The following is a 115,343-nucleotide window of genomic DNA, read 5'->3' as shown; positions in this document are numbered from 1 at the left end:
TGGAAGGCCGTCAAATGGGCATGTTATTAGGCCCGAAAAAGAAAAAGTAATTTTTCTTGATAAAAAAGCACCGCAATAAGCGGTGCTTTTTTTTGCAATTTTTTTAAATGCAGTCGCGTGCATCATTAAATATCATGTTAAATTTACTTGAATATTAAACTATTTTTATAGGGGCACATGCGAATGTCTACAATAAATGGTACACATGAATTATCTGAAATAAATCAAAAAGTGGTACAGGATGGAGAGGTTCTGCCGCAAGTCAGATTAAAAGATGGTAGTCAGGTTCAAACAGGGACTGTGGCAACCATGTTGCATAACATTAGTTTATATAATGCGGGTGCGCGTGGTGAGGTCGAGCAGGAATTAGTACTAGCTATTCCAACTTTAGTTAAAGTTGGATTGTTTGACTTATTTACAGTGGAAGAATGGATTAATGGTGAAAATGCAGGACGACGATTTTTAGGTGAAAAAGCCAAAGCATACTTGGCAAGCCAGTAATTTTCCTTTCACCAGCCCATTGAAAAGGTATATTTTATTGTTTTGTTTCGTATTGGAATAATACGAAGCGCTGATTAAATATGCTATAACGCGATAAACAGTCATGATAATGATGAATAGGATAATATAAATGATTGACTTATATTATTGGGGTACACCCAATGGGCATAAAATAACAATTGCTTTAGAAGAAATGGGACTTGCATATCAAATTTTCCCTATCAATATTTTAGAGAATGATCAGTTTCAGCCTGACTTTTTAAGAATCTCTCCGAATAATAAAATTCCTGCGATTGTTGATCAGAATGGACCACGTGGCGAATCGATTTCTGTATTTGAGTCTGGTGCAATTTTGCAATATCTAGGTCGTAAGACTGGATTATTCTACCCAAGTGATGAGCAAGAACGTGTCGAAGTTGAGCAATGGCTGATGTGGCAAATGGGTGGATTCGGGCCAATGCTTGGTCAGAATCATCATTTTAATAAGTTTGCTGCTGAACGTATTCCCTATGCGATTGATCGTTATGTCAATGAAACCAAACGTCTCTATGGGGTGTTGAATAAACAGCTGATTGGACAGAAATTTGTTGCGGGAGAATATTCAATTGCGGATATGGCGATTTTACCTTGGGCATTACGCTATGAGTGGCAAGGTATTCAACTCGAAGATTATCCTTATGTGAAAGATTATATTGAGCGTTTAACCGCTCGTCCCGCGATCCAAAAAGCCTTGTCGATTCAAGTTTAATGCCTGTTATTCAAGTTTCTATCAATAGGTATTGGAGGCACTGGATGATTGCAATGGGATTGCTCTTCATCACAGCAATCCTTTGCGCTCAGCTGCAAAAGCTATATTCAGAGGCTCATTTAGCGATCTTGGTTTTTGCTTTGATTGGTGTTTTAGGGCTTTTATTTTCTACGTTATTTGTTTGGCTACAGGTGGAAACTAGAAACTCATATGGTAGCACTTGGCTTTTCGTGGGCTTTTTAAGCCTGTCGTTATTGTTCAGCACTTATCTTTATCATACGGTATCCATTGACTGGGCGGCAGTTTCAGATGGGGATACTCAACTCACCTTGTACCAAGAAATTGTAACCTCAGATCTCACCTTCTGGATGGCTTTTATTTCCCCATTTCTTTTCTCAATCCTTACTTATGTTTTTCGATCTAAGACAGCTCGGATGAAGAATTAGACATTTCAAAAAGAATGTTCTAATCAGGGTGTGAATGACTCTTTTATAGTTGTGTAATTTTTAAACTAAAATTGGCTTGATCATTATAGGATAGTTTAATCATAAAAAAGTATAGTCAGTCATGAAGCAAATAATTTCAACACGTTATTTAAATAAGCTTGGTTTTGAAGGGGACTTCACACCGACGCAGGATAATCTAAAGACATTATTAAGCTTGCATGTGCAGCACATTCCTTTTGGTAATATTGCTTCTTTTTTAGGAGAAGAAGTTTCATTAGAACCTGATCGACTTGTTCAGAAGTTATTAATTGAAAATCGGGAAGGGTATTGTTTAGAGCATAGTTCTTTAACCAAAATCGCGTTAACTGAATTGGGATATGAAGCCTATAACGTATTAGGTCGAGTTTATTATCAAGGTATCCCAACAACTGTACCAGTCCGGACGCACTTGGTAACACTGGTTCGACTTGATCAACAATTATTTTTATATGATCCAGGGTTTGGTGGCATGACACCGACAACAATTCTATCTTTAGATCGCATCGGAGAAGCACAGTCAACGCCATTAGAGCCTTTCAGATTCGTTGATATTGCAGTGTGTGGAATCGATACTTCACTGCTGACGGATATGAAATATATGTTGCAAGTTTTTCTGCATGTTGAATGGGTCAATGTATATGCCATTAATCCTGAGCAAAAGATTGCCCCAGCCGATGCTGAGATTGCGAATTGGTATATATCAACATCCCCAGAATCCATGTTTACACAGCATTTGATGTTGTTCACTGCCAATTCGGATGCCAGAATGACGTTAAAGGATCGTGTATTAAGAATACATGCTAAACAGAAGTCAGATAAAAAAATTCTATCCACTCTTAATGATTTTGAGGAAACAATAAAAACTGTTTTTCAGATTGAGATGAATCAGGAGAAACTTCAACAGGTGTGGGATAAACTCGCTTTGATTGAATAGTTTAAGATGATATTGTCTGGGCATTGTTTTGATCTTTGTTTGAGTGCTTCTACACACTGATGTCCTATTTTTTATTATTTCTCTCTGCTTTTGGAGCAGCAACGTTACTCCCGTTGCAGTCAGAAGCTGTCTTAATGACGCTGTTGATACAAGGTCTTTCAAATCCCTTTTATTTACTTCTCGTGGCAACCATTGGTAATGTGCTTGGTTCATGTGTGAATTGGTGGTTGGGGTTAAAAATAGAACATTTTAAGGATAAAAAATGGTTTCCAGTTTCTCAACCTCGTTTAGAACAAGCCCAGCAGATTTATCATAAATATGGTTTTTATTCATTACTTTTAAGTTGGGTGCCTGTGATTGGTGATCCCATCACTTTGATTGCAGGCATAATGAAAGAAAGGTTTGGACGGTTTTTATTGATTGTGACGATTGCCAAAGGCGGGCGTTATCTATTTATGTATGCGCTATATATCGGGTTGTTTAGCTGAATTTCTCAGTCCCTAAGGTTATTGAGTGGAATTTTGATGACTTTATCAAATCTGTAAATGCTCTCGAATGTTCAGCTTTGAACCCATAATTTTTGCTTTAGTTTTAAGCAAAAATACTATATGATACTGCCTCCCTTACCTGCAGGTCGTTTTTGCAATGGTGCAAACGTTCCGAACAGGTGTTCAAAAGAGGTTGTTATGCCTAAGATGAAAACTCGCCGTGGTGCAGCTAAACGCTTTAAAGCGACTGCTAACGGTATTAAGCGTAAACAAGCGTTCAAACGCCACATTTTGACCAAAAAATCTGCTAAGCGTATTCGTCAATTGCGCGGCTGTGTAATGGTTCACGTAAGTGACGTTGCTTCAGTTCGTCGTATGTGCCCATACATCTAAGGAGATTATAAATGGCTCGTGTAAAACGTGGTGTAGTGGCGCATCGTCGTCACAAGAAAATTCTTGCTCGCGCTAAAGGTTACTATGGTGCTCGTTCACGCGTTTATCGCGTAGCGTTCCAAGCAGTAATCAAAGCTGGTCAATATGCTTACCGTGACCGTCGTCAGAAGAAACGTCAATTCCGTGCTTTATGGATTGCGCGTATCAATGCTGGTGCTCGTCTTAACGGTTTGTCTTATAGCCGCATGATTGATGGCTTGAAAAAAGCTCAAGTAATCATCGACCGTCGTGTATTAGCTGACATCGCTATGCATGATGCAGTTGCATTTGCTGCTTTAGCTGAAAAAGCTAAAGGTGCATTAGCTGCATAAGCTTAGAGATTCAAAAAAGACCGCTTTTTAGCGGTCTTTTTTATTTCCTTCCTATAATTATTAGTACCGACAAAATTGTGGTAATAAGCAATAAAAACTTGGCAATCTCATATCTCTGAATCAATAAAAATAAACCATATAATATAATTAAGAGTATGGCTAAGACGATGAGTGGTGTGGTTAGTGTCCGCCAACCAGAAATGGTTTCAGATTCTGGTGAAGTGGTATTTTCGATAACTAATGATGGATTAAAACGTGCGTAGACAATATCACTTTAGACAAGTTGGCGAGGATACACATATTTGGGATGTACATCAGCTCGTTGAGCTGACAAAAACGTGTATTGCCAAGAAAGTTCAACTGGTTGATATTCAGGAACTCAACGAAGCCTATTGGTTTCCAGATCAGTATCCGACGACACAGCAAATCATTGAGCATTTTCAATTAGTTCAGGATGCAGATCTCAGTTATCCGATTATCTTGTGTGCTGAGGGGCGAGTCATGGATGGGATGCATCGTGTTGCTAAAGCAAGCTTACTTAAGCAAACTGAGATTCTAGCGGTACGATTTGAGCAAACCCCTGAGCCAGACTTCATCAATATTGACGAAGATGAGCTGGATTACACTGAATATTAAAGCCCAAAATAATAAGCCAAAATACAAATTACAACGGTGATCAGCACCAGTTTAATGACGCTGGAGTGATTGGTCTTGTGTAGATTTCCTGATGCGGTTGGGACATCCATAGTCCGATCATAAGGTTCCATCGGCATGTCAAAATCAATATTTTTATAATGATTGGCAATCTTGCTGATGAGTCTACCAAATACATCGTCGGTTTTTTTAACAAAATTGCGTAAATTAATTTGTTCCTCTGGACTCAGAATTTCACCTTGGGTTGTATAAGGGTGATTGCAGCGCGAATGTAAGAAGTCAATCAAAGCAGACATGCGGTGTAATAAATGGTGTGCGGCATCTGCTTGATGGGTTGTGGGAATAATAGCTAAGACCATTTTATCTAAATGGCTCTGTTCAAGCTCATATCCATAAAAAGGTAGGTCGACTTGTTCTGGGTCTAAGAAATCTTCAGCGCATTGATGATTAAAAATTTCACTTTCAATATACTTTTCTATTTCGTGCCAATCATTGACTTTTAAGTCTAATGTCACTTTTTTAGTTAGTTTCTCATTGAGTGGATAACGCCAAAAGATCTCTTGTCGGAGTTTAACTTGCTGCGCAGAAGGGGCGATAAAGGGATGATCATGAGTGTACCATTCGGCAAGTTCGTGACCGCAAATCCATGCCGTTTTATTTTTGCCTTGATGACTGACAATAAAGTGAGCGTAGGGAAGTAATTCAACGTTTGGATTGGGGTTACTTTCTTCATCGAGAATGGTTGAATTATGTAGGCTTAGTTTATCCACCCCTTGTTGTTTTAATGCCTCTAACCAAACTTGAAAATGTTGTGCCAAAAGCTGTTGATATGCTAAATCACGAAAAACCAAATGATGTTGAGCAAAGTTAGGATGGTTAACCCAATCATTCATATTTAAGTCTTGCTGTAAAAACTCATTGCCATAGGTGACAAGCGTCAATTGTGCTTTCCAGATTTGATCGAGCGCCATTGTTTTTACTCTTGGTTTTTTAGCGGTATTGACGATTTTATCAAATTGTTGCGGTATATGTTTTTTCAATCGGCTTAATCTTCAAAAAACAGATAAAAAGCTGATAAACTATAGCGTTTTATTATATTTCTATAATTTGTTGCTTTGAGAGTTACTATGTCACTGGAAGCCCTGACCACTGAAGCGCTTGCTGCCATTGCAGCGGCTCAAGACCTTGCTGTACTCGATCAAGTACGAGTCCAATTTACAGGGAAGAAAAGCCAGCTTGCAGAACAGTCGAAAGCACTTGGAAAAATGGACCCTGAAGCGCGAAAAGTACAAGGTGCTGCGATCCATGCTGTTCGTGAAGCAATCAATGCTGCTTTGACTGAGCGCCAACAGACCTTACAACAAGCTGAACTTGCAAAAAAATTAGCAAGTGAAACGATTGATATTACTTTACCCGGTCGCGGTCAACGCATGGGGAGTATCCATCCTGTCACTCAAGTTCAAGAGCGTATTTGCCAATTCTTTACCAAAGCGGGTTTCCAAGTCGCACATGGTCCTGAGGTTGAAGACGATTATCATAACTTTGAAGCCCTAAATATTCCGGGACACCATCCAGCACGTGCGATGCACGATACTTTCTATTTTGATGCGACTCATCTACTTCGTACCCATACATCGGGTGTGCAAATCCGTACCATGGAAACAAATCAGCCGCCTATTCGTATTGTGTGTCCGGGTCGTGTTTATCGTTGTGACTCCGACCAGACGCATTCTCCGATGTTCCATCAGATCGAAGGCTTGTATGTCGCGGAAAATACCAGCTTTGCTGAATTAAAAGGTTTATTAATTAACCTGCTGAATGAATTCTTTGAAAAAGACTTAAAAGTACGTTTCCGTCCCTCTTATTTTCCATTCACAGAGCCGAGTGCAGAAGTGGATATCATGGACGAGCGTGGTCGCTGGTTAGAAGTTTTAGGTTGTGGCATGGTACATCCAAATGTACTGCGTGCTGCAGGTATTGATCCTGATAAATACAAAGGCTTTGCTTTTGGTTTAGGGGTAGAGCGTTTTGCAATGTTGCGTTATGGCATCAATGATTTGCGTATGTTCTACCAAAACGACGTGCGTTTCTTACGCCAATTCGCCTAATAGTATTTCAGGATTAACAAAGGTTTATACAAATGAAAATTAGTGAAAATTGGCTGCGCACGTGGGTGAACCCTTCAATTGATAGCGAAGCACTGTCTGATCAACTCACCATGCTTGGTTTGGAGGTCGATGAGTTGGCGCCTGTAGCCAAACCATTTACTGGGGTTGTTGTGGGTGAGGTCGTTACGGTTGAGCAACATCCAGATGCGGATCGCTTACGTGTTACCACAGTAAATATTGGTTCAGATGAGTCATTACAGATCGTTTGCGGTGCGCCAAATGTTTGCGTAGGAATGAAAGCACCTGTAGCAACCATTGGTGCTGTGTTGCCTGGCGATTTTAAAATTAAAAAAGGCAAGCTACGTGGTGTGGAATCACAAGGTATGCTTTGCGGTGCTTCCGAAATTGATTTAGAAGATAAAATTGATGGTTTATTGGCATTACCAGCTGATGCACCTGTCGGGATGAATATCCGTGACTATCTCAAACTCGATGACAATGTAATCGATATTAGCATCACACCAAACCGCGGCGACTGTTTTAGTATCCGTGGTATTGCGCGTGAAATCGCCGTGATTAATCAATTCAAAGTTAATGAACCTACAATTCAAGCCATTGCAGCAAGCATTTTAGATGAAAAATCAGTATCGATTAGCACTGATGGTACACCACGCTATTTGGGTCGTATCATCAAAAATGTAAATGTAAAAGCAGCAACGCCTGGGTGGATGGAACAAGCGCTTACGCGTTCTGGTCTTCGCAGCCATAGTATTTTGGTCGATATCACCAACTATGTCTTACTTGAGTTGGGTCAACCGATGCATGCCTTTGACTTGGCGAAGATTGATGGTTCGATTCAGGTACGCCAAGCTCAGCCAAAAGAACAACTGACCTTGCTTAATGATCAACAAGTTGAACTGCAAGATGACATGATGGTGATTGCTGATGATCAAAAAGTATTGGCGATTGCTGGCATCATGGGTGGTTTAGATTCGTCGGTTACGGATGATACGCAAGATATCTTCCTTGAAAGTGCGTTCTTTGCACCTTTAGCGATTGCTGGCCGTGCACGTCGTTTTGGTTTGCATACCGATTCATCACAGCGCTATGAACGTGGTGTTGACTTTGAGTTGCCAATGATCGCAATGCATCGTGCTTCTGAGTTGATTCAGGCCTTTGCTGGTGGTGAATTTGGTCCAATTACAGTTGCTGAACAAGCTGAATTATTACCAAAACGCGAAACAATTCAGTTAAAACAAAGTCAAGTTGATCAATTGTTAGGATATCAAGTTGCAGGTGATTTTATTGCGGATGCTTTGAGTCGCCTTGGTTGTACTGTTGAGACCTTAGCTGAAGACCAGTGGTCTGTGACTCCGCCTTCGCATCGTTATGATATGGTGATTTATCAAGACCTGATTGAAGAGGTTGCCCGTATTCATGGTTATGACAATATTCAAATCAGTTTGCCGCAAATTGATGTGAAGTTGAAAAAGTACCAAGATGGTTTTGATATTGCACAACTACGTCAAAGTGTTGCAACTTTGGGTTATCAGGAAGCGATTAGCTTTAGTTTTGCTGATGCGAAATTGGAAAAACAACTCAATCCAAATGTACAACCGCTCATGCTTGCGAATCCAATTTCAAGTGATTTGGCGGCAATGCGTAGCACACTGTTATCTAGTTTGATTCCTTGTGTGCAATATAACTTGAATCGTCAACAACATCGTGTTCGTTTCTTTGAGTTGGGTTTGCGTTTTGACTATCAAAATGCGCAAAATATTCATGACCTTAAGCAGATTCCAACATTGGCGTTGATTGCAGTAGGCTCACAGGTACCTGAATCTTGGCATGCTAAGCCGACTGCAATGGATTTCTTTGATTTTAAAGGTGAAATTGAAGAAATTTTGGCGGCTGGACGTGTTAAGGTTGAGTTTGTTCGCACCGAGCGAGCGTGGTTGCATCCAGGGCAGTCTGCTGAAGTTCTGGTCGATGGGCAGTCAATCGGTTATTTAGGGCGTTTACATCCATCTTTGGAAAATGATTTGGATTTGGGTACGACTTGGGTTGCTGAGCTCGATCAGCAAGCAGTTTTGCAATCTTATGTATCTAATTTTACAGAATTATCACGTTTTCCATCAGTTAGACGTGATATTGCGCTTTTAATCTCTGATAAGATTGTGGTGAAAGATATTCAGCGCATGATTGAACAGACTGGGGGAGAGTTACTTGACTCTACATGGTTGTTCGATGTGTATACGGGGCAAGGAGTCGAACAAGGCAAGCGTTCTTTAGCTTTCGCATTGTTATGGCAGCACCCAACTCGTACGCTTGAAGATGCTGAAATCAAATCTGGTATGGATAACATTATTCAAGTGTTGGAAAACACTTATCAAGCGACATTGAGGGCCTCATGACAGCATTAACAAAAGCAGATATGGCGGACCATTTAAGTGAACTCACGAGCTTAAATCGCCGTGAAGCAAAACAAATGGTCGAATTGTTTTTTGACGAAATTAGCCAAGCATTGATTGCGGGCGAACAAGTCAAACTCTCTGGGTTCGGGAATTTCGAGTTACGTGATAAGCGTGAGCGCCCTGGCCGTAATCCAAAGACGGGTGAAGAAATTCCGATTTCTGCTCGTCGAGTTGTGACCTTTAGAGCGGGTCAGAAATTTAGACAACGTGTTGGAAATGAGCAGATCGATTGATCTGCTTTTTTAAGTCTGAAACAATTTTAACTGACTTAAATAGATCTTCAGGCATAAAAAAAGAGAACCTTTGGGTTCTCTTTTTTTTAATCTAAAGCTAGATTATTGAGCAGCAACTTCAGATGCAGCAACTTCAACTTCAGATGCAGCAGCAGCAACTTCAGATGCAGCAGCAGCAACTTCTTCAGAAGCTTCAACAGTCGCTTCAGAAGCAGCAGCTACAGCTTCAGAAGCAGCAGCAGTTGCGTCAGTAGCAGCAGCGTCTTCTTTCTTAGAGCAACCAACAAAAGCTAAAGTAGTTGCAACAGCAGCAATAACAGCGAATTTTTTGAATAACATGGCATCACTCTCATAAAATTGTGAGATTAAAAAAAACCTGAGTTAGTCTGTTTGTGCTTTTATTATTCCTAAATATTTTAGGAAACAACGCAGGGAGCAGCCTAACTAGTCAGATGCTATCCTATCAAAGCAAATCATGAATTACTACTATCCTGTCTGGCAAAACGACAAAAATAGACAAAAAACGGTCATTTTTTGATAGGAAATAACTATGGAAGATTGTTTCTGAATCGGTATTCTAGAGAAAAATAGCAAAGCTTTTATATATATAAATATATAAATCAGACAGATAGTGATTTGCTATCAAGGAATAATCTAATTGTAACTGTTGTGTAAGCATGTCAACCAAATCACAACAGCCACCATAAGGGTGGCTGTTGTGATCATTGGATGATCGACCTAGTTTGCGGCTTTACGCTTCATTTGGTCAAAGAAATCATCATTGGTCTTGGTTTCTTTCATGCGATCAAGTAAGAACTCCATCGCTGCAAGTTCGTCCATTGGGTGAAGTAGTTTACGTAAAATCCAAACTTTACGAAGGTTATCCTCTCCCATTAAGCGTTCTTCACGGCGCGTGCCAGACTTCTTAATGTTCATGGCAGGGAAGACACGTTTTTCCGCGATACGACGATCGAGCGTAATCTCTTGGTTACCTGTACCTTTAAACTCTTCATAGATGACATCATCCATTTTACTGCCTGTTTCGATCAATGCAGTCGAGATAATGGTCAGTGAACCACCCTCTTCGATATTACGTGCAGCACCAAAGAAGCGTTTTGGGCGTTCGAGCGCATGCGCATCCAAACCACCTGTAAGTACTTTGCCTGATGATGGAACAACCGTGTTATAGGCGCGGGCTAAACGAGTAATAGAGTCAAGCAGAATCACAACATCCTTTTTATGCTCGACTAGACGTTTCGCTTTCTCAATGACCATCTCCGCAACTTGGACATGTCGAGCAGGGGCTTCATCAAAAGTTGATGCCACGACTTCGCCACGAACTGTACGTTCCATCTCGGTCACTTCTTCTGGACGTTCATCAATGAGTAAAACGATCAAGAAGACTTCTGGGTTGTTACGAACGATGGATTGAGCAATGTTTTGTAAAAGCATTGTTTTACCCGCTTTTGGCGGTGCAACAATAATTGAACGCTGACCTTTACCAATCGGTGCCACAAGGTCGACAACACGAGAGGTTAGATCCTCTGTTGTGCCATTACCAAGCTCCATCACCATTTGTTCGGTTGGGAACAATGGAGTTAAGTTTTCAAATAAAATCTTGTTACGTGAGTTTTCTGGTGTGTCATAGTTAATTTGATTCACTTTTAATAAAGCAAAATAACGTTCACCTTCTTTTGGTGGGCGAATCGTACCTGTAATGGTATCACCCGTACGTAAATTAAAACGGCGAATTTGTGATGGGCTGACATAAATGTCATCTGGTCCAGCTAAATATGAACCAGCAGCGGAGCGTAAAAAACCAAAGCCATCAGAAAGGATTTCTAAAACGCCATCACCAAAGATTTCTTCGCCATTCATTGCATGGCGTTTTAAAATGGCAAAAATAATATCTTGTTTACGGTTACGTGCCATGCCTTCAAGGCCCATAAACTCCGCAATTTTAATGAGTTCGCCAATGGGTTTTTTCTTGAGTTCAGTTAAGTTCATAAGTGGTCAGACAGAATGGAATAAGTGGAGGATTGTGTTGGGAAAGAAAAAATCGACCGCATATATACTGATGTAATTGTATTAAACAATTACGATCCAGTAGTCTGGTTCATTGTTTCAGAGAGAAATGTGAAAACAATTGTTATTGCCGAGCGGCGATCTTATGTTTTGTATCGTGTAAGAAGCGCGATGAAGTAGATTCCATTCAAAGCTTCTTGATCGAGAAATATAGACGAAATCAACTGCTTTGTCAATTTTTACGGAGGAATACGCTAATCAATGAATAGCGTATTTCCGCAGATTGACAGTTATACAACTTAATTAGATGTTTTGGTCAATAAATGCTGCAAGTTTAGAACGGGGTGCTGCACCGACTTGTTGATCAACAACTTCACCATTTTTAAACATCAATAATGCTGGAATGTTACGGATGTTGTATTTTACTGCTGTTTCTTCGCATGCAGTAACGTCAACTTTAACGATTTTAACTTTTCCTGCATATTCGTTTGACAAGTCTTCGAGGACTGGTGCAATGGCTTTACAAGGCGCACACCAGCCAGCCCAGAAATCAACAAGTACGGGAGTTTCAGCATCTAATACATCTGCTTGGAAGTTTTCATCAGTTGTATTAACAATAGTCGCAGACATGGGGTTGCTCCAAATTTAAGAAATAAAGTATCAATTCAGTATCAGAAAGAATATTACATTGCTACTTTATTCAATGTAAGGGTTTGTTCTGATTATTCAAGTTAGAAAGTGAAAAGTCTAATGGTTGCTCACGATGCTGTTCATCGACTTAAACAATCATTTATAAGCTATAAGCGAAAATACACGCGTTTTATTGTTTAAAATGACTTTAAAATTGTAAGCATGTGAATTACTCTAATGCGTGAATTGAGCATGGGTTTATACGAATAATGTCTGATTTTCTGATTGATGAAGAATTACTTGCTGCAATAGATATGGGGTCGAACAGTTTCCATCTTGCAATTGCTCGTGTTGATCACGGTGAAGTGAAAAAAGTTGCTTCAATGTCAGAAAAAGTACAATTAGCTGCTGGGCTAGATGAAAATAAAAATTTAACAGAAGCTGCTCAACAACGTGGTTTAGCTTGTTTAGCGCGTTTTGTTGGGCGTTTGAGCTCGGTGCAGCCAAATCGCCTGAGAATCGTTGCGACCAATGCATTAAGACAAGCCAAGAATGGTCACGAGTTTATCCAAAAAGCCGCTGAAATTTTGCCTAAACCTATTGAAATTATTGCAGGTCGTGAAGAAGCGCGCCTCATTTATCTCGGTGTTTCGCATACCATGGCCAATGGCGGACGTCGTTTAGTTGTTGATATTGGCGGTGGTTCAACAGAATTTATTATTGGTGAAGAGTTCGAGCCTATTTATACCGAGTCTTTGCAGATGGGCTGTGTGGCATATAGTAAGGCTTTTTTTGCTGAAGGTGAGATTTCAACCAAGGCCTTTGATAAGGCTGTTGTTGCTGCACGTAAAGAAATGTCAGGTATTGCCAATACCTATAAAATGGAAGGCTGGGATACCGTGGTGGGTTCGAGCGGAACCATTAAAGCCTGTCGTCAAATTTTAGTGAATCTTGGCTTGAGTGACGAACAGGAAAACCTGACTCGTGATGGTCTATATAAGCTCAAAGATCGTTTGTTGAAATTTAAGCATACTTCAGAAATTGATTTCGAAGGCTTACGTGAAGATCGTCGAGCAGTTTTGCCAGCTGGACTTGCGATTTTGTATGCGATTTTTGATGTATTAAACATTGATAAGCTTGCTTATTCGGATGGTGCATTACGTGAAGGTGTAATGTACGACTTGTTGGGTCGATTCAAACATGAAGATATTCGCGATCGCAGTGTTCAAGCATTGATGGGTCGTTACAATGCCGATCCAAAACAGGCAGAGCGTGTGGTCAATACCGCCCAGCACTTGTTTAATGGTGTAGCTGACGCACTAGATTTAACTACTGAAGACAGTGACTTACTGCGTCGTGCGGCTTATTTACATGAAATTGGATTGGCCATTAGTCATGGTGGTTATCACCGTCATGGTGCCTATTTATTACAACATTCAGATATTCCTGGTTTTTCACAAATTGATCAAAATCATCTTTCGCATCTGATTTCTCATCATCGTCGTAAGTTACGTGCAGATGCTAAAAACGATGTATTAAAAGTTGGTGGTCATCATTTAGTTTATCTTTGCATGATTCTTCGTCTTGCAGTTTTACTAAATCATAGTCGTAGTGATCAGATGCTTCCTGCCATTGAACTCAGTGTGGTAAATGATCAACAATGGCAACTGAGTGTTTCTGGCGATGCGAAGCAATGGCCTTTACTGGTTGCAGATTTGCATGATGAGCAAGTGCAATTTAAGCATTGGAATATTGGTTTGCATATCGTGTCAGATAAATTTGTTGATTAACCTAGGAGCTGTTGATCTTTCAGCTTGAAACGCAATGTGCGTATAACTTATAGAAAGTGTCAACAGACCTTGCATCCTTGTTAGGGATTATTTACGACTTATGAAAAATAAAGCGACTCAGTCCAAGGCTTGGACTACGGTTCAAATTGCACGTCATCCTGAACGTCCGCAATTCCTCGATTACGTGAGTGAAATTTTCACTGAATTTGATGCACTTCACGGCGATCGTTTATATGGTGATGACGGTGCGATGATTGGTGGTTTAGCACGTTTTGATGGACAGCCTGTGATGGTGGTGGGTCAACATCGTGGACGTGGTACCCGTGAGAAACTGCAACATAACTTCGGGATGTGTAACCCCGAAGGTTATCGAAAGTCTCAACGTTTACTTGATATGGCTGAACGTTTCAATTTACCTGTTTTTACTTTTGTCGATACCATGGGTGCTTATCCCGGTGTAGGTGCTGAAGAACGTGGTCAGGCAGAAGCAATTGCAACGAGTTTGGCACAACTTTCGAGTTTGAAAGTACCTGTGATCGCAACCGTACTTGGTGAAGGTGGTTCAGGTGGTGCTTTGGGTATTGGTGTGGCTGATCGTGTTATCATGCTTTCACACAGTATTTACTCGGTGATTTCACCTGAAGGCTGTGCTTCTATTTTATGGAAAACAGCAGATAAAGCAGCGCAAGCGAGTGAAGCACTTGCATTGACTGCGGATAAGTTAAAAGCGATTGGTATTGTTGAATATGTCGTGGATGAAGGCGAGGGTGCACATTTGCAACCTGAAAAAGTCATGCATGACCTAAAAGATGTGTTAAAACAAGCCTTGGAAGAATTGCAACCGATGGATGCACAAGCACGATGCGAAGCACGTTATCAACGTTTAATGAAGTTTGGCAGCAGCAATTTAGGCATCGCGTCTTAGCGCAAGCACAGCATTTTTCAGAGCAAACTCAATTCTTAATTGGATGTAGCTGCGGCATGGATTCCATGCTGTTGCTGTCTCTAATGTCTGAACTTTTTCCCGATAAAATTCGTGCCATTTATGTTGATCATCAATTACAACAGCCTAGTGTGCTATGGGGGGAGTTGGTGCAACAACAGGCAAAGATACTTAATATTCCCTGTATCATTCAGAAAGTACAAGTTGAAACCGGCAATTTAGAACAACAAGCTCGCCAAGCCCGTTATCAAGCCTATCGACAACATTTACAAGCCAATGAAATTTTAGTTTTAGCGCATCATCAACAAGATCAAGCCGAGACGGTTTTGTTGCGTTTATTCTCAGGTGCAGGTGTCAATGGGTTGGCGGCGATGCAACAAATCGACGTACGTAAAGAGCTGACCATTTGGCGGCCATTTTTAGATCTGAGTCGAGCACAGATTGAACAATGGTCACAACACATCGGTCTTGAGTATGTGACCGATCCAAGCAATCACGATATTCATTATGATCGGGCATGGTGTCGAGAGGTGCTGTGGGATGTGTTGCAACATCGCTTTCCAAAAATGCAGGCGGCGGTCGCACGTAGTAGCTATTTAATGCAGGATGCGGCTGAGATTTTAGATGAAGTGCTGCAAAATGATTGGCAGCAATGCGCAACATTTGATGAACTCAATTTAACTAAACTCAAAGAATTATCTCATGCACGTCAGCGTCAATTGCTCTCCTCATGGATGAAAGGCAATGCACAATACCGACCAAGTTACGACATGGTTCAGCGTTTACAACAAGAAGTGATTGCAGCCAAACCAGATGCGCAAGCGACCTTACATGTGCATCCGTATTATTATGTGCGTTATCAAAAAACGTTGTACCGTTTAAGCCATGACATCCTATATGCAGAAAAATTATCGACACTTGCTGATGTTATTTCACAGCGCTATTTGTTAGGACAGCATATTCAGGTGGCAGCAGGGCAGTTTAAAATTGAATCTCAAAGTCTAGGTCTTTCTCCTCAACTATTCGATAGAGAGTTGCAGTTGTTGAAACGACAAGGTGGTGAAAAAATCCATCTCTATGGGCGAGTTGGGCATTGGCCACTCAAAAAAGCCATTCAAGATGCGCAGATTTTGCCTTGGTTACGTCATACAATTCAAATATTAGTCGTGGATAATGTTATGCTTGGGGTTTTTAGCCCAAAAGGTTTTTGGTTGGCGCAATCTGAGTATCTGGTGCAGGGCGGTTGGCAACCAAGTTTAATTTCTGACTGTATTTTTCATCAGTCTTTATTACATGACGAGTAGGACATGGCGACATCATTGAATCAAAATATCTGTTTTATTGGCGGCGGTAATATGGCGCAAGCCTTGATCGGTGGGTTACTTTCTCGTGGCTTACCAACCACACGCATTACAGTGTCTGACCCAGTAGAGCAGATTCGTCAAATATTAGAAGAAAAAGAGATTCAAACCACGACAGATAATGTTGCAGCGATCAAAGATGCTGATGTTGTTGTATTGGCGGTAAAACCACAGGTCTTAGCAACGGTTTTACAACCATTAAAAGGGTTGTTGTCAGATAAACTCGTGATTTCAATTATTGCGGGCGCTGAGATTCAAACCCTTTCAGATTTAATCGGCGGTAGCGAACGTATTGTACGTGTGATGCCGAATACGCCTGCATTGGTTCAAACGGGCGCACATGGTATTTATGCACCTGCGGCTGTAGGTACTAAAGATCGTGAATTAACCAGTCAAATTTTAGCGGCGACTGGTTTAACCATTTGGGTTGATAATGAAGCGCAAATTGATGCGGTAACTGCGGTATCTGGTTCAGGCCCTGCCTACTTTTTCTATTTAATGGAAAGTATGATTCGCGCGGGTAAAAACTTGGGCTTAGATGAAAAAGTTGCTACTGCATTAACCTTGCAGACTGCGCTGGGCGCGGCGCAAATGGCGATTACCAGTTCAAATTCTCCAGCAGAATTACGTAAAAATGTGACTTCACCAAATGGCACAACTCAAGCAGCCTTAGAGGTGTTTGATCGTGCACAGATTTCACAAAATATTCAAGCAGCGCTTGCAGCAGCTCAGAAACGCAGCCAAGAGCTTGCGCAAGAGTTGAGTGACAAGACTAAATCAGTTTAAGTAGGATAAGACAATTATGGGTGCAAGTTCTGCGCTAATTTTTGGTGTTTTGATCAATGTTGCAATTTTATTGATCTTTTTCCGTTTTTTAATGCAATTGGCGGCAGTCACTCCCTACAATCCCGTGGTGCTTTCAACAACGAAAGCGACCAAGATTGTAGATGTTTTCAGCCGTATTTTCCCAACGGTGAGCAAAGGACGGGTTAATTTAGCCGCATTGGTTCTGGTTATTTTGCTTTACTTCCTGAAAATGTGGGGAGAAAAGCATTTAGCTGGCGTTGGTACGGGGAGCACCTTATATTTTATTGTTTCTACAGTAAAAGAAATGCTATTGTCTTTGGTGACGCTCCTTAAATATATGATTTTTGCTTTTATTATTTGTAGCTGGATCATGATGCTTTCGCAATTCCGATCGCCTTATATGGAGGTGATTCAGGAATTGGTCGAGCCGATTTTGGCACCTTTCCGTAAAGTGATGCCAAGTATGGGGATGATTGATTTATCACCGATTCTTGCATTTTTAGTGTTATTTGTGGCTGAAACAATGCTTAGAGCAATTGTCTAGCTTTGATTAAAAAAAAAGAGATGCTTAGCATCTCTTTTTTTTTTTTTGCTCAGAATCAGGGTTAGTGTGCAGCGTCCCAATTCAGCCCTTGTCCAACTTCAACCACAAATGGAACTGAGATTTTCAAGACGGATTGCATCACTTCAGCGATTTGCTTGGAAAGTTCATCTGCAATTGCTGCGTCCGCTTCAAAGACCAGTTCATCGTGTACTTGTAACAAGAGTTTAGCTTGTTCTTTTGGTAACATTTGATCCACGGCAATCATCGCTAACTTGATGATATCAGCCGCACTGCCTTGCAGTGGCGCATTAATCGCAGCTCGTTCAGCGGCTTGCTTGATCATTTTATTGCTTGCCAAAATATCAGGTGTATAGAGGCGACGACCTAAAATTGTTTCAACAAAACCTTGTTCACGTGCGATCTGACGCGTGCGCTCCATATAATCCAAAACACCTGGATAACGTTGGAAATAACGTGCGATATAGCTACGTGACTCTTCTCGAGTAAAGCCCAATTGACGGGTTAAGCCGAATTCTGACATGCCATAAAGCAGACCGAAGTTGACGGCTTTGGCTTGGCGGCGTTGGTCATTGGTGACATCTTCAATCGCAATGCCCAATACTTCTGACGCCGTACGACGGTGTACATCTTGCCCTTGTTGGAATGCATGGATCAAAGCATCGTCTTGAGAAAAATGCGCCATCAAACGCAGTTCAATTTGTGAATAATCGGCTGCCAATAGCACGCGACCTTCAGGTGCTATAAAGGCTTTACGGATTTGTCGTCCAATTGGGGTACGAATAGGAATGTTTTGTAGGTTTGGGTCTGTCGAAGATAGGCGACCTGTGGTGGTCAAGGCTTGGTGATAACTGGTGTGAACACGATGTGTTGTATTATGAGATTGCTCAATCAGACGGTCAGTATAGGTATTTCTCAGTTTTGCCAAGCCGCGGTGTTCTAAAATGACTTCGGCGAGTGGATGTTCAATTTTTTCTAAGATACTTTCACTGGTACTGAACTGTCCCGTAGCCGTTTTTTTACCGCCTTTAATCCCCAGCTTTTCAAATAAGACTTCACCCACTTGTTTTGGTGAAGAAACATTAAAAGCTTCACCTGCCAGTTCAGTGGCCTGATTTTCTAGTGTTTGTATGGTCTTTGAAAATTCAACACTGAGCTGATCAAGGAACTGATGATCGAGCTTGATGCCATCTTCTTCCATGGCAGTCAACACACGCGCAACTGGCATTTCGATATTGTGCAGAATATTCACAAGTTCTGGGGAGCTTTTTAATTTTCCTGATAAAACTTCATACAGTCGATAAGTGACATGCGCATCTTCGGCTGCATAATGTGCTGCAACTTCGAGTTCAATTTGATTAAAGGTTTTCTGTTTGGCACCTTTACCTGCAATTTGCTCAAAGGTGGTGGTCAAATGGCTCAGATAAAGTCGTGCGACATCATCCATACCATGACGTGTCGCTGCTGCATTCAACACATAAGATGCCAGCATGGTATCGAAGTACCAGCCTCGAATGGTAATGCCATGATTGGCAAAAATATGGGCATCATATTTTAGATGATGACCAATTTTCTTGACCTGCTCATTTTCAAGAATTGGTTTGATTTGAGCTAAAATTTGGTCACGATTCAGTTGTTCGGGTGCGCCTTCGTAATCATGCGCCACAGGCACATAGAATGCATCATTGGCATCAAATGCGATCGAGAAACCAACCAGTTCTGCAATACGATAATCTAAATTCGTGGTTTCTGTATCAATGGCAAAATGATCTGCTTGTTGCATTCGTTGTAACAATGCATCCCAGTCTTGTTGTGTGAGAACCGTATGATAAGTGGCTGTTCCGAGCTGATCATCTTGACTTGAAAGTGTGGCGTGATCTTCGGTCACAATCGTTTCAGCTTTTTGCTCTGCTTTCACAATTTTTTGTGAGGTTTGCTGATAAGCCGAGGTGTTTGGATTATTCGGGTGGTCTAAGGATTGTAATTGATTACGAAATTCGAGTTCTGTATAGAGATCACGTAGCTGATCAATATTTGGATTGCTGAGTTTAAGCTCATGCCAATCTAGATTTAGCTCAAGATCACAGACGATACTTGCCAATTGGTGATCAATTTTGATGTTGTCTAAACTGTCTTTGATATTTTGACTGATTTTGCCTTTTAGCTGATCGACATTGGCAATAATATTATTTAGTGAGCCGTATTCATTGAGGAGCTTAGCTGCAGTTTTTGCGCCAATACCTGGAACCCCCATAATGCCATCTGATGCATCGCCCATGAGGGTGAGATAATCAATAATTTGATGCGGGTGAACGCCAAATTTTTCAAAAACTCCCGCTTCATCAAGCACACGTTCTTTGAAACTATCTTCGAGTTTGACATGTTCATTGACCAGTTGGGCCATGTCTTTGTCACCCGTTGAAATCAGAACATGATGACCTTCACTCAGTGCTTGCTTGGTTAAAGTTCCAATAATATCATCGGCTTCAGCGCCTGCGAGATAATATAAAGGGATCCCTTGTGCCTTAATTAATGCATGTAAATAGGGAATCTGTTGAGACAATTCTTCGGGCATACTTGGACGATCACCCTTATAAATAGGCGAAAGAGCATGGCGAAAAGTAGGTTCAGGCGTATCAAAAATCACCGCCATATGCGTCGGTTGTGTACGACGCATCAATTTTTGAATTGCTGAAATTGCACCACGTATTGCATTGGTATGTAAGCCAGTAGACGTCGTTAACGGGGGTAACGCGTGATAAGCACGAAATAAAAAATAAGACCCGTCAACCAAGACAAAAGGTGGCATTTCGCAAATCCTAATTATAAGTTAGCAGGTATTTTACGTGAAAAAGTGTTGTCTGTCCTTGTCGCCGTGTTGTGCAATGACGAGTTACGTCGCTTTAAAAAATTGCAGTATTTTGTATGCAAAAATAGCTGCTTATCTAGTGATCAAGTAAGATAGCCTCAATGAAGCTGTTTTATTGATATAAGTCTATGTATAAAAAAGACAAACAGGGAATTGTCATTGTTTTAATTGCTTTGACTGTGTTGCTGGCTTGCGCCATTGCATTTAAATGGCAGGGAACCATTGTTGCTGCCACCGTGGGACTAACCGTTGTTATTGTGCACATCCTTTCTGAAATTCATCAACGCTTATGTCAGTTGGAACAAGCCTGTTCTGGTTTTTCGGATCAATCCGCTGGAATTGGGATACAGCGGGTACTGATTTATAGCGCCGCATTGGTTGCGTTATTTGCCTATGCCAACACGTGGATGTGGCTCGCAGGCGGTGCATTATTGGTACTGATGTTGTGTTTGATTCAAACCATCAGTGCATTTCAAACCAGATTGCTACATTTAGAACAGTCTTCAATTGCTGCACAGAAAATTGAATCCACACATTTTTCTCAAGATATAGAACCATCACAGTCTTCGACGACAACCACTACTTTACCAGTGTCTGAGTCACAACATCCTGCTTGGATGCAAGCCAATACTGGATCAAGTCAACAACCCAATACTCAAAACCCTTTCCCTATAAGCTCTCCGTCTGAATCTAAAGATGCAGCATGGTGGCAGCCTACATTTGATTGGATGATCCATGGCAATCCAATTTTGCGTGTTGCGGTAGCGATCTTAATGGTTGGCGTGGTACTGCTGTTACGGTTTGCCAGTGAACATTGGCAGTTAAGCCTCGGTGTAAAACTCGGCTTTATCGCCTGTGCAGGTGGGATTACAACAATTGTAGGTTATTTACTACAAAAGAAAAATCAGCTATTTGCAGTGGCTTTACAAGGTTTAGGTTTAGCGATTGTCTTTTTAACACTTATTTTCTCGCATCATTTTGCAGTGATTGCTAGTTTGACCACTGCCAGTATCCTTTTTGTGATTTTATTATTGGCAACCGTCTATCTTAGCCTCAAACAACAAGCCCTATATTTGGCCATCCTTGCGTTGACTATGGCCTATCTTGCGCCATTACTTATTCCGCAAAATCATCCTGATGTCATCTTTTTATTTGCTTATTATTTTCTGATTAATTTGGCTGTTGCCGCCGTTAACTTTATTCAACCTTGGAAGATCCTGCACCAAATTGCGTTTTTTGCCACCATGTTTATTGGTGGAGCGGTCATTGCTATTTATGCAGAACATCAGCAATACACAACCCTTGATTTTATCCTTTGGTTGCATATTGCCTTATTTATTTGGCTGAGTATTCGTTATAGCCAATTGATGTTACGTGCGCAAAACCTGCAACAAGAAACAGCGCCTAAAGCACAGCGTTTACAGCCGATTTTGGATGTTGGGCTGATTTTTAGTGTGCCTGTGCTTGGCTTTTCTTTACATGCTTATTTGATGCATAACTCAACTTCAGCATTGACTTGGGGTGCAGTGGCATTGGCGGTTGTTTATATCGTTTTAAATATCTGGATTAAACGTCAGCATCCCCAATTATCGATCTTAGCAAAAAGCTTTTTTATCCTTGCAGTGGTTTTTGTTGCGTTGATTTTCCCGCTTGCTAAAGGTGCACATTGGACCTCAACAGGTTGGGTGATTCAAGGAACAGCATTGATTGTTTGGGGAGTGACTGAACGTTATCGTTTGAGTCGTTATATTGGGGTAGCATTGGTTCTATTCAGTTCAATTGCACTGATGTTCCAAGTTTGGTCCAATGACCATTTCCCAGTCCTCAGTACTGTCATTTATGCCTTAGCTCAATTTATCTCGGCATTTTATTTATTACATTATCAACAAGTCGAAAAGTATTTTAGTTCACGCATGTTGAGTGGGATTTTTATCGCATTAGGCATGTACGCGGGTTCGATCGCTGCTGTTGAGTTGATGCAGTGGCAGCAACATAGACTCAGTCCTTATTTAGCAGTTGCTGTGGTTTTACTGGCGATATTTAGCGTTGCAGTTTATTTGAAATCAAAATTGCAATGGCAGCATCTACAGCTCACCTTGTTGGGCGGACTATTATTTTTACTTTATAGCGCAAGTTTGGCTGAAAATGTCTATTGGTTAGGGCATTGGTCAAGTTATTTAAGTCAAGTGAGCTTTTTGATTGCTTCAATTGGTTTAACCGTGTTGCTTGTGGTGTTAAAGTCTTTAGCATCCAAAACTTATCTGCTGGTGTGGTCAACTTTGCTTTGGCTGAGCTTGGCGAGTATTGGCTTGGCTATTTTCCCGAGCATGCCAGTGATTGCTTTAGCACTTATTCCAGCGATCTATAGTATTTGGTTGTTTGCATCGAAGCAGACCCAATTGCTGCATCAGCTCCCTGTCTGGAGTTTAACCTTATTTTGGTTGCTACTGGTCAGTCTAGATCCTTATTCTGCTGAGCAATATTATAGTGTGCCGCTGTTAAATTTGACTGACATTCTGTCTTTGTTGATGTTCATTGGCATGATTTGGATCATTTATCATCACGATTTCAGTGCTGAAAGATCGATTGAATGGGGCTTTAAAGTTACAACCATTTTAATTGGTTTATTGGTCTTGAGTAGTGTGGTGGTTCGTGCCATGCATCATTATTTAGATACGCCATTATGGGGTGGTGCAATTTGGAAAAATGGTGATGTGCAACTGAGCTTGACCTTATTGTGGATGATTTTAGCTTTTGTGCTCATGACGTTTTCTAGTCGTCGTCATATTCGTCAAATTTGGTTTGTCGGTGCTGCGTTGTTAGGTATCGTGGTGGCTAAATTATTATTACTTGACCTATCGCAAAGTGGCACATTGACCCGTGTGATTTCATTTATTGGGTCTGGTGCAATCATGTTGGTGATAGCATATCTTGCACCTTTGCCACCTGCGATTGACGAGCCTGAGAAACAGCGCTGATTATTTCTCTTTCTGTTCTTTTTTGAGCTCTTTTTGGTGTGTATATTGATCGATTTCATCATTTTCCAATGATGCAGGTCGATCAATTAAACCCATTTTGGGTACTGGAATTTCAATTTCATTTTCTAAGAAACCATTACGAACACGTTCCTGCATTTCATCACGAACTTGAATATAGTTTTCTTGACGACACCATACCGCAAATAAAATTTCGATTGAGGATTCTTTAAAAGCAGTCACTGTGACGGCTGGTTTAGGGTCATCCATCACGAGCGGATATTTTGATGCGACATCTAATAACACCTGTCTGACTTTAATAATATCTTCGTGAAAGTTAATCGCCAGTGTAATGGGAATACGCCGTATTGGATATTTAGATAAATTCATGACCGGTGCACGAATCAATTGCTCGTTTGGCAAGCGAATATACACATTATCTAGTGTCAGAAGCTTGACCGAAAGTAGGTCAATCGAAATGACTTCACCTTCAATGGTATGTCCTCGAATCAATGTGATTTGAATAGTATCACCGACTTCAAAAGAACCTTCACCGATCAGAAACAAACCACTAATTAAATTGGATGCAGAGGTTTGTGAGGCGAAACCCAGTGCGACGGTGAGAATACCTGCCGCGCCTAAAAAAACGCTGAGTTTAAATCCTGCTTCTCTTAGACTGGTCATAATGAACAGTAAGAAAATGAAATAGAAAATCCCTCTGCGCCACAAAAGGCGTTGATGTGCATTGAGTCGGTTGCCAATGGTTCGGATAAAGGTATTGGATAATAATCTTGCAATGATAAAACCAATAAAACACAAAATAATCGCGACTACAATTTCACTGAGTCGCGCAAAATTAATATTGGTAAATATGCTGGTGAGGTTGCTTGCAACATCTTTTGGAATATTGGAATCTGGCATAGCAACCTCTTAAAAAAACGAGTCAAACATATTCAAAAAAGTACTATTGGGTGAGCGTGGAGGGTGAATATAGGTCACTTCTCCTGCTTGATTTGGCGTTCTATTCTCGATGCGAATTCGTGCTTGTTCAGCACCATCATAATAAACCTTGATCTTGGAGGTCCATAGTCGCCCAGTGCCTTCGCTATAAAATAGAGGGAGGGCAGGCACGGGGACATTCATACGGTCAAAACGGAGTTGATGTGGGCTGTTGTTTTGAAATTCGATGGGCGTGACTGCGCGAAAAGCACGCGGTGTTAAAAGGTTTAAATCCGTGCGACCATCAACCGAAGTGGCGTAGCAAATTTCTCCATGTTGAGGATTTTTCCCGAACCATGTGTCTTTGGGTTGAATCACAGGAATGTCAAACAAAGGCTCTACCAATCCATCAGCCAAACCAGCAATCCACAGAGGGGTACTGATATAAAGTGTTCCCCGTTGACCAGCTGGGATATAAATAGGATCTACGGGTTTAATGACCACTGAACGATCGGCTAGACGTGGCATCAAATGAAACGTCTCATTGGTTTTATGAAGCATGTAGCGTTCAATTTTTGCAGGTTGTGGCATTGCAAATTCAGTATCCGTTAGAATTCGCCACTGTTGTTCATAATCGTTCTGATAGTGCGGACGATGGTATTCCAATCGCCACTCTTTAATTCCGCGTGTGAGACGGAAGAGTAATGAACCGAATTGCCAAGCTTTGGCTTGTTGAATTTCAAATTTTTGTTCGCCCCACCACTTCAAAGATTCTGAATGAGGCGTTTCATATAGATTATTTTGAGACAAGATGCAAAATTCCTTTGTGAGGATGCTAAAGAGACTTCACGCTGTAACCAGCTTAGAGTACACTCAATGCTTTCTTTTATCATTATTTGTGTGATGCAAATACTTAAACAAATACAAATTCCATATAGTTTTGCCAAACGGCATGGCGTTTTGTTCCGTTATGAAGGCGATCAAGTTTTTATTGTGCGACGCAAGGAAACGGCGCGTATTGCTTTGCAGGAAGCACGTCGAATTTTGGGGAAGTCAGCTCATGATCAACTTTGTACCGAGCAAGAGTTTCATGCTTTACTCAGTTCAAGCTATGCAGGAGATACAGGCGAGTCGCAACAAGTTGCCGCGGGTTTAGAAGATCACCCCGATCTGTTGAGCTTGGCGGATCAAGTTCCTGAAGCGGAAGATTTGATGGATCAGGAAGATGATGCGCCTATTGTGCGTCTCATTAATGCCTTGCTGTCAGAGGCAATTCGTGTCAGTGCATCTGATATCCATATTGAAGCCTTTGAGAAAAAACTTTCGGTACGCCTGCGTGTTGATGGTCAACTGCGTGAAATCGTACAGCCGCGTCGTGAGTTAGCGCCGTTGTTGGTTTCACGTATCAAAGTCATGGCTAAACTTGATATTGCAGAAAAGCGAATTCCGCAAGATGGTCGTATTTCCTTGCGCTTAGCTGGACGCGAAGTTGATGTGCGTGTATCGACATTGCCATCATCACATGGTGAACGCGTGGTGATGCGTTTACTGGATAAGCAAGCTGGGCGTTTAAATATGACCCATTTAGGCTTGATGCAAGGTGATTACGCACGTTTAACTCAATTGGTACATCGTCCACATGGCATTATCCTTGTGACTGGACCAACGGGTTCGGGTAAAACCACCACACTGTATGCGGCACTCTCTGATCTGAATGACCACACGCGTAATATTTTGACTGCGGAAGATCCGATTGAATATCAACTCGAAGGGATTGGTCAAACACAGGTCAATACCAAAGTTGATATGACCTTTGCTCGCGCGCTTAAAGCGATGTTGCGTCAAGATCCTGATGTGGTCATGGTCGGAGAGATCCGAGATCTTGAAACGGCTGAAATTGCGGTTCAAGCGTCATTGACAGGTCATTTGGTTTTATCAACGCTACACACCAATACTGCAATTGGTGCAGTCACGCGTTTAAAAGACATGGGGATTGAGCCTTTCTTACTTGCAAGCTCTCTGATTGGCGTGATTGCGCAACGTTTGGTTCGTACTTTGTGTCCACATTGTGTGACATGGCGTAGAGCGGATGATTTCGAACAACAACTTTTCAAACACCTCGATGTCAATCATCAAATGGAGTTACCAGAGCCGCAGGGTTGTGAGCATTGTTCACACGTAGGGTTTAGTGGGCGAACGGCCATTTATGAAATTGTACCTGTTGATGAATCGATGCGCCGCCTGATTCATGGTAATGCTGCTGAATATGAGTTAGAAACCTATGTTCGTAAACAATCGGGCTCAATTCGTGATGATGGTTTAAGAAAGGTCTTAGCTGGCAAAACCACTTTAGAAGAAGTATTGCGCGTCACCAATGAAGCTGCCGAAGGATAAGCAATCAGCGGTACGAAAAAAAACAGCATGGTGAATCCATGCTGTTTTTTTATCAGTGAGAGTATTATTCAGCAGTTACGATATTAAAATTCACATCAATATTATTACGTGTTGCATTCGAGTATGGGCAGACGATGTGAGCAGCATCAACCAGTTGCTGTGCCTCTGCTTCCTCCATTCCTATGAGATAGACATTTAAAGTCACTTCAATACCAAATCCATTTGGAATAGGGCCGATCCCAACTTCACCTTCAACATAAGCATCTTTACTTATGTTGAACTTATCGCGATTCGCAACAAACTTCATTGCCCCTAAGAAGCATGCAGAATAACCTGCGGCAAAAAGTTGCTCTGGATTGGTGACAGCACCACCAGCACCGCCCATTTCTTTTGGCACACCTAATTGAACATCTAAAACACCATCAGAAGACGTTGCACGGCCATCACGACCACCTGTTGCTTTCGCTTTTGCGCTGTAAACCACTTTTTCTAAAGACATGATTATTATTCCCGAATATTATTGAATAGCATTAGATCGTACGCTATATGAATGAAAAAACAAGTAAGTAAAGGTTGTTCAATTTTGAATATTAAGTGCTTATTGTTATAGGATTTGTTTACCAAAGCTCTGCAATTTTTTTCATTAATCTTGCTCTATAACGAGCGGTGGGGTTACTTATATTTTTCTGAGCTTCTTGCTCATAATGCTGCTGCCATGCTTTGATCATTTCCAAGGTTGTCCCTTTTTGTTTAATGATCACCACATCTTCAGGCTGAATATAGTCTAAGCGTTGTCTCGCACCTTCCGCCCCTGTGCCCCAGCCAATGATCCATTGACCAAAAGTATTGAGAGACAAGTTTTGTGGTGTGGATAAATTATTTTGCGTATTGGTTGATACATCAGGAATATCTTCTACTGATGTCGCATGGAGTGGTGTCGTTGCCCCTAGAAAAAACAATATGCTAATAAATCTAAACATGAACAAAAGCTTAATAAGAATGAATTGACAATATTATTTCACTCATCGAATAAAGTCATTTTGCTTTGTTCGACAGAGTTCAATAATTTGTATTAAATCATGATTTAAGTTGGCTGACATGAATAAAAATGATCAGCACAGTCAGCTCATGCCAAAAATATAAAGGTTTAATTGAAGTTTAGATATTTAAAGTAGGAAATATATTTCTAATAATGGATGAGTTGGCGATGTTGCATCAACGGCATTGCAAGACGTACCGCTTCTTGTTCTGCGAGATCAAAAGTTGAGCTGATTAAAGCGTGACCTTCTGTATTGAGCATTTGCACCAGTTGACCACGACTATCGGTGATACCCGCATGCCCCCAAGTTTGACGCTGCTGACCATGCCAACCTTGTTGTGCTGCACCCAAAACATAACATTGACTATCCATCGCACGCGCTTGCAACAATAACTGCCAATGTAATTGACCTGTGGTGTAAGTAAATGCAGCGGGAGCAGTTAAAATATTTGCACCTTGCTGACGTAAAGTTAAGGCAAGCTCAGGGAAGCGTAAGTCATAACACACCATTAAGCCAATATTGCCAAATGGTGTTTTTGCCACAACAGCTTGATTGCCCGGCTCAAAGAATTCTGATTCTTGATAACCACCAACGCGATCTCCAACCTGAACATCAAATAAATGAATTTTGTCGTAGCGCGCTTCTGTGCCTTCAGGGCTAATACATAGACTTACAGTCCGAACGCGACCGTCGGGAACGATTGAACCATCGGGGCGAAAAGGGCAAGGGAGTGTGCCAGCAACGATCCAAATTTGATAGTGGTGAGCGAGTTGCTCTAAACGTTTTTGAATGCTTTCAAATTGAGCTGCAGTTTCACGTTGTTTACCTGCAGCAAAACAGACAAAGTTTTCAGGAAAGACAATCAGTTTTGCGGCTTGTGCCTTACTTTGTTGGATCAATGATTCAATGACAAGGAAGTTAGCCTCAATGTCATCTTGGGAGTTCATTTGTACAACGGAAAGTAAGGTCATAAGCCAGTCACGATACAGAATTTAGTGATCAAACATTTTGTTTTTGTACATCGATACTTAAGCAATCTTGTTCTTTTTGCAATTGTTTAACCAGAGGCTCAAACATATTCTGGTTGTTTTCATTCAAACGCATGAGTGTTTTATGCGCGTCAAGCACGGTGTTAAGCATAGCACTATGCGTGATATGTTCTTCAGTAAGCTCTAGCGTGCATACATTAGGATCACCACAATAATCCAAAATTACAAACACTTGTGCTAGCCCCATGCTGTTGGCTAAGGTTGTAATATCGGCATTGGTTGAAAGCATTACGGCTTGTATGTGGTGCGCTTGCTTAAGTTTTAAGCCTAGTTTTGCCAGTATTCCTAAGACGGTACTGTCAATAAAAGTGGCTTGGGTAAGATCAACAATTGCACCAACAACGTTCTGTTGTTGTTCAATTCGGTTGAGGAGTTTGTCTAGACTTATACAAGAGTGAGCACGCACTTCGCCAATAAGCTTGAAAATATGCGTTCCGTTCAAACTTGCATATTCAACATGACCTGTTGACATATAAATGCCATTTTCAGAGAAAGGATATAAAATTATCCCATAGTGATATTCCAGACACAAGGGCTTGGATACTGTGAACTGGTTAAGATATTGATTTTATGATTAATTCATTCGGCATAAACTTAGAATGGCAATGTCATCGGCGACATGTTCTGGGGCGCGGAAGGAGTTATTCTGTAGATGTTCGACCAATTGATTAAACTGATCATTCAATCCACCATCGAAAGGCTCAAGCGCGCCATCAGAACATAAAATGAACCGTGCTTGGCGATTGAGTATACAGTGATGTTCTTCAACTTCCAGTTCTTCTGTGAGCCCTAAGGGAAAACTACTGGTCGATAGAATTTGTGGTGGTTGGTTTGGTTCGAAAATAATAGGAGGAGGATAGTGTCCTGCGCTCGACCAGCGAACCTCGTTTGTTACTAGATTTAGAATCCCTGCTACCATGGTAATGTGCTTTTCTATATTTTCTTGCATCAACATGGCATTGAGTTTCTGAATCAGTTGACTTGGCGTTTTTGATCGACCATGAAAAGCCGCCATCCATGACGTCAATAAACTACTGGTGACACCATGCCCTGAAACATCAGCCAGATAAAATAAGACCTCTTCATCATTTAATCGCCAGTAATCGTACCAATCCCCAGATAAATAGGCAGATGGTTGGAAAAAAGATTCGAATTGATAGTTTGGTAATTGAATTGGATTTGGTAAAAGACGCTGCTGTAACTCTGCCGCAGAGGGGAGATCGCGGCTGTCTTGATTTCGCTTGTATTGCGCATCAATTTTAAATAAAGCATGTATTGGATTCTTGGGGAGGTTATCCCACATCCAACCTGCTAATGCACCCATTTCCCACGCTTGAGCGAGTGCAGCACCTTCATGTTCAAATGCAAGCACAATGGTTGGAAGTTTCCATTGATATTTTAGGAAGTCTTGTACATCAGCAATCGCAATAATTGTTTGATCATACAAATCCAAATCATTCACTTGAATGATTTGGAGGGTCGGTAACTCAGTTAAAGCTTGATCTAAGTAAGGTATGGAGCGTGTGGGTTGAATGAAATACATTGATGTATTGCCAATCCTTTGTATGATCACTTTTTAATTCATCATAGATGAAAGATAACTTAAAACCTAGTGTTGCTAGCGTTTAAATTCACTAGCGACACATAAGTTTGTAAGACATTATTTTAATTTAACTATTCTTCATCTGAAAATGATTCATCATTATCATCTGCATCGTTGATAAAGGAAATGTCATTTGCATCACCACGTTTCTCTGCAATTTGGAAAGCCTTACGTTGCAAATAAAAGTCACGAATCATCGAATATTTATCACCTTTCAAGCTTTCTTCAATATCGAGAAGCTGTGAACGGGCATCTACAGCTTGCAATACATTGCTTGACCAATAAATACCATCTTGATCGTCAAGTAAATATTTCTGTGGACGACCAAAACTATCTGCGGCTAAGCCAAAACCATCTCGAAACGTACTTGGGCCAAAAAATGGCAACATGACATAAGGGCCAGAAGGAACGCCGTAATAGCCTAAAGTCACACCGAAGTTTTCTTCTTCTGTTGATAACCCTAAACGACGAGCAGGGTCAGCAAAACCTAAGGTTGTGAGTGTATTCACAGTAAAACGACCTAAGGTTTTTGCTGCGCGGCTAGGTCGGCCTTGAATCACTTGATTCACAGCATTCCACGGTTCGCCCAGATTTTTACGGAACTGACGATAAGGGCTACGAACCTCTACAGGAACTTTAGCAACATACTGTATTGCTACCGGTTTCAATAGATTGCGGTCTAATGCATCGTTAAAAAGGAAAATCTGACGGTTTAATGGTTGTAATGGATCTTTCACTTCGTCTGGCTGAGCAGCATTTGCATTGACTTTTAAATCATTTTTAGTGAGATGTTTTAAATCTTTTATTGCTTGTATTGTTGATGTCTTATGTTCATTTGAGATTACAGTTGGATTGCTATCAGTTGCTGCTTCATTAAGCGTCTCTTGAGCAAATACGGATGAGCATGCTCCAGCAGTTAACAACCCAAGCAAGATAAAATTGGAGTAATGCATATTAATCCTTAATCGCGGTCTGAGCGAAATACGGTCATAAAAATGATTGTACTATTTAGCACAAAACATATTAAGCAGAATACAGTTAAAGTACTCATCTATTATTAAAGCAAATTCACTGACAAAATATAAGAAGAAATGTGAAATTGATCTAAAAATACCCACTTAAATAAATAAATTAAAAAAAGGGGTTGTGTGGAGTTAGAAATGCTGTAGAATGCACATCCATCGGCGGTGATGCAGATAAAAACTTGTTGAGAAACAAGGATTTGGATTGAAAGGTTTGAATCTTGTGTTTGAGAATAAGTTTTAAAAATATCTAAATTGCCTGTTGACTTTTAAGAGATTGAGAGTAATATAGCCGACCTAGCTTGATGGTGACGAATCATCGAGAAGATCATTAAGAATTGAAGAAGAACAACTTGTGTGGATTTTTACTGGTTAATCGATCGAAATTATTTTCATTGATTAGATGGTAGAAATTACTCGAAGTTTATTTGAGAAATATTTGTCAGAAAATTGATGAGCCAAGATTGGTGCCCTTTAAAGGTACTACTGATTTTAAACTGAAGAGTTTGATCATGGCTCAGATTGAACGCTGGCGGCAGGCTTAACACATGCAAGTCGAGCGGGGTGATGTAGCTTGCTACATTACCTAGCGGCGGACGGGTGAGTAATGCTTAGGAATCTGCCTATTAGTGGGGGACAACATTCCGAAAGGGATGCTAATACCGCATACGTCCTACGGGAGAAAGCAGGGGACCTTCGGGCCTTGCGCTAATAGATGAGCCTAAGTCGGATTAGCTAGTTGGTGGGGTAAAGGCCTACCAAGGCGACGATCTGTAGCGGGTCTGAGAGGATGATCCGCCACACTGGGACTGAGACACGGCCCAGACTCCTACGGGAGGCAGCAGTGGGGAATATTGGACAATGGGGGGAACCCTGATCCAGCCATGCCGCGTGTGTGAAGAAGGCCTTATGGTTGTAAAGCACTTTAAGCGAGGAGGAGGCTACCTAGATTAATACTCTAGGATAGTGGACGTTACTCGCAGAATAAGCACCGGCTAACTCTGTGCCAGCAGCCGCGGTAATACAGAGGGTGCGAGCGTTAATCGGATTTACTGGGCGTAAAGCGTGCGTAGGTGGCTAATTAAGTCAAATGTGAAATCCCCGAGCTTAACTTGGGAATTGCATTCGATACTGGTTAGCTAGAGTATGGGAGAGGATGGTAGAATTCCAGGTGTAGCGGTGAAATGCGTAGAGATCTGGAGGAATACCGATGGCGAAGGCAGCCATCTGGCCTAATACTGACACTGAGGTACGAAAGCATGGGGAGCAAACAGGATTAGATACCCTGGTAGTCCATGCCGTAAACGATGTCTACTAGCCGTTGGGGTCTTTGAGACTTTAGTGGCGCAGCTAACGCGATAAGTAGACCGCCTGGGGAGTACGGTCGCAAGACTAAAACTCAAATGAATTGACGGGGGCCCGCACAAGCGGTGGAGCATGTGGTTTAATTCGATGCAACGCGAAGAACCTTACCTGGCCTTGACATAGTAGAAACTTTCCAGAGATGGATTGGTGCCTTCGGGAATCTACATACAGGTGCTGCATGGCTGTCGTCAGCTCGTGTCGTGAGATGTTGGGTTAAGTCCCGCAACGAGCGCAACCCTTTTCCTTATTTGCCAGCGGGTAATGCCGGGAACTTTAAGGATACTGCCAGTGACAAACTGGAGGAAGGCGGGGACGACGTCAAGTCATCATGGCCCTTACGGCCAGGGCTACACACGTGCTACAATGGTCGGTACAAAGGGTTGCTACCTAGCGATAGGATGCTAATCTCAAAAAGCCGATCGTAGTCCGGATTGGAGTCTGCAACTCGACTCCATGAAGTCGGAATCGCTAGTAATCGCGGATCAGAATGCCGCGGTGAATACGTTCCCGGGCCTTGTACACACCGCCCGTCACACCATGGGAGTTTGTTGCACCAGAAGTAGCTAGCCTAACTGCAAAGAGGGCGGTTACCACGGTGTGGCCGATGACTGGGGTGAAGTCGTAACAAGGTAGCCGTAGGGGAACCTGCGGCTGGATCACCTCCTTAACGAAAGATTGATGGCCGGTAAGAATCCACAACAAGTTGTTCTTCTTGAAGATATATCTGAGGGTCTGTAGCTCAGTTGGTTAGAGCACACGCTTGATAAGCGTGGGGTCACAAGTTCAAGTCTTGTCAGACCCACCAAATCTGATCGCTAAAGCTGAAAGATTTAAGGATATAGAATTCACAATGATAAGCTGGGGACTTAGCTTAGTTGGTAGAGCGCCTGCTTTGCACGCAGGAGGTCAGGAGTTCGACTCTCCTAGTCTCCACCACGTACTTTACGGAGTACGGGCTAAAGATTACAGAATTTAGTGAATAAGAAGATCGAATGATCTTGGTTTATTAAGTTCTGTGATTTATCACAGTTTAATGTAGCTGACGAGGTTACATTAATTCATTAACAGATTAGTAGAATTGAGTCTGAAATAAATTGTTCAAAACTCGATTAATATGATTTTAACGGTAATACGAAAGTGTTGCAGTTAGATGAAAGATTAATGCGAGAACTAGCGATTAACTGAATCAAGCGTTTTGGTATATGAATTAGATTGAAGCTGTACGGTGCTTAAGTGCACAGTGCGTCAAACTGAAATGTTGAAGTTACTACTTGTAGGTAACGTCGACTGTTTGGGGTTGTATAGTCAAGTAATTAAGTGCATGTGGTGGATGCCTTGGCAGTCAGAGGCGATGAAAGACGTAATAGCCTGCGATAAGCTCCGGGGAGGCGGCAAATATCCTTTGATCCGGAGATTTCTGAATGGGGGAACCCACTTACCACAAGGTAGGTATTGCATACTGAATACATAGGTATGCAAGGCGAACGAGGGGAAGTGAAACATCTCAGTACCCTTAGGAAAAGAAATCAATTGAGATTCCCTTAGTAGCGGCGAGCGAACGGGGATCAGCCCATTAAGTTGTATGTGTTCTAGTGGAACGCTCTGGGAAGTGCGAACGTAGAGGGTGATATTCCCGTACACGAAAGGGCACATACAATGATGACGAGTAGGGCGAGGCACGTGAAACCTTGTCTGAATATGGGGGGACCATCCTCCAAGGCTAAATACTCCTGACTGACCGATAGTGAACCAGTACCGTGAGGGAAAGGCGAAAAGAACCCCTGTGAGGGGAGTGAAATAGATCCTGAAACCGCATGCATACAAGCAGTGGGAGCCAACTTGTTTGGTGACTGCGTACCTTTTGTATAATGGGTCAGCGACTTACATTCAGTAGCAAGGTTAACCGAATAGGGGAGCCGTAGAGAAATCGAGTCTTAATAGGGCGTTTAGTTGCTGGGTGTAGACCCGAAACCAGGCGATCTATCCATGAGCAGGTTGAAGGTTGGGTAACACTAACTGGAGGACCGAACCCACTGTCGTTGAAAAGCCAGGGGATGACTTGTGGATAGGGGTGAAAGGCTAATCAAGCCTGGTGATAGCTGGTTCTCCCCGAAAGCTATTTAGGTAGCGCCTCGGACGAATACCATTGGGGGTAGAGCACTGTTTCGGCTAGGGGGTCATCCCGACTTACCAAACCGATGCAAACTCCGAATACCAATGAGTACTATCCGGGAGACAGACTGCGGGTGCTAACGTCCGTAGTCAAGAGGAAAACAATCCAGACCGCCAGCTAAGGCCCCAAAATCATAGTTAAGTGGGAAACGATGTGGGAAGGCATAGACAGCTAGGAGGTTGGCTTAGAAGCAGCCACCCTTTAAAGAAAGCGTAATAGCTCACTAGTCGAGTCGGCCTGCGCGGAAGATGTAACGGGGCTAAAACTATGTGCCGAAGCTGCGGATGTAACTTTTAAGTTACGTGGTAGGGGAGCGTTCTGTAAGCCGATGAAGGTGTATTGAGAAGTATGCTGGAGGTATCAGAAGTGCGAATGCTGACGTGAGTAACGACAAAACGGGTGAAAAACCCGTTCGCTGAAAGACCAAGGGTTCCAGTCCAACGTTAATCGGGGCTGGGTGAGTCGACCCCTAAGGCGAGGCCGAGAGGCGTAGTCGATGGGAAATTGGTTAATATTCCAATACTTCTGTGTAATGCGATGAGAGGACGGAGAAGGTTAAGTCAGCCTGGCGTTGGTTGTCCAGGTGGAAGACAGTAGGCATGCATCTTAGGCAAATCCGGGGTGCTCTATGCTGAGAGTCGATAGCAAGCTGTACTTGTACAGTGAAGTGGCTGATACCATGCTTCCAGGAAAAGTCTCTAAGCTTCAGTTACACAGGAATCGTACCCTAAACCGACACAGGTGGTCAGGTCGAGTAGACCAAAGCGCTTGAGAGAACTCTGCTGAAGGAACTAGGCAAAATGGTACCGTAACTTCGGGAGAAGGTACGCTGCTGACGGTGATGATCCTTGCGGTCTGAGCTATTGGCAGCCACAGAAACCAGGCCGCTGCAACTGTTTATTAAAAACATAGCACTCTGCAAACACGAAAGTGGACGTATAGGGTGTGATGCCTGCCCGGTGCTGGAAGGTTAATTGATGGGGTTAGCGTAAGCGAAGCTCTTGATCGAAGCCCCAGTAAACGGCGGCCGTAACTATAACGGTCCTAAGGTAGCGAAATTCCTTGTCGGGTAAGTTCCGACCTGCACGAATGGCATAATGATGGCGGCGCTGTCTCCAGCAGAGGCTCAGTGAAATCGAATTCGCCGTGAAGATGCGGTGTACCCGCGGCTAGACGGAAAGACCCCGTGAACCTTTACTGCAGCTTGACATTGAACTTTGACCTTACTTGTGTAGGATAGGTGGGAGGCTTTGAAGTTAGAACGCTAGTTCTAATGGAGCCATCCTTGAAATACCACCCTGGTAATGTTGAGGTTCTAACTCTGCCCCGTAATCCGGGGCGAGGACCATGTCTGGTGGGTAGTTTGACTGGGGCGGTCTCCTCCTAAAGAGTAACGGAGGAGTACGAAGGTGCGCTCAGCGTGGTCGGAAATCACGCGTAGAGTATAAAGGCAAAAGCGCGCTTAACTGCGAGACCCACAAGTCGAGCAGGTACGAAAGTAGGTCTTAGTGATCCGGTGGTTCTGTATGGAAGGGCCATCGCTCAACGGATAAAAGGTACTCTGGGGATAACAGGCTGATACCGCCCAAGAGTTCATATCGACGGCGGTGTTTGGCACCTCGATGTCGGCTCATCTCATCCTGGGGCTGAAGCAGGTCCCAAGGGTATGGCTGTTCGCCATTTAAAGAGGTACGCGAGCTGGGTTTAGAACGTCGTGAGACAGTTCGGTCCCTATCTACCGTGGGCGCTGGAAATTTGAGAGGATCTGCTCCTAGTACGAGAGGACCAGAGTGGACGAACCTCTGGTGTACCGGTTGTCACGCCAGTGGCATCGCCGGGTAGCTATGTTCGGAAGGGATAACCGCTGAAAGCATCTAAGCGGGAAGCCTACCTCAAGATAAGATTTCCCTAGGACTTTATGTCCTCTAAAGAGCCGTTCGAGACTAGGACGTTGATAGGTTGGATGTGGAAGTACGGTGACGTATGAAGCTGACCAATACTAATTGCTCGTGAGGCTTGACTATACAACACCCAAGCAGTTGTATATAAAGCATCAATTCGATTCAAATCCAAACAGTCAGTGTAAATTAAACTGATTGAACTTGATTTAGTTGAAAAACTAGTTACAATTCAGACCCAATGAAGCTAATCCGTTAATAACTCTTTGGTTCGTAAGTAAGGCACACACTGTGAAATTTAACTCACAACGTGATTAAGACCCCAAAGCACCACAACAGTTTGCTGGCGACAATAGCAAGAGTGAACCACCTGATCCCTTCCCGAACTCAGAAGTGAAACCTCTTCGCGCTGATGGTAGTGTGGCACTTGCCATGTGAGAGTAAGTCATCGCCAGCTTTTAAATCTAAAACCTCCCAACTTATGTTGGGAGGTTTTTTATTGGGTATAGAAAAAGAGCGTTAAATGATTGTAGTATATTTAGTCGATATAAAATAAATAGTGTTTAAAGAGATAGTATTGTTTATAAATTAAGTGATCAGTTAGGTCATATTGATAATTCTTAGTATATTTATTGAAAAGCTGTTTTATTGTATAAGTTCAAAGGGGTATTTCATGAAAATCATAGTTTCTTTATTAATTTTTATTTCCTTGAATTGTTATGCAACGGATTTTATTGATGAAAAATTGGTTTTAGATTTATTGGAAAAAGAAAAGAGATTTGTTCAAAATAAAGATATAGAGGGATTTATATCTTTAATATCAGAGGATTTTTCAGGTTTTAGGAAAGATGGAGCTCCACTTACTAAAGATGGTTTTAGGCAGGGGGTATTTGTAAGTTTTCTTAATGCTTCAAAAATTCTTCATAACTCAAAGGTTGAGTCTCTTTCTATATCTGAAAACAAGCAGTCAGCAGAAGTTATTTTAGAAAATGAGACAAAATTTCTTATAGAGAGAGGAGATTATAAAACTGTGATATCCAATAAGAGTACAACTAGATCTAAGTTGGTATTAGATAAAGGTATATTAAAATATAAAAATAATAGTTATATAAAATAATTGATTCTTATTGAAAGTAGGGTGTCAACAACTAAGCTGTAGTTGCTAAAAAATATGAGTTTTACGTCTCCTACTTTTCTTAATAGACGATATGCCTATAATGATTGAGAATCATTCTAAATCTAAAAAGGAAATAACATGTCGACTGATAAACAATTTTTAGCCTTGGTATTTATATTTATTCAAATAACTCAGAAGGGGTAAGCAACACATCCTTAGTTTGTATCAATCGTTATTTTTGACTCATGAAGTAAAAAGAATTTAATTTTCCTTATATGCGCAAACATTTCTTTATGTTATAAATAATTTTATAGGCATGTTTTTTGCTTGATTTTTGAAGGAAGATTTTATGAGATTATCTGTTGGGTTGAAAGTTACGAATAGTCTATCGCTAACTCCTCAATTGCAGCAGGCAATTCGGCTCTTACAGCTTTCAAGTTTAGAGTTGGAGCAAGAAGTACAAATACAATTAGATAGTAACCCGTTACTGGAAAAAATTGAAGAGATTGGCACAACAGAAAGCTTATCTACATTAGAGCCAGCGGAAAATGCGGATTTAACAACAGAACTTAATGCTGATCATCTACCAAATGATTTACCCGTTGATACAGAATGGGATGATATTTACACCCATCAGTCTACAGCTTTAGGATCACCTGAGTATGAAGAACGAGAAGATAATCGACAGGTTCAACATAATCTAAAAGAACATATTTTAGAACAAGTTAATTTATTACATTTTTCTAATATAGATAAGTTGATTGCATATTGTTTAGTTGATTCTTTAGATGATAAAGGATTCCTAGATGCTGATTTAGATGAAATTCTGTTTGCCGTAACGCGCATATTGCAAGAAATGGATAGTGAGGAAGAGGTTGAATTAGATGAAATCGTTGTTGTTCTAAAACATATTCAACATTTAGATCCAGTTGGTGTCGGTTCGCGAAACCTTGCAGAATGTCTTATGATTCAACTCGAAAGTTTGAACGAAAAATCTCCTTATGTGGCTGAAGCAAAGAAGCTTCTGAAGAGTTATGAGCTGCTCATTGCAAATGATTTAAATAAGCTGTTAAAACAAACGGGCCTATCTAAAGAGCAGTTAAAAAGTGCAGTTGATTTATTAAAAACTTTGAAGCCTTATCCAGGTTTAGAGTTCAATCAGCAAGAATCTGAATATCAAGTTCCAGATGTCGTTGTTGCTAAAAAAGATCTACATTGGCAGGTGCAACTTAATCCTGATGTCATTCCAAAATTGAGAATCAACTCCTTTTATTCCAGCATGATTCGTCGTGCTGATCAAAGTGATGACAATGTTTATCTACGCAATCAGATGTTGGAGGCTAAAAATTTCATTAAAAGTGTTGATGAGCGTCATAAAACACTATTAAAAGTCGCGACGTGCATTGTTGAGCATCAAAGAGCATTTTTAGAGTTGGGACCTGAGGCGATGAAGCCTTTGGTGTTGCGTGATGTAGCTGAAGAAGTTGAACTACATGAATCGACAGTGTCTCGCGTGACAACCAATAAATATATGCTGACGCCACGTGGGCTTTTTGAATTGAAATATTTCTTTTCAAGTCATGTCGGAACAACGGCAGGTGGGGAGGCTTCTTCCACAGCGATTCGAGCCATGATTAGAAAATTAGTTTCGAATGAAAATCCACGTAAACCTTTGTCGGATAATATAATTGCTGAGATGTTAAAGGTAGAAGGAATTGAGGTCGCTCGACGGACCGTCGCAAAATATCGTGAATCGTTACATATTCCATCATCTTCTGAAAGAAAAGTCTTGATCTGAATTTCAAGGTGTGACTATTCTAGGCATTCATTATGACCAAATAATGAATTTTTTAATAATCACTAGAGGACTCGCTAAGATGATTTAATGAGTGTTGAACCACATTATATGCATTAGATTGCTTGGGCGATGTTTTCGTATCCTAAGAAAAGGTGAGGGATAGAATTATGCAAATAACGATTCGTGGACACCATTTAACCATTACACCTGCAATTGAAGAGAATATTAAAGAAAAGTTTAGTCAAATGACCAAGCATCTAGATCAGGTAAATAGTATGCAGATCAAATTGGCTAAAGATCATCAAGTTGATAAACGTTCACATAAAGGGAGTGCAAACCATATTGCAGAAGCAATTATACGTCTGCCGGGGATTGAATTGTTTGCACAAGCGACAGCCGATGATATGTATACTTCGATAAAAAAACTAACAGAAAAATTAAAGCGACAGCTTGCAAAACATAGAAAAATACAATGTTCGTATCAACATGAACTTGCAATTTTGACTTAATTTTTAAGTTGAGTGAAAGAGGCTTTTTATAGAGCCTCTTTTTTTAGTGATAAAAAAAGAAAACGCTTACTGAATTATATGAAAAAGTTATAGTAAAATAGCGCGTTTTACACCAATGGTTGTATAAGAGGTCTTGGCAATGAATAGTGAGCAGCTCACGCAAATTTTAAAAGAAGCTTTTCCTGAAGCAGAAGTAGCAGTGAGCGGACAGGCTGGCAAGTTTGACCTTCGTATTGTTGATGACCAGTTTGAAGGTAAACGTACCGTCACTCGCCAACAGGCTGTTTATGCACCCCTGAATTCTTATATTGCGAGTGGTGCAGTTCACGCTGTTACGATTCGCGCAATGACAAAAGACGAATGGCGTAAAGCAAGCCTTTTCGGAGCATAAATATTAATGGATAAATTTTTAATTACGGGCGGTGTTAAGCTCGAGGGCGAAGTGCGCATTTCTGGTGCTAAAAATGCAGCTTTGCCTTTACTTGCAGCAATGATCCTTGCTGACTCTCCGATTACGCTAACCAATGTACCTAATCTAAAAGATGTGAATACATTGGTTGAGCTGATAGCTGGTTTGGGCATTACCATGCGTTATGAGGGTGAAACGGTTTGTGCTGATGCTTCGACATTAGATAACCAATTTGCACCTTATGAACTTGTAAAAACGATGCGCGCCTCTATTTTGGTGCTTGGTCCATTATTGGCGCGTTATGGCAATGCTAAGGTTTCGTTGCCTGGTGGCTGTGCGATTGGTTCACGTCCAGTTGATCAGCATTTAAAAGCATTAGAAGCTTTGGGTGCGCAAATTGAAGTTGAAAATGGTTATGTCCATGCATCAGTTGATGGCCGCTTAAAAGGTGGTGAAGTTGTTTTTGATATGGTCACCGTTGGCGGTACAGAAAACATCTTAATGGCTGCGGCATTGGCTGATGGTGTAACCACGATTCGTAATGCTGCTCGTGAACCAGAAATTACTGATCTTGCGCAAATGCTGATTAAAATGGGCGCTAAGATTGAAGGTTTAGACACGGATACGTTGGTTGTAACTGGTGTAGAAAGTCTACATGGTTGTGAATACGCTGTGGTTGCTGACCGTATTGAAACAGGTTCATATTTAGCTGCTGCTGCGATTACGGGTGGTCGAGTTAAAACCACACATACTGACCCTTTATTGTTAGAAGCGGTATTGGAGAAGTTTGAAGAAATGGGTGCAGAAGTCACTTGTGGTGATGACTGGATTGAGTTGGATATGCAGGGTAAACGTCCTAAAGCTGTGAGTTTTAGAACACTACCGCATCCAGATTTCCCTACAGATATGCAAGCACAATTGATGGCGGTGAATGCAATCGGTCGTGGTTTTGCAACGATTTCTGAAACAATTTTTGAAAATCGTTTTATGCATGTACCTGAACTGTCTCGTATGGGTGCAAACATTCAAGTCGAAGGGCATGACGCGGTTGTAACTGGAGTAGAGACACTTCAAGCTGCACCTGTGATGGCGACTGATTTGCGTGCTTCATTTTCCCTAGTCCTTGCAGCTTTGGTTGCAGAGGGTGAGACACTGATTGATCGTATTTATCATATTGATCGTGGTTATGAACATATCGAAGAAAAATTGCAAAGTTTAGGGGCTCAGATTAAGCGAGTAAAAGGATGAATGACGTAAGAAACGATGATCCAAATTTTGATGTAATGGACAATTTTGATCATGGTTTAACTTTGGCACTCAGTAAAGGTCGTATTTTAAAAGAGACTTTACCTTTACTTGAAAATGCAGGCATTAATTTACTGGAAGATCCAGAAAAGTCGCGTAAGTTGATTTTTCCAACCACGCATAAAAAAGTACGTATTCTTATTTTACGTGCTTCGGATGTGCCGACTTATGTTGAAAATGGTGCAGCAGATTTTGGTGTGGCGGGTAAAGATGTATTGATGGAGCATGGCGCACAACATGTGTACGAATTGCTTGATCTAAAAATTGCCAATTGTAAGTTAATGACTGCGGGTAAAGTGGGAATGCAACGTCCAAAAGGGCGTTTAAAAATCGCAACCAAATACGTCAACTTAACTCGTCAATATTATGCAAGTTTAGGTGAGCAAGTGGATGTGATTAAGCTCTACGGTTCAATGGAACTTGCACCGCTCGTTGGATTGGGTGATTACATTGTCGATGTGGTCGATACAGGGAATACCTTACGTGCCAATGGTTTAGAGCCATTAGAGGAGATTTGTAAGGTTTCTTCGCGTTTAATCGTTAATAAAGCAAGTTTCAAACGCAAACAAGCTTTATTAAACCCAATCCTGACTCAACTTGAGCAGGCGATTAAAGAACGTTCGAAATAAAAGCGCCTATTCTGTACAAAGGTCAACTTAGGTTGGCCTTTTATTTTTTAGTTTGTCGGGATTTCGCATGACATAGATATTTTGAATCTGCTGGTTGCAATCAAATGCAAATGTCATCGCGATCACACAATTATGTTGTTGATCATATAACTTAAAGCCAATATTGCCATTGAGATGGCATATTTCCCAAAAAAGCTCATTCCAAGCCTGAAAGAGCAAGCGCTCAAAAAGCGTAATACACTGGGCTGATCGATGAGTGGTTGAGGAATAGCTGAAACCTTACCGCCACCATCAGCAGCAAGCTGAATATCTTCACTCAGAAGCTTTTTAAGTTGATCAAGATTATGCGAGTGAATGGCATCTCTAAAGGCATTTAGTAAAGTCATCTGATGTGAAGTTGGTAATGTCGAAAGTACCTTTGGTTGTTCTGAAATTCGCTTTCTTCCACGTACGACTAATTGCCGGCAATAACTGTGCTGCTCTTGAAGAATTTCAGAAACCTCTTGGTAATCAAGATTAAAGATATCATGCAGTAAGTAAGCAGCTCGTTCTTTGGGGGATAGTTTTTCAAGAACTAAAAGAAATGCAGTAGATAGGGTGTAATCAGATTCAATCGATATCTGTTCCGTATGTTGATACGGTTCGGGTAACCATGTACCCACATATTCAGTCCGTGACTTGTGGTGAGAACGAAGCAAGTCAATACAATGACGAGTACATACCGAAGTAAGCCAAGCTTGGGGATTGAGGATTTCCTCTTTAGGCTGCATTTGCCATTTTAGAAAAATATCCTGTAATACATCATCTGCGTCATGTGTTGAACCTAAGAGACGATAAGCTAGGCCGAACAAGAATGCTCGGCTTGCTTGAAATAGATCTAAATCGTGTGTCGTTAGATTTTGTTGATTTTGCATCATCTTTAATGTTGTGAAATGCCGATACGATTCCATAAATTAATCATGCCAATCAATAAAGTTAAAGCAGAAATTTGCTGTTCGTTAAAATATTCTAATAGGTTAGAACGCAGCGGTGCATAATCTGTTTGAGGGTGTAGTGTCGTTAATGCTTCTACCCAAGCAAAAGCGACTCTTTCTTGGTCACTATAGTCAGCACAATGACGCCATACAATGAGGCGGTCTAAACGTGATTGGGTCTCACTATCTGCTAACGCTTCGGCAATATGCATTTTGACGCAATAAGCACATCCATTGATTTGTGAAGCTCTTAATAGAACTAAATGATAAAGAGAGCGCGGGATCAAGTCTAAGTCATCAAGATTTTGGTGCACTTGATGGAGGTGCTGCACTGCATCTGGTAAATGTTTTTGCGGATGAATATTTCTGTTAGCCATTTTAAAACTCCTGATATGAACAAATAGGGTTCTTAGATTGACGAATCAGCATTTAAGTTTGTGACAAGGAGTTAAAAATAATTTTTAAGAGATTGTTTTTATTTTAAAAATATTTCTAATTAATTAGTGGTTTTTAGATGAGTAATGCTATTGGATTGCTCATTGATGTACTGATTTTCCCTCAATATTTTTTTAGGCTGATATTGCATCCACAAATAGAGTGAAAAAGAGTAAACTTAGCGCTCTCTTATTCGCCTTGTGGGTAAATTGATGCGACGTTTATCGACTCAGGATCAAAATTTCAAACAGACATTTGCTGAGCTATTAGCATTTGAAACTGTCAATGATCCTCAATTAATACAAACTGTAGATCAAATTATTGCTGATGTTCGTCAGCATGGTGATGATCATGTGCTGAAATTAACGCAACAGTTTGATCGACATCCCGCGCATCAATTCTCTGATTTAGAACTCACTCAAGCACAACTTAAAACTGCATTTGAGGGATTAACGGTTGAAATTCGTGATGCATTAGAACTTGCTGCAAAGCGTATTCGTGCTTTCCATCAAGCTCAAAAGCAAGAAGGGTGGACTTATATTGATGAGCTGGGAAATACTTTAGGTCAAAAAGTCACACCACTGGACCGGGTTGGTATTTATGTACCGGGTGGTTTAGCTTCTTACCCATCTTCTGTATTGATGAACGCACTTCCTGCCCATGTTGCAGGTGTTCCTGAAATCATTATGGTTGTTCCAGCACCCAATGGTGAGTTGAATCCATTGGTATTGGCAGCCGCACATTTGGCTGGGGTGAGTCGAGTATTTACAATTGGTGGTGCACAAGCTGTCGCCGCTTTGGCTTATGGCACACAAACTGTTCCAGCAGTAGATAAAATTACTGGTCCAGGAAATCGTTTTGTTGCAGCGGCAAAAAGAGCCGTATTTGGTCAAGTCGGTATTGATATGATCGCAGGGCCTTCAGAAATTTTGGTTTATGCCGAAGGCGAAAATAATGCGGATTGGCTTGCGATGGATGTGTTGTCACAAGCGGAACATGATACGGTTGCCCAAGCTATTTTTATCACACCTGATGAAGCACTTTTAAATGCTGTTGATGCAGCCATTGAAAAGCATTTAAGTGAATTACCAAAAGCCGAAATTGCTAGAACTTCGATTCAAAATCGTGGTGCTTTGGTTCTCGTTAAAGATCGTGCAGAAGCTATCGAATTGATTAATCAAGTTGCACCTGAGCATTTAGAGCTTTGTTTAGATGATGCTGAACAGATGAGCCAAGAGATTCGTCATGCTGGTGCAATCTTTATGGGGCGTTATACGCCTGAAGCGATTGGTGATTATTGTGCAGGTCCAAACCATGTCTTGCCAACATCGGGTACAGCGCGCTTCTCGTCTCCACTTGGCGTCTATGATTTCCAAAAGCGTTCTAGCCTAATCATGTGCTCGCAGGAAGGTGTTAAACCTTTGGCGAAAACTGCGGATGTGCTTGCGGTACAGGAAAATCTAGATGCTCATGCTCGTTCAGCACGTTACCGTTATCAATAAATCTAATTTAAAACTTCTCCCTAAGCCTCTCCTTATAGGAGAGGGAATAGCCACCTGCAGACTTAATATTTTGGTGGAATAAGTTTGAATATTCCTCTTCAAGAGCTTAGGTGAGGGTTAAAAGAGAAAATAAAATGTCGAATATCACAACAGAACAAATGCGCTTTTGGAGTCCTGAAGTTCGTGAATTGGAACCGTATATTCCGGGTGAGCAACCCAAAATTCAGAACTTATTAAAGCTCAATACCAATGAAAATCCATATCCGCCATCACCGAGAGTTGAGGCGGCGGTCCAAGCTGTTTTGGTAAATCAAGCCGATGCATTGCGCCTATATCCTGACCCTGATGCAACAGCCTTGAAGCAAGCGATTGCCAAACAGCAAAATGTTGAGATTGCACAAGTCTTTGTGGGAAATGGTTCAGATGAAGTTTTAGCACATATTTTTAAAGCATTTTTTATTCAGAAACAAGCTGTGCTTTATCCAGATATAACTTATAGTTTTTATCCTGTTTATAGTCAGTTCTTTGGCATTCACACCCAGCAAATTCCATTGAATGAAAATTTTGAAATAGATGTTGCAGATTATAAGCAAGCGAATGGTGGGGTGATTATTACCAATCCAAATGCACCAACCAGTATTGCTTTGGGTCTGGATCAAATCGAACAGGTTTTACAAGCAAATCCTAATCGAGTGGTTGTGATCGATGAGGCTTATGTCGACTTTGGTGCTGAAACTGCTGTTCAATTGGTTGATAAATATGAAAACTTAGTGGTCTGCCAAACAACCTCAAAATCACGTTCATTGGCGGGTTTACGTGTCGGGTTTGCCATTGCACAAAGTCATTTGATTGCTGCACTTGAAGCAGTAAAAAATAGCTTTAATTCTTATCCGATGGATCGTTTTGCCATTGCAGCCGCTGTTGCTTCCTTTGAGGATCAGGCTTACTTTGAGGCGCAATGTAAAAAAGTCATAGACAGTCGTGAAAAGTTGATCAGCGAGTTAAAGGCTTTAGGTTTTCAAGTATTGCCATCAAAAGCCAATTTCATTTTTGCCACGCATCCAAAACATGATGCGGCTCAATTGATGCAACAACTACGTGATCATGGGATTTTGATCCGTTATTTCAATAAACCTAGGATTAACCAATTCTTGCGTATCACGATTGGTACAGATGAACAAAATAAGCGTTTAGTGGATACGCTAAAAACGCATATTTTATAAATCTATTTTTGATTTAGAGATCTGTTTTCTGCCATGTGTTGAGTAAATTGAGCATGGCAGAAATTTTATCAAAACATTCTTGATATTCAGCTTCAGCATCAGAAGCGATGGTGATACCACCGCCTGCCCACATGGATAATTCGGTTTGATATTTTTGAATACTGCGAATCAAAATATTCCATCGACCCGTCCCATCAAAATTAAAATATCCTAAACTTCCGCAATAAGCACCACGCGGCGCACCTTCTAGTTCCTCAATAATTTGCATGGCACGAATTTTAGGTGCCCCTGTAATTGAACCACCAGGTAGGGCAGACAATAACATTTGCATAGGATTGATTTCTTCTTTCAAGGTCGCGGTAATTTCACTGACCATGTGATGCACTTGATTGAAACTTTCGATTTCAAATAGTTTGGTGGTTGTGACCGAACCTGTCTCAGCGTAAACACTTAAATCATTTCGTAATAAATCAACGATCATGACATTCTCAGCTTGGTCTTTTTCCGAGCGACTGAGTTTTTCTTTAGATCGCTGATCCTGTTGAGGGTCATTAAAACGTGGCATGGTTCCTTTGATGGGGCGGGTTTTTATTTTTCGATTATTTTGGAATTCAATAAATAACTCAGGAGAACAACTGAGTAATTCAAAATCATTAATTTTTAGATAGCCTGCATAAGGTGCGTGTGTGAGCTGCCATAATGCTTGTGCAGAATTTAATAATGAACCTTGAGCAGTCGCTTTGAACTCTTGGGTGAGATTAATTTGATAACAATCTCCTGCTTTAATATATTCCTGAACGTGTTGGAATGCATTTAAGTATTGTTGTTTTGACCAGCGAGGGTGGGATGCTTCAAGTAAAGTAAGTGCGGACAGGTTCTTGGATGTTGGTTGAGCTATGAGATCAGATATAAATGCATAAATAGCCTGAGCATTTTCTTCACGGCTATGAAAATACCAAGCATTGTCCTGAAATCTCAAAAAAGTTGAGTATTGACCTAAGAAAAAACTGGGTTGAGGGTGGCTGGAAATATTGACATGCTGATTGGCACTGTAGTCATAGCTGAAAAAACCAATATATCCACCATCAAATACAACATTTTGCTGAGCGCTTGGAGTGGTTTGATCAAAGTTTGAGAACTCGGTAACGGTTGTTGCTTTTGGGTGTAATTGATATTGATTGAATGTAGTTTGATGAAACTGTTGAAGTATGGACTGTTGAAATACTAGAAACTTTTTAGGTAAAAAAGCAATGACAGGGAAATTTTGGTCATGCAAATAGACCAAACCCGTCAAATCATAAAGTTGGGAGAGGAGGTCAAATGCAGATGTAGGTTCTGTATTAAGCTTTTGTTTAAAATAAGACATAAAATGAAAATATATTCATCTACATTTGGAAAAGAGGATTGTACTACAATCAAAAAAAGCACGTGATATTTTATATTGATTTAGAATAAAAAATAGACAGGTATTTTAATTGTATGATCAAAAAAGCTTGGGAAATTGAGGTTAGTGTTATTGATACAGAGAGAGGAAAGAAAAATTTTGCTTACATTTTATGGTTACTTTATTGAAAGTAGACAAAGGGTCTTGTTTTTGACCATTAGGATCAAAATTCGAGTGATTGATTTTTATAAATAACTATATTTTTTAAATGTTTATTTATCTTTGTTTGTTCTGGGGCTGAACGCCTTGAGGCGCGCCGTTTATCGGGTTGTTACTAAAAAACATTTAACAGTAGTTGAACATAAAATAACAAACGAGTAATTTAGTAGTTGCTAAGCGAACTACTCAAGGATTGGAAGTTCAGGTTGTCATTTAATAAAAAACAACAGTGGACAGTTTAGAGTGGCTTTGTTGCACAAAGATTTGAAATGCAAAGCGCCCCTAATTGAGCCAAATTTAAGGCGTAACTTGGGTAAGTGGTCGACCTAATTCCGTAAATCTGTTAAGGACTGCCACACGTGCATGGATCTCATTGACTTGGCTATCAAAACTCCTTGCACTGAGTTTATCTCCTAATAATTTGATGCAATGCATCTTAGTTTCAACCAAACTTCGCCGATGATAGCCTGACCATTTTTTCCATAGTGTCCTGCCTAAACGTTTAATTGTTCGAAGTAATTCATTTCGCTCTAGCGAGCTACTCTTTGTATCTTTCCATGGTTTCGCATTTTTTCTAGGTGGAATCACCGCATGCGCTTGCCGATCTGCAATGACCTGACGGCATTGCTTGGTGTCATAAGCTCCATCGGTATAAACAGAGTTAATCTGCTCATCTTGTGGAATCTGATTAAGTAAATCACCAAGCACCTGTGAATCACTGACATTATTGGTTGTAAGCTGAACTGCTCGTATTTGTAGGGTTTTAGCATCTATACCAATATGAAGTTTACGCCATTGGCGACGATATTCAGGTCCATGTTTCTTGCGTTTCCATTCGCCCTCACCTAGAAACTTCATGCCTGTAGAGTCCATGAGTAGATGCAGCCCATCGCTACTTTTTTGGTAGCTGATTACAATATCAATATGCTTTTGTCTTCTACAAAGCGTGGTGTAATCTGGAGCTATCCAATTTAATCCGCAAAGTTTAATCAGACTTTGCACAAAGCCAGTGACCATACGTAAAGACAGACGGAATAAGGATTTAATCATTAAGCAGCATTGGATGGCTGCGTCGGAGTAGGTTTGATTTCGCCCTTGTTTACCGATGGACGGAGCATACCATTGCGTAGCAGGATCAAACCAAATGGCAATATTTCCGCGACTCATGAGTGCTCGGTTATATGCGGGCCAATTGGTTGTGCGGTAGATTTTGTGTGCAGGCTTCTTCATTTGAAAATTATATCGCTGAAAAACCCTTTACAGATAGGTTTGTGCAACAAAGCCTCAAATCAGTATGCATTTTATCAGGCTGCATATGTTGGATTGTACGATCGACTTGATAAGGATAAAGACAAATATGTTGCACCTACAGCAGAGGAACGTGAATTGGCGAAACGTTGGACTGGTGTAGTCAGCATAAAAATCGCAGATCAAAACATACCTGCATGTAAAGCCATTAAAACCAAGTCTTAGACTTTAGTGATCTAAAAGACCGCGATTAGCGGTCTTTTTTTTATTTTAACCGGTATGGTCTAAGCGTGTGCCTAATGTTTCTAAATGAGGTGGAAAGACACCGCTTTTACGGTCAGCAAAATAGTGCCTTAATGTTTGTTCCACACTAGGAAAAGCAAGTTCGTTCCAAGGGATCTCATGTTCTTCAAACAATCGGCATTCTAAACTTTCTTCACCTGCACCAAACACACCTTGTTGTAATATCGCTTTAAATAGCACATAGATTTGACCAATACGTGGGATATTGTAGGTGCAGTAGAGTTGTTCAATTTCAACTTCTGCTTCAGCTTCTTCACGGGTTTCTCTCGCTGCGCCTTGCTCGATGGTCTCGAATAATTCCATATAGCCTGCGGGTAATGTCCATAGCCCGTAGCGTGGTTCAATTGCACGACGACAAAGTAAAACCTTATTTTCCCAAATGGCCAATGCACCACAAATCACTTTAGGATTTTCATAGTGAATGTGACCGCAATGGGTACAAACAAGTCGTGATTTATGATCACCTACTGGAATTTTTTGTTCGGTTTGATGCCCACACGCAACGCAAAAGCTCATAATTATCATCAGCGATAGAGATAGCTCAGCATAACTGAATTTTTATGACTGCGCATCAACTCTATATTTGCTGTTCAAATTTCAGCTATGATGCATAATAAAGAAAATGCGAAAAAGAGATGAGTCATATGGAAGAACCATCGTTAATACAACTTTTACAACAACGGTTGCGTTTTTCCAAACGAATCCAACAGGCGGATGCGGCTGTTTTAATTGCGATTACGCAAGAGGCTCAACCTAAAGTGTTGCTGACGCGCCGTTCGATCCATTTATCCCAACATGCGGGTGAGGTTTCATTTCCGGGTGGGAAACGTGATCCGAGTGATACCAGTAATATTGTGGTTGCTTTACGTGAGGCCCAAGAAGAAACTGCATTAAATCCATTTGATGTGAAGCTGATAGGTGATTTGCCGATCCAACGTGCGCGTAGTGGTCTGTTGGTTAAGCCAATTGTGGGATTGATTCCTGCGCAAGTTGATTTAATTGCACAGCCTTCTGAAATTGATCGGATTTTTTTTGCTGAGCTTCAAGCGCTGATCGATGCCCCACCTTTGCCGTATGAAGTTCGTTTAGCGCGTCAGTCATTATATTTTCCAAGTATGCAGGTTGAGAGTGAGGTGGTTTGGGGCTTAACAGCGAGAATGTTGGTTTCTTTGTTCCAATATGGTTTAGGGCATAAAAAAAACTGGCCTTTTCTAGTCAATCCACCTAATTTTGGTCTGTCTAAGTTTTAATTTTTTAAAGAAGTATTTTCTCATGATGTATACGTATCAAGGATTGAGTCCGAAAGCATTGCATGAACCTTGGGATGGCTGGGTTGCACCAACCGCGACGGTTATTGGTCAAGTGGAGTTTGGTCGCCAAGTGAGTATCTGGTTTGGTGCTGTAGTCCGCGCAGATAATTGTGTTATTCGTATTGGTAATTTTTCCAATATTCAGGAAAATGCTGTGGTACATACCGATGCTGGGATTGAACTCAATATTGGTGAATATGTCACTGTGGGTCATAAAGCCATGTTACATGGTTGTAGCATTGGTGATAATTCCTTGATTGGGATGAATGCTGTGATTCTGAATCGGGCGGTGATTGGTAAAAATTGTATTATTGGCGCAAATGCCTTGATCCCTGAGGGTAAAGTGATTCCTGATAATTCTGTGGTGATGGGTTCACCTGGCAAAGTGGTAAAGATGATTGATGAGCAGGATGTTGAGCGCTTGCGTTGGAGTGCTTTGCATTATGCGGAACACTATAAGCATTTTTTAGCATTAGAAGAGTTTCATTTTTAGGCGTGTTTTAATCCAAAGTAAAATGTGCCAAACAGAAGTTTGGCTTTTTTGTATCAAAATAGAGAACAACTCGAATATCAGAATGGAGTGGGGTATGATATCGCTCGTTTTTCATCATACTTCGCCTAAGGTTTTTGCATGAAGTTGCTTGCATTGGAAACTGCCAATGAGCAGTGTTCCGTATCATTAATTGATGCGACTCAAGAGCTCTATTTTCAATTAGATGGGCGTGCAAAAGCACAAACACAAACGATTTTACCTTTAATTGAACAAGCTTTATTACAAACACAAAATCAACTTAAAGATTTGACTGCAATTGCCTTTAGTCGGGGACCGGGTTCATTTAGTGGTGTACGGATTAATGCTGCGGTTGCGCAAGCATTGGCTTGGTCACATGATCTGCCCGTCATTCCTGTTTCCAGTTTACAAGCGTTGGCACAAGCCGCATATCGTTTGCATGGTTTAACTCAAGTAACTGCTGTGTTAGATGCGCGAATGCAAGAAGTCTATATCGCGAATTTTAGCTTGGATGAGCAGGGTGTCATGCAGGCGGTCGATGATGAAAAATTATTGCGTTATGAGCACGCCTCAACCTATTGCAGATATATTGCGGTGGGTTCAGGTTCAGCGTTGATTGAGGCAGAACAGACACACTCACAAGCAATTGTGGCGACAGCACAAGATATTGCAAGTATTGCGAAGGTTTATGCAGCAGAACAAAAATGGGTGGATGCAGCATATGCATTGCCTGTTTATTTGCGTGATGATGCGTGGAAAAAGATTCCAGAACAAGGTAAAGCGGGTTAGGTATGGATTTGTTACTGCTGCTTAAAGCAGCGATCATGGGTATTGTTGAAGGTATTACCGAGTTCTTACCGATTTCAAGTACAGGTCACTTGATTTTGGCATCGGAATTAATGGACTTTTGGACACCTGAAAAAAGTGCTGTTTTTGTCGTCTTGATTCAGATCGGTGCGATTGCTGCCGTGATCTATGAGTATTGGTCACGCTTGTGGAATGCTGCAACTGGTATGGTTACTGGCGAAGAAAAAGGGCGCCGTTTGGGCTTTAGTCTCATTTTTGCTTCGATCCCAATTGTCTTGGTCGGGTTAACCTTTGGACAAGTGATTAAAGAAGTGCTCTTTAATGATCTTGTGGTTGCTTTAGGTTTGATTATTGGTGGCTTAATCATTATTTGGGTGGAGAAAAATCCACCTCGAATCAATGCCGCAGAAGTTGAAAATATTACCTTTAAGCAAGCCATCTGGATTGGTTTAATTCAGGTGTTGGCTTTGATTCCCGGGACATCGCGTTCAGGTGCAACCATTATCGGCGCAATGTATTTAGGCGTATCGCGTAAAGCAGCAACCGAATTTTCCTTTTTCCTCGGCATCCCTGTGATTATTGGTGCGGGCCTATTGGACTTGTATCAGAGTTATCATGTACTTGATGGTTTCGATGATTGGATCGTACTTGCGGTTGGCCTGATTGTTTCGTTTATATCGGCTTTACTCTTGATTCGTGCATTGGTTGCTTATGTGGCTAAGCGTGATTTTATGGTTTTTGCGTGGTATCGAATTGCATCGGGTTTACTCATTTTATTACTTTTCTTTACTGGTTGGAAATTATGGTAGGCGAGTTTCGCTTATTTTTTGAAAGCTCAGAAGTCGAGAAAGCACAGCACTATCAAACTGTGCTTTCTTTACGTGGGGTGGTGGTCGAGCTTTGTCTGATCGAGCAATTAAATGCTCGATTTTTGCGTTTGAACCCTGAACTTGCTTTATGCGTTGATGCATCAGGTTTGTGGTTATGTGCCAACGGCATGAAAATGCGACCTGATTGGCAGGCAGAGATTCCACGCTTAAAGCGTGCCAGCCTTAAGTCGGAAATGCTCGCTCGCGCATGTCAATTGGCTGAGAAACCGAATTTGGTTGATGCAACCGCGGGTTTGGGGCATGACAGTTTACTGATGGCGCATTTAGGTGCACAGGTTGATTTGGTCGAACGGAATCCGATTCTATTTTGTTTATTAGAAGATGCGAAAGTTCAAGCACAGCAAGATCCATTTTTACAGCTAACGATGTCGCGCATACAATTAGTTTTTGCTGATTCAGCGGTTTATTTAGAACAGCTTAAACAACAAGATCAGTCCGTTGATGTGGTGTATTTAGATCCCATGTTTCCTCAACGTGATCAAAATCATCAAGCAATCAAAAAGCAAGCCCAAGTGAAGAAACAAATGCAATTATTGCACTTGTTGTTACCTGAGCATGGTGAAATGGATTTAGGCGATCAACTGCTTGCTTTGGCTAAGCAAGTGGCAAAACGCGTGATTGTGAAGCGTCCACGGCATGCTGTTTTTCTCGCTGAGCAAGTTGCTGATCATCAGTGGTTAGGTGATGCTTGTCGTTTTGATGCTTATTTTTCAAAAGATTAATTTTAAAATAGATTCAAATGATTGTGTGGCTTCGGTCAATGCTCAGTAAAGATTTGTGATATAGTGCCAAAGCATAATTGCTAAAAAAATCTGCTCCAGCATACACTAGCATTTCGCACCGCATCTTTTTAAAAAATGAAATTCATTCTGTAAAAGATTGGCATATTTTGAGTTTAATCCCGAAGAATTTTATGATAGACCTCAAACCATCGATAAATATCTGGCATGATTTTAAAAGTAACCAAATTGCTGGAATGTGGTTGTTTCTAGGGTCGCGTCGATCTTTACAAGTGGTTCACCCATCGATCACGCAGCTGATTTTGTGGGGGATTTTGGGCGCTTGTACCAACTCACTTTATAGTTGGTTGGTGGCGGGGCAGGTTGGAGACTTTAACTCTCAAGGTTTGATTGGTTATGCACTTTGGCCTTTTATTGCCCTAATTGTCGGTATTTTTCTATCACAACGGATGAACCAACCACGCTTGATGCTCGTTCCTGCATTACTGTGGTTAGTGCTTGATACCAATATCCTGCTTTTACAGTGTTTGGTCCAATATCTTGGTTCCAATGGTTATCTCAATTTTATTCCCGATAGCATTTATAACGGTTTGTTGCCGCCATTATTTGCAGGACTTTTTGTTTGGCAAAGTTTGGCTGTGATTTGGGTTTTTTCTCGTGCGTTGAATTGGCCATGGTGGGAACGTGCTTTGGTCTTCGTGGCGACCATTGCAACTTTGGTGGTTTGGCAGTTATCGGTAAAAGATCAACCGATTTGGAAAGTTGAAGAAAGACCAGCCACTTTTGCAGAAGACGCCTTCTATGCCCAAAGCCATTTATTAAATAATGCGTTAGATCAAATTCAATACAGCGATATTGCCAATAGCCATTGGTATTTTTTTGGTGTGGCTGGAGACAGTTATGCGGATGTATTTAAGTCTGAAATTGAGCGAATAAAAGAACAATTTGATACCCGTTTTGGCACTTTTGGTCGCTCTATTATGCTGGTCAATAATCCTGCAACACGTTTAGATATCCCGATTGCATCTAAAACCAGCATTGAATTGACTTTGCGCCGTATTGGTCAGCAAATGAATCGTGATAGTGACGTTTTATTTCTTTACATGACCTCACATGGTGAGCGTAATCATTTTGAGCTTGAAAATGCGCCTTTAGATTTGGGACAAATTGATCCGAAATGGTTACGTGAGACACTTGATAAATCAGGGATTCGCTGGCGTGTAATCGTCATTTCAGCATGTTATTCAGGCAGTTTTGTTCCAGCACTACAATCGCCAGATACCTTAATTATTACGGCTTCTGCGGCAGATAAGACCTCGTTTGGTTGTAATAGTGAAGCGGACTATACTTATTTTGGTCGTGCTTTTTTTGATTTAGCCATGCGCGAACAACATTCGATGAAAGCGGCTTTTGATCAAGCAAAGCAAACGGTAACCAAATGGGAAGTTGCACAAGGGGTTGAGCCTTCTGAGCCACAGTGGTCGATTGGTAGAAATATGGAACTCATGCTACCGCAATTGGAGCCGTATTTATTCCCAACGCAGAATATGGCAACAACTGATACTACAAAAACACAGGATAATGAACATGCAGCTACTACAAAAAAATCGTTGTTTTGAGGGTGAGCAACGTGTTTATCAAATTGAGTCTCAACATCTTAAGGGCTTAACTAAAGTCGGGGTTTATCTACCGCCTGCGGCTTTAGAGGGCAAAGCATGTTCAGCTTTATTTTATCTTGCAGGTTTGACGTGTACGGAAGACACTTTTGCGATCAAAGCCCATGCACAACGTATGGCTGCTCGACTCAGTCTGATTTTAATTACGCCGGATACTTCGCCTCGAGGCGAAGATGTTGCACAAGGTGATCATTGGGATATCGGGCAGGGTGCCGGATTTTATCTGAATGCGACGCAACAACCTTGGGCAGCGCACTATCAAATGGAATCTTATCTGGTTGATGAGCTGTATGCACAGGTGTTGCATGCGTTTCCAATTATTGAAAACCAAGTCGGGATTTTTGGGCATTCAATGGGTGGTCACGGTGCATTGACCTTGGCATTTAAATATCCTGAACAATTTAAATCGGTTTCTGCATTTGCCCCAATTTGTGCGCCAAGTATTTGTCCTTGGGGTGAAAAGGCATTTAGCCAATATTTAGGTGATGATCGACAAGTTTGGTTGGCACATGATGCAACCGCTTTGGTTCAGCACAAAGGGAAGTTGTTTGAGGAAATATTAATTGATCAAGGTATAGATGATCAGTTTTATAGCCAACTCAATCCCGAAGCGTTCAAGCAAGCGTGTTTAGATGCAAGCCAACCGATTACCTTGCGTTTGCACCAAGGCTATGATCACGGATATTACTTTATCCAAAGTTTTATGGATGATCACTTACAGTTTCATGCGATTCAACTCGAAAAAGTAGGCGATTAATCTAAAAGAAGCTCAAATGGAGCTTCTTTTTAACTACGTTGCCATTCAGCAGTAAATTCTTGCTGTGCCATGCGATTTAAATGATCAATCACCACTTGTTCTAAACGTTCGACATCTTCTTGTTGGTTTTCAATAAGGACGTCTAAATGTTGTTGTTGAGGTGTTAATGTTACGGTTGCAGTCGGCATAAAGATTTTTGAATGCGTTTCCGTTTCAGCCACTTCAAACTTATGTTTCCAGTGATTTACTAAACGTTTGCTAATACGTTTTCCTTCGATGGTTGTAATTTGTGTAGTGCTATTCATTTCTCTAAGTCTTGTTGTGGCTTGATTTTCAACTTAGCAAATTTGATTTTATTTGAAAATAGCATTCCTGCAACGTGCTGTTGCAACTTTGCAATGCTGTATTGATGACTTTGTAACAGGCGGAGTTACGGTAAATTTGTTATACTTCACCCATCATTTTCTTAGTTTTTGCCAGGTCATCTATGTCCAAGCCGTATTTAATTGCTCCTTCGATTTTATCTGCTGATTTTGCACGTTTAGGTGAAGATGTAGAAAAGGTTTTAGCTGCGGGTGCAGACGTTGTACATTTTGATGTGATGGATAACCACTATGTACCGAATCTGACTTTTGGGGCACATATTTGTACCGCATTAAAAAAATACGGTATCAAAGCACCGATTGATGTGCATTTAATGGTGTCGCCTGTTGACCGTATGATTGGTGATTTCCTTGATGCAGGCGCAGACATTATTACCTTTCATCCTGAAGCATCCCATCATATTGATCGTTCTTTACAATTGATCAAATCGGGCGGTGCGAAAGCAGGTTTGGTGTTTAATCCTGCAACGCCGTTACATTATTTAGATTATGTATTAGATAAAGTTGATCAAGTTCTTATTATGAGCGTAAATCCGGGTTTTGGCGGACAAAAGTTCATCCCAACGACTCTGGAAAAGCTACGCCAAGCTCGTAAAATGATTGATGCGAGTGGTCGTGATATTCGTTTAGAAGTTGATGGTGGTGTAGGTCCAGCCAACATCCGAGAAATCGCAGAAGCAGGTGCAGATATGTTTGTGGCGGGTTCAGCGATTTTTGGTCAACCAGACTATAAAACAGTGATTGATCAAATGCGTGCAGAGTTGGCTAAAGTTGGTGCGAAAGAAGTTTAGTATTTTTTTAACACAGGGTGTGGATAACTTTGTTTATAACTAGGTGGATAACCGTGTTGATAAGCAAGGGGATAACATGTTGTTAAAATAAACAAAATGATTTCAACTGTTTATATTCACAGCAAAATGATGAAAAAAGGACAATTTTTTGTCCTTTTTTTGTGCGCTAAGATGTTTATTTTGCTTTATTTTTATTCATGCGGTTCTTTGGGCACAATTGTGTGATTAAACAGCAGCTTTAATCTGAACGACGATTAAGTTATTACAATTCGAACATGAAGATGATTGTGCAAATCAATGAAAGAAATTATGCTAAACATATCGAACAGCTTTCATCATTGAAACCAAGGACATTCAGTGCAACTTCGCAAACAATACAAACAACTGTGGTTTGTATTCCTGATGATATTTTTCATTGGGGGAAGTGGTGTGGTTGCTGCTGTAGTTCCAGCGATTCAATTTGAACAAAAACCGGATATAACAACAAAAACGATGTCGTGTCACGAACAGCACTTGGCAGATCAACATCATCAGATGCACATGTCCGATACAGATGTTTCGATTTCAGCAAAATGTCATGAAGCACATTTGCAAGATGGTCAGCCTTGTCAGGACTGCAATAGTCCAACACATTGTCAAACGACAAACTTTGCGTTAGATCAACAGACGCCGAAGCTTTCTTCCTTAGTGTTGTTAGAGCTGCATACGCATAAAAATACCGACTATCAAGCCCGACATCTTGCTGGATATTGGCAAGAGATATTACGCCCTCCTAAAGCCTGATCTGCTTTAAGTTTCCCTCTTTTTCCTTGCGCCATATTTGGCTTGGGTCTAGTGGAAATTTATACCGCTTAAAGTCAGTTTTATTAGATTAGGAAAATATCATGTCTTCAAAAATATACGCCGGCGTTGTTACCAGTCTAAGCCTATTGTTTGCACCCTATAGTTGGGCTGCGATTAAAGAATATCATCTCAATATCAATCAAGAGATGGTCAACATTACTGGGAAACCAGTCAAACGCATGACGGTAAATGGTAAATTTATTGCACCGCTTTTAGAGTTTGAAGAGGGCGATGAAGCGGTCATCCATGTCCATAATCAATTAAAAGATCAAGATACTTCTTTGCATTGGCATGGCTTACTGTTACCCGGTCTGATGGATGGTGTGCCAGGATTTAATGGTTTCCAAGGCATTCAGCCAAATGGCAGTTTTGAGTATCGTTTTAAGGTACGTCAAAATGGAACGTATTGGTATCACGCACATAGCAAGGGACAAGAACAAGATGGGCTATATGGCGCACTGGTGATTTATCCAAAAGGCAAACAGCCTGTTGCGGCACATGAAAAAGCACAGCGTGACTATGTGGTGATGCTCTCTGACTTCCATGAAACGGACAGCGATCAGATCATGGCAAATCTTAAGAAATCTGCGGAGTATTATCAGAATCAACGTGAAACGGTTGCCGATGTTTGGAAACAAGTCAAACAACAGGGTCTAAAAGCGACATGGCAAGACCGTTCAATGTGGAATCAGATGCGGATGCTTAAAACGGATTTGTCTGATGTCACAGGCTATACTTTTCTTGTAAATGGAAAAACACCACAACAGAACTGGACGGGCGCATTTAAAACAGGTGAAAAAGTTCGTCTGCGTTTTATCAATGCCTCGGCTATGTCATTTTTTGATGTGCGTATTCCAAACTTAAAAATGACGGTGGTGAGTGCGGATGGTCAGCCAGTACAACCTGTAGCAGTCGATGAGTTTCGTATTGGTGCAGCGGAGACCTATGATGTGCTGCTTGAGCCAAAACAGCCACATTATCAAATCGAAGCTGAATCCATTGATCGTTCGGGTTTTGCCATCGCTTCGTTACATAATGAAATTCAAACTCAGCATCAGCATACGATTGAAATGCCTAAACCACGTCCACGTTCATTATTGACGATGGATGATATGGGGCATGGTTCGCATGCTCAGATGGATCACAGCACTCATGGTCAAATGAAGATGGCTGAAATGGATCACAGTACCCACGAGATGGATCACAGTGCGCATGGTCAAATGAAGATGGCCAAAATGGATCATAGTACCCACGCGCAGATGAATCATGATGCTCATGACCAAATGGATCATAGCACCCATCAACAGCAGACAACTGCTCGTAATGAAAAATCAAAACCTGAAACAGTATTTGGTTGGGCCAATGCAGCAACGCCTGTGGGACATAAAGCGTTACAGTACGCTGATCTGAAATCCTTAACACCGCAGCCCGATATCCGACCAGCCGAAAGAGAATTGGTGATTCGTCTTGGTGGCACCATGGAACGTTATATTTGGACCATCGATGGGAAGAAGTTTAGTGACAAAGATTTTGAACCGTTGAAAGTACAGTATGGTGAGCGCATTCGTTTGAAATTCGTCAATGAAAGCATGATGGCTCATCCGATGCATTTACATGGCATGTTTATGCAACTAGAAAATGGGCAAACTGCAGCCAATATGCCCAATAAACACACCATCGTGGTTCCACCGGGTCAAACGGTCACTGCCATGCTTACCGCGGATGAATTGGGCGAGTGGGCGATTCATTGTCATTTATTATTCCATATGTCAGCAGGCATGATGAGTAAGTTGATTGTTGCAAATGTCGATGATTCAAAAACCGTAAAGCAAAAAACCAGCCCTGTTCAATCTTCTCAAGGAGAGAGCCATGCACATCATTAAGCGATCTTCTGAGATCAAACGATATACTCAATTGGTTTTTATTGGTGGTCTCATGTCCTCGATCAGTCTATTGACCTCGGCACATGGAGGCCATGATCATCAAATGATGCAGTCACAATCAAGTATGCAATCAAATGCATCTGCATCAATGGATCATTCACACCATCCAATCACCCCAACACAGCAAGTTCAGATTACTCCACATGGGCAGCATGATCATCGGCTAGAACATGGCGGGCAAGTTTATCAGGCGACCAGTTTGGAGAGTGCTTGGACTGTGGATGATGACGGACGAGGACGTGCCAGTACTGAATTAAAAACTTGGGTGGGCACTGATGAGAATAAAGTTTTTATCAAAGCCCATTTAGAAAAGGCTGAATCCGAGCAAGCTGACACTGAAGCAAAGGTATTGTACAGTCGTAATATTGCAGATTTTTGGGATGTACAGGCAGGTGTCCGTTATCAATATCAGTCTGAACAGCAGCAAGATAAGAATCAATGGAGTGCTGTATTTGGCGTACATGGTTTAGCACCCTATTTCTTTGAAACAGAAGCTTATCTTTATGCAGGGCAGGATCAGCGTTGGCAGCTGAGTTTAGAAACAAGTCGTGATTTCTTGTTTACTCAAAAATTGATTGCTCAGCCTTATCTCAATGTAGATGTGGTATTGAATGATGAATCTAAATATGCACGTAAAACAGGTCTATCTAAGCTGCAAACGGGCGTACAAATGCGTTATGAAATCAGTAAAAAAGTGATGCCGTTTATAGATGTTGCCTACGCTTATCATAAAGGTGTAAAGCAGACGGAATGGCAAACCGCATCGCAGCGTGAAAAAGGTGGATTGTACGGTGCTGGTGTTACGCTAAAGTTCTGATATTTTGCTTAATTTTTAACATTTTTGAGATACTGTTGGTTTATACTAGCAGTATCTTTTTTGAGTCATTTATGGTGCATCAATGGCTTTAGAACAACAAGACAATCGAATAACAGAAAGAACAAAGCAATCTGAAAAGGTCGGGCGTACCCAAGATACGTTAGCGTCGCAATTAGAGTTGATTGCACCCGATGGCAGTATGTACGTGAGTTACTATTATATTCCACAGATGAGTAGTGTTGTGGAGGCTCAACGTGTCAGAAAAGCACTGATTCCTTTTGCTGCGATATTGGTAGAACATAATATTGATTTAGATGTACGTCATTTAACCCTTTATCACGATGACTCAATTGATGAGGTCACGGCTGTATTACAAGCATTGAACTTAGGTGCAGAATTACAGCAAACAATGTCTCATTACGAGCCATTGGAACTTGCAAACTTCAAACCACAACAATCTGATGAATTGAGCAACAAACAAGAAAGAGTCGGATTTTATTTAAAAGCAGCTCAAAAATTTTTATATGTGATTTTAGAAAAGTTTAGACAATGGGTTAAAGCATTGCGAAGCAAAAAGGATAAATAATATGCCGAGATGGATGTATGGCCTTATGGGCTTTGCATTGATTTGGCTGGTTTGGACCAATTGGCTTAAACCTGTACCCAATCTCACTCAGGTTACTGCACAGGGTGTGCAAATCGTAGAATTACAGTCTTATGAAGGTACCTTTCGTGTGCTTTCACGCAAAGATTATCATTCGGGGCGAGAGGCTGAGTTTTCTCCAATTGATTTAGCGGTCGGTTGGGGCGATATGGCGAAACCCGATATCTATAAACATGTTGATATTTCACAACGAAATCGTTGGTATTATTGGCGTGTTGATGCACAGCCTCCCATCTCGTTACGCGAAATCGCAGTACAAAGTGCCAATATGCATATCGTGCCTGCAACTGCACAGGTCGCCGAACAGCTTAAGAAAATTAAAAAAGATGATTTGGTTAATTTGAAAGGTGCATTAATTGAAATTCAGGCACCTGATGGATGGCGTTGGCGGAGTTCCTTGTCACGTGAAGATACGGGGAGTGGGGCATGTGAGTTGATGCGAGTCGATAGTGTGGTTTGGTATTGAGTATTTGGTATAAGTAAGCCATTGAATAAGCATCGTTTAGATACATAATAATTCACATGATGGCAAGATTATAAATTATACTATTGGGTTGAGTAGGACGACCTCTCAATAAAGAATCACGTTGGGACGACCCAACCCTTGCTATACACGAGAGAAAAAATGGCGTGGGCAATTTTAATTTTGGCAGGTATTTTCGAAATTATTTGGGCGTATTCAATGAAACTGTCAGAGGGTTTTACTCGTTTAACTCCGACAGTGATTACCCTCGTTTTTATGATTTTGAGTTTCGGTTTACTTGCGACAGCAATGAAAACTTTGCCGTTGGGCACTGCTTATACCGTTTGGACAGGGATCGGTGCAATCGGATCATTTGTTATCGGTATTATGGTATTAAATGAACCTATGACGGCTATGCGAATGATCGCAGCGGTACTGATTGTATCTGGTTTAGTTTTGATGAAACTTTCATCAAATTAAGACAAACTCCCCCTCTTTATTAAAGAGGGTGAGCTACGATTGAAGTAGTGTAAAGGAGCTTTTTTCATGCAACTGGTTTATATGTATATGGATTCTCCAGTGGGTACATTAAAACTGGTTGCGCATGATCACGCCTTAGTTGCGGTGATGTGGGACAATGAAGATCATAAGCGCGTACGCTTGGCAACGTTGTTAGAGAACACTCAACATCCGATGCTGCTCAAAGCGAAACAACAATTACAACAATATTTTGCAGGACAACGTCAGCAATTTGATTTGCCTTTGGATTTTCAGGGTACAGACTTTCAACAACACGTTTGGAATGCTTTGCTGACCATTCCTTATGGTGAAACGCGTAGTTATAAGGATATTGCGCTACAGATTGGCAATGTGAAAGCAGTACGTGCGGTCGGTGCTGCCAATGGCAAGAATCCAATTTCAATTATTGCGCCGTGTCACCGGGTGATTGGTTCTGGTGGGGCATTGGTAGGATTTGCAGGTGGGTTGGATAAGAAGCAGATTTTACTCAGTTTAGAGCAAAGTAAATCTGCTTAGTTTATTGATAAAAACTCGATTTTTTTGATTATTTAGCATAAGCTTTTAAGGTAAGGTTTGATATATAAACCTTAGTAGATTTTTGATACGCGGAAATGTCAACCGCAACCTGCGTGGTTTAAAAATGTGTAAGTTATTGTATTTATAATTTAAATTAAATAGATGCAAAAAATGAACAGGTTTTGCGGGGGACAAATGGTTTTGCCTACTTTTCCCGAAAGAAAAGTAGGTCGAGCCGAAGGCTTATCCTAAAATTGGATGAATGTTCGGCAAGACTCCGATGAGATAGATCTCTTAATTGAATATCAAGCTAAAATCTTTAAAGCTCAATGAATGGAAGTTTAAAAATGGCTGTTGGTGACGTAACGATGCCACTTATGCATGTGGTGCAGGGTGTAAAAATTGGCTCAACTGAGGCGTATGTACGTTATCCAAACCGACGAGATCTGGTCATTTTTGAATTTGCTGAAGGTTCAAATGTAGCAGGGGTCTTTACCCAAAGCGCATTTGCAGCTGCGCCAGTTTTACTCAGTAAAAAACATTTGGCTGAAAGCACTTCACAAAAGCAGCCACGTTACCTGATTATTAATACAGGCAATGCCAATGCCGCAACAGGCACTGTAGGCTATCAAAATGCCGAAGCAACTTGTGCCAAACTTGCTGAATTGACAGGTGTGCAAAGCAATCAGATTTTGCCATTTTCAACAGGTGTGATTGGTGAGCAGTTGCCAATTGAACGTTTGGTTCAAGGTATTCAACCTGCGTTGAACGATCTAAATACTAATCATTGGGTAGATGCTGCATCAGGGATTATGACCACGGATACCACACCGAAAGGTGCATCTGAACAATTTAAACTCGATGGCATCACTTATACCATGACCGGTATTAGTAAAGGTGCGGGTATGATTCGCCCGAACATGGCGACGATGTTGAGTTTCGTTGCCACAGATGCTCCGATTGCAAAAGCATTGGTTGAGCAGCTTCTAAAAACAACGGTTGAGCATTCATTTAACCGCATTACCATTGATGGGGATACCTCAACCAATGACTCCTGTATTTTTGTTGCAACAGGTTTAGCTGGTGGTGCTGAGATTGAAAGCCAAGATGATCCACGTTATCAACAGGTACTCGATGTACTTGCTCGGATGATGAATCGTCTCGCACAGCTGATTGTACGTGATGGTGAAGGTGCAACCAAATTCATTACCGTTCAAGTTGAAGGTGGGGCAAATACTCAAGAGTGTTGTGATGTTGCCTATAGTGTCGCTGAGTCACCATTGATCAAAACGGCTTTATTTGCATCAGATCCAAACTGGGGACGTATCGTGATGGCAATTGGTAAAGCCGGTGTGCCTAATTTAGACAGCAGTAAGGTTCAAGTTTGGTTGGGTGATGTACAAATCTGCTTAGATGGTGGCGCAAATCCAGACTATACCGAAGAAGCGGGCGCGGCAGTGATGGTAGAGAAAGAAATCACTATTCGTATTGATCTTGGACGAGGTACTGCACAGGACACCGTTTACACCTGTGACTTTTCTTACGACTATGTGAAAATTAATGCCGATTATCGTTCGTAAATTTGCGTTATAATGCAGCCTCCACAGTGAGGCTTTTTTTATATCGCTTGTTTGTGGATGTGTTTAATCCCAAATCTCAACAGATACCCACGTTATCAGTTTGCAGTGATGCAAGCGCGCAGGATAGAGAAGACGCTTTATGAATGATGCGAATTTAATTGCGAACGACGCCAAAAATATTGTGCAGACGCATTTAGATCGTTTGGGCGAGCCAAAGGACAATAGCCTAAGCCCAGAAGTGAAACAACAGAAGTTTGCTCAAATCGCAGCCGAGCTTAAAAAAAGAAATGCGGTATTGGTCGCACACTATTACTGTGATCCTGATGTACAAGAGCTTGCTGAACTTACTGGTGGTTGTGTTTCTGACTCATTAGAAATGGCACGTTTTGGTCGTGACCATCCAGCGACGACACTTGTGGTTGCTGGGGTTAAGTTTATGGGCGAAACCTCAAAAATTTTATCGCCTGAAAAAACGGTGCTGATGCCAACTTTAGAGGCAACCTGTTCACTTGATATTGGTTGTCCAGTCGAAGAGTTCTCTGCATTTTGCGATCAACATCCTGATCATACTGTGGTGGTGTATGCCAATACTTCAGCAGCAGTAAAAGCACGTGCGGATTGGGTGGTAACTTCAAGTTGTGCGGTCGAGATTATTGAGCATTTAGACAGTTTAGGTGAAAAAATTATTTGGGCACCTGACCAACATTTGGGCCGTTATATTCAGAAGAAAACAGGCGCAGAAATGTTGTTGTGGGATGGTGCGTGTATCGTGCATGAGGAGTTTCGTGCACGGGGCATTATTCAGATGAAAGCACTTTATCCCGATGCTGCTGTTTTAGTCCATCCAGAGTCGCCTGAAGCGGTTGTGGATATTGCAGATGCGGTGGGAAGTACCTCGCAATTGATCAAAGCAGCACAGACATTGCCGCAGAAACAAATGATCGTGGCAACAGATCGAGGCATTTTTTATAAAATGCAACAAGCTGCGCCTGATAAAGAGTTATTTGAAGCGCCGACAGCAGGTGAGGGTGCAACATGTCGTTCATGTGCGCACTGTCCTTGGATGGCAATGAATGAATTAGATGGTATTTTGCATGTGTTACAACATAGCGATCAAGAAATACACGTCGATCCAGCATTGGCTGAACGTGCCAAATTACCTTTAGATCGAATGTTGAACTTTAGCGCGTCGTTAAAGCGTTAAAATGTTTGTTAAATATACATTTGATAAGGAAAAATCATTTTTTTTAAAACTAGGTGTTGACGTGATGCAACGTCAAGCCTAGAATGCACACCGTACCGCACGATGTGCGATACAATAAAAGCTGAGATAGATCGGAGCATAGCACAGCCTGGTAGTGCACCTGGTTTGGGACCAGGGGGTCGTAGGTTCGAATCCTACTGCTCCGACCAATTAAAACATGTTGAAAAACATTGTTTTAGGATCGGCCAAGTATCGCATGATAGTTTTATCATCGGTTATGCGCCTGTAGCTCAGTTGGATAGAGCATCCGCCTTCTAAGCGGATGGTCACAGGTTCGAATCCTGTCAGGCGCGCCATTTGGTAGCTTGGTACATAGAATCAAAAGTATGTTATGGTGGATGTAGCTCAGTTGGTAGAGCCCCGGATTGTGATTCCGGTTGTCGCGGGTTCGAATCCCGTCATTCACCCCACTCTTTTATAGAGAGTATCGGAGCATGGCGCAGTCTGGTAGCGCACCTGGTTTGGGACCAGGGGGTCGTAGGTTCGAATCCTACTGTTCCGACCATCATCTTAAAGATGAAATAAAAATCCGCTAAATGAGCGGTTTTTTTGTGTCTAAATTTTTAGGTAATTCTCACTCGCTTCTTGATCAAGTCTCTCCTGTTTTCATTGATTCATTTAAATGACCAACGTTTAAATATGGATTTATTTGTCACAATTTCAAGCTAGTATTTTATCTTTCTTATCTGTTGTTATATAACAGACCGAAAAAATGATCTGATATTCGCTCGGTCAGAATATGAGATATGAATCGAAAGTTGATAGCTCATTGTATTTCATTCCTACTCTATAAATCAGTTTTAAAAATTCTAAAGAGAGTGAGTGCATGCATAACATAAACTATGTCTTTATTAGTCTTTTGGGTGGGCTCATCGTACCGCTACAATTGGCAATGATTAATGCCTTCCGTCAAGCAAGTGGCGCCACTCAAATACAATCAACATTTTTCTTATATGTTGGTGGGGCGATTGCATCATTGGTTATTGCACTATTTGTCGATGGCAGTATTAAGCCGCCGTTGTACCAACAAACCTCATGGTGGATGTGGCTATCTGGCTTATTAGGATCACTTTATATCCTGTGCATGTTCTTAGCTGCTCCACATATTGGGGCAACCAATACATTACTTTGGATTTTCTTAGGTCAAATGATCTTTGCCACAATAATTGATAGTAGCGGTTTTCTCGGAATGCAGATTAAAAAAATAGATGGTCTTAGATTATTTGGTCTGGGACTTATTTTTATGGGAGGATTGATCATGATCTATAGCGAATATAGACATTCGACAGCTTAAAAATATTGTAAGTATGGCTGAGAAACGATGAATAAATGATTCAGATATCTTGTCATTAAATCGAAAATTTAAATTATGAAAAATCAGAAAAAGTATTGATAGCTTAATGCTTTGATCAGAGTGATTATTTATTGCAACTGTCTTGCAGGATTTGGCTATTGTGATTTGATTGTTAACACGCTATTTTGCACTTTATGATTTAAGTCAGTTAGACAACGACAACAGTATTTAAATACCATGTTCTGCATAATGCACGCACTTTTTAAAAAGAAAAAATAGGGATAGAAATGATACAAACAGCTTTTGATTTTGTAATTATTGGTGGTGGCTCAGCAGGATGTGTATTGGCTGGGCGGTTATCTGAAAATCCAAACATTTCTGTATGTTTATTAGAAGCTGGCGGCGATGGAAATAGCTGGTTGGTGAATACACCTGCGGCGGCTGTGATTAGTATTCCAACTAAACTGAATAACTGGGCAATCGAAACGATTCCACAAAAGGGTTTGAATCAACGAAAAGGCTATCAACCCCGCGGTAAATGCTTGGGGGGGAGTTCAGCGATCAATGCGATGGTGTATATCCGTGGGCATCGTGATGATTATGATCATTGGGCTGCACTGGGAAATACCGGCTGGTCATATGATGAAGTGTTGCCATATTTTAAAAAATCAGAACATAACGAAAGCATTAAAAATGAATATCATGGGCAGCATGGTCCACTGAATGTCAGTGAGTTGAATTCAGATAATCCATATCAGCAAACATTTATTGAAGCGGCAAAACAGGTTGGCTATCCACTCAATGATGATTTTAATGGCGCTGAACAAGAAGGTTTAGGCGTGTATCAAGTCACTCAAAAAAATGGTGAACGTTGGAGTGCTGCACGAGGCTATTTATTGCCTTATTTAGGTAAACGTCCTAACTTACAAGTGATTACCCATGCGACCGTCTCCCGTATCATTATCGAAAATGGCCGTGCGATTGGGGTCGAGTATAAACAAAAAAGCCAAACCACGATCGTTAAAGCCAACAAAGAGGTGTTGTTGTCAGCTGGCGCATTTCAATCGCCGCAAGTATTGATGCTGTCAGGCATAGGTCCACGCCAAGAGTTAGAAAAGCATGGTATTCCAGTCATAAAAGATTTGGCAGGGGTAGGTGAGAACTTACACGATCATCCAGACTTTATTTTTGCTTATAAAACCAAACTGATGGAGGGTACATTTGGCTTATCTTTAGGTGGAAGCTTAGATTTAGTTAAACAAATTGGACGCTATCGTAAAGAACGTCGCGGTTTGATTACCACCAATTATGCTGAATGTGGTGGCTTCTTAAAAACGCGACCTGAACTAGACAAGCCGAATTTGCAGTTACATTTCGTGATCGCTATTGTGGATAACCATGCGAGAACAATGCATGCTGGACATGGTATCTCGTGTCATGTTTGTTTGTTGAATCCACGTGCGCGTGGTTCAGTCAAACTCAGTGGTAAGTACGTGGATGATCCTTTATTAATTGATTTTAAGTTTCTTGAGGATGAGCAAGATCTTCAAGATATGGTGGATGGCTTTAAAGTCACCCAAAAGCTTATGCAAGCACCTGCTTTAAATGAAAAGATCAAAGAAGATATGTTTACTGCGAATGTGAAATCAGATGATGAAATTCGTGAGATTTTATGTCAGCGTGTAGATACGGTTTATCATCCTGTCGGTAGCTGTAAGATGGGTGTAGATGAGATGGCAGTGGTTGATCCTGAGCTTAAAGTCTATAGCGTTGATGGTCTTCGTGTGGTTGATGCTTCAATTATGCCAACCGTGGTCAATGGTAATACCAATGCACCGACGATTATGATTGCTGAAAAGGCAGTTGATATGATTCGTCAGGCTTGGAAATAAAATCAATTTTCATCAAAATCAGGCGAATTTTTATTTATAGAGGGCGAATGCAATTCGCCCCTACGCCGTTTCATTTTCAATAGGGTGTCGTGGTGTTTCTAACATACGTGGAAAGCTAAAATTATAATTTTTAAGTCGTAGAGAGAGCTTGTATGGGTTTAACAATAATAACTGTGAGACAATACTTTTCTTGCTGACCTGATTTGATAGAGATATTGATATTTAAGCCATAGATTTTGACAATGCAGTTTGTCAATATTAGGCAAGATTTTGTTGGCTATACTGTTTCAGTAGATCAAAAATCTGAAAAGCGAACAAATGCAATAAAAAAATAAGGAAAGCAACCTATGAAGTCTCTGATTTGTCATAACGCTGAGTTAAAGCTGGAAGACAGTCTCCAATTAGTCCCAGCGAAAGGGCAGGTATTACTTGAAGTCGTGCGTTGTGGCATTTGTGGTTCTGATTTACATATGCAACATCACTGTGATCACATGCATGATTTGGCAGCGCGAGTCGGTTTTAATGGTGTAGCCAAATCCTCAGATCAATTTATATTGGGACACGAGTTCTGTGGCAAGGTTTTAGATTATGGTCCAAAAACACGCCGTAAATTAAAAGCAGACACTTTGGTTTGTGCGATGCCATTGCTCAATGTTGATCCACAAGGATATGTGCCAACAGGTCTTTCACCAAGTGCATCAGGCGGTTATGCAGAACAAGTTCTAGTTCAATCCAGTTTGATGTTTGAAGTTCCCAATGGTTTAGATGCGGATCGTGCTGCGCTGACTGAGCCTATGGCTGTTGCCTTACATGCGGTCCGTCGTAGCCGAATTAAGAAAAATGAGCCAGCAATCGTAATCGGTTGTGGTCCAGTTGGTTTGGGTGTGATTATTATGCTCAAAGCGATGGGTGTAAAAACCGTGGTTGCCAGTGATTTTTCACCAAATCGCCGTAAGTTGGCTGAGCAATGCGGTGCAGATATATTGATTGATCCTAAACAACAATCTCCATTTAGCAGTTGGAAAGAGCTTGGTTTGCTGGGTAATGTCTCTGAAGCAATTAATATGGGCATGGGGATTTTTGATAAAGTTCAGACTTTCTCATTGCCATGGGTCAATGCAATGCGTGTGGGTGACAAACTCGGTTTGTTACCGAAGCGCCCAGTGATTTTTGAGTGTGTTGGTGTGGCAGGTATCATGCAGCAGATATTGGAGGGTGCACCACTGTTCTCACGTATTGTGGGGGTTGGTGTTTGTATGCAAAGCGATAAGATCGAACCAGCTTTGGCAATCAATAAAGAACTAGAAATCCAGTATGTGCTGGGTTATACGCCACTGGAGTTCCGTGACACCTTGCATATGATTGCCGAAGGTAAAATTGATGTTTCACCACTGATTACAGGTGTGGTTGGTTTGGAAGGGGTAAGCAATGCCTTTGATGCATTACGTGATCCAGAGCAACATGCAAAAATCTTGATTGATCCAAAACGAGCAGGATCGGATATTCAGTTGATTAAAGCTTAAAAGAAATTCAAAAAAAGCTGCTATTTTTGGAAATAGCAGCTTTTTTGTTTTAAGTGACTAAAATAGCCTAAGCAATCTCTGTCTCAGCAGATATTGGAATTTAGTTAAATTGAGCACTTAAAAGCTTTTGGTGAGGGAAAATGTCACAGTCGAATCAATTGGGTCTGAGACTCGGGCATTCGGATTACCATTACTGTATTCTTTGTAATAATCCTCTTTGTCCCATGCTTTGCTATACATGAGGCTAGCTGCAAGATCATAAGGCAGTTCTTTATTGACCGAGAAACTGGCATCTTGAAAGCTTGCTGCTGAAAAGTTTTTAATACGTTGATTGCCATAATGAGCATCGGCAGACCAACCTTGACCTAACGGTTGATGCCAATTGACATCTAAATAGCCTGAACCACGTGAGTGCTGATCATTTCCTACACCTAAAGTCTTTGAGTTATTACCAAAATAATCTTGGGTATAAGTCACTGCATATTTGACGGTGACGGGTCCATAAGCAATCTCTGGAATAATTTCACCATAGTCAAAACTGGTATGACCTGTTTCCGCTGTGGTTTCTGCACCCGGATAAAAATAGTAAGCGACAGTGACACCGAGAGAAAGATCACCAAAACTACGCGAATAACCCGTATAAACATCCCACTCTACAGAAGCGTCGCGAATAAAGTGATCACTTACCGTCGATGCCCATGTACCCACGAACAAGCCATTCGGATGTGCATAATCAAGACCGCCTTGTAGGGCTGGTTTGCTCCATGTTTGCTGAAAGCCGCGTGATACATATTGACTTGCAACGGTGAGATTGGCACTAAACGGTGATACGGTTTCAGTGGTTGACTCGGTTGCATGAGCCGTGTGTAAAAAAAAGCCGAAAGGGATTGTGAATAAAATTCTTTTCATTTGAATTTTCCTAATGGTTGGCAGCACCTTAGATCGCTAAGGCGCTGAACATAACTTAACTAGGTTATGCAAATGGACGTAAAGGGGATTGGCGTACTGGAGCAGTACCAGCTTTGTAGTAGTCTGCTTGGGAGCGTGGTAGCTTTTGTCCACGAATTTGATCAGCAATTTTCTCTGCTATCATAATAGTGGTGGCATTTAAGTTACCTGTGATAATCAACGGCATAATCGAGGCATCAATGACACGTAAGCCTTGTAGGCCATGAACACGACCTTGTCCATCAACCACTGCCATCTCGTCTTCGCCCATTTTGCAACTACATGATGGGTGGTAAGCCGTTTCAGCATGATTGCGAATAAAGTCATCCAGTTCTGCATCAGTTTGCACGTGTTTTCCGGGACTGATTTCTTCGCCACGATATGGATCAAGTGCGGGTTGGTGCATAATTTCGCGGGTAATACGGATACCATCGCGGAATTCACGCCAATCTTGTTCTGCTGACATGTAGTTGAACAAAATACTTGGATGCTCAAACGGGTCTTTAGATTTTAGTTTAATCCGACCACGGGATGGCGAGCGCATCGAACCAACATGGGCTTGAAAACCATGTTCTTTCACTGCATTACTGCCGTTGTAGTTAATCGCCACAGGCAAGAAATGGTATTGGATATTTGGCCAGTCAAACTCATCTGAACTGCGGATAAAACCACCTGCCTCAAACTGATTACTTGCGCCGATGCCTTTGCCAAGGAACAGCCATTCAGCACCAATCGCGGGTTGGTTATACCATTTCAATGCAGGGTAGAGCGAAACAGGTTGCTTACATTTGTATTGCAAGTACATTTCCAAATGATCTTGTAGATTTTCACCCACACCAGGAAGATCTTGTACAACTTCGATGTCCATTGATTTTAAGAAGCTACTTTCGCCAACACCCGAGCGCTGTAAAATTTGTGGCGATGCAATTGCCCCTGCGCATAGCAGCACTTCACGTTTGGCCTGTGCTTGTTTCATGTTGGCTTGATCCGTGCCAATGATATATTCCACGCCAACGGCTTGTTTTTGATTGAACAAGATTTTGTTGGTCATGGCATGCGTAACGATGGTCAAGTTAGGACGACCTTTGGCCATATCTAAATAGCCACGTGCTGTACTTGAGCGGCGTCCTTGAGGTGTTACGGTACGATCCATTGGACCGAAACCTTCTTGTTGATAGCCATTTAAGTCATCGGTTCGTGGATAGCCTGCTTGTACGCCTGCTTCGATCATCGCGTGGAACAGTTCGTTATTGCCTTGTTTGGGAGTGGTCACCGAAACAGGACCATGATCGCCGTGATAGTCATTGCCACCGATATCACGGGTTTCTGCTTTTTGGTAGTATGGCAAACAGTCTGCGTAGGTCCAATCTTCAAGACCTTTGTGCGTTGCCCATTGGTCTAAATCCATCGCATTGCCACGGATATAGCACATCCCATTAATTAAGGATGAACCGCCTAGTCCTTTACCGCGACCACATTCCATCCGGCGATTGTTCATGTGTGGTTCTGGGTCGGTCAAATAGGCCCAGTTATAGCGGCGACCTTGTAGAGGAAAAGCCAAAGCCGCTGGCATTTGTGTACGAAAATCTAAACGATAATCTGGACCGCCTGCTTCTAATAATAAAACAGTCACATCTTGGTCTTCTGTGAGACGTGCTGCGAGAACATTTCCGGCAGATCCTGCGCCAATGATAATGTAATCGAATTCTTGCTTATTCATAATTAGCCTTTATTGTTGCATGATCAACTGAATACATCGTGATTCAGTTGATCAAGTGAAGATAAAGCGCAATGCTTTTTAGAAAATGCTTTGGTAATCACCAAGCTCAACTTGAATGGATTTAATACGGGTGTAATGGCCCAAAGTGGTTAAACCATTTTCACGTCCAACGCCAGATTGTTTATAACCACCGACTGGCATTTCAGCAGGGGATTCGCCCCAAGTATTGATCCAGCAAATACCCGCTTCGATCTGATGAATCATACGATGCGCTCTGCTGATATCTTGAGTCACGATGCCAGCCGCTAAACCAAAGGTGGTATTGTTGGCACGACGAATCACTTCTTCTTCAGTTGTATAACTGAGAATACTCATGACTGGCCCAAAAATCTCGTCCTGTACAATCCGCATATCATCGGTACAGTCGCTAAAAACGGTAGGTTGAACGTAAGCACCTTGTGCAAAATCGCCATCGAGGACACGTTCGCCACCAATCAACAGCTTAGCGCCTTGCTGCTTGCCTGCATTGATATATGAGAGGACTTTGTCCATATGAGCAAAGCTGGTAAGTGGGCCAAAGTTAGTTTCAGGATTCATCGGATCACCGATACGAATACGTTTCACGCGTTCGACGATAGCCGCTTCAAAATCAGCTAACAGGGCTTTCGGAACAAAGACACGGGTACCATTGGTACAAACTTGACCCGAACTAAAGAAGTTTGCCATCACCGCAATATCTGCGGCACGGTCGATATTTGCATCGGCACAAATAATCAGTGGTGATTTACCACCCAGTTCCATGGTGACTTCTTTAAGGGTAGAGCCTGCGGCACTGGCCATGACTTTTTTGCCAGTTTCGACTCCACCAGTAAATGAAATTTTTTCGATGATTGGATGTTCAGTTAACCATTGTCCAATTTCACTACCAGCACCTTGTACAACGTTAAATACGCCGTTAGGAAGACCTGCTTCGGTATAAATTTCTGCAAGTTTAAATGCAGTTAGGGGAGTGGTTTCACTTGGTTTGAAAATCATGGCATTGCCTGCTGCAAGCGCAGGGGCAGATTTCCATAAAGCAATTTGAATCGGGTAGTTCCAAGCACCAATCCCTGCAACGACACCAAGTGGTTCACGGCGGGTATAGAAAAAGCTTGATTCACGAAGCGGGATTTGTTCGCCTTGAATTGCAGTCGCAAGACCAGCGTAGTATTCAAGTACATCGGCACCTGTGACGATATCAACGGTTGATGTCTCGCTGTAGGCTTTACCAGTATCGAGCGTTTCAAGTTGCGCCAGCTCATCATTTCGTTCACGTAAAATGTCAACTGCACGGCGTAAAATACGAGAACGCTCTATGGCTGTCATGGCAGCCCAGATTTTTTGTCCTTGTTGCGCACTATGAACTGCGGCTTCAATATCTTGTTGCGAGGCTTGTTGAAGTGTTGCAATCACTTCACCATTGGCAGGGTTAATACTATCAAATGTCTTACCACTGGTTGCTTCTACATAGCGTCCGTGGATATATAATTGATGAACGTGTGCATCACTCATTCTGTTTCTCCTGCAAAGGTTTTTGCGCAAATTGTAATTGCGTTTTGACATAGTCATAGGCAATGGAACGGGCAAGTTGGCTGTCAAACTCTTCATGACTGCTTAAACTGCCGCGTAGCCATAATCCGTCAATCAATGCCGCTAATCCGCGAGCAGCAATGCTGGCCTGTTCTTTATCGAGTAACTTGAGAAAATAAAACTTCAAGTTTGAATACAGGCGTTGATCATTAATGCGTTGCAAACGACCAAGTTCGGGTAGGTGCATGCTTGCAGACCAAAAGTCCAACCAAACACGCATGGCCTGTTTATTGACCTGACTAATATCAAAGTTGGAATCAATAATGGCCTTAATCTGGCTTTCTGGATGTGAATCAGCTTCAACTTTATATTGATCTGTTTTCTGACGTAAAACGTTAAGCATTTCCTGCATACAAGTATTGATGAGTCCTTGTTTGTCACCAAAATAATGACTCACAATACCCGTTGATACTTCAGCTTTTTTTGCGATTTGTGCAATGGTGGTGTTGGATAACCCCACTTCATAAATCACGTTGAATGCGGCGCTGATAATTTCTTCGCGTCGCACATGCTCAGGTTTTACTCTACGTTTTGTCATGTTGATCCATTGAAAGCCCGATTCAGGTACTTTTTATTTAACATTTCTCAATGTTGAACATCATAACATTTTTTTATCATACTTTTTATTGATTGAACGTTCAATCAATAAAAAGTATGATCTGTAAAAATCAATGAGTTTTTGATTGGTTGGTCAAGATTTAAAGTAATAAGAATACACCGATTGCAAGGAGCAACCACATGGTGTCAAAAAGTAATGCTGGATTTACATCCGAACGCGTTCGATTAAATTTATTTGTTTTTTGGAGCTCGGCAATCAGTATTGGCATTTTCGGCCTATTGTTTGTGCTGTTTCCAGAGCAAAGCCAGTTTTGGCTCACCTATGTGCAAGAGCAAGTCAACCAATTGTTTGGCTGGTATTACATGTTGGTCATCGTTGCTTGTTTAGGCTTTGTTGCATGGTTGGCTTTTTCGCGAGTTGGGCAGATTCCACTGGGAAAAGATCACGATAAACCTGAGTTTGGTTATATGGCTTGGGTGTCGATGCTATTTTCAGCGGGTATTGGCATTGCATTATTGTATTACGGTGTTGCTGAACCTGTTGATCATTTCCTAAGACCACCTGAAGGTGAGGGCGGCACGGTTCAGGCGGCGCGAGATGCCATGATGTATAGCTTTTTACATTGGGGTATTCATGGTTGGGTGTTGTATGCCTTGATCGGTGTCACGCTGGGTTATTTTGCCTTTCGATTAGATTTGCCACTGGCGTTGCGTTCAGCCCTTTATCCTATCTTTGGTGAGCGAATTTATGGCTGGGTCGGGGATTTTGTCGATGGATTTGGTATTTTAGCCACAGTTATTTCTTTGGTCACCAACTTAGGGATTGGCGCATTAGTCCTCGTCTCTGGCCTTGTTTATCTCGTACCTGACATCCCAAATAATCATACAACGCTGATTGCAGTGGTGTTGTTGATGATGTTTGTGGCAACGATTACCACGGTGATTGGGATTGAAAAAGGCTTGGCTTGGCTGTCACGTATTAATCTGCGCTTATTGTATGTGTTGTTGTTATTTGTGTTTTTAACAGGACCGACCAATCATCTACTTAATGGTTTAGTGCAGAATGTTGGGGATTATCTGAGCCAGTTTATTGCCAAAAGTTTTGATATGTATTTGTACGACCAGCAGGCGAATACATGGTTGGGTTCATGGACGGTATTTTACTGGGCATGGTGGATTGCTTGGGCGCCATTTGTTGGCATGTTCATCGCGCGTATTTCCAAAGGACGCACCATTCGTGAAGTGGTTTTAGGCGTATGCCTTGTTCCACTTGGTTTTACTTTGGCGTGGATTTCGATTTTCGGAAATACCGCCATTCATTTAATTTTAGATCAAAAACAAAAGGTTTTAGGTGATATGGTCTTGGCTGACCCCGCATTATCGTTATTTAAGTTTCTCGAATATTTGCCTTTCAATCCTTATATTGCTGGGATTGTTGTTATGATTTGTTTCGTTTTGTTTTTGACCCCAGTGGGTTCGGGTACACTCATGATCGCAAATCTATCTTCGAAAGGGGGTAGTAATGAGAGTGATTCACCTATTTGGTTGCGTATCTTTTGGTCGGTGGTGATTACTATTGTCAGTATTGGCTTGCTCTTAGCTGGTAGCTTTGATGCGATGCAAAGTGCAGTTGTACTTTGTGGATTGCCATTCTCCGTGATTATTTTGCTTTATATGTTTGGTTTAGCCAAAGCATTGAAGCAAGATCAACAGCTACAAGTTGTAACGACGACATCACAGTCATCCCAACAACAGACCAAACCATCAGAAGATATGTAATTTCGGTTAATGACCTTTATTTTTCATTTTTTTATTCAGATGCGTCTTTTCTTTATTGCTTAAATAGGGAAAAGACAACGATGAATATTTTCTTTTTTTCTCGAATTCCTTGAGGATTGTATGGTGACAGATAATCCAAGAGCAGTTGATGATTCATCTATTCAAACAAAAGACCATCTTAATCGTGTGGTCTTTTATGTTTCAGCGCTCATAATTTTAATATTTTCATTAACCACGATTTTGTTTAATGATTTCGCCAATCACGTATTGAATACGGTTTTGGGTTGGGTCAGTTCCACATTTACTTGGTACTACTTACTTGCAGCAACGCTTTATTTAGTCTTTGTGGTTTTTATTGCCTGTTCTCGTTATGGTGATATCAAGCTTGGGCCAAAACACTCAAAACCTGAATTTAGTTTATTGAGTTGGTCGGCGATGCTATTTGCCGCAGGGATCGGGACGGACTTAATGTTCTTCTCGGTGGCAGAACCTTTGTCTCATTATATGAATCCACCTGTGGGTGAGGGACAAACCTATGAAGCTGCGCGTCAAGGCATGGTGTGGACATTATTTCACTACGGCTTGACGGGCTGGGGTATGTATGCCTTGATGGGCATGGCTTTGGGCTACTTTAGCTATCGTTATAACTTACCACTGACCATTCGCTCTGCTTTATATCCCATTTTTGGTAACAAAATTGATGGTCCAATTGGGCATTCTGTTGATACGGCAGCCGTGATCGGAACGATTTTTGGTATTGCGACGACCTGTGGTATCGCTGTGGTTCAGATCAATTATGGTCTACATGTTTTATTCGATTGGCCAGAAGGTTTATGGGTTCAGTCAGGTTTAATTTTATTCGCGGTCATTGTCACGATTATTTCGGTAACGGCGGGGGTCAATAAAGGGATTAAAGTTTTATCTGAAATTAATATTTATGTCGCCATTGGCTTAATGTTATTTGTTTTATTTTTGGGTAATACCGAGTTTTTACTGAATGCTTTAGTACAAAACTTTGGTGATTATATCAGTCGCTTCCCAAGCTTGGCTTTAGATAGTTTTGCGTTTGAACAACCGACTGAATGGATGAATAGTTGGACCATTTTCTTCTGGGCATGGTGGGTGGCATGGTCACCATTTGTTGGGCTGTTTTTAGCGCGTATTTCTCGTGGACGAACCATTCGTGAGTTTGTTTGCGGTACTTTAATTATTCCCTTATTGTTCACCATTACATGGTTATCTATCTTCGGAAATAGTGCCTTATACAATGTTATTTTTGATGGCAATACGGCATTGGCACAAACGGTTCTCACTGATCCTGCACATGGTTTCTATGACCTATTGGCGCAATACCCATGGTTTGCATTTGTCGCTGGGATTGCCACGATTACAGGCTTGCTATTTTATGTGACCTCTGCCGATTCTGGCGCATTGGTTTTGGGTAACTTCACCACCAAATTTTCCAATATTGATAATGATGCACCGCGTTGGCTGCGTGTCTTTTGGGCGGTTGCCATTGGTTTATTGACCCTTGCGATGTTGATGGCAAATGGTATCACCGCCTTACAAAGCGCTACAGTGATTATGGGGCTACCTTTTAGTTTTGTGATGCTGTTGGTGATGGCGGGATTGTATAAATCTTTACGCTTAGAAGACTATCGCAATGCCAGTCGTAGTCTCAATGCTGCTCCTGTGGTAGGTAATGTTGATATTCTGAACTGGAAGCAGCGTTTACGGCGTGTGATGAAGCATCCGGGGACAACCGAAACGCAGCATATGTTAGATACGGTGTGTCATCCTGCGGTGAAAACAGTTGCAGATGAGCTGATTAAGCAGGGTATGCAGGTTGATGTGACCAGTACACCGCTTGAAGAAAACGATGCGCTGTATCATCTTGATCTCACGATTTATTTGGAAGAGGAACATAACTTCGTCTACCAAATCTGGCCTGTGCGTTATACAGCGCCAAACTTTAGTGAGCGCGGTAAGCGTGGTAAACAATTCTACTATCGTTTAGAGACCTTCTTATACGAGGGCTCTCAGGATAATGATTTGGCTGGCTATACCAAAGAACAGGTGATTAATGATATTTTGGATAAATATGAGCGGCATATGTCTTTCTTGCATATGAATCGTATTGGTCCGGGGAATCGCCTTTTGTATCCTGACTCGCAGGATTAGTCATTGTAATAAAGAAAACCTCACAAATCTTGTGGGGTTTTTTATTGGGGTATTATAAAGCGCCGTACTGTTGCCATGTTTCACCCGTTTCATGAGCTGCGTATTTTTCTTTTAACTCATGTAAGGACTGAGCCTGATACAGCGCAAATACGATTAAAATTAAAAACAATCCAGCGAGTTTTATGAGCTTTTTATATCGATAATTGCCTGAATATAAATAGAAAATACAATAAAATGCTAAAATTAAATAAGTACAAAAAAGAGAGTTTAGTGCTAAATAAATCAGCAGCAAAGTCGTGAACAGCAACGCGGTTCGATTTTTAAAAGTGCTTGGTCTGAAACTCAATAAATTAAGTAGCAACAGACCCAACGAAGTCCAAAACAGATAAGCACTGCCACCAATAATCACAATATAACTGGACTGTAGGCACAAAAGAACCAGCCATACAAAGACGGAAAAAATAATAAATTTAGAGCGGCCAGAAGTTGCGGGTAAAGCGTCTTTCATATGGATTAGATTTTTAAAACCACGATTTGGTGTGGGGTGGACGTAAAAAATAGCTCAACTTTCGTCTTGGTTGATACAACGTAGACTAAAGCACTGATCAATATTGCTGGTACGGTGCGAAAAAAAAAGCGCGTTCCAATAACCGCCTGAACGCGCCCAATTTATTGCAAGAGGTCATAACGATGCCATTATTGGTAGGCAGTCACATGTTCAAGCAGGGCTTTGGGAGGGCAGATTGCAGTTGAGTTAGTTCGATGGCAATGTTGATAGCATCACATGTTCTCATAATAATGAGAGATATGACAGAAAAATACAGTTGTCTCGTAACAATGCTTAGTCGTAAAGAGAGGGCTGATTAGCGCAAACAGTAGCTCTTAAATGAGTAGCGTAGACAAGTTGTTGATGGTGAATGATTTAAACGTTTGGATGTAGATAGGCCACAAAACTGATGATGTAACAGAAGAGATAGAATGTAGATGCACAGTAAAAAAAGGGATGAGTCGTAACTCATCCCTTTTGATTTATGTAGCGATTTATTTATTGAGCCACAGCTTCAGCTTTTGCTACTTTTTGAGCAGGAACTAAGTTCGCAGGCGTTGAGTAGGTTAAGCCTAATGTTGAGCTGGTGTAATGACGGATTTGATCTAACAACGCTGGATCTGTTGCAAGGTCTTGACCATAAGAACGAACGATCTCATGAAGTTTGCCATTCCATTCCCCAGCCGTTTGCTCAGGGAATGCTTTTTCTAGCAAGTTCAGCATGATGTACGGTGAGGTTGAAGCACCCGGAGAAGCGCCAAGAAGTGCCGTTACAGACTTATCTTCAGAGGTGAAGATTTCTGTACCAAACTGCAATTTAGCAGGTTTGCCCGGCTCTTTTTTGATGATCTGTACACGTTGACCGCCTTGGCGTAAGTGCCAGTCTTTAGGATCAGCTTCAGGGTAGTATTTTTTCAACTCATTGAAACGATCTTCATCCGACATCAATACTTGGCTAACCAAATATTGAACGAGGTCAGCATTTTGCATCCCAATCGCTGCCATTGGCAACACATTGTTCTTGTTGGTCGATGCAAGTAAATCAAGTTGTGAACCATATTTTAGGAACTTATTTGAATAGGTTGCAAAAGGTCCGAACAAGACATATTTCTTACCGTCGATATAACGTGTATCAATATGTGGTACTGACATCGGAGGCGCGCCAAGATCCGCACGACCATAGACTTTGGCAGTGTGTTTCTCGGTAATTGCAGGGTTATCAGTAACAAGGAATTCACCACCGACAGGGAAGCCTGCGTATTGTTTTGCTTCTGGCAAGCCCGTCATTTGCAATAATTTAATGGCTGCACCGCCCGCACCAATAAACACAAAACGTGTTTTGACATGGTTGACTTCACCAGATTTCAAATCTTTAAACGCAACAGACCATGTATTGTCATCATTTTTACTGATGCCAGTTACTTCAGTTGACGTTCTGAGTTTGAAGTTTGGATTTTTTTCCAGATGATTGACCAGTTGAGTTGTGATCGCGCCGTAGTTCACGTCAGAGCCAACGTCCATACGTGTTGCTGCGATTTTTTGTTGCGGATCACGGCCATCCATCACCAATGGTGCCCATTGTTGAATTTCAGTTGGGTCTTCACTAATTTTCATGCCCGCGAATAGTGGTTCTTGAGTCATGGCTGCATAACGCTTCTCCATGAACTTCACATTGTCACCCCATACAAAGGCAATGTGTGGCACAGGGTTAATAAAGCTGTTTGGAGTACCCAATACACCTTGTTTCACTTGGTGCGCCCAAAACTGCTTTGCAATTTCAAACTGACTCGCCACATTGACTGCTTTAGAAACGTCCATCTTACCGTCTTTTTCTTCGGTATAGTTCATTTCCATAAAGCCAGAGTGACCTGTACCCGCATTGTTAAAGCCATTAGAACTTTCTTGAGCAACTGCATCAAGACGTTCATACATGCGAACGTTCCAATCGGGTTGTAGTTCGTTGAGATAAGCACCCAAAGTGGCACTCATGATACCGCCACCGATGAGAACAACATCGACAACTGGCTCGTTAGTTTTAGTTTTGATTGCCTTAGACGTAACGGGTCTAAAAAGAAAGGCAATTGCGATAACGATTAGCACTAGAAGAAGTGCTAATAAGTATTTCCAAAATTTTTTCATTCAATTTACCTTAAAAATTAAATGACTTCCTATATAGCTGATATAGAAAGAAAAGATTTAAATGAGGATTGGCGCATTAAAGACACATCTGGATAGGTGAGTGCTTTAATTGATGTTGGAGACAATTTTGTGAATTTTACTTTAATTTGGATGGTATTTTTGTGTATTTAATGTTTCAAAATACGTGACTCATATCACTTTTTTAATTCTTGGTCAGGGTAACTTATGGGAGGGGTTGAGCTTTATGCAAAGTGACTCAGGTTGAGCTTGTCCGGCGTTTAGGGAAGTCACAATCTCATGTTTCTAAAGTTGAAATCTTAGAAAGACGACTTGATGTGATTGAATTAATGGATTGGTTGAAGGCTTTAGGCATATTGCTAACGGCTTTTATTGCCTAAGTTAGCAACTCTATATAAGCAATTAATTAATAATATTGTTATAACATAAGTATCTGAAATATAAATTTTATTATATAATTGTGTTTATTTCTAATATAATTTTAAAAGTATGATGATACCAAGTAATTTAATAGCAAAAGCAAAGGAAAATAAGCTAGTGATTTTTATTGGCGCTGGCTTATCTATGAGTTGTGGTTTACCAAATTGGAATAAACTTACTATCGAAATTTTAGAGGGGTTGAGAGAGTATGAAGACAAATGTGATAAGTATATTAATGCAATAAATGATGATATCATGTCGCCTGTAGATGTTTTGCAGAAGATAGATAGATTAAAAGTTAATGCAATTGAAATTCTAGAAAAAGTAATAAGATCCCATGATGATAAATTACCTTCAACTACTCACCAAATTTTAGGCTCAATTTCCACTAAGATTATAACTACAAATTACGATACTTTATTAGAGAAACAATATAAAAATTTTGAGGTGGTTTCCTATAGTAACCAATATAAAGTCTCTAGAATTTCTGGTTATGATAAGTATATATTTAAACTACATGGTGATATAAATGAGCCAGATAAATGTATCTATTTCCCCTCACAATATGATGAACTTTATAACGCTAATGAGCAGGCTTCAATTTTTGAACTTAAAAAAATCATAACAGATAAATCTATATTGTTTCTAGGTTTTAGTCTTTCAGATCCTTATATAAATCATGTGATGGATTTTATTGGGAAATTGTATAATGGGTATACGCAAGAACATTTCATAATTTCGACGCAAGAAATTAAGGTTGAAAATGTGCGACTAACTTCCATACTAATAGATTCATATGGAGATTTAGAAAATAAATTAAATCAAATAAAAGATAGTGTTGTTCCATTGCTTGAAATTCATTCGGGTGAAAATGAAAAGTTAATTGATGTGCCAGCTTCACAAAATTTTGATGATTATGACATCGAAATACCGCCAACTAGTAAATTTTGGGTTGGGCGGAAAAAAGAAATTCAAAATTTATCAGTTGATTTTTTTAAGGTCATATTTATTACTGGGATTGGCGGTCAAGGAAAATCAGCTTTAGCTTCATATATTTTAAAAGATGCAATGCAAAAAGAAAAATATGAGTTTGTAGATTGGAGGGATTTTAAGGAAGAAACTAATAGATTTCAAACTAAATTGATTTCTCTTATACAGCGCTTAACTCATGGGGATTTTAATATAAAAGAATATGATTCAATTTCAATAAATGAGTTGATTGATATATTTTTTAAAAATTTACTTAACAGAAGAATACTATTTGTTTTTGATAACATTGATAGTTATATTGATTTAGAATATTTTACGCCACTAGGTAGTATGAAATATTTTTTTGATCAGGCACAAAGTACAACGCATAATTCTAAATTTATTTTCACTTGTCGACCATTTATTCGAGAAGCAGGTTCAGATTTTTACCAAATTAAGCTTGATGGTTTGTCTGAAAGTGAGTGTTTAGAAATTTTCGAATTATATAAAGTATCAGTAAATAAAGTTGAATTAGCAGAACTATCTAATAAGTCATATCAACTGACAAAAGGTCACCCCTTATGGATTAACTTAATTGCCGCTCAAGCTTTAAGAGGGGTGGAAACTGTTAATGCTTTTATTAAAAGTATAGAAGATAAAACAAATTTTAATGAAGAGGCATTCTCATCCATTTTATCTGAAAAGATTTTAAATGAAGTTTGGTCTTCTTTAAATGACAAGCAAAGAAATCTTTTGCGAGGAATTGCTGAATCTGTTAAACCAGAAACTATTCTTAATTTAAAAAAAATTATGGAGTCAGAGCTAAATAGTAATCAGTTTGATAGAGCGTTTAAAGTTTTAAAAAATTTAAATTTAATAGAAATTAAATCATCTAGTGATAATGCAGATTTGGTTGAGTTACATCCTCTAGTAAAAGAATTTATAATTTCAAAGTTCCCTCCCAATGAGCGTTCCAAGTTTATTACGTTGTTAGTGCAATATTACGATAAATTTATTTATATTTTAAAGCCAAGGCTTAATGATGACTTGAATTTCTCAGATTTTCAAAATTGGATGTCTAAAGTTGAGTTGCATATTAATAATGAAGACTATGTTTCAGCTTTGAGTGTTCTTGAAGAAGTAAGCTCACCAATTTTAACTGCTGGTTATACTGAGGAATATTTAAGAGTTTCAGAGAAACTATTTAGCTCGATAAAGTTTAAAATTGCTATTGATAATGAATATCCTTATTTTCATGGTTTATTTTTTAGTCTAACTACAACTTTGATTCAATTCGGGATGTTTGATAAAAGCGAATATTTTTTGGATGAATACGCTAAAGTTATACCAGGAAAAGGTAACCATTTCTTATCTTATTGTAGTGAAAAATGTTTTTTCTTCTGGTTTCAGGAAAAATATGCAGAGGCCATAGAAATAGGAGAATATGGTGTTCACTTATTAGATGAGTCTGGGATCTCTGATATATCTTCACTTCGCCATAATTTGGCTTTAGCGTATCGAGACTCTGGTAAAACAGGAAATATTGAGTTAGCGCTTAATCATTTTCTACGTGGAGAAAAATTAGAGAATATTCTAAATAAAACTAAAATAGAGTTAGGTGGTCATTTTTATGGAAATGTCGGTAAATGTCTAGAATTGCTTGGAGATAAAGAGAATGCATTAACTTGTTACTTTATTTCATTTGATATATTGGTAAGAGAACGTAATAGTTATGCAATATTGAATACGGGATATGCTGCATCTTGGATATTTAATTTGTTGAAGAGTTCCAGAGATCGAGAAAATTCTTTATATTTTTATAATATGGCTTTAAATAGTTGGGAGAAAACAGCACCTTCTAGAGCTAATAGATTTCGTGATTCTATAGATTTGGTTTCTATTGACAGCCAAATTAAATTGAAAATTGAAAATTTACCTAAATGGAAAATCGATTCATATTGTAAAGAGTTTGCTGAAAGTGGTATGCAAAGAGGTTTTGTTGGATCTCAAATTTTTGATAAAACTTAAATTTTAATAAGTTTGCGTTTTCACTTTTTATTAGCTTAAAATATTGAAAAATCCGCCATTATTAATGGCGGGTTTTTCAATGAAATTTTATGTATCGCGTGACGTTTTTACCAGCTCAAAGCACCGCCAGTCTGATAATCAGTTACGCGCGTTTCGAAGAAATTCTTCTCTTTGCGTAAATCCATCATTTCTGACATCCACTGGAATGGATTGGTCACACCAGCAAACTGCTCTGGTAAACCAAGTTGAGATAGGCGACGGTTACAGATGAATTTTAAGTATTCTTCCATCATTGCTGCGTTCATACCCAATACACCGCGTGGCATCGTGTCACGTGCATATTCGATCTCAAGCATCGTACCTTCAAGAATCATTTGAATGACTTCTTGTTGGAATTCAGCCGTCCATAACTGTGGGTTTTCGATCTTGATTTGGTTAATCATATCGATACCAAAGTTCAAGTGCATCGATTCATCACGCAAGATGTATTGGAATTGCTCAGCAACACCGTTCATCTTATTACGACGACCCATCGATAAGATTTGGCTGAAACCACAGTAGAAGAAGATACCTTCAAGTACACAATAGAATGCAATCAAGTTACGCAATAAGATTTGATCGTTTTCAGGTGTACCAGTTTGGAAGGTTGGATCGCTCAATGACTGTGTATATTTCAAACCCCATGCTGCTTTACGCGCAACACTTGGGACTTCACGGTACATATTGAAGACTTCGCCTTCATCCATGCCCAAAGACTCAATACAATATTGATAAGCATGGGTGTGAATCGCTTCTTCAAATGCTTGACGCAAGATGTATTGGCGGCATTCAGGGTTGGTAATATGACGGTAAATCGCCAAAACCAAGTTGTTTGCAACCAATGAGTCCGCAGTCGAGAAGAAACCTAAAGAACGCATGATGATGGTACGCTCATCTTCGGTTAAGCCATTTTCAGACTTCCAAAGCGCGATATCATGGTTCATGTTAACTTCTTGTGGCATCCAGTGGTTTGCACATCCGTCTAGGTATTTCTGCCAAGCCCATTCATATTTAAATGGAACAAGCTGGTTCAAGTCCGCACGGCAGTTGATCATCGCTTTGTCATCAACTTGCACACGTTGTGCACCCATCTCAAGCTCTTCTAAACCCGGTGCAACATCGAGATGTTCTAAGGCTTTAGATGCTCGAGCCAACGAATCGGTGGGATTTGTTGATCGGATGGCACTGGCTCCAGTGGATTGTGAAGCTGCCACGCTCGGCGATGCAGGCTCTGCATCAGATACCATCTGCGTATCAACCGCTTTTTTCGGTTCGACGGGCGCAGACTTGTGTTCATGTGTAGTCGGTTTTTGCGAATCATCTTCAAAATCGTCCCAACTTAGGATAGACATTTGCGTTCTCTCTTCGTTGTGTATAGCTGTTATCGACATCTCAACAAAGACATCTTAAATATACGCTTATATTGTGTAAGCAAAATTAAGTTTTATCGATTGATATTCAAAATTTTGATGAACTCAGACCTACAATCCCTAAGACTTATTTTGCTTACGCTGTTGTTTGCGAATGGCTAAAAATGCATAAACCATGGGCACATAAAAGAAAATAAAAGCAAAGATCAGAACAGCAAGTCCTAACATATAGTTATGGCTTAAATTGAACATAATCTCTGCCTTTTAATTAAGTCCCCCTTTTGAAAAGGGGGACTTAGGTGAATTTTACTGACAAGCTTCACAGTCTGGGTTGTCGATTGAACACGCCATTGGCACTGGAGCCGCAGTGGTAAAACCGTCTTCTTCAACTTTAGCTTCTGGCTTTTTATCTTCCACAACTTGCGCTGCAACCACAGGAGCTTCAGCCGATGCTGGTTTCACTGCATTGAGTGCACCCGTATTAATCGTTGATTTCTCAGCAGAGGTTGCACCCAAAGCTCGGAGGTAATAAGTCGTTTTCAGACCACGTAACCATGCCATTTTATAGGTGATGTCAAGCTTCTTACCATTTGCACCAGCGATATAAAGGTTCAGTGATTGTGCTTGATCGATCCATTTTTGACGACGAGACGCAGCATCAACGATCCAACGTGTATCCACTTCAAATGCAGTCGCAAAGATTGCTTTCAATTCTTCAGGAATACGCGCAATTTTTTGTACAGAACCTTCAAAGTGTTTCAGGTCATTGACCATCACGGTATCCCACAGACCACGTTCTTTTAATGAACGAACGAGGTATGGGTTGATCACAGTGAATTCACCAGAAAGATTTGATTTCACATATAAGTTTTGGAATGTTGGCTCAATGGATTGAGACACACCACAAATATTTGAAATGGTTGCCGTTGGTGCAATCGCCATCACATTCGAGTTACGCATACCATCTTTTTGAACTTTGGCACGTAATGTGTCCCAGTCCAAACGTTGAGTACGGTCAACTTCAAACATACGCTCTGGACGAGTTTTTGCAACAAGGTCTAAAGAGTCGATTGGAAGGATACCTTGATCCCACAATGAACCTTTAAATGTTGTATACACACCACGCTCAACAGCCAAATCACTCGAAGTTTGGATTGCATAGTAGCTAATCACTTCCATTGATTCATCAGCAAAATCAACGGCTGCATCAGAACCATAAGCGATGCCCATTTCATAAAGTGCATCTTGGAAGCCCATGATACCCATACCGACAGGGCGGTGCTTCAAGTTCGAGTTCTTCGCTTGTGGAACTGCATAGTAGTTAATGTCGATCACGTTATCGAGCATACGAACTGCAGTTTTAATGGTACGAGCAAGTTTCTCGCGATCGAGCACACCACCTTTAACGTGTTCTACAAGGTTAATCGAACCTAAGTTACATACCGCGATTTCATCTTGGCTAGTATTTAAGGTGATTTCTGTACACAAGTTAGATGAGTGCACTACGCCGACGTGTTGCTGTGGTGAGCGTAAGTTACATACGTCTTTGAATGTGATCCAAGGATGACCAGTTTCAAATAACATAGACAGCATTTTGCGCCATAAGTCTTTCGCACGGATTTTCTTATGAAGCATATTGCTTTCTTTCGCAATGCCTTCGTAGTAAGCATAACGCTCAGCAAAGGCAGCGCCCGTCAAGTCATGCAAATCTGGTGTTTCAGAAGGGGTGAATAATGTCCAATCACCATCTTCAAATACACGCTGCATAAATAGGTCTGGCACCCAGTTTGCAGTGTTCATGTCGTGAGTACGACGGCGATCATCACCGGTGTTCTTACGTAGCTCTAGGAATTCTTCGATATCCAAGTGCCAAGTTTCTAGGTACGCACATACTGCACCTTTACGTTTACCACCTTGGTTGACAGCGACTGCGGTATCGTTGGCCACTTTCAGGAATGGAACAACACCCTGAGATTTACCATTCGTACCTTTGATATATGAGTTCAACGCACGAACAGGTGTCCAGTCATTACCTAAACCGCCAGCCCATTTTGATAGCATTGCGTTGTCACGCATTGCACCATAAATGTCATACAAGTCATCACCAATAGTGGTCAAGTAACAGCTTGAAAGTTGTGGGCGTAATGTCCCTGAGTTAAATAGGGTAGGCGTAGATGCCATGTAGTCGAAGCTAGACAGTAAGTTATAGAACTCGATTGCACGGTCTTCTTTATTTTCTTCGCTGACTGCCAGACCCATCGACACACGCATAAAGAATAATTGTGGTAATTCAAAACGCACACCATTTGAATGGATAAAGTAACGGTCAAATAAAGTTTGTAGACCTAAATAAGTAAATTGGTTTGAGCGTTCTGGTTGAATCGCGGCTGCCAATTTTGCAAGGTCAAAATTAAGAAGATCCGGTGAGAGTAGATCTAGCTCAATCCCTTTCTTTAAGAAGGTTTCTAAAGCATCACCTTCCGAAGTATCGGTTGGTAAACCTAAGAAGATTAAGCCTGTGCTGACCAACTCATTACATAACAAACGTGCCGTCACATAGGTGTAGTTTGGTTCATGTTCGATGCGGGTACGTGTTGCCATCATCATGGTGGTGGCAATATCACTCTCTTTGACACCGTTATATAAGTTCTTAACAGTTTCATCGACAATGGCTTGTACATCAATGCCTTCCAAATCTGCACTTGCAGTTTCGATCGTGGTCGTCAATGCATCTAAGTCTAACGGTTGCAGTTGACCTTTGGCATCAATGATTTGAAGTGTCGGGTGGTGGTTTGCCCCAGTTTGTTGGCGCGCAGTTGCACGTTGATCACGATAGATCACATAAGCGCGTGCAACTTTTTGCTCGCCTGTGCGCATCAATGCCAATTCAACTTGATCTTGAATTTCTTCGATATGAATCGTACCACCTGATGGTAAACGGCGATTAAATGTATTCAGAACCATCTCAGTCAGTTGCGTGATACGGTCATGGATGCGACTAGAGTCAGCACCTTGTTGACCTTCAACAGCTAAAAAAGCTTTCCCAATCGCAACAGAGATTTTTTCAGCGTTAAAAGTCGCAATTTCACCAGTGCGCTTAATTACCTGAAGTTGGCCGGGTGTAGAAGTGATGATGCTCATGTCAGCATAGCTCCATTATCATCTATATTTTTATGTTCATAGACCGTTTGAATCGAGCAAAAAATATGCCACGATGTTTGAGGGATAAACACAAGACTTAGTGGTTAAAGTTTATTTTAAACACAAGATACGGTATTTTTAGCAGTAGATCAATATTGACATTTTACTAAAGTTTTTTTCATGTTTTAACTGCTGATTTCACAGACACATAGCATAGCAAAGCCCTTCAAAAAGCCGTATAGATAACTCTGTGGATAACTCAAAAAACAAACACTTAAATTCTTTTTGACCAACTAAGAAACAAATTGTTTAACATTGGAACAAATTTTATACTTATTTTTCATTTTGTTGGAGAGAAGCATAAAAAACTGAAAAAGCCATTAAAATTCATAATTTTAATAAAATTATAACAAAATGAGGTAGGCGTGTATCAGTTTGGTGAACGGCTACTTGTTTACAATGTAAACGTGTGTATATTGCAAAACATGAACCAATGTATATGCCAAATTTTAGGGGCAAACAAATGAGCCAAGAAGAAAAGTTACCGAAAATTTTAATCGTAGAAGATGATGAGCGTTTAGCACGCTTAACACAAGAGTATTTGATCCGTAACGGTTTAGAAGTTGGGGTTGAAACTGACGGTAACCGTGCGATTCGTCGAATTATCAGCGAGCAACCAGATTTAGTTGTGCTTGATGTGATGTTGCCTGGTGCAGATGGTTTAACCGTTTGTCGAGAAGTACGTCCGCATTATCATCAACCGATTTTGATGTTGACAGCGCGTACTGAAGATATGGACCAAGTACTTGGTTTAGAAATGGGTGCAGACGATTACGTTGCGAAGCCTGTTCAACCACGTGTGTTGTTGGCTCGTATCCGTGCTTTGTTGCGTCGTACCGACAAAACAGTTGAAGATGAAGTTGCGCAACGTATCGAGTTTGACGATCTTGTGATTGATAACGGTGGTCGTTCAGTGACCTTAAATGGTGAACTGGTTGATTTCACCAGTGCTGAATATGACCTATTGTGGTTATTGGCATCAAATGCAGGTCGTATCTTGTCTCGTGAAGATATCTTTGAGCGTCTACGTGGTATTGAGTACGATGGCCAAGACCGTTCAATCGATGTGCGTATTTCTCGTATTCGTCCAAAAATCGGCGATGATCCAGAAAATCCGAAACGTATTAAAACAGTACGTAGTAAAGGTTATTTATTCGTTAAAGAAACCAATGGGATGTAAAATTCAGCCCCTCCTTTTCTCATAAAGGAGGGTTTCTCTTTTTTGACAAGGAGAAGTTGTTGAATAATTTGGAATCATTTCCCTTATGGTGAGTCGAGTACTTAAGAACAGCATATTCTTGCGAATTTATGCTGGATTGGTCGTATTGGTGGTTGTCGTTGCCGCATTTTGTTATTTGCTGGTACAAATCATTAACTATCAACGTGCGCAAGAATATCGTGAGTCTCTCACGGATGGTATTTCCTACGTAATTAGTGAGGGGGTATCTCGTCAACCAGAAAAACAACAAAAATTAGATTGGATTTCCGATGCATCCGACTTGTTGGAATTGCCCATTTATTATGTGGATGCAGCGCGAGTCGAACTTTCTCGGACTGAAAAGAAACGTATCGCAGCGCAAAAGTCGGTGGTTCGTTATGATGCCAATCATGGGGTTGGTTATATCATTATTGGTCTGAAAGATGATCCTCAGCATTTCCTCTATATAAAAGTCGATAAACTCGGCGAACGTCAAATGAAGGCGCTGCCTATTTTTGTCTTGGATTATTTGATTTTTTATCCGGGGCAGGAGCGAGAGTATTTAGAGAAAATTAAAGAGCACTTTTATTATCCAATAGAAATTTTAGATATTCGAGACATTAACTTAGACTCAGAGCAGATTGGTCGGTTGCGCCAAGATCAAAGTGTGTTGTTGTATAAAGACAGTGCCAGCATACGGGGCACAACCATTTCGATTGTTTCACCGATGCCGAATCACCCAGCACGCGTTTTGCTACTGGGTCCAGTTCCGATGTTTAATTGGATGCCTTTTCAGCTTTCAGCAGGTATTACCTTATTTAGCTTATTCTTATTGAGTTTAGGTGTGTATGGATTGATTTTGCCTTTAGAGCGCAAAATCCGTCAGGTACGCCATGCCTTGAATAAGATGAAGTCAGGTGATTTGTCCTTGAGAGTACCGATTGAAGGTACGGATGAAATGGCAAACTTGGCATCGAGTTATAATAATATGTCAGACCATATTCAGCGTCTGATCGAAGCGCAACGGGAATTAATGCGGGCAGTCTCGCATGAGCTTAGAACACCTGTGGCGCGCATTCGCTTTGGGATGGAAATGTTGGCTGAAGAAGATGATTATAATTATCGGATTCAGCAAGTCGATATGATTGATAAGGATATTGAAGCACTGAATACCTTGATTGATGAAATCATGACTTATGCCAAACTTGAGCAGGGAACCCCATCTCTCGATTTTGAAGAAATCATATTGGTTGAAGTGCTTGATCAAGTTGCGATGGAAACTGAGGCGCTGAAAACACAAAAAGAGATTGAGTTGATTGCCCCTTCGTTGGTATTGAAGGTGGATGCTGAACGTCGATATTTACATCGTGTGGTGCAAAACTTAGTGGGCAATGCAGTTCGCTATTGTGATCATAAGGTGCGTATTAGTGGCGGTGTTCGTGCTGACGGCAATGCTTATGTGTGTGTGGAAGATGATGGCCCGGGTATCCCTGAGCAAGAGCGAGCGCGGATCTTTGAAGCCTTTGCACGTTTAGATGATAGTCGTACCCGTGCTTCAGGTGGTTATGGCTTGGGCTTATCTATTGTGAGTCGTATTGCGTATTGGTTTGGTGGTGAGGTTCATGTGGATCAGAGTCCAAACTTAGGTGGTGCGCGCTTTATGATGACGTGGCCTGCAAAACGTTATAAGCAAACCTTAAAGAAATAATCAGCACTTAAATACCTAAAATAAAATGCCATAACTAAAAGCCAAAGCACTGTTTGCTTTGGCTTTGTCGTATATCTTTGAAAGATATAGCGTTGGTCTATTCCTGTAGAGAAGAATCAGGTTCGATTAAAGGGTGACCTGATCTTAAACTTTGTAAAGCATCTGCATTAAAATCAACCAATAAAGAATTGTTTTTAACGTCTATTTTATAGCTTTGGATCAGTCGTTCATCTCCATTTATGGTTTCTACTCGATAGGCATCTGCAATATTAAGAATTCCTTCAAGATTTGTTGTGGTTGATGCAAAATCTTCTCTAAATAATTCGTAAATATCCCTTAAATCAAAAATTGCGTTATCTGCGTCTGGGTGTTTACGGACGTAATTCTCAATATGACGCATGAGTAATTGTGAAAAAAAGAAATAATCTGAGTGGTGTGCGAATTTTAGATCCATATTTTTCTCCTTATTGTCTATCTTTAGAATACCGATCTATTGCCGAAGCTGTGTAAAAAGATAATTAAAGTATTTAGCTGAATTGCAACATATTATGTCGAAATCACCACCTGATTTCGTCCTTGTCTTTTGGCTTGATAAAGTGCATCGTCCGCTTGTTTAAATAAGTATTCAATTGAATGTCGATTTTCAGCAGTGCAAACAAAAACTCCGATACTGATTTCGATCGAAAAAGTTTGGTGATGCTCCAGTTTAATTGGCGTTTGACTTACGTGTAGACGGATTCTTTCAGCATCTTGGTAGGCTGCGTCGGCATTGGTGTTGGTTAAGAAAATAGCGAATTCTTCACCACCTAAACGCCCGATCAAGTCCTGAGGCTTTAAAAGAGATTGAATGGTTTTTACACAGCTTTGTAAGGCGCGATCTCCGATGAGGTGACCGTAGTTGTCATTGACTTGTTTGAAGTGATCGATGTCGAGCATCAAGAAGGCTGTGGTTTGACCTGCATTTTTGGCTTGTTGTTGTAAAAGTTGTAGGGATTGTAGAAATTGACGTCTGGTTAAGCTGGATGTTAACTCATCATGAGCAATCGTGTGTTGTAGCTCTCGAATCAACTTAGATCGCACCACATTGATACTGGAAACCGTTAGCGGCGCGATGGTCATCATAATCAGCCCAAGACGAATAGAGATCGTATTATTTAGATATTGATCTGGATAGAGCACTAAATAATGTTGGGAGACGTGGTGAATAATAAATGCGCAGCTTATAGAGGTGATAATTGCCACTGAAAAATGGGGGTATCTCAGCGCACACCAAATCAATGGCGCAATAGGATAGAGTAATGAGCCAGGACCCGCATCATAGTAGGCAATCACAATTGATATAACGACTGCAACCACAGGTAAGCTTTCTAGAATAATTTGAGATTTAAATGCATTGAGTTGTTGTTTAAATTTGGCTAAATGCGGTGTGCTAATGATGGCGGGTAAAAGTAAGAGTGCATTCTGAATTTCTGCTGTAAACCAATGTCCATAATCAAGCCAAAACGAGCCTAAAGCAAATTTAGTCTCAAAAAAAGGCAGTGTAATCGCTGCAAATAAAGCACTCGACAAACCGCCAATACAGCAAAAACTAAATAAAAATAAATAGAAATAGCCTTGATGCATTGAGCGAATGAAGCTGTTAAATTTTATGTAGAGGGCAAGTGTGACCAGCACATAGATTAAGTTGGCTGAGGTTAAGCAGATATTTAATAGAAGCGGTGTGTCTTGCCAACCGTCTGCGAGGAGGTAGCCGAGGATTGCGCCGATAAAGCTAATTGGATGGCGTGTCTGTGGAAAGCGAATCAGTAAACCTAATAGCACTGAATTGGCAGGCCAGAACGAAGCAAGAAAGTTGAGTTGTCGCGTTGCAATACCGAGTAAGCAACACAAAAAAATCACACCCGTAAATATTAAAAATAATTGGAAAAGCGACAGGGGCTTTAATGCTACTCTTGATTGAGCCATTCTGACGCGTTTCCTTAGATATTTGGTCGCGCTATTATATAAATTTTGTTTAAATTTTCATCATAAATTTGTATTAATGCAATGATTTAGTGCATTGAGCATTAATTGTGAGCATAGACCATAGATTGCGATAGTTTTTGGTACATAAGTAAAGAAAAAAATGATTAACATGCTATGTTTGATTTGTTAATTCGATTTTTAAGGGTGAATTAACCATGATCTTGGATATATTTGTAATTTTAAGGACAAAATCATCCGAAAGACTAAAGCGCTTCAACTAGCATGCGAAATTAGAAATCAGGTACAATTGGCGGAATTAATTTTGTGTTTGGTGTATTTGAAGGCCAATACATACATTCTTTGTTAAAAATAGGCCTGCCAGGAGTTATCCCCGCATGAGTGCCATTACTCCATACGATTGGGCGATTATTGCCTTCGTGATCGGCGTTACATTTCTTTGCGTTTTTATGCTGACCGTTCCTTTACTCCTTGGGGGTAAAGCTTGGGGACGTGCCAAGCAAGAACAGTTTGAGTCAGGTGTAGTAAGTGCGGGCGGTGCTCGTATTCGCTTGTCAGCCAAGTTCTATCTCGTTGCGATTTTCTTTGTCGTTTTTGATTTAGAAGCCCTTTACCTCTATGCATGGGCAACCTCTGTCCGTGAAGTCGGTTGGGTTGGCTTTATCACTGCCGCAGTGTTTATTTTAGTATTACTTATTGGTTTGATTTACGAGCTTTCTACAGGTGGACTTAACTGGGCACCTTCAGATCGTCGTAAAGCGGCTGGTGTGAAAACTAAGATTGGTTCGCCAAATATGAATATCGCTGACATTACTCGATTCAATAACATTGAAGAATTGGTGATCGATCCTACTGGTCAAATTCCAGCGCAGTCTTCTGGTCGTGTTAAGTCTAAAACACCGACTACCTCATCATCTGAACAGGAGTAAGTCGGGATGAAATATACTTTAACCCGTGCGAATCCGGATGCCGATCAATATCCATTACAAGATCGTCAAATCGTAACTGATCCACTTGAGGAAGAAGTCAATAAAAGTGTGATGATGACTCGTCTAGAAGATGCTGTGCATACAGCAGTCAACTGGGGTCGTAAAAACTCTTTGTGGCCATTTAACTTTGGTACTTCTTGCTGCTACGTCGAATATGCAACCACATTAACTGGCGTACATGATTTATCTCGGTTCGGTGCAGAAGTTATTCGAGCTTCACCACGTCAGGCTGATTTGATGATTGTTGCAGGAACATGCTTTGTCAAAATGGCACCTGTAATTCAACGCTTGTATGAACAAATGCTTGAGCCTAAATGGGTCATTTCAATGGGTGCTTGTGCTAACTCTGGTGGCATGTACGACATCTATTCTGTGGTTCAAGGTGTAGACAAAATTATTCCTGTTGATGTGTACGTCCCAGGTTGTCCTCCGCGCCCAGAGGCATTGATCCAAGCTTTAATGTTATTACAAGACCAAATTCAACTTGAGCGCCGCCCACTTTCAGCCGTAATTGGTGATGATCTTCAGCCTGTGTATAAGCCAAAGATGATGCCAGAACGCGATCGTAAAAATGCGGAACGTATTGCGGTGAAAAACTTGCGCTCTATGGATGAAATTAAATAATTTTTGAAGATGAGTTTTTGACATATCTGATGGGTATGGTCATCTAAAAAATTGCCAGAATTTGTATTGAATAGGAAGCCAAACCAATGGCTGAAACTGACATTGCTATGCCAGAGTCAACACCAGTTGATTCACGCCCAGCATTTGCAATCGTAGAAGAGCTCAAAAATAAATTTGGTGAGAACTTCTACGTGCAGGCGACTTTTGAAGAGTTTCCAACAGTCTGGGTTGAGCGCGCACGCGTGCAAGAAGTCCTTATGTTCTTACGTAAAGTAGAACGTCCTTATGTCATGCTATTTGACTTATCTGCGATGGATGAGCGTTTACGTGTTCATCGCGATGGTTTACCTGCATCTGACTTCACTGTGTTTTATCATTTACTTTCACTTGAGCGTAATAGTGATATTCGTGTCAAAGTGGCTTTGAATGAAAATGATTTAAACCTGCCAACGGCAACCAATATTTGGCCAAATGCAAACTGGTACGAGCGTGAAGCTTACGATATGTTTGGGATCAATTTCGAAGGGCATCCAATGCTCCGTCGTATTTTGTTACCAACCTATTGGGAAGGTCATCCGTTACGTAAAGAATATTCTGCCCGTGCGACAGAATATACGCCGTATATGCAAGACCAAGCCAAGCAAGACTTCGAACAAGAACATTTACGTTTTGTACCAGAAGACTGGGGTCTAACACGCGGCAACGCTGATGAAGACTTCATGTTCCTCAACTTAGGTCCTAACCATCCATCTGCGCACGGTGCATTCCGTGTGGTTTTACAGTTGGATGGTGAAGAAGTGAAAGACTGTGTGCCTGATATTGGTTATCACCACCGTGGTGTGGAAAAGATGGCTGAACGTCAGACGTGGCATTCATTTATCCCTTATACCGACCGCGTGGACTACTTGGGTGGTTGTGCACAGAACATGCCGTATGTGATGGCTGTAGAGCAAATGGCAGGAATCAAAGTTCCTGACCGTGCGCAAGTGATTCGGGTCATGTTGAACGAATTGTTCCGTATCAATAACCACTTATTATTCTGTGGTACGGCGATTCAGGATGCGGGTGGTATGACACCAGTATTCTATATGTTCGCAGATCGTCAAAAAGTCTATGACATCGTTGAGGCGATTACAGGCTACCGTATGCACCCAGCATGGTTCCGTATTGGCGGCGTGGCACATGATCTTCCAAACAACTGGCAAAAACTGGTTAAAGAGTTGTTGGAGTGGATGCCGAAACGTTTGAACGAGTACTACACTGCCGCACTTAAAAACTCAGTATTTATTGGTCGTACGCGTAATGTAGCGCAATACGATGCGAAATCTGCGTTGGCTTGGGGTGTGACAGGTACAGGTTTACGTGCAACGGGCATTGATTTTGATGTCCGTAAATATCGTCCATACAGTGGTTATGAAAACTTTGATTTTGATATTCCACTTGAATATGAAGGCGATGCGTACGCGCGTGTTCTGGTTCACTTCCGTGAAATTACTGAGTCACTGAAAATTATTCAACAGTGCTTAGATAATATGCCTTCTGGCCCATATAAAGCGGATCATCCACTGGCTGTTCCACCACCAAAAGACAAGACCTTACAAGATATTGAAACTTTGATTACGCACTTCTTGAGCGTGTCATGGGGTCCTGTAATGCCAGCAGGTGAAGCATCGTTTATGACTGAAGTGGTGAAAGGTGCAAGTACCTATTACCTCACGTCTGATAAGTCGACGATGAGTTACCGTACTCGTATCCGTACGCCAACATTCACTCACTTACAGCAAATGCCTTCAGTGATTAATGGTAGCTTGGTCTCTGATTTGATCATCTATTTGGCGACCATTGACGTGGTTATGGCTGACGTGGATCGCTAGGGGTAAACGATAATGATGATTTTGACTGATAAAAAACCTCGTGTGAATGTTGAAGGGATTTTGACTGCTGAAGAAATCCATGACATTGAACATCACATTGATCACTATCCGTACCCACGTGCTGCATCACTGGATGCGCTCAAGTGTGTACAACGCCGTAATGGTTGGGTAGATGACGCTCAAATGAATGCGATTGCGCAATTGTTGAGTATGAGTGTGGCTGATTTGGAAGGTGTAGCAACGTTCTATAACCGCATTTATCGCCAGCCTGTAGGCCGTCACGTGATTTTATTGTGTGACTCTATTGCTTGCTTCTTGATGGGTGCAGAAACTTTGGCAGAGGCGTTCCAGCGCGAGTTGGGAATCCAGTATGGACAAACCACAGCAGATGGTCGTTTTACCTTGCTGCCAATTTGTTGTTTAGGCAACTGTGACAAAGGTCCAACTTTAATGATTGATGAAGATACCCACGGTTTAGTGGATGTGTCATCGGTCAAACAGTTATTGGAGAAGTATGTATGAATACTGAACCAAAACCAATCTATGGCGACGGTAACCCAGAAACACATCCATTGACTTGGCGTTTGAGTAAGCAAGAGCATGTTCGTGCTGCTGATGATTATGAAGCGCTTGAAGGTTATGCAGGCTTTAAAAAAGCACTCAGTATGCCACCAAAAGATGTATTGGAAGTGGTCAAAGCTGCAACCGTAAAAGGTCGTGGTGGTGCAGGTTTCCCAGCAGGAATTAAATGGTCATTAATGGCACCAAATGATGGTGGTCCACGTTATTTGATCTGTAATGCTGATGAAATGGAACCGGGTACTTTTAAAGACCGTTTGTTGATGGAACAACTTCCGCATCAATTGATCGAAGGCATGTTGATTGCGGGTTATACCCTTGAAGCAACTCATGGTTATATCTTCATTCGTGGTGAATACATCGAAGCAGCGCAATATCTCAATGAAGCATTAGAGCAAATCCGTGCCAAAGGTTACTTGGGTGAAAATATCCTAGGAACGGGCTGGAACTTCGAGATGCACGTGCATACAGGCGCAGGGCGTTATATCTGTGGTGAAGAAACTGCATTGATTAACTCGCTCGAAGGTCGCCGTGCTAACCCACGTACTAAACCACCATTTCCACAAGTAGCAGGTGCATGGGGTCGTCCAACGATTGTAAATAACGTTGAGACCTACAATAACTTGCCAGCGATTATGCTGCGTGGTCCTGAATGGTATATCAATCTTTCTGCGCATAAATCCAAAGACCCAGGCACCAAGATTTATGGTGCGTCAGGTAAAGTGAAATTCCCAGGACTTTGGGAACTTCCATTTGGTACCACTGCGCGTGAAGTGATTGAAGACCATGCGGGGGGTATGCGTGATGGTTTAACCTTGAAAGCATGGTTACCGGGTGGTGCATCGACAGATTTCTTAGCTGCTGAACACATTGACCTACCAATGGATGCAGAAAGCATTATGAAGGCGGGTTCTCGTTTAGGAACGTGTTTGCTGATGGTGGTAGATGAAACCCAATGTATGGTTTCAGCGACTCGTAATTTAGAAGAATTCTTTGCGCGTGAATCTTGTGGTTTTTGTACACCGTGTCGTGATGGCCTACCTTGGGCTGTTAAGGCATTGAAAGCACTTGAAGATGGTAAAGGGAAGATGGAAGACATTCAACATCTATCTGAACTGACTAAAAAGTTGTGGATCGGTAAGACTTTCTGTGCCCATGCACCGGGTGCGATGGAACCACTGATGGGCGCATTAAAATATTTCCGCCATGAGTTTGAAGCGAAGGTTAAAACCCATGCTCCAGCTCTTGACGTAGAACAAGTTTAAGGAATTCGACTATGGCTACAATTCATGTCGATGGAAAATCGTACGAAGTCAATGGTTCTGAGAACTTGCTACAAGCATGTTTATCTCTCGGGCTTGATATTCCGTATTTTTGTTGGCACCCATCCTTAGGTTCAGTTGGTTCTTGTCGTCAATGTGCGGTGACTCAGTATGCAAATCCTGAGGACACACGTGGACGTTTAGTGATGTCATGTATGACACCTGCGACCGACAACACCTATATTTCAATCGAAGACAAAGAAGCAACTGAGTTTCGTGCATCGATCGTTGAATTCTTAATGACTAACCACCCACACGACTGTCCAGTCTGTGAAGAAGGTGGGCACTGTCATTTACAAGATATGACGGTGATGACGCAGCACGATCGTCGTCGCTATCGCTTTACCAAGCGTACCCATCATAACCAAGAGTTGGGTTCGTTTATTGCGCATGAGATGAACCGTTGTATCGCATGCTATCGTTGTGTGCGTTATTACAAAGACTATGCTGGTGGTACAGACTTCGGTGTGTTTGCCAATGCATCACGTGTGTATTTTGGTCGTCCAGAATCAGGAACCTTAGAATCTGAATTCTCTGGTAACTTGACGGAAGTCTGCCCAACAGGTGTATTTACCGATAAGACCCATTCTGCACGTTATAACCGTAAATGGGACATGCAGTACGCACCAAGTGTCTGTTTTGGCTGTTCTTCAGGCTGTAACATTTCACCGGGTGAGCGTTATGGCGAAATCCGTCGTGTCGAAAACCGCTTCAATGGTGAAGTGAACCAATACTTCCTGTGTGATAAAGGGCGTTTCGGTACTGGCTATGTCAACCGTGAAGATCGTCCTCGTCAACCACAGTTCCGCAATGGTGACACTGCTGCAACTGTGACTGTAGATCAAGCACTTGATCAAGTGATTGGCCAACTTCAAGGCAAGAAAGTGTTAGGAATTGGTTCACCACGCGCAAGCTTGGAATCAAACTACGCGCTTCGTGAATTGGTTGGACAAGACAACTATTCAACAGGAATGTCGCAAAAAGAGCAAAATCTGGTTGAATTGGCTGCGTCAATCATGCAAACACAAGGTATTCATAACCCGAACATGCGTGAAATTGAAAGCTATGATGCAGTGTTGATCTTGGGTGAAGACTTAACCCAAACTGCGCCACGTATGGCTTTGTCTGTTCGCCAAGCTGCGAAAAATAAAGCCAAAGAAATGGCGGCTAAAACACGCACACCAGATTGGTTAGCAGAACCTGTACAACGTATTGGTCAAGATGCAAAATCTCCAATCTATATCCTTGCTGCAACACAAACGCGTTTAGCGGATGTGGCAACGGGTGAAGTGGTTGCATCACCAAATGATATCGCGCGTTTAGGTTTTGCGGTTGCGGCTGCGGTTAAAGGTGAAGTACTTACAGGTCTCGCAGATGATGCAAAAGCATTTGCGCAAACCATTGCTGACACATTGAAAGCAGCGACCAAGCCATTGATTATCTCTGGTACGAGTCTGCAAGATACTGCAATCATGGAAGCAGCAGCACAAGTTGCTCAAAACTTGGGTGGAAATGCAGGTTTATCTTTGACGGTTCCTGAAGTGAACTCAATGGGCTTGGCATTGTTTGGTGGTTTAAGTTTAGAACAAGCCTTTGCACAAGATTTCGATGCAGTTGTGATTGTTGAAAATGATTTAACGCGTCGTTTACCTGTTGCACAAGTCAAAGCTGGGTTAGATAAAGCTGAAACAGTGATCGTACTCGACCACAGCGAAACTGAAACCTTGAAATTGGCGGATATCGTCCTTTCAGCAGCAAGTTTTGCTGAGGGTGATGGTACGGTGGTGAGCCAAGAAGGTCGTGCACAACGTTTCTATCAAGTCTATGACCCAAGCTACTACAAACCTGATTATGCGATTAAAGAATCATGGCGCTGGTTACATGCCATTGAAACGGGCATGAAAGGTAAAGTAGTTGACTGGACGCTACTTGATGATGTGATTGATGACATCGTGAAGAATGTTCCAGCACTCGAAGCGATTCAAGATGTTGCACCAGATGCTGGCTATCGTGTTCATGGTTTGAAAATTGCGCGTGAACCACGTCGTTATTCGGGTCGTACTGCGATGCGAGCTGGAATCTCTGTACATGAGCCAAAACAACCGACTGATCTAGATTCTGCATTGACCTATTCGATGGAAGGTTATGTTGGCACACAGAATGCGTCATCGTTAGTTCCATTTGCATGGGCTGCAGGGTGGAACTCACCACAAGCTTGGAACAAATACCAAGATGAAGTGGGTGGACACTTAAAAGGTGGTGATTCAGGTGTTCGATTATTCGATCGTTTAGCCAAGCGTCCAGCACGTAGTTATGTTGCACCGACAGCAGTTGTGGTGAATCCTGAAAGTTTCCGTCTTGTACCAATGCACCATATTTTTGGTTCTGGTGAGTTCACGATTAAAACGCCTGCGATGGAATCTCGTATTCCTGAAGCGATGTTTGCAGTGGCTGAACAAGATGCGACACGTTTGAATGTTCAAGATGGTCAACGTATTACGGTTAAGGCGGGTGAAACCAGCATTAGCTTACCAGTACAAGTGATTGAATATTTACCAACGGGTTATATTGGTTATCCAATTGGTTTAGCACCAACAGTTTCATTGGCTGAGCCTGTGTCTGTGGCAGTAGGAGTGTAATTCATGAATCAAGAATTTATACGTCAAACGCCACTTTGGGCTGATCAATGGCCAATCGCTTATTCAGTGATTCAAGCGATTGTCATTTTGCTGGTTGTGGTGCTGGTCGCGGCATTGATGTCGTTTATTGAACGTCGTCTTTTGGCGCTCTGGCAAGACCGCTATGGTCCAAACCGTGTTGGTCCAGGTGGTATGTTCCAGATCGTTGCCGACATGCTCAAGATCATGTTTAAAGAAGACTGGACACCAAAGTTTGCAGATAAGTTAACCTTCCGTTTAGCACCAGCAGTTGCGATGGCAACTGCGGTACTTTCATTCATGGTTATTCCTGTGAGTCCGGTGTTGGGCGTAGCAGATATGAGTATCGGTCTATTGTTCTTTATGGCAATGGCAGGTATTGCAGTTTATGCCGTGTTGTTTGGCGGTTGGGCATCGAACAACAAATACTCATTATTAGGCGGTTTACGTTCTGCGGCTCAAACCATTTCTTATGAAGTGTTCTTGGGTATCTCGTTGATGGGTGTGGTTGCGATTGCAGGCTCATTTAACCTTCGTGAAATCGTTGAAGCACAACGTGATATGTGGTTCATCATTCCACAATTCTTAGGTTTCTTGATCTTTGTGGTTGCAGGCGTTGCGGTAACGCATCGTCATCCATTTGACCAACCTGAAGCTGAGCAAGAATTGGCAGAGGGTTACCATGTTGAATATGGTGGGATGAAGTGGGGGATGTTCTTCGTTGCTGAATATGTCAACGTGGTGCTGATCTCTGCTTTGATCGTGACTTTATTCTTCGGCGGATGGCTTGCACCATTTAACTTAGAAATTCCATTTGTTCCACCCGTATTTTGGTTCATTATCAAAACAGCATTCTTTGTAATGATGTTTGTCTTGGCTCGTGGCTCGTTAATGCGTCCGCGTTATGACCAAGTAATGAATTTTGGTTGGAAAGTTTGTTTGCCATTGGCGTTGGTCAACTTGTTAGTGACTGGTGCTGTGATTCTGATGAATCAGGCCTAGGACAGCAGGGAGTACAAAATGTATAAAATTCTAGCTGGATTCGGATCGATTGTACGTTCGTTATGGATGGTGTTTAGCCACGTAACGCGTAAACGTGACACGATTTTATATCCAGAAGTACCAGCAGAACAAATTGTGCCTCCACGCTTTCGTGGTCGTATTGTATTGACGCGTGATCCAGATGGTGAAGAGCGTTGTGTGGCATGTAACCTCTGTGCGGTTGCATGTCCTGTGGGCTGTATTTCATTACAGAAAGCGGAAAAAGAAGATGGACGTTGGTATCCAGAGTTTTTCCGTATTAACTTCTCTCGCTGCATCTTCTGCGGTATGTGTGAAGAAGCTTGCCCAACAACTGCGATTCAAATGACCCCAGATTTCGAATTGGGTGAATATGTACGTCAAGATTTGGTTTACGAGAAAGAAAACTTATTGATTTCTGGGCCGGGTAAATACCCTGACTATAACTTCTACCGTGTTGCTGGTATGGCGATTGATGGTAAAGGCAAAGGTCAAGCACAAAAAGAAAGTGCACCAATCGATGTACGGAGCTTATTACCATGATGTGGCCATTTTATTTGATGGCACTTGTGGCCATTGTTTCGACTATTCGTGTTGTGACCAATACGAATCCTGTACATGCACTTTTAAGTTTGATCGTGTCACTTCTTGCGGTTGCAGGTATTTTCCTGATCGTCGGCGCGCCATTCGCTGCTGCGCTTGAGATCATCGTTTATGCGGGCGCGATCATGGTCTTGTTCGTGTTTGTGGTCATGATGTTAAATCTTGGTCAAGACACCGTTGAACAAGAGAGTAAGTGGTTAAGCTCTGATGCTTGGGCATTTCCTGCATTGATGAGTTTTCTCATGGGCTTGCTTTTAGTCTGGATGCTGGGTAGTGACTATACGACTTCGGGTGCAGTGATGGGGCGTGAAGTGGTGGGTCCGAAAGCAGTAGGACAAGCATTATTTACGCATTATCTATTATTGGTAGAAGTTGCCGCGATGTTATTGCTTGCAGCCTTAGTTGCAGCATTCCATCTAGGCAAACGTGAACCAGGTGCAGAAGAGGATAAAGAATAATGGGACACATCCCTTTAGAACATGGTTTGATTGTCGCAACCATCCTTTTTGCACTGGGTTTTTACGGTGTAATGGTGCGACGCAACCTATTATTTATGTTAATGAGCCTTGAAGTGATGATGAATGCTGCTGCATTGGCATTCGTTCTCGCGGGCAGTGTTTGGGCGCAACCAGATGGACAGGTCATGTTCATCTTGATTTTGACCCTTGCAGCGGCAGAGGCGTGTATCGGTCTTGCGATCGTCCTTCAGTTCTATCATCGCTTCCATCATTTGGATGTGGATGCTGCTAGTGAGATGCGCGGATGAGTACATTATATTTAACCGTTTTATTTCCGCTCATTGGTTTTATCCTTTTAGCGGCAGGACGTAACAAACTTTCTGAAAATGTAGCCGCAATTATTGGTGTGGGGTCAGTTGGTTTATCTGCTCTATTTGCTTTAATTGCAGGTTTGGCGTTTAGCAATAGTGGCGAAACTGTCTTTATTCAACACTTGTGGACATGGTTCAGTGTTGCTGGTTTTGAGCCGGGAATTAGCCTACAACTTGATGGCCTTTCATTACTGATGATGGGAATGGTGACAGGGGTTGGTTTCCTGATCCATATTTTTGCATCTTGGTATATGCGTGGTGAAGAAGACTATGCGCGCTTCTTTTCTTACTTCAACCTATTCGTTGCCAGCATGTTGTTGTTGGTACTGGGCGATAACTTAGCGTTATTGTTCTTAGGTTGGGAAGGCGTAGGTCTGTGCTCGTACTTGCTGATTGGTTTCTATTATTCAAACCCTGCCAATGGTTGGGCGGCGATCAAAGCATTTACCGTAACGCGTGTGGGTGATGTATTTTTACTGATCGCATTGTTCTTGCTCTATCAACAGTTTGGTACTTTGAATACACAGTACATTGTTGAAAATGCAGCAGCGGTGATGACGCAAAGCTCTTCATTGTCGATCTGGACAGCATTGATGTTGTTCTTGGGTGCAGCAGGTAAGTCAGCGCAAATTCCGCTCCAAACATGGTTAGCGGATGCGATGGCTGGTCCTACACCAGTTTCTGCATTGATCCACGCAGCGACCATGGTTACAGCGGGTGTGTATTTATGCTGCCGTATGTTCTCTGTGATGGAAATGGCACCAGAAGTGATGCAATTCATTTCGATTACAGGTGCGGTGACATTGCTGGTGGCTGGTTTCGCAGCATTGGTTCAAACTGACATCAAACGTATCTTGGCTTACTCAACCATGAGTCAGCTCGGTTATATGTTTATGGCGGTGGGTGCTGAAGCATACCAAGCAGGTTTGTTCCACATGTTGACGCATGCATTCTTTAAAGCGTTATTGTTCTTGTCTTCTGGTGCGGTTATTTTGGCCTACCATCATGAGCAAAACATTTTCAAGATGGGCGGCTTGTTCAAGCACAACAAATTCTTATTTGCATGTTTTGCGATTGGTGGCGGTGCGTTAGCGGCAATTCCATTCATCACCGTCGGCTTCTTCTCTAAAGATGCGATTTTATGGCAAGTTTGGGCACATGGTCACACTACAGGTATTGAGACCTATGGTTCATTATTCTGGGTGGGTGTTGCTGGTGCATTCTTAACCTCTATTTATACGTTCCGTTTGATTTGGATTGTATTCTTTGGTGAAGAAAAGACCCCATATCACGAAATCAAAGGTGCGACTTACTGGGCGCCGCTTGCAATTTTGGCTGTACTTTCAACTGGCGTTGGTGCTTTGTTGCAAGGTCCGGTACAAGGTCTGTTAAATACCGCGGGTATCCCTGCATTTGTAATGACGGATGCGCTAGCACATTTACAGCATGCGGTTGAATTAAAAGCGGTTGGTATTGCGCTTGCTGGTTTAGTGGTTGGTATTGTGCTGTTTGTCTTTGCCTATGGTGCGGTCAAATCTTTTGCTCAAACATCGTTGGGTTCAGGTTTAGCACACATCTGCCGTACTGCATTTGGTTTCGATGCTTTATATAACATTGTATTTGTAAAACCTTATTTATTGATTGCGAAAATTTTAGGTCGCGATCCAGTAGATGGTTTGTGGCTGGTACTTCCTGCGATCGTGCAAGGTGGTAATAGCTTTACAAGTTCGCGTCAAACAGGTTCATTACGTGAATACGCATCAAGCATGTCACTTGGTATCGTGGTGCTATTGATGGTCTTGATCGTTATTGAGGTTGTGGGGAAATAAAATGGAAAACAATTTAATTTTACCCGCACTGATTTTAGTTCCTTTCATTGCTGGTTTTATTTGTTGGTTGGTAGATAAATTCGACCAACATTTACCGCGCTGGATTGCCTTGATTGGTATGCTGATTACCTTAGGTTTAGGTATCGCGTTATGGCAAAGTGGCACATTCGTTTATGAAATCGGCTCAAAAGTTCCAGTTTGGGCAGCGGAGTTTCATCTTCCTTGGATTCAGACTTTAGGTATTAGTATTCACTTAGCGGTGGATGGCTTATCTCTATTGATGGTGCTACTGACTGCATTACTGGGTGTACTTGCAGTTGGCTGTTCATGGGGCGAGATTCAGAAAAACGTCGGTTTCTTCCACTTAAACTTACTTTGGAGTTTGGGTGGGGTTATTGGTGTCTTCCTTGCGATTGACATGTTCTTGTTCTTCTTCTTCTGGGAGATGATGCTTGTACCAATCTATTTCTTGATTGCGTTATGGGGTCATAAAGGCTCGAATGGTCGTTCACGTGTTTATGCTGCAACCAAGTTCTTCTTATATACTCAAATCGCTGGTTTGATTATGTTGATCGGTATCCTAGGCCTCGTGGTTTATGGATATATGATGACGGGCATGATTGGTTTCGATTACAACTACTTACTCGCTGTAGCGAACCATTTACCACCTGAAGTTGCCTATGCATTCATGCTATGTTTCTTCATTGGTTTTGCGGTGAAATTGCCTGTATTCCCATTACACGGTTGGTTGCCTGATGCGCATGCGCAAGCACCAACAGCGGGTTCTGTGGACTTAGCGGGTATTTTGATTAAAACTGCAGCCTACGGTTTGCTTCGTTTTGTGATTCCATTCTTCCCAGCGGCATCAGCACAATTTGCTGATATCGCAATCATTTTGGGTCTGATTGGTATTTTCTACGGTGCATTCTTAGCGTACCAGCAAACAGATATGAAACGCTTACTTGCGTATACGTCTATTTCACACATGGGTTTCATTTTACTTGCAATCTATGCAGGTAATATTCTGACCTTCCAAGGCTTAATGATTATGATGCTGGCACATGGTTTGTCATCAGCGGCATTGTTTATTATGTCTGGTCAAGTCTATGAGCGTTTACACACTCGTGATTTGCGCTTAATGGGCGGTCTTCGTGGTCAATTGCAATACTTGCCTTTCTTCTTGATGTTCTTCGTGGCAGCGCTTGTCGGCGTACCGGGCTTAGGTAACTTTATTGGTGAATTCCTGATCTTAATGGGTTCATTTAAAGCCTACCCAACGTTCACGATCATGGCAGCAGTGAGTTTGGTATTTGCAGGTCTTTATGGTTTGATCTTGATTCATAAAGCCTTGTTTGGTGAACCGAACCCTGAACAAAAGCAACATTATACAAGTCCACTCAAAGATCTATCGGCACGTGAAGTCAGCATTTTGATGATTTGCGTGATCGGTTTAGTTTGGTTAGGTATTTACCCACAAACGTTCTTGGATGTATCTCATTCGAGTATGCAATGGATCGTAAATAGTTATATGCCAGTACAAGAAGTTGTCGAAACTGTTCAGCAGGCAGCAACTCAACTTGAACATGTGGAGATGCAATAAATCATGAACTTCACACTTTCTTTTTCTGAGCTTATGCCGCTTGTGCCTGTGATGATTGTGGCATTGACCGCAATCGTGGTGATGTTATTGATTGCGATCAAACGTCACCATAACCTCATTGCCACGACCGCAGTTGTGGGTTTAAACCTTGCGGCAATCTTTGTTGTATACAGCGTGTTTAGTGGAAGTTTTGTTCCAGTAAACGTGATGGGCATGTTTATGGTTGATCCATTTACCATGCTCTATCAATTCTTAATTTTGATCGCTGCATTGGCATGTTGTACTTTGTCTCATGCCTATATTGAGACTTATAAAGACAACCGCGAAGAGCTGTATATCTTGTTACTGACTTCAGTAGCGGGTGCAATGTTGATGGTTGCAAGTTCACACTATGCGGCATTCTTCATCAGTCTTGAGCTTATGTCGATTCCAATTTATGGCATGTTGGCATATACCTACCAACGTAGTCAGTCTTTGGAAGCAGGGATTAAATACCTCGTCCTATCTGCAACTGCATCTGCAATGTTGTTGATGGGTATGGCTTATATCTATGCCTATACAGGTTCGTTGTCTTTCTATGACTCTGTTCAGACATTATTTGCTGTCATTGATCAGCCAATGGTGTTATTGGGCTTGGCTTTAATTGTCTTTGCAGTCGCATTCAAACTCTCGCTTGCACCATTCCATAAATGGACACCAGATGTGTATGCAGGTGCACCAGCACCTATGGCAACATTCTTGGCAACCGTCGCCAAAGTTGCAACCATCGGTTTGTTTGTTCGTTACATACTTACGTCTGGCGCAATTTTACATCAAGGACTCATTACGGTTTTAACCATCCTTGCGGTATTGTCGATCGTGGTGGGTAACTTACTCGCGGTACGTCAAGTGAACTTGAAGCGTATCTTGGGTTATTCATCGATTGCGCATTTTGGTTATTTGTTGATTGCTTTAATCAGCATGACTTATGCAAGTCTAGGTAGCGTAACGGTTTATGTGATTACTTATGTACTCACTACAATTGGTGCCTTTGGTGTCGTGGCATTGATGTCCAGTCCATATAACAATGTGGATGAAGCACAAAGTCTTGCAGACTATCGTGGTTTGTTTTGGCGCCGTCCGATTTTGACTGCCGCTTTAACGGTGATGATGTTGTCTTTGGCTGGTATTCCATTAACAGCGGGCTTTATTGGTAAGTTCCTTGTTGTGATGGCCGCAGTTACAACTCAGCACTGGTTCTTGGCAGCGATGATCGTGGTCGGTAGTGGTATCGGTTTGTATTATTACCTCCGTGTGATGGTGGTCATGTATATGACACCACCTGATGTACCACGTATTGATGCTGATGCCCATTGGGGGCAACAAGTGGGTGGTATCATGGTACTCGGTGCTGCATTGTTGGTGTTGTTCTTGGGTATTTATCCAGATCCGATGATTAACTTAGCATTGAAGGCAGAAATTCTTTCTCCATTGCACTTTATGTTATCTCAACAGCAGTAATGATCTGATTTGTACAAAAAAGCCTCCAAAATTGGGGGCTTTTTTATTGAAGAGTAAAAAAACACTTTATAATAGTCAGAGATTAATATGAATTAGGTATTTGCTTGTGTCCATTCAAGAAATTCGTCATCCACTTATTCGCCATAAACTTGGTTTATTGCGTCGTTCAGACATTAGTACCAAGAACTTTCGCGAATTGGCGCAAGAAGTCACGATGTTATTGACTTATGAAGCAACCAAAGATTTACCTGTGGTTGATCATGATATTGATGGGTGGGCAGGAACAGTATCAACACAACGTATCGCAGGAAAGAAAATTACCATTGTTCCGATTTTACGTGCAGGTATTGGGATGCTGGAAGGCGTACTTAATCTGATCCCAAGCGCAAAAGTGAGTGTATTGGGTTTAGAGCGTGACGATGAAACGTTAGAAGTTCGTACCTATTATAAAAAGTTAGTGCCAGATGTTGCTAATCGTTTGGCAATGATCATTGATCCAATGCTTGCAACAGGAAATTCTTTGATTGCTGCAATTGATGTCTTAAAAGCAAGCGGCTGTAAAGATATTCGTGTCATGGTCTTAGTGGCTGCACCTGAAGGTGTTGCAAAGGTTGAAGCGGCGCATCCTGATGTGCGTATGTATACGGCTTCGATTGACCAAGGGTTAAATGCAGAAGGCTATATCGTTCCTGGTTTGGGCGATGCAGGTGACAAGATTTTTGGTAGTGTTCAAAAAGATTAATTTTTGAAATACAGATAAAAAGAGGCTGCATTCACCCGTAAAAATTTTGTGGGCGGATCAACGGTCTCTTTTTTTATATATACTGTGACTAATAGCGTTTAAAGAATAGGGTGAAGTTAATGAAGCAAGAGTTCTATCAAGGAAAAATTAAACAATACAATCCAGACAAAGGGTTTGGCTTTATTGCAACGGCTGAAGGAGATGTGTTTTTTCATATTTCAGAATATCCAACAGACGGTGAGCCGAAAAGAAATGAAAAAGTGAAATTTGTGGTAATTGAAAATGATGGAAAATATAAAGCCACAAAAATTGAGCGCGTTGATCCAAATCCTGCCAAAACTAGAAAAACTAAAATACTGGCGCATAATGAATCGATCACAACAGATTTGTTGTCAAATTTTCGACGCTAATGATTTAGTTTTTTGTGCTGATCGGTTCAGACTTCGTTTTGAATATACTGATAAAAGAGGCTTTTTAGCCTCATTTTTTATTAGAATATAGTCACTATAAAAATAGAGTGTTAATGATGTTTCTTGAGGGACAAATTAAAAAATATAATGCCGAACGTGGCTTTGGTTTTATTGAAGTAGACGGAAATCAATCGGATATTTTCTTCCACGTTACTGATTTCCCCCAAGCTGCTGGAGAGCCAAAACTTGGAGAGAGGCTCAAGTTTCTCATTGTTGAGGATAAGGGGAAGTATAAAGCTGTAAATATCGTTCGCTTAGATTTAAAGACTACAGCGTTAGGCAATTCAACTGTTCAAAATGAGCCAGCTCAGAAGTTAGTGGCTCGAGCTTATTCTCAATCAAATAAGAACGGGATAACTTTTATGATAGTGGGATTGATTGTGATCTCGATATTAACGGGGTTAGTCTTTAAAAAATATCAATCCTATCAACAATCGCAAAAAATAAAAACAGCTCAGCTTATTGAAGAGCAAAAGAGAATTATTGAAGAACAACGAAAAGCGATAGGGAATTTACCAGAAGTAAAGTTCACAGAAAAATCGCAGAAAGCACTAATGTCCTTGGGAAATAATAATGATCTAACTCAAAATCATCAATCGGCACAAACAAACACAGTGAACAGCGAATTTAGCTGTGATGGATGTAAACATTGTTCTCAAATGAGATCTTATGAAGAGGCTGTATTCTTTTTAAGGAATTGTCCAAATACCGAAATGGATGGCGGTGGTGATGGCATTCCATGTGAACGGCAATTTGGACGATAACAAGATTAGATCAAGTCTGATTTTCGCAGAACTGTAAAAAAGCTTTTAAGCCAGGTCCTTGATATTTTTGACGATGTACCAGCATGTAGAGTGGACGTGTCAATTGCCAATATGGCGTGTCTAAAATAACCAATTGACCTTTTTCAAGCAATGGTTCAATCGCAAGTTTAGAAATACACGACATCCCTAAACCACCCGCAACGATTTTTAAAATCGCTTCGTTGTGACCGAGGGTTAAACGAATATTGGCATCGGGTAAGTCTTGCAAGATTGCATTATCAAACACTTCGCGTGTGCCTGAGCCTTCTTCACGTAAAATCCATTCGACATCAAGAAAATCTGCTTGCGTGATTGGACGATTTAACTGGGCCAAGGGATGATCAGGTGAACAACACACGGCTAATTCATCATTACGCCAATGAATGCATTGCAGTGATGGTAAATGACAAGAACCTTCAATTAACGCTAGATCGAGCTGAAACTGATTCACAGCTTCAATCATTTGGCGTGTATTACCCACTTGTAGTTGTAGATGAGCTTGTGGGTGACGCTTTAAAAAATCTGCCATGAGATCAGGCATTAAATAATCACTGATGGTCAGGGTAGCGCCTAAGCGTAAATCAATGCTTTGTAGTTCGCCCTTCGCTGCTTGTTCAAAGGATTCACAGCGACCTAATATTTCCAAAGCTTGTGGAAGTAAAAATCTTCCTAAATCATTGAGTTGTAATCGTTTGCCTAAACGGTCAAATAAAGGTGCGCCGAGACCGTCTTCTAAATCAGCTAAAGCCATGCTCGCCGCACTTTGTGTGAGTCGGACAGCATCACTGGCTTTGGTTACCGTTCCCTCTTGAGCGACCGCCACGAAAACTGCCAATTGGCGTAATGTCATGCGCATGTTAAAAGCCTTAACGTGTTGAGGGTCTCGTCACATTTAACAGACCCTAGAGTATTCATCAATAATCAGATCATGCTACCATGAGCGCACTGTTTCGTGCCACGTTCAAATCATGTCAATTGAAAAATTTAGCGTAGAAAAAGTTTTATCGGTACAGCGTTGGACCAGCAACCTTTTTAGTTTCACGATGACTCGACCAGCACACTTTAAATTTACCGCAGGGCAGTTTGCTCGGATTGGTTTAATGGTCGGTGATGAGCTAGTCATTCGTGCGTATTCCGTGGTGTCTTCGCCATATGATGAAACCTTAGAGTTCTTTTCGATTGTGGTACCCGATGGGGCATTTACCTCGAACTTACAACATCTAAAAGTCGGTGATGAACTTTATCTAGAAAAAATATCTTATGGGTATCTAACACTGGCTCGCTATCAACAGCCATTGCCACAAGATTTATGGTTGTTAGCGACGGGAACAGGTTTAGCGCCATTTCTTTCTATGTTGCAAGACTTTGAAACATGGAATAAATATCAGCAAATCACCTTGGTTTACAGTGTCCGAACTGAGTCTGAGTTGGCGTATATCGAGCGTATTCAGGAGATTGCGGAACTGTTTGGTGAGGGACATTCTGGGTTTAAATTTGTGCCGATTATCACTCGCGATCCAAATGCAGCTTTACATGATCGTTTGCCAATACTGATTGCAAATGGTGACTTAGAAAAGGCTGTAGGGCTGTCATTCAATCCTGCCAGCAGTCATGTGATGTTATGTGGTAACCCACAAATGGTCGATGACACCAAAGAAGCATTAAAGCAGCGTGGTCTCATTATGAATCGGCGTGGTGTGGGAAATATTGCGGTAGAGAATTATTGGTAATGAGGAGCGATTGTAGCTCCGCAAGGCGATTGTAGCGGCGCTAGAGGGCGACGGAAGCAGTGTACAAGAGTGGGAGAGGATATATTGTTAATGAACAAACATATCCATAAATTCGCGGATTTCTTGAATTGCGGTCTCAACATCTGTAGAGAGCCAAGTCGGTTCGAAAATCCCCGTATAATGCTCTAAACGATCTTGTGGGACGACCAATCGTACAGGGCAATCCTCTTCCAATAAGCGCCACGGCAAAATTGGAACTTCATTATCTAAGAAAGGCAGTACATTGCGAATATCAACAATCATCGCATTGATACAATCAGGCAATGGCATTACCGAAAGTTCTTCTGTTCGACGTCGAAAATATTCCAAATCCCCCCATTTTAGGATATAGCTTGGCTTATTGAACTCAATAATTCCAATCAAATGTTCATCGCGTGTATGGTGCAAAAAGCATTGATGCGTGACATCAGTGTCTAATTCAAGAGAAACGCGCTGTTGGCTATAGGACATAAAGCAGAATATTAAAGAAACGAGGAGAACTATTATAGCTTATTTTTATCGCATTCTAAAATCGCATATATTTTAAACAAAACGTCAAACAATAAAAAGTAGAGTTCTGCAAACAAGACAACGATAGTCCGATGTTTCTTCACACAATGCAACAT

The 115,343-nt window shown here is 41.3% G+C and carries 100 protein-coding genes, 6 tRNA genes, 3 rRNA genes and 3 pseudogenes (1 of these 112 running past the window's edge); 80 read left to right on the top strand and 32 right to left on the bottom strand.

All coding sequences use genetic code 11. The features are described 5' to 3' along the window. The 9 genes from infC to F903_RS15420 all read left to right on the top strand — a co-directional run. Positions 1-50: the 3' end of a translation initiation factor IF-3 gene (infC, locus tag F903_RS15460; protein ID WP_081398967.1), read on the top strand. It extends 502 nt beyond the left edge of the window; the window shows 50 of its 552 coding nt (coding positions 503-552); its start codon lies beyond the left edge, outside the window; it ends in the stop codon at positions 48-50. A 133-nt stretch (positions 51-183) separates the two neighbouring features. Continuing rightward, a complete protein-coding gene (locus tag F903_RS15455; protein WP_171063495.1) occupies positions 184-501 on the top strand; it encodes a DUF7709 family protein in 318 nt (105 codons plus the stop codon). Positions 502-631: 130 nt separating this feature from the next. Beyond that, a complete protein-coding gene (locus F903_RS15450; protein WP_005198421.1) occupies positions 632-1,249 on the top strand; it encodes a glutathione S-transferase N-terminal domain-containing protein in 618 nt (205 codons plus the stop codon). 44 nt (positions 1,250-1,293) lie between these two features. Beyond that, positions 1,294-1,695 carry a hypothetical protein gene (locus F903_RS15445; protein WP_005198420.1) on the top strand — a complete coding sequence of 134 codons (402 nt, stop codon included), beginning with the start codon at positions 1,294-1,296 and terminating at the stop codon, positions 1,693-1,695. A gap of 121 nt (positions 1,696-1,816) precedes the next feature. Next, positions 1,817-2,668 carry an arylamine N-acetyltransferase family protein gene (locus F903_RS15440; protein ID WP_005198419.1) on the top strand — a complete coding sequence of 284 codons (852 nt, stop codon included), beginning with the start codon at positions 1,817-1,819 and terminating at the stop codon, positions 2,666-2,668. Between the two features lie 59 nt (positions 2,669-2,727). Then, positions 2,728-3,156, top strand: coding sequence for a YqaA family protein (locus F903_RS15435; RefSeq protein ID WP_004672524.1), 429 nt, complete (start codon positions 2,728-2,730; stop codon positions 3,154-3,156). A 198-nt stretch (positions 3,157-3,354) separates the two neighbouring features. Then, entirely contained in the window at positions 3,355-3,549 is a 195-nt protein-coding gene (gene rpmI, locus F903_RS15430; protein ID WP_004672526.1) for a 50S ribosomal protein L35, read from the top strand. Positions 3,550-3,560: 11 nt separating this feature from the next. Further along, positions 3,561-3,920, top strand: coding sequence for a 50S ribosomal protein L20 (rplT, locus tag F903_RS15425; RefSeq protein WP_004664213.1), 360 nt, complete (start codon positions 3,561-3,563; stop codon positions 3,918-3,920). 255 nt (positions 3,921-4,175) lie between these two features. After that, complete coding sequence (locus F903_RS15420; RefSeq protein WP_004672528.1) at positions 4,176-4,556, top strand: hypothetical protein; 381 nt, start codon at positions 4,176-4,178, stop codon at positions 4,554-4,556. Here the strand turns inward: F903_RS15420 and F903_RS15415 are convergent. Further along, entirely contained in the window at positions 4,553-5,545 is a 993-nt protein-coding gene (locus F903_RS15415; RefSeq protein WP_005198413.1) for a hypothetical protein, read from the bottom strand. The two genes, F903_RS15420 and F903_RS15415, sit on opposite strands and share 4 nt — an antisense overlap. A gap of 156 nt (positions 5,546-5,701) precedes the next feature. Here F903_RS15415 and pheS point away from each other — a divergent pair, with 156 nt between their 5' ends. The 3 genes from pheS to F903_RS15400 are packed head-to-tail and all read left to right on the top strand — an operon-like array spanning position 5,702 to position 9,389. After that, positions 5,702-6,682 (top strand): phenylalanine--tRNA ligase subunit alpha, encoded by a 981-nt coding sequence (pheS, locus tag F903_RS15410; protein WP_004672532.1) that lies wholly within the window; start codon positions 5,702-5,704, stop codon positions 6,680-6,682. 32 nt (positions 6,683-6,714) lie between these two features. After that, on the top strand, positions 6,715-9,096 hold the full coding sequence (gene pheT / locus F903_RS15405) for a phenylalanine--tRNA ligase subunit beta (RefSeq protein ID WP_005198410.1): 2,382 nt from the start codon (positions 6,715-6,717) through the stop codon (positions 9,094-9,096). Beyond that, complete coding sequence (locus tag F903_RS15400; protein ID WP_000126166.1) at positions 9,093-9,389, top strand: integration host factor subunit alpha; 297 nt, start codon at positions 9,093-9,095, stop codon at positions 9,387-9,389. The genes pheT and F903_RS15400 overlap by 4 nt, the downstream gene beginning before the upstream one ends. 102 nt (positions 9,390-9,491) lie before the next feature. On the opposite strand, the gene F903_RS15395 is transcribed toward F903_RS15400, so the two are convergent. The 3 genes from F903_RS15395 to trxA form a co-directional block, all read right to left on the bottom strand. Beyond that, entirely contained in the window at positions 9,492-9,728 is a 237-nt protein-coding gene (locus tag F903_RS15395) for a hypothetical protein (protein WP_005198401.1), read from the bottom strand. A 399-nt stretch (positions 9,729-10,127) separates the two neighbouring features. Beyond that, positions 10,128-11,396, bottom strand: coding sequence for a transcription termination factor Rho (rho, locus tag F903_RS15390; RefSeq protein WP_004672538.1), 1,269 nt, complete (start codon positions 11,394-11,396; stop codon positions 10,128-10,130). 321 nt (positions 11,397-11,717) lie between these two features. Beyond that, positions 11,718-12,044 (bottom strand): thioredoxin, encoded by a 327-nt coding sequence (gene trxA / locus F903_RS15385; protein ID WP_004672540.1) that lies wholly within the window; start codon positions 12,042-12,044, stop codon positions 11,718-11,720. A gap of 269 nt (positions 12,045-12,313) precedes the next feature. Here trxA and ppx point away from each other — a divergent pair, with 269 nt between their 5' ends. From ppx to F903_RS15360, 5 genes are all read left to right on the top strand, one after another. After that, positions 12,314-13,834, top strand: a complete 1,521-nt coding sequence (gene ppx / locus F903_RS15380) for an exopolyphosphatase (protein WP_005198398.1) — start codon at positions 12,314-12,316, stop codon at positions 13,832-13,834. 100 nt (positions 13,835-13,934) lie between these two features. Then, the gene (locus F903_RS15375) at positions 13,935-14,759 is read left to right on the top strand and encodes an acetyl-CoA carboxylase carboxyltransferase subunit alpha (RefSeq protein WP_004672544.1); all 825 of its coding nucleotides are present in this window, start codon (positions 13,935-13,937) and stop codon (positions 14,757-14,759) included. Further along, positions 14,696-16,081, top strand: coding sequence for a tRNA lysidine(34) synthetase TilS (gene tilS / locus F903_RS15370; protein WP_081400738.1), 1,386 nt, complete (start codon positions 14,696-14,698; stop codon positions 16,079-16,081). The genes F903_RS15375 and tilS overlap by 64 nt, the downstream gene beginning before the upstream one ends. Before the next feature lie 3 nt (positions 16,082-16,084). Beyond that, positions 16,085-16,924, top strand: coding sequence for a pyrroline-5-carboxylate reductase (proC, locus tag F903_RS15365; protein ID WP_004672549.1), 840 nt, complete (start codon positions 16,085-16,087; stop codon positions 16,922-16,924). A gap of 16 nt (positions 16,925-16,940) precedes the next feature. After that, positions 16,941-17,489: a YggT family protein gene (locus tag F903_RS15360; RefSeq protein ID WP_004672550.1), complete on the top strand. Its 549-nt coding sequence runs from the start codon at positions 16,941-16,943 to the stop codon at positions 17,487-17,489. Positions 17,490-17,550: 61 nt separating this feature from the next. Here the strand turns inward: F903_RS15360 and polA are convergent, their stop codons facing one another. Further along, positions 17,551-20,316, bottom strand: coding sequence for a DNA polymerase I (gene polA, locus F903_RS15355; RefSeq protein ID WP_005198393.1), 2,766 nt, complete (start codon positions 20,314-20,316; stop codon positions 17,551-17,553). A gap of 188 nt (positions 20,317-20,504) precedes the next feature. Between polA and F903_RS15350 the strand changes: the two genes are divergently transcribed. Continuing rightward, positions 20,505-23,354: a DUF2339 domain-containing protein gene (locus F903_RS15350; protein ID WP_005198390.1), complete on the top strand. Its 2,850-nt coding sequence runs from the start codon at positions 20,505-20,507 to the stop codon at positions 23,352-23,354. Here the strand turns inward: F903_RS15350 and F903_RS15345 are convergent, their stop codons facing one another. Both F903_RS15345 and F903_RS15340 read right to left on the bottom strand, forming a co-directional pair. Then, positions 23,355-24,272 (bottom strand): mechanosensitive ion channel family protein, encoded by a 918-nt coding sequence (locus F903_RS15345; RefSeq protein WP_004672555.1) that lies wholly within the window; start codon positions 24,270-24,272, stop codon positions 23,355-23,357. It abuts the gene before it with no gap. A 9-nt stretch (positions 24,273-24,281) separates the two neighbouring features. Next, entirely contained in the window at positions 24,282-25,100 is an 819-nt protein-coding gene (locus tag F903_RS15340) for a hypothetical protein (RefSeq protein ID WP_005198387.1), read from the bottom strand. A 93-nt stretch (positions 25,101-25,193) separates the two neighbouring features. Between F903_RS15340 and gspE the strand changes: the two genes are divergently transcribed. Continuing rightward, complete coding sequence (gspE, locus tag F903_RS15335) at positions 25,194-26,684, top strand: type II secretion system ATPase GspE (protein ID WP_034595181.1); 1,491 nt, start codon at positions 25,194-25,196, stop codon at positions 26,682-26,684. A 64-nt stretch (positions 26,685-26,748) separates the two neighbouring features. Here gspE and F903_RS15330 read toward each other — a convergent pair whose 3' ends face one another. From F903_RS15330 to F903_RS15305, 6 genes are all read right to left on the bottom strand, one after another. Then, positions 26,749-27,183, bottom strand: a complete 435-nt coding sequence (locus F903_RS15330) for an organic hydroperoxide resistance protein (protein ID WP_005198385.1) — start codon at positions 27,181-27,183, stop codon at positions 26,749-26,751. A 118-nt stretch (positions 27,184-27,301) separates the two neighbouring features. After that, positions 27,302-27,664, bottom strand: coding sequence for a DUF4951 domain-containing protein (locus F903_RS15325; protein WP_005198383.1), 363 nt, complete (start codon positions 27,662-27,664; stop codon positions 27,302-27,304). Between the two features lie 206 nt (positions 27,665-27,870). Then, on the bottom strand, positions 27,871-28,695 hold the full coding sequence (locus F903_RS15320) for a carbon-nitrogen hydrolase family protein (protein WP_005198382.1): 825 nt from the start codon (positions 28,693-28,695) through the stop codon (positions 27,871-27,873). Between the two features lie 28 nt (positions 28,696-28,723). Continuing rightward, the gene (gene gigB, locus F903_RS15315; protein ID WP_004672564.1) at positions 28,724-29,245 is read right to left on the bottom strand and encodes an anti-anti-sigma factor GigB; all 522 of its coding nucleotides are present in this window, start codon (positions 29,243-29,245) and stop codon (positions 28,724-28,726) included. Positions 29,246-29,347: 102 nt separating this feature from the next. Further along, complete coding sequence (gene gigA, locus F903_RS15310) at positions 29,348-30,316, bottom strand: RsbU family protein phosphatase GigA (RefSeq protein ID WP_004672565.1); 969 nt, start codon at positions 30,314-30,316, stop codon at positions 29,348-29,350. Between the two features lie 131 nt (positions 30,317-30,447). Beyond that, a complete protein-coding gene (locus F903_RS15305; protein WP_005198378.1) occupies positions 30,448-31,329 on the bottom strand; it encodes an MlaA family lipoprotein in 882 nt (293 codons plus the stop codon). Between the two features lie 563 nt (positions 31,330-31,892). On the opposite strand from F903_RS15305, the gene F903_RS15300 reads away from it, so the two are divergent. The 11 genes from F903_RS15300 to hisG all read left to right on the top strand — a co-directional run bounded on the left by F903_RS15300 (position 31,893) and on the right by hisG (position 42,601). After that, a 16S ribosomal RNA gene (locus F903_RS15300) occupies positions 31,893-33,430 on the top strand. Between the two features lie 61 nt (positions 33,431-33,491). After that, positions 33,492-33,568 (top strand) — tRNA-Ile (locus F903_RS15295). A 55-nt stretch (positions 33,569-33,623) separates the two neighbouring features. Further along, a tRNA-Ala gene (locus F903_RS15290) sits at positions 33,624-33,699 on the top strand. Positions 33,700-34,066: 367 nt separating this feature from the next. Beyond that, positions 34,067-36,960, top strand: a 23S ribosomal RNA gene (locus tag F903_RS15285). 216 nt (positions 36,961-37,176) lie between these two features. Next, positions 37,177-37,291 (top strand): 5S ribosomal RNA (rrf, locus tag F903_RS15280). The 16S, 23S and 5S rRNA genes sit together here with 2 tRNA genes alongside, the layout of an rRNA operon. 216 nt (positions 37,292-37,507) lie before the next feature. Continuing rightward, complete coding sequence (locus F903_RS15275; protein ID WP_005198376.1) at positions 37,508-37,951, top strand: nuclear transport factor 2 family protein; 444 nt, start codon at positions 37,508-37,510, stop codon at positions 37,949-37,951. Between the two features lie 349 nt (positions 37,952-38,300). Then, the gene (locus F903_RS15270; protein WP_004669793.1) at positions 38,301-39,749 is read left to right on the top strand and encodes an RNA polymerase factor sigma-54; all 1,449 of its coding nucleotides are present in this window, start codon (positions 38,301-38,303) and stop codon (positions 39,747-39,749) included. 167 nt (positions 39,750-39,916) lie between these two features. Further along, the gene (hpf, locus tag F903_RS15265; protein ID WP_004669794.1) at positions 39,917-40,258 is read left to right on the top strand and encodes a ribosome hibernation-promoting factor, HPF/YfiA family; all 342 of its coding nucleotides are present in this window, start codon (positions 39,917-39,919) and stop codon (positions 40,256-40,258) included. Between the two features lie 139 nt (positions 40,259-40,397). Continuing rightward, positions 40,398-40,649, top strand: coding sequence for a BolA family iron metabolism protein IbaG (ibaG, locus tag F903_RS15260; RefSeq protein ID WP_005198374.1), 252 nt, complete (start codon positions 40,398-40,400; stop codon positions 40,647-40,649). A gap of 6 nt (positions 40,650-40,655) precedes the next feature. Then, positions 40,656-41,915, top strand: coding sequence for a UDP-N-acetylglucosamine 1-carboxyvinyltransferase (gene murA / locus F903_RS15255; RefSeq protein ID WP_004669797.1), 1,260 nt, complete (start codon positions 40,656-40,658; stop codon positions 41,913-41,915). Then, positions 41,912-42,601: an ATP phosphoribosyltransferase gene (gene hisG, locus F903_RS15250; RefSeq protein WP_005198373.1), complete on the top strand. Its 690-nt coding sequence runs from the start codon at positions 41,912-41,914 to the stop codon at positions 42,599-42,601. Before murA ends, hisG begins: the two co-directional genes overlap by 4 nt. Positions 42,602-42,628: 27 nt before the next feature. On the opposite strand, the pseudogene F903_RS15245 reads toward hisG, so the two are convergent. Beyond that, a pseudogene (locus F903_RS15245) lies at positions 42,629-43,518 on the bottom strand (sigma-70 family RNA polymerase sigma factor). A 2-nt stretch (positions 43,519-43,520) separates the two neighbouring features. After that, a complete protein-coding gene (locus tag F903_RS15240) occupies positions 43,521-43,952 on the bottom strand; it encodes a carboxymuconolactone decarboxylase family protein (protein ID WP_005198371.1) in 432 nt (143 codons plus the stop codon). A gap of 270 nt (positions 43,953-44,222) precedes the next feature. Between F903_RS15240 and hisD the strand changes: the two genes are divergently transcribed. Both hisD and hisC read left to right on the top strand, forming a co-directional pair. Further along, positions 44,223-45,512 carry a histidinol dehydrogenase gene (hisD, locus tag F903_RS15235; RefSeq protein WP_005198368.1) on the top strand — a complete coding sequence of 430 codons (1,290 nt, stop codon included), beginning with the start codon at positions 44,223-44,225 and terminating at the stop codon, positions 45,510-45,512. 134 nt (positions 45,513-45,646) lie between these two features. Beyond that, the gene (gene hisC / locus F903_RS15230; RefSeq protein WP_005198367.1) at positions 45,647-46,735 is read left to right on the top strand and encodes a histidinol-phosphate transaminase; all 1,089 of its coding nucleotides are present in this window, start codon (positions 45,647-45,649) and stop codon (positions 46,733-46,735) included. A 13-nt stretch (positions 46,736-46,748) separates the two neighbouring features. Here hisC and pabB read toward each other — a convergent pair whose 3' ends face one another. Both pabB and F903_RS15220 read right to left on the bottom strand, forming a co-directional pair. Then, on the bottom strand, positions 46,749-48,101 hold the full coding sequence (gene pabB / locus F903_RS15225) for an aminodeoxychorismate synthase component I (protein WP_005198366.1): 1,353 nt from the start codon (positions 48,099-48,101) through the stop codon (positions 46,749-46,751). 534 nt (positions 48,102-48,635) lie between these two features. Continuing rightward, a complete protein-coding gene (locus F903_RS15220; RefSeq protein WP_051064200.1) occupies positions 48,636-49,568 on the bottom strand; it encodes an IS5-like element ISAba12 family transposase in 933 nt (310 codons plus the stop codon). Between the two features lie 54 nt (positions 49,569-49,622). Between F903_RS15220 and F903_RS15215 the strand changes: the two are divergent. Further along, positions 49,623-49,811, top strand: a pseudogene (locus F903_RS15215) (hypothetical protein); the annotation flags it as partial. A gap of 45 nt (positions 49,812-49,856) precedes the next feature. Here the strand turns inward: F903_RS15215 and F903_RS15210 are convergent. Then, the gene (locus F903_RS15210; protein WP_005198364.1) at positions 49,857-50,405 is read right to left on the bottom strand and encodes an NUDIX hydrolase; all 549 of its coding nucleotides are present in this window, start codon (positions 50,403-50,405) and stop codon (positions 49,857-49,859) included. A 119-nt stretch (positions 50,406-50,524) separates the two neighbouring features. On the opposite strand from F903_RS15210, the gene F903_RS15205 reads away from it, so the two are divergent. The 7 genes from F903_RS15205 to fghA all read left to right on the top strand — a co-directional run bounded on the left by F903_RS15205 (position 50,525) and on the right by fghA (position 56,580). Continuing rightward, positions 50,525-51,139, top strand: a complete 615-nt coding sequence (locus F903_RS15205; RefSeq protein ID WP_171063418.1) for a CoA pyrophosphatase — start codon at positions 50,525-50,527, stop codon at positions 51,137-51,139. Between the two features lie 25 nt (positions 51,140-51,164). Beyond that, positions 51,165-51,692 (top strand): gamma carbonic anhydrase family protein, encoded by a 528-nt coding sequence (locus tag F903_RS15200; protein ID WP_171065305.1) that lies wholly within the window; start codon positions 51,165-51,167, stop codon positions 51,690-51,692. A 138-nt stretch (positions 51,693-51,830) separates the two neighbouring features. Further along, complete coding sequence (tsaB, locus tag F903_RS15195) at positions 51,831-52,499, top strand: tRNA (adenosine(37)-N6)-threonylcarbamoyltransferase complex dimerization subunit type 1 TsaB (RefSeq protein WP_005198362.1); 669 nt, start codon at positions 51,831-51,833, stop codon at positions 52,497-52,499. A gap of 2 nt (positions 52,500-52,501) precedes the next feature. After that, positions 52,502-53,326 (top strand): undecaprenyl-diphosphate phosphatase, encoded by an 825-nt coding sequence (locus tag F903_RS15190; RefSeq protein ID WP_005198361.1) that lies wholly within the window; start codon positions 52,502-52,504, stop codon positions 53,324-53,326. Then, complete coding sequence (locus tag F903_RS15185; RefSeq protein ID WP_005198359.1) at positions 53,320-54,129, top strand: class I SAM-dependent methyltransferase; 810 nt, start codon at positions 53,320-53,322, stop codon at positions 54,127-54,129. The genes F903_RS15190 and F903_RS15185 overlap by 7 nt, the downstream gene beginning before the upstream one ends. Before the next feature lie 191 nt (positions 54,130-54,320). Beyond that, positions 54,321-55,766, top strand: coding sequence for a C13 family peptidase (locus F903_RS15180; protein WP_005198358.1), 1,446 nt, complete (start codon positions 54,321-54,323; stop codon positions 55,764-55,766). Further along, positions 55,735-56,580, top strand: coding sequence for an S-formylglutathione hydrolase (gene fghA / locus F903_RS15175; protein WP_005198357.1), 846 nt, complete (start codon positions 55,735-55,737; stop codon positions 56,578-56,580). Before F903_RS15180 ends, fghA begins: the two co-directional genes overlap by 32 nt. Before the next feature lie 29 nt (positions 56,581-56,609). Here the strand turns inward: fghA and F903_RS15170 are convergent, their stop codons facing one another. After that, on the bottom strand, positions 56,610-56,885 hold the full coding sequence (locus tag F903_RS15170) for a DUF2218 domain-containing protein (protein ID WP_004669822.1): 276 nt from the start codon (positions 56,883-56,885) through the stop codon (positions 56,610-56,612). 182 nt (positions 56,886-57,067) lie between these two features. On the opposite strand from F903_RS15170, the gene rpe reads away from it, so the two are divergent. From rpe to F903_RS15085, 17 genes are all read left to right on the top strand, one after another. After that, positions 57,068-57,754, top strand: coding sequence for a ribulose-phosphate 3-epimerase (gene rpe, locus F903_RS15165; RefSeq protein WP_005198356.1), 687 nt, complete (start codon positions 57,068-57,070; stop codon positions 57,752-57,754). A gap of 357 nt (positions 57,755-58,111) precedes the next feature. Next, positions 58,112-58,537, top strand: a complete 426-nt coding sequence (locus F903_RS15160) for a hypothetical protein (RefSeq protein WP_005198355.1) — start codon at positions 58,112-58,114, stop codon at positions 58,535-58,537. A 101-nt stretch (positions 58,538-58,638) separates the two neighbouring features. After that, entirely contained in the window at positions 58,639-60,480 is a 1,842-nt protein-coding gene (locus F903_RS15155) for a copper resistance system multicopper oxidase (protein WP_005198353.1), read from the top strand. Next, on the top strand, positions 60,467-61,357 hold the full coding sequence (locus F903_RS15150) for a copper resistance protein B (protein ID WP_005198351.1): 891 nt from the start codon (positions 60,467-60,469) through the stop codon (positions 61,355-61,357). Before F903_RS15155 ends, F903_RS15150 begins: the two co-directional genes overlap by 14 nt. 82 nt (positions 61,358-61,439) lie before the next feature. After that, on the top strand, positions 61,440-61,943 hold the full coding sequence (locus tag F903_RS15145; protein ID WP_005198349.1) for a hypothetical protein: 504 nt from the start codon (positions 61,440-61,442) through the stop codon (positions 61,941-61,943). A gap of 1 nt (position 61,944) precedes the next feature. After that, positions 61,945-62,487 (top strand): hypothetical protein, encoded by a 543-nt coding sequence (locus F903_RS15140; protein ID WP_005198348.1) that lies wholly within the window; start codon positions 61,945-61,947, stop codon positions 62,485-62,487. A 159-nt stretch (positions 62,488-62,646) separates the two neighbouring features. Then, a complete protein-coding gene (locus F903_RS15135) occupies positions 62,647-62,964 on the top strand; it encodes a DMT family transporter (protein ID WP_005198346.1) in 318 nt (105 codons plus the stop codon). 66 nt (positions 62,965-63,030) lie between these two features. Continuing rightward, positions 63,031-63,519, top strand: a complete 489-nt coding sequence (locus F903_RS15130; RefSeq protein WP_005198345.1) for a methylated-DNA--[protein]-cysteine S-methyltransferase — start codon at positions 63,031-63,033, stop codon at positions 63,517-63,519. Positions 63,520-63,866: 347 nt separating this feature from the next. After that, positions 63,867-65,099: a bifunctional glutamate N-acetyltransferase/amino-acid acetyltransferase ArgJ gene (gene argJ / locus F903_RS15125; RefSeq protein ID WP_005198343.1), complete on the top strand. Its 1,233-nt coding sequence runs from the start codon at positions 63,867-63,869 to the stop codon at positions 65,097-65,099. A gap of 139 nt (positions 65,100-65,238) precedes the next feature. After that, positions 65,239-66,303, top strand: coding sequence for a quinolinate synthase NadA (nadA, locus tag F903_RS15120; RefSeq protein ID WP_004669832.1), 1,065 nt, complete (start codon positions 65,239-65,241; stop codon positions 66,301-66,303). 132 nt (positions 66,304-66,435) lie between these two features. Continuing rightward, positions 66,436-66,512: transfer RNA gene (locus F903_RS15115), tRNA-Pro, on the top strand. A gap of 70 nt (positions 66,513-66,582) precedes the next feature. Beyond that, positions 66,583-66,659 (top strand) — tRNA-Arg (locus tag F903_RS15110). A 38-nt stretch (positions 66,660-66,697) separates the two neighbouring features. After that, positions 66,698-66,773 (top strand) — tRNA-His (locus F903_RS15105). A gap of 18 nt (positions 66,774-66,791) precedes the next feature. After that, positions 66,792-66,868: transfer RNA gene (locus F903_RS15100), tRNA-Pro, on the top strand. Between the two features lie 321 nt (positions 66,869-67,189). Then, positions 67,190-67,657 (top strand): DMT family transporter, encoded by a 468-nt coding sequence (locus tag F903_RS15095; protein WP_005198340.1) that lies wholly within the window; start codon positions 67,190-67,192, stop codon positions 67,655-67,657. 287 nt (positions 67,658-67,944) lie between these two features. Beyond that, a complete protein-coding gene (locus F903_RS15090) occupies positions 67,945-69,549 on the top strand; it encodes a GMC family oxidoreductase (RefSeq protein WP_005198338.1) in 1,605 nt (534 codons plus the stop codon). Between the two features lie 347 nt (positions 69,550-69,896). Further along, entirely contained in the window at positions 69,897-71,072 is a 1,176-nt protein-coding gene (locus F903_RS15085) for a zinc-binding dehydrogenase (protein ID WP_005198336.1), read from the top strand. Positions 71,073-71,189: 117 nt separating this feature from the next. Here the strand turns inward: F903_RS15085 and F903_RS15080 are convergent, their stop codons facing one another. The 4 genes from F903_RS15080 to betI form a co-directional block, all read right to left on the bottom strand. Beyond that, a complete protein-coding gene (locus F903_RS15080) occupies positions 71,190-71,981 on the bottom strand; it encodes a TorF family putative porin (protein WP_005198334.1) in 792 nt (263 codons plus the stop codon). A gap of 64 nt (positions 71,982-72,045) precedes the next feature. Continuing rightward, on the bottom strand, positions 72,046-73,740 hold the full coding sequence (gene betA / locus F903_RS15075; RefSeq protein WP_005198332.1) for a choline dehydrogenase: 1,695 nt from the start codon (positions 73,738-73,740) through the stop codon (positions 72,046-72,048). A 78-nt stretch (positions 73,741-73,818) separates the two neighbouring features. Further along, positions 73,819-75,291 (bottom strand): betaine-aldehyde dehydrogenase, encoded by a 1,473-nt coding sequence (betB, locus tag F903_RS15070; RefSeq protein WP_005198330.1) that lies wholly within the window; start codon positions 75,289-75,291, stop codon positions 73,819-73,821. After that, a complete protein-coding gene (betI, locus tag F903_RS15065; RefSeq protein ID WP_004669840.1) occupies positions 75,284-75,907 on the bottom strand; it encodes a transcriptional regulator BetI in 624 nt (207 codons plus the stop codon). Before betI ends, betB begins: the two co-directional genes overlap by 8 nt. Positions 75,908-76,107: 200 nt before the next feature. Between betI and F903_RS15060 the strand changes: the two genes are divergently transcribed. Together F903_RS15060 and F903_RS15055 are read left to right on the top strand one after the other, a co-directional pair. Next, positions 76,108-77,706 (top strand): BCCT family transporter, encoded by a 1,599-nt coding sequence (locus F903_RS15060; RefSeq protein ID WP_005198327.1) that lies wholly within the window; start codon positions 76,108-76,110, stop codon positions 77,704-77,706. A 120-nt stretch (positions 77,707-77,826) separates the two neighbouring features. Beyond that, positions 77,827-79,887, top strand: a complete 2,061-nt coding sequence (locus F903_RS15055) for a choline transporter (RefSeq protein WP_005198325.1) — start codon at positions 77,827-77,829, stop codon at positions 79,885-79,887. Positions 79,888-79,939: 52 nt separating this feature from the next. Here F903_RS15055 and F903_RS15050 read toward each other — a convergent pair whose 3' ends face one another. Beyond that, positions 79,940-80,395: a hypothetical protein gene (locus tag F903_RS15050; RefSeq protein WP_005198322.1), complete on the bottom strand. Its 456-nt coding sequence runs from the start codon at positions 80,393-80,395 to the stop codon at positions 79,940-79,942. A gap of 537 nt (positions 80,396-80,932) precedes the next feature. Beyond that, the gene (gene mqo / locus F903_RS15045; protein ID WP_005198316.1) at positions 80,933-82,573 is read right to left on the bottom strand and encodes a malate dehydrogenase (quinone); all 1,641 of its coding nucleotides are present in this window, start codon (positions 82,571-82,573) and stop codon (positions 80,933-80,935) included. 251 nt (positions 82,574-82,824) lie between these two features. Here mqo and F903_RS16890 point away from each other — a divergent pair. Next, positions 82,825-82,971, top strand: a pseudogene (locus tag F903_RS16890) (XRE family transcriptional regulator); the annotation flags it as partial. A gap of 109 nt (positions 82,972-83,080) precedes the next feature. Next, on the top strand, positions 83,081-86,008 hold the full coding sequence (locus F903_RS15040; RefSeq protein ID WP_034595094.1) for an SIR2 family protein: 2,928 nt from the start codon (positions 83,081-83,083) through the stop codon (positions 86,006-86,008). Between the two features lie 107 nt (positions 86,009-86,115). On the opposite strand, the gene F903_RS15035 is transcribed toward F903_RS15040, so the two are convergent. The 3 genes from F903_RS15035 to F903_RS15030 form a co-directional block, all read right to left on the bottom strand. Further along, positions 86,116-87,399: a ribonucleotide-diphosphate reductase subunit beta gene (locus tag F903_RS15035; protein WP_005198314.1), complete on the bottom strand. Its 1,284-nt coding sequence runs from the start codon at positions 87,397-87,399 to the stop codon at positions 86,116-86,118. 138 nt (positions 87,400-87,537) lie between these two features. Further along, a complete protein-coding gene (locus F903_RS16490) occupies positions 87,538-87,672 on the bottom strand; it encodes a preprotein translocase subunit YajC (RefSeq protein WP_171065304.1) in 135 nt (44 codons plus the stop codon). A 51-nt stretch (positions 87,673-87,723) separates the two neighbouring features. Beyond that, positions 87,724-90,558, bottom strand: coding sequence for a ribonucleoside-diphosphate reductase subunit alpha (locus F903_RS15030; protein WP_005198312.1), 2,835 nt, complete (start codon positions 90,556-90,558; stop codon positions 87,724-87,726). Between the two features lie 523 nt (positions 90,559-91,081). Here F903_RS15030 and bfmR point away from each other — a divergent pair. Together bfmR and bfmS are read left to right on the top strand one after the other, a co-directional pair. Beyond that, positions 91,082-91,798 carry a response regulator transcription factor BfmR gene (bfmR, locus tag F903_RS15025; protein ID WP_004669852.1) on the top strand — a complete coding sequence of 239 codons (717 nt, stop codon included), beginning with the start codon at positions 91,082-91,084 and terminating at the stop codon, positions 91,796-91,798. Between the two features lie 85 nt (positions 91,799-91,883). Continuing rightward, the gene (bfmS, locus tag F903_RS15020) at positions 91,884-93,524 is read left to right on the top strand and encodes a sensor histidine kinase BfmS (protein WP_005198311.1); all 1,641 of its coding nucleotides are present in this window, start codon (positions 91,884-91,886) and stop codon (positions 93,522-93,524) included. A gap of 97 nt (positions 93,525-93,621) precedes the next feature. Here bfmS and F903_RS15015 read toward each other — a convergent pair whose 3' ends face one another. Continuing rightward, positions 93,622-93,978, bottom strand: coding sequence for a hypothetical protein (locus F903_RS15015; protein ID WP_005198310.1), 357 nt, complete (start codon positions 93,976-93,978; stop codon positions 93,622-93,624). 92 nt (positions 93,979-94,070) lie between these two features. Continuing rightward, the gene (locus F903_RS15010; protein ID WP_005198309.1) at positions 94,071-95,489 is read right to left on the bottom strand and encodes a GGDEF domain-containing protein; all 1,419 of its coding nucleotides are present in this window, start codon (positions 95,487-95,489) and stop codon (positions 94,071-94,073) included. A gap of 395 nt (positions 95,490-95,884) precedes the next feature. Here F903_RS15010 and F903_RS15005 point away from each other — a divergent pair, with 395 nt between their 5' ends. The 16 genes from F903_RS15005 to F903_RS14930 all read left to right on the top strand — a co-directional run bounded on the left by F903_RS15005 (position 95,885) and on the right by F903_RS14930 (position 112,909). Then, positions 95,885-96,436 (top strand): NADH-quinone oxidoreductase subunit A, encoded by a 552-nt coding sequence (locus F903_RS15005; protein WP_004669856.1) that lies wholly within the window; start codon positions 95,885-95,887, stop codon positions 96,434-96,436. Between the two features lie 6 nt (positions 96,437-96,442). Beyond that, on the top strand, positions 96,443-97,120 hold the full coding sequence (locus tag F903_RS15000; protein ID WP_004669857.1) for a NuoB/complex I 20 kDa subunit family protein: 678 nt from the start codon (positions 96,443-96,445) through the stop codon (positions 97,118-97,120). Between the two features lie 86 nt (positions 97,121-97,206). Beyond that, a complete protein-coding gene (gene nuoC / locus F903_RS14995; protein ID WP_005198308.1) occupies positions 97,207-98,994 on the top strand; it encodes an NADH-quinone oxidoreductase subunit C/D in 1,788 nt (595 codons plus the stop codon). Positions 98,995-99,006: 12 nt separating this feature from the next. Beyond that, positions 99,007-99,516 (top strand): NADH-quinone oxidoreductase subunit NuoE, encoded by a 510-nt coding sequence (gene nuoE / locus F903_RS14990; protein WP_004669859.1) that lies wholly within the window; start codon positions 99,007-99,009, stop codon positions 99,514-99,516. Further along, positions 99,513-100,838 (top strand): NADH-quinone oxidoreductase subunit NuoF, encoded by a 1,326-nt coding sequence (nuoF, locus tag F903_RS14985; protein WP_005198307.1) that lies wholly within the window; start codon positions 99,513-99,515, stop codon positions 100,836-100,838. Before nuoE ends, nuoF begins: the two co-directional genes overlap by 4 nt. An 11-nt stretch (positions 100,839-100,849) precedes the next feature. After that, the gene (gene nuoG, locus F903_RS14980; RefSeq protein WP_005198305.1) at positions 100,850-103,534 is read left to right on the top strand and encodes an NADH-quinone oxidoreductase subunit NuoG; all 2,685 of its coding nucleotides are present in this window, start codon (positions 100,850-100,852) and stop codon (positions 103,532-103,534) included. A gap of 3 nt (positions 103,535-103,537) precedes the next feature. Beyond that, positions 103,538-104,554, top strand: coding sequence for an NADH-quinone oxidoreductase subunit NuoH (gene nuoH, locus F903_RS14975; protein ID WP_005198304.1), 1,017 nt, complete (start codon positions 103,538-103,540; stop codon positions 104,552-104,554). 18 nt (positions 104,555-104,572) lie between these two features. Beyond that, positions 104,573-105,115: an NADH-quinone oxidoreductase subunit NuoI gene (gene nuoI, locus F903_RS14970; protein WP_004669863.1), complete on the top strand. Its 543-nt coding sequence runs from the start codon at positions 104,573-104,575 to the stop codon at positions 105,113-105,115. Further along, positions 105,115-105,633 carry an NADH-quinone oxidoreductase subunit J gene (gene nuoJ, locus F903_RS14965; RefSeq protein ID WP_171065302.1) on the top strand — a complete coding sequence of 173 codons (519 nt, stop codon included), beginning with the start codon at positions 105,115-105,117 and terminating at the stop codon, positions 105,631-105,633. The genes nuoI and nuoJ overlap by 1 nt, the downstream gene beginning before the upstream one ends. Then, entirely contained in the window at positions 105,633-105,941 is a 309-nt protein-coding gene (nuoK, locus tag F903_RS14960; RefSeq protein WP_004638057.1) for an NADH-quinone oxidoreductase subunit NuoK, read from the top strand. Before nuoJ ends, nuoK begins: the two co-directional genes overlap by 1 nt. Beyond that, a complete protein-coding gene (gene nuoL / locus F903_RS14955) occupies positions 105,938-107,833 on the top strand; it encodes an NADH-quinone oxidoreductase subunit L (protein ID WP_005198300.1) in 1,896 nt (631 codons plus the stop codon). Before nuoK ends, nuoL begins: the two co-directional genes overlap by 4 nt. 1 nt (position 107,834) lies before the next feature. Then, positions 107,835-109,433 carry an NADH-quinone oxidoreductase subunit M gene (gene nuoM / locus F903_RS14950; protein WP_004669866.1) on the top strand — a complete coding sequence of 533 codons (1,599 nt, stop codon included), beginning with the start codon at positions 107,835-107,837 and terminating at the stop codon, positions 109,431-109,433. A gap of 3 nt (positions 109,434-109,436) precedes the next feature. Next, the gene (nuoN, locus tag F903_RS14945; RefSeq protein WP_005198297.1) at positions 109,437-110,933 is read left to right on the top strand and encodes an NADH-quinone oxidoreductase subunit NuoN; all 1,497 of its coding nucleotides are present in this window, start codon (positions 109,437-109,439) and stop codon (positions 110,931-110,933) included. A 106-nt stretch (positions 110,934-111,039) separates the two neighbouring features. Then, positions 111,040-111,675, top strand: coding sequence for a uracil phosphoribosyltransferase (gene upp / locus F903_RS14940; protein WP_004669868.1), 636 nt, complete (start codon positions 111,040-111,042; stop codon positions 111,673-111,675). Between the two features lie 119 nt (positions 111,676-111,794). Further along, positions 111,795-112,085: a cold shock domain-containing protein gene (locus F903_RS14935; protein WP_004669869.1), complete on the top strand. Its 291-nt coding sequence runs from the start codon at positions 111,795-111,797 to the stop codon at positions 112,083-112,085. A 116-nt stretch (positions 112,086-112,201) separates the two neighbouring features. Continuing rightward, positions 112,202-112,909, top strand: coding sequence for a cold shock domain-containing protein (locus F903_RS14930; RefSeq protein WP_005198289.1), 708 nt, complete (start codon positions 112,202-112,204; stop codon positions 112,907-112,909). Positions 112,910-112,919: 10 nt separating this feature from the next. Here the strand turns inward: F903_RS14930 and gigC are convergent, their stop codons facing one another. Next, a complete protein-coding gene (gigC, locus tag F903_RS14925) occupies positions 112,920-113,804 on the bottom strand; it encodes a LysR family transcriptional regulator GigC (RefSeq protein ID WP_005198287.1) in 885 nt (294 codons plus the stop codon). A gap of 112 nt (positions 113,805-113,916) precedes the next feature. Between gigC and F903_RS14920 the strand changes: the two genes are divergently transcribed. Continuing rightward, positions 113,917-114,678 carry a ferredoxin--NADP reductase gene (locus tag F903_RS14920; protein ID WP_004669872.1) on the top strand — a complete coding sequence of 254 codons (762 nt, stop codon included), beginning with the start codon at positions 113,917-113,919 and terminating at the stop codon, positions 114,676-114,678. An 87-nt stretch (positions 114,679-114,765) separates the two neighbouring features. On the opposite strand, the gene F903_RS14915 is transcribed toward F903_RS14920, so the two are convergent. After that, positions 114,766-115,188, bottom strand: a complete 423-nt coding sequence (locus F903_RS14915; protein WP_004669873.1) for a hypothetical protein — start codon at positions 115,186-115,188, stop codon at positions 114,766-114,768. Positions 115,189-115,343 lie beyond the last annotated feature (155 nt).

It is taken from the genome of Acinetobacter sp. NIPH 298, assembly GCF_000369505.1.
In the GTDB taxonomy this organism is placed as follows: domain Bacteria; phylum Pseudomonadota; class Gammaproteobacteria; order Pseudomonadales; family Moraxellaceae; genus Acinetobacter.
Note: the sequence above shows the minus strand (reverse complement) of the source record. Positions and strands in the feature narration are given on the sequence as shown.

What these genes read in the sequence shown, in the direction of transcription:
- bfmS (WP_005198311.1), top strand. Translation starts at nt 91,884, where the DNA reads ATGGTGAGTCGAGTACTTAAGAACAGCATATTCTTGCGAATTTATGCT.
- F903_RS15095 (WP_005198340.1), top strand. Translation starts at nt 67,190, where the DNA reads ATGCATAACATAAACTATGTCTTTATTAGTCTTTTGGGTGGGCTCATC.
- F903_RS15415 (WP_005198413.1), bottom strand. Translation starts at nt 5,545, where the DNA reads ATGGCGCTCGATCAAATCTGGAAAGCACAATTGACGCTTGTCACCTAT.
- mqo (WP_005198316.1), bottom strand. Translation starts at nt 82,573, where the DNA reads ATGAAAAAATTTTGGAAATACTTATTAGCACTTCTTCTAGTGCTAATC.
- betI (WP_004669840.1), bottom strand. Translation starts at nt 75,907, where the DNA reads ATGACAAAACGTAGAGTAAAACCTGAGCATGTGCGACGCGAAGAAATT.
- F903_RS15320 (WP_005198382.1), bottom strand. Translation starts at nt 28,695, where the DNA reads ATGACCTTACTTTCCGTTGTACAAATGAACTCCCAAGATGACATTGAG.
- hisD (WP_005198368.1), top strand. Translation starts at nt 44,223, where the DNA reads ATGCGACGTTTATCGACTCAGGATCAAAATTTCAAACAGACATTTGCT.
- F903_RS15395 (WP_005198401.1), bottom strand. Translation starts at nt 9,728, where the DNA reads ATGTTATTCAAAAAATTCGCTGTTATTGCTGCTGTTGCAACTACTTTA.
- proC (WP_004672549.1), top strand. Translation starts at nt 16,085, where the DNA reads ATGGCGACATCATTGAATCAAAATATCTGTTTTATTGGCGGCGGTAAT.
- F903_RS15360 (WP_004672550.1), top strand. Translation starts at nt 16,941, where the DNA reads ATGGGTGCAAGTTCTGCGCTAATTTTTGGTGTTTTGATCAATGTTGCA.
- F903_RS15130 (WP_005198345.1), top strand. Translation starts at nt 63,031, where the DNA reads ATGCAACTGGTTTATATGTATATGGATTCTCCAGTGGGTACATTAAAA.
- F903_RS15080 (WP_005198334.1), bottom strand. Translation starts at nt 71,981, where the DNA reads ATGAAAAGAATTTTATTCACAATCCCTTTCGGCTTTTTTTTACACACG.
- F903_RS15030 (WP_005198312.1), bottom strand. Translation starts at nt 90,558, where the DNA reads ATGAGCATCATCACTTCTACACCCGGCCAACTTCAGGTAATTAAGCGC.
- F903_RS15375 (WP_004672544.1), top strand. Translation starts at nt 13,935, where the DNA reads ATGAAAAATAAAGCGACTCAGTCCAAGGCTTGGACTACGGTTCAAATT.
- rplT (WP_004664213.1), top strand. Translation starts at nt 3,561, where the DNA reads ATGGCTCGTGTAAAACGTGGTGTAGTGGCGCATCGTCGTCACAAGAAA.
- gigA (WP_004672565.1), bottom strand. Translation starts at nt 30,316, where the DNA reads ATGTATTTCATTCAACCCACACGCTCCATACCTTACTTAGATCAAGCT.
- F903_RS15330 (WP_005198385.1), bottom strand. Translation starts at nt 27,183, where the DNA reads ATGTCTTTAGAAAAAGTGGTTTACAGCGCAAAAGCGAAAGCAACAGGT.
- murA (WP_004669797.1), top strand. Translation starts at nt 40,656, where the DNA reads ATGGATAAATTTTTAATTACGGGCGGTGTTAAGCTCGAGGGCGAAGTG.
- F903_RS15135 (WP_005198346.1), top strand. Translation starts at nt 62,647, where the DNA reads ATGGCGTGGGCAATTTTAATTTTGGCAGGTATTTTCGAAATTATTTGG.
- ppx (WP_005198398.1), top strand. Translation starts at nt 12,314, where the DNA reads ATGTCTGATTTTCTGATTGATGAAGAATTACTTGCTGCAATAGATATG.
- F903_RS15445 (WP_005198420.1), top strand. Translation starts at nt 1,294, where the DNA reads ATGATTGCAATGGGATTGCTCTTCATCACAGCAATCCTTTGCGCTCAG.
- nuoJ (WP_171065302.1), top strand. Translation starts at nt 105,115, where the DNA reads ATGTGGCCATTTTATTTGATGGCACTTGTGGCCATTGTTTCGACTATT.
- F903_RS15240 (WP_005198371.1), bottom strand. Translation starts at nt 43,952, where the DNA reads ATGGCTAACAGAAATATTCATCCGCAAAAACATTTACCAGATGCAGTG.
- F903_RS14920 (WP_004669872.1), top strand. Translation starts at nt 113,917, where the DNA reads ATGTCAATTGAAAAATTTAGCGTAGAAAAAGTTTTATCGGTACAGCGT.
- nuoM (WP_004669866.1), top strand. Translation starts at nt 107,835, where the DNA reads ATGGAAAACAATTTAATTTTACCCGCACTGATTTTAGTTCCTTTCATT.
- F903_RS15190 (WP_005198361.1), top strand. Translation starts at nt 52,502, where the DNA reads ATGGATTTGTTACTGCTGCTTAAAGCAGCGATCATGGGTATTGTTGAA.
- hpf (WP_004669794.1), top strand. Translation starts at nt 39,917, where the DNA reads ATGCAAATAACGATTCGTGGACACCATTTAACCATTACACCTGCAATT.
- rpe (WP_005198356.1), top strand. Translation starts at nt 57,068, where the DNA reads ATGTCCAAGCCGTATTTAATTGCTCCTTCGATTTTATCTGCTGATTTT.
- trxA (WP_004672540.1), bottom strand. Translation starts at nt 12,044, where the DNA reads ATGTCTGCGACTATTGTTAATACAACTGATGAAAACTTCCAAGCAGAT.
- hisC (WP_005198367.1), top strand. Translation starts at nt 45,647, where the DNA reads ATGTCGAATATCACAACAGAACAAATGCGCTTTTGGAGTCCTGAAGTT.
- nuoE (WP_004669859.1), top strand. Translation starts at nt 99,007, where the DNA reads ATGATGATTTTGACTGATAAAAAACCTCGTGTGAATGTTGAAGGGATT.
- F903_RS15275 (WP_005198376.1), top strand. Translation starts at nt 37,508, where the DNA reads ATGAAAATCATAGTTTCTTTATTAATTTTTATTTCCTTGAATTGTTAT.
- F903_RS15015 (WP_005198310.1), bottom strand. Translation starts at nt 93,978, where the DNA reads ATGGATCTAAAATTCGCACACCACTCAGATTATTTCTTTTTTTCACAA.
- argJ (WP_005198343.1), top strand. Translation starts at nt 63,867, where the DNA reads ATGGCTGTTGGTGACGTAACGATGCCACTTATGCATGTGGTGCAGGGT.
- nuoK (WP_004638057.1), top strand. Translation starts at nt 105,633, where the DNA reads ATGGGACACATCCCTTTAGAACATGGTTTGATTGTCGCAACCATCCTT.
- F903_RS15325 (WP_005198383.1), bottom strand. Translation starts at nt 27,664, where the DNA reads ATGTTTAGATTTATTAGCATATTGTTTTTTCTAGGGGCAACGACACCA.
- F903_RS14915 (WP_004669873.1), bottom strand. Translation starts at nt 115,188, where the DNA reads ATGTCCTATAGCCAACAGCGCGTTTCTCTTGAATTAGACACTGATGTC.
- gigB (WP_004672564.1), bottom strand. Translation starts at nt 29,245, where the DNA reads ATGTCAACAGGTCATGTTGAATATGCAAGTTTGAACGGAACGCATATT.
- F903_RS15145 (WP_005198349.1), top strand. Translation starts at nt 61,440, where the DNA reads ATGGCTTTAGAACAACAAGACAATCGAATAACAGAAAGAACAAAGCAA.
- F903_RS15090 (WP_005198338.1), top strand. Translation starts at nt 67,945, where the DNA reads ATGATACAAACAGCTTTTGATTTTGTAATTATTGGTGGTGGCTCAGCA.
- F903_RS14935 (WP_004669869.1), top strand. Translation starts at nt 111,795, where the DNA reads ATGAAGCAAGAGTTCTATCAAGGAAAAATTAAACAATACAATCCAGAC.
- nuoG (WP_005198305.1), top strand. Translation starts at nt 100,850, where the DNA reads ATGGCTACAATTCATGTCGATGGAAAATCGTACGAAGTCAATGGTTCT.
- gspE (WP_034595181.1), top strand. Translation starts at nt 25,194, where the DNA reads ATGCAAATACTTAAACAAATACAAATTCCATATAGTTTTGCCAAACGG.
- F903_RS15435 (WP_004672524.1), top strand. Translation starts at nt 2,728, where the DNA reads ATGTCCTATTTTTTATTATTTCTCTCTGCTTTTGGAGCAGCAACGTTA.
- F903_RS15000 (WP_004669857.1), top strand. Translation starts at nt 96,443, where the DNA reads ATGAAATATACTTTAACCCGTGCGAATCCGGATGCCGATCAATATCCA.
- F903_RS15270 (WP_004669793.1), top strand. Translation starts at nt 38,301, where the DNA reads ATGAGATTATCTGTTGGGTTGAAAGTTACGAATAGTCTATCGCTAACT.
- betB (WP_005198330.1), bottom strand. Translation starts at nt 75,291, where the DNA reads ATGAGTGATGCACACGTTCATCAATTATATATCCACGGACGCTATGTA.
- F903_RS15455 (WP_171063495.1), top strand. Translation starts at nt 184, where the DNA reads ATGTCTACAATAAATGGTACACATGAATTATCTGAAATAAATCAAAAA.
- betA (WP_005198332.1), bottom strand. Translation starts at nt 73,740, where the DNA reads ATGAATAAGCAAGAATTCGATTACATTATCATTGGCGCAGGATCTGCC.
- rpmI (WP_004672526.1), top strand. Translation starts at nt 3,355, where the DNA reads ATGCCTAAGATGAAAACTCGCCGTGGTGCAGCTAAACGCTTTAAAGCG.
- tilS (WP_081400738.1), top strand. Translation starts at nt 14,696, where the DNA reads ATGCGAAGCACGTTATCAACGTTTAATGAAGTTTGGCAGCAGCAATTT.
- bfmR (WP_004669852.1), top strand. Translation starts at nt 91,082, where the DNA reads ATGAGCCAAGAAGAAAAGTTACCGAAAATTTTAATCGTAGAAGATGAT.
- F903_RS15180 (WP_005198358.1), top strand. Translation starts at nt 54,321, where the DNA reads ATGATAGACCTCAAACCATCGATAAATATCTGGCATGATTTTAAAAGT.
- pheS (WP_004672532.1), top strand. Translation starts at nt 5,702, where the DNA reads ATGTCACTGGAAGCCCTGACCACTGAAGCGCTTGCTGCCATTGCAGCG.
- F903_RS15155 (WP_005198353.1), top strand. Translation starts at nt 58,639, where the DNA reads ATGTCTTCAAAAATATACGCCGGCGTTGTTACCAGTCTAAGCCTATTG.
- pabB (WP_005198366.1), bottom strand. Translation starts at nt 48,101, where the DNA reads ATGTCTTATTTTAAACAAAAGCTTAATACAGAACCTACATCTGCATTT.
- F903_RS15055 (WP_005198325.1), top strand. Translation starts at nt 77,827, where the DNA reads ATGGTGACAGATAATCCAAGAGCAGTTGATGATTCATCTATTCAAACA.
- F903_RS15350 (WP_005198390.1), top strand. Translation starts at nt 20,505, where the DNA reads ATGTATAAAAAAGACAAACAGGGAATTGTCATTGTTTTAATTGCTTTG.
- nadA (WP_004669832.1), top strand. Translation starts at nt 65,239, where the DNA reads ATGAATGATGCGAATTTAATTGCGAACGACGCCAAAAATATTGTGCAG.
- gigC (WP_005198287.1), bottom strand. Translation starts at nt 113,804, where the DNA reads ATGCGCATGACATTACGCCAATTGGCAGTTTTCGTGGCGGTCGCTCAA.
- F903_RS15220 (WP_051064200.1), bottom strand. Translation starts at nt 49,568, where the DNA reads ATGAAGAAGCCTGCACACAAAATCTACCGCACAACCAATTGGCCCGCA.
- F903_RS15345 (WP_004672555.1), bottom strand. Translation starts at nt 24,272, where the DNA reads ATGCCAGATTCCAATATTCCAAAAGATGTTGCAAGCAACCTCACCAGC.
- nuoL (WP_005198300.1), top strand. Translation starts at nt 105,938, where the DNA reads ATGAGTACATTATATTTAACCGTTTTATTTCCGCTCATTGGTTTTATC.
- nuoH (WP_005198304.1), top strand. Translation starts at nt 103,538, where the DNA reads ATGAATCAAGAATTTATACGTCAAACGCCACTTTGGGCTGATCAATGG.
- F903_RS15060 (WP_005198327.1), top strand. Translation starts at nt 76,108, where the DNA reads ATGGTGTCAAAAAGTAATGCTGGATTTACATCCGAACGCGTTCGATTA.
- nuoI (WP_004669863.1), top strand. Translation starts at nt 104,573, where the DNA reads ATGTATAAAATTCTAGCTGGATTCGGATCGATTGTACGTTCGTTATGG.
- rho (WP_004672538.1), bottom strand. Translation starts at nt 11,396, where the DNA reads ATGAACTTAACTGAACTCAAGAAAAAACCCATTGGCGAACTCATTAAA.
- F903_RS15210 (WP_005198364.1), bottom strand. Translation starts at nt 50,405, where the DNA reads ATGAGCTTTTGCGTTGCGTGTGGGCATCAAACCGAACAAAAAATTCCA.
- pheT (WP_005198410.1), top strand. Translation starts at nt 6,715, where the DNA reads ATGAAAATTAGTGAAAATTGGCTGCGCACGTGGGTGAACCCTTCAATT.
- F903_RS15050 (WP_005198322.1), bottom strand. Translation starts at nt 80,395, where the DNA reads ATGAAAGACGCTTTACCCGCAACTTCTGGCCGCTCTAAATTTATTATT.
- F903_RS15040 (WP_034595094.1), top strand. Translation starts at nt 83,081, where the DNA reads ATGATGATACCAAGTAATTTAATAGCAAAAGCAAAGGAAAATAAGCTA.
- F903_RS15450 (WP_005198421.1), top strand. Translation starts at nt 632, where the DNA reads ATGATTGACTTATATTATTGGGGTACACCCAATGGGCATAAAATAACA.
- nuoN (WP_005198297.1), top strand. Translation starts at nt 109,437, where the DNA reads ATGAACTTCACACTTTCTTTTTCTGAGCTTATGCCGCTTGTGCCTGTG.
- F903_RS15140 (WP_005198348.1), top strand. Translation starts at nt 61,945, where the DNA reads ATGCCGAGATGGATGTATGGCCTTATGGGCTTTGCATTGATTTGGCTG.
- F903_RS15400 (WP_000126166.1), top strand. Translation starts at nt 9,093, where the DNA reads ATGACAGCATTAACAAAAGCAGATATGGCGGACCATTTAAGTGAACTC.
- F903_RS15200 (WP_171065305.1), top strand. Translation starts at nt 51,165, where the DNA reads ATGTATACGTATCAAGGATTGAGTCCGAAAGCATTGCATGAACCTTGG.
- nuoF (WP_005198307.1), top strand. Translation starts at nt 99,513, where the DNA reads ATGAATACTGAACCAAAACCAATCTATGGCGACGGTAACCCAGAAACA.
- F903_RS15085 (WP_005198336.1), top strand. Translation starts at nt 69,897, where the DNA reads ATGAAGTCTCTGATTTGTCATAACGCTGAGTTAAAGCTGGAAGACAGT.
- F903_RS15205 (WP_171063418.1), top strand. Translation starts at nt 50,525, where the DNA reads ATGAGTCATATGGAAGAACCATCGTTAATACAACTTTTACAACAACGG.
- nuoC (WP_005198308.1), top strand. Translation starts at nt 97,207, where the DNA reads ATGGCTGAAACTGACATTGCTATGCCAGAGTCAACACCAGTTGATTCA.
- F903_RS15035 (WP_005198314.1), bottom strand. Translation starts at nt 87,399, where the DNA reads ATGTCTATCCTAAGTTGGGACGATTTTGAAGATGATTCGCAAAAACCG.
- tsaB (WP_005198362.1), top strand. Translation starts at nt 51,831, where the DNA reads ATGAAGTTGCTTGCATTGGAAACTGCCAATGAGCAGTGTTCCGTATCA.
- F903_RS15150 (WP_005198351.1), top strand. Translation starts at nt 60,467, where the DNA reads ATGCACATCATTAAGCGATCTTCTGAGATCAAACGATATACTCAATTG.
- F903_RS15170 (WP_004669822.1), bottom strand. Translation starts at nt 56,885, where the DNA reads ATGAATAGCACTACACAAATTACAACCATCGAAGGAAAACGTATTAGC.
- F903_RS15305 (WP_005198378.1), bottom strand. Translation starts at nt 31,329, where the DNA reads ATGCATTACTCCAATTTTATCTTGCTTGGGTTGTTAACTGCTGGAGCA.
- F903_RS15005 (WP_004669856.1), top strand. Translation starts at nt 95,885, where the DNA reads ATGAGTGCCATTACTCCATACGATTGGGCGATTATTGCCTTCGTGATC.
- F903_RS15185 (WP_005198359.1), top strand. Translation starts at nt 53,320, where the DNA reads ATGGTAGGCGAGTTTCGCTTATTTTTTGAAAGCTCAGAAGTCGAGAAA.
- F903_RS15440 (WP_005198419.1), top strand. Translation starts at nt 1,817, where the DNA reads ATGAAGCAAATAATTTCAACACGTTATTTAAATAAGCTTGGTTTTGAA.
- polA (WP_005198393.1), bottom strand. Translation starts at nt 20,316, where the DNA reads ATGCCACCTTTTGTCTTGGTTGACGGGTCTTATTTTTTATTTCGTGCT.
- hisG (WP_005198373.1), top strand. Translation starts at nt 41,912, where the DNA reads ATGAATGACGTAAGAAACGATGATCCAAATTTTGATGTAATGGACAAT.
- fghA (WP_005198357.1), top strand. Translation starts at nt 55,735, where the DNA reads ATGCAGCTACTACAAAAAAATCGTTGTTTTGAGGGTGAGCAACGTGTT.
- F903_RS14930 (WP_005198289.1), top strand. Translation starts at nt 112,202, where the DNA reads ATGTTTCTTGAGGGACAAATTAAAAAATATAATGCCGAACGTGGCTTT.
- ibaG (WP_005198374.1), top strand. Translation starts at nt 40,398, where the DNA reads ATGAATAGTGAGCAGCTCACGCAAATTTTAAAAGAAGCTTTTCCTGAA.
- F903_RS15010 (WP_005198309.1), bottom strand. Translation starts at nt 95,489, where the DNA reads ATGGCTCAATCAAGAGTAGCATTAAAGCCCCTGTCGCTTTTCCAATTA.